At 70.0% G+C, this 113,232-nt stretch carries 100 protein-coding genes and 1 pseudogene (2 of these 101 cut by a window edge); 48 read left to right on the forward strand and 53 right to left on the reverse strand.

Going from position 1 to position 113,232, the window contains the following annotated elements:
• Positions 1-108, forward strand: partial view of a glycosyltransferase family 2 protein gene (locus Q0863_RS11010; protein WP_298577916.1) — the final stretch only. It extends 1,017 nt beyond the left edge of the window; only the last 108 of its 1,125 coding nucleotides appear in the window; its start codon lies beyond the left edge, outside the window; its stop codon occupies positions 106-108.
• A gap of 33 nt (positions 109-141) precedes the next feature.
• Here the strand turns inward: Q0863_RS11010 and Q0863_RS11015 are convergent, their stop codons facing one another.
• Genes Q0863_RS11015 through Q0863_RS11065 form a run of 11 tightly spaced genes read right to left on the reverse strand, consistent with a single transcriptional unit; the run spans position 142 to position 12,582 of the window.
• Complete coding sequence (locus tag Q0863_RS11015; protein ID WP_298577917.1) at positions 142-1,143, reverse strand: glycosyltransferase; 1,002 nt, start codon at positions 1,141-1,143, stop codon at positions 142-144.
• 28 nt (positions 1,144-1,171) lie between these two features.
• On the reverse strand, positions 1,172-1,951 hold the full coding sequence (locus tag Q0863_RS11020; protein WP_298577918.1) for a polysaccharide deacetylase family protein: 780 nt from the start codon (positions 1,949-1,951) through the stop codon (positions 1,172-1,174).
• Between the two features lie 52 nt (positions 1,952-2,003).
• Positions 2,004-3,218 (reverse strand): hypothetical protein, encoded by a 1,215-nt coding sequence (locus tag Q0863_RS11025; protein WP_298577920.1) that lies wholly within the window; start codon positions 3,216-3,218, stop codon positions 2,004-2,006.
• Complete coding sequence (locus Q0863_RS11030) at positions 3,215-4,414, reverse strand: glycosyltransferase (RefSeq protein ID WP_298577921.1); 1,200 nt, start codon at positions 4,412-4,414, stop codon at positions 3,215-3,217. Before Q0863_RS11030 ends, Q0863_RS11025 begins: the two co-directional genes overlap by 4 nt.
• Entirely contained in the window at positions 4,411-5,052 is a 642-nt protein-coding gene (locus tag Q0863_RS11035) for a polysaccharide deacetylase family protein (protein ID WP_298577922.1), read from the reverse strand. Before Q0863_RS11035 ends, Q0863_RS11030 begins: the two co-directional genes overlap by 4 nt.
• Before the next feature lie 8 nt (positions 5,053-5,060).
• Positions 5,061-6,221, reverse strand: coding sequence for a glycosyltransferase family 4 protein (locus Q0863_RS11040; RefSeq protein ID WP_298577923.1), 1,161 nt, complete (start codon positions 6,219-6,221; stop codon positions 5,061-5,063).
• Positions 6,218-7,327 carry a glycosyltransferase gene (locus Q0863_RS11045; protein ID WP_298577924.1) on the reverse strand — a complete coding sequence of 370 codons (1,110 nt, stop codon included), beginning with the start codon at positions 7,325-7,327 and terminating at the stop codon, positions 6,218-6,220. Before Q0863_RS11045 ends, Q0863_RS11040 begins: the two co-directional genes overlap by 4 nt.
• Complete coding sequence (locus Q0863_RS11050) at positions 7,324-8,679, reverse strand: phenylacetate--CoA ligase family protein (protein WP_298577925.1); 1,356 nt, start codon at positions 8,677-8,679, stop codon at positions 7,324-7,326. Before Q0863_RS11050 ends, Q0863_RS11045 begins: the two co-directional genes overlap by 4 nt.
• Complete coding sequence (locus Q0863_RS11055; RefSeq protein WP_298577926.1) at positions 8,676-10,226, reverse strand: oligosaccharide flippase family protein; 1,551 nt, start codon at positions 10,224-10,226, stop codon at positions 8,676-8,678. The genes Q0863_RS11050 and Q0863_RS11055 overlap by 4 nt, the downstream gene beginning before the upstream one ends.
• Complete coding sequence (locus Q0863_RS11060; RefSeq protein ID WP_298577928.1) at positions 10,223-11,500, reverse strand: O-antigen ligase family protein; 1,278 nt, start codon at positions 11,498-11,500, stop codon at positions 10,223-10,225. The genes Q0863_RS11055 and Q0863_RS11060 overlap by 4 nt, the downstream gene beginning before the upstream one ends.
• Positions 11,500-12,582 (reverse strand): polysaccharide deacetylase family protein, encoded by a 1,083-nt coding sequence (locus Q0863_RS11065; protein WP_298577929.1) that lies wholly within the window; start codon positions 12,580-12,582, stop codon positions 11,500-11,502. The genes Q0863_RS11060 and Q0863_RS11065 overlap by 1 nt, the downstream gene beginning before the upstream one ends.
• On the opposite strand from Q0863_RS11065, the gene Q0863_RS11070 reads away from it, so the two are divergent.
• Genes Q0863_RS11070 through asnB form a run of 3 tightly spaced genes read left to right on the forward strand, consistent with a single transcriptional unit; the run spans position 12,581 to position 16,157 of the window.
• Positions 12,581-13,564: a J domain-containing protein gene (locus Q0863_RS11070; RefSeq protein ID WP_298577930.1), complete on the forward strand. Its 984-nt coding sequence runs from the start codon at positions 12,581-12,583 to the stop codon at positions 13,562-13,564. The genes Q0863_RS11065 and Q0863_RS11070 overlap by 2 nt on opposite strands.
• Entirely contained in the window at positions 13,561-14,172 is a 612-nt protein-coding gene (locus Q0863_RS11075) for a class I SAM-dependent methyltransferase (RefSeq protein ID WP_298577931.1), read from the forward strand. The genes Q0863_RS11070 and Q0863_RS11075 overlap by 4 nt, the downstream gene beginning before the upstream one ends.
• A 47-nt stretch (positions 14,173-14,219) precedes the next feature.
• Complete coding sequence (gene asnB / locus Q0863_RS11080) at positions 14,220-16,157, forward strand: asparagine synthase (glutamine-hydrolyzing) (protein WP_298577932.1); 1,938 nt, start codon at positions 14,220-14,222, stop codon at positions 16,155-16,157.
• Positions 16,158-16,179: 22 nt separating this feature from the next.
• Here asnB and Q0863_RS11085 read toward each other — a convergent pair whose 3' ends face one another.
• Positions 16,180-17,283 (reverse strand): PQQ-dependent sugar dehydrogenase, encoded by a 1,104-nt coding sequence (locus Q0863_RS11085; protein WP_298577933.1) that lies wholly within the window; start codon positions 17,281-17,283, stop codon positions 16,180-16,182.
• A 171-nt stretch (positions 17,284-17,454) separates the two neighbouring features.
• Here Q0863_RS11085 and Q0863_RS11090 point away from each other — a divergent pair, with 171 nt between their 5' ends.
• The 7 genes from Q0863_RS11090 (at position 17,455) to Q0863_RS11120 (ending at position 24,084) form a co-directional block, all read left to right on the forward strand.
• A complete protein-coding gene (locus Q0863_RS11090) occupies positions 17,455-17,703 on the forward strand; it encodes an acyl carrier protein (RefSeq protein ID WP_298577934.1) in 249 nt (82 codons plus the stop codon).
• A gap of 12 nt (positions 17,704-17,715) precedes the next feature.
• Positions 17,716-19,209, forward strand: coding sequence for an AMP-binding protein (locus Q0863_RS11095; protein ID WP_298577935.1), 1,494 nt, complete (start codon positions 17,716-17,718; stop codon positions 19,207-19,209).
• Positions 19,206-20,192, forward strand: coding sequence for an NAD(+) synthase (gene nadE / locus Q0863_RS11100; RefSeq protein WP_298577936.1), 987 nt, complete (start codon positions 19,206-19,208; stop codon positions 20,190-20,192). Before Q0863_RS11095 ends, nadE begins: the two co-directional genes overlap by 4 nt.
• A 3-nt stretch (positions 20,193-20,195) precedes the next feature.
• The gene (locus Q0863_RS11105; RefSeq protein WP_298577937.1) at positions 20,196-21,227 is read left to right on the forward strand and encodes a hypothetical protein; all 1,032 of its coding nucleotides are present in this window, start codon (positions 20,196-20,198) and stop codon (positions 21,225-21,227) included.
• A 195-nt stretch (positions 21,228-21,422) separates the two neighbouring features.
• Positions 21,423-22,685 carry a PQQ-dependent sugar dehydrogenase gene (locus Q0863_RS11110; protein WP_298577938.1) on the forward strand — a complete coding sequence of 421 codons (1,263 nt, stop codon included), beginning with the start codon at positions 21,423-21,425 and terminating at the stop codon, positions 22,683-22,685.
• A 333-nt stretch (positions 22,686-23,018) separates the two neighbouring features.
• The gene (locus Q0863_RS11115) at positions 23,019-23,288 is read left to right on the forward strand and encodes a hypothetical protein (RefSeq protein ID WP_298577939.1); all 270 of its coding nucleotides are present in this window, start codon (positions 23,019-23,021) and stop codon (positions 23,286-23,288) included.
• A gap of 145 nt (positions 23,289-23,433) precedes the next feature.
• Positions 23,434-24,084, forward strand: coding sequence for a hypothetical protein (locus tag Q0863_RS11120; RefSeq protein ID WP_298578230.1), 651 nt, complete (start codon positions 23,434-23,436; stop codon positions 24,082-24,084).
• Between the two features lie 197 nt (positions 24,085-24,281).
• Here Q0863_RS11120 and Q0863_RS11125 read toward each other — a convergent pair whose 3' ends face one another.
• On the reverse strand, positions 24,282-25,181 hold the full coding sequence (locus tag Q0863_RS11125) for a hypothetical protein (RefSeq protein ID WP_298577941.1): 900 nt from the start codon (positions 25,179-25,181) through the stop codon (positions 24,282-24,284).
• 130 nt (positions 25,182-25,311) lie between these two features.
• Positions 25,312-26,331 carry a polysaccharide deacetylase family protein gene (locus tag Q0863_RS11130; protein ID WP_298577942.1) on the reverse strand — a complete coding sequence of 340 codons (1,020 nt, stop codon included), beginning with the start codon at positions 26,329-26,331 and terminating at the stop codon, positions 25,312-25,314.
• Here Q0863_RS11130 and Q0863_RS11135 point away from each other — a divergent pair.
• A complete protein-coding gene (locus Q0863_RS11135; protein WP_298577943.1) occupies positions 26,330-27,253 on the forward strand; it encodes a glycosyltransferase in 924 nt (307 codons plus the stop codon). The genes Q0863_RS11130 and Q0863_RS11135 overlap by 2 nt on opposite strands.
• 112 nt (positions 27,254-27,365) lie before the next feature.
• Here Q0863_RS11135 and Q0863_RS11140 read toward each other — a convergent pair whose 3' ends face one another.
• From Q0863_RS11140 to Q0863_RS11185, 10 genes are all read right to left on the reverse strand, one after another.
• Positions 27,366-28,931, reverse strand: a complete 1,566-nt coding sequence (locus Q0863_RS11140) for an AMP-binding protein (RefSeq protein WP_298577944.1) — start codon at positions 28,929-28,931, stop codon at positions 27,366-27,368.
• Positions 28,931-29,188 (reverse strand): acyl carrier protein, encoded by a 258-nt coding sequence (locus Q0863_RS11145; RefSeq protein WP_298577945.1) that lies wholly within the window; start codon positions 29,186-29,188, stop codon positions 28,931-28,933. The genes Q0863_RS11140 and Q0863_RS11145 overlap by 1 nt, the downstream gene beginning before the upstream one ends.
• A 549-nt stretch (positions 29,189-29,737) precedes the next feature.
• Positions 29,738-31,204, reverse strand: coding sequence for a TIGR03013 family XrtA/PEP-CTERM system glycosyltransferase (locus tag Q0863_RS11150; RefSeq protein ID WP_298577946.1), 1,467 nt, complete (start codon positions 31,202-31,204; stop codon positions 29,738-29,740).
• 406 nt (positions 31,205-31,610) lie between these two features.
• Positions 31,611-33,905 (reverse strand): hypothetical protein, encoded by a 2,295-nt coding sequence (locus Q0863_RS11155; protein WP_298577947.1) that lies wholly within the window; start codon positions 33,903-33,905, stop codon positions 31,611-31,613.
• Between the two features lie 311 nt (positions 33,906-34,216).
• Positions 34,217-35,518, reverse strand: a complete 1,302-nt coding sequence (locus Q0863_RS11160; protein ID WP_298577948.1) for a hypothetical protein — start codon at positions 35,516-35,518, stop codon at positions 34,217-34,219.
• 27 nt (positions 35,519-35,545) lie between these two features.
• Positions 35,546-36,265 carry a polysaccharide biosynthesis protein gene (locus Q0863_RS11165; RefSeq protein WP_298577949.1) on the reverse strand — a complete coding sequence of 240 codons (720 nt, stop codon included), beginning with the start codon at positions 36,263-36,265 and terminating at the stop codon, positions 35,546-35,548.
• Between the two features lie 61 nt (positions 36,266-36,326).
• Positions 36,327-37,916, reverse strand: a complete 1,590-nt coding sequence (locus Q0863_RS11170; protein ID WP_298577950.1) for an XrtA system polysaccharide chain length determinant — start codon at positions 37,914-37,916, stop codon at positions 36,327-36,329.
• On the reverse strand, positions 37,916-38,527 hold the full coding sequence (locus tag Q0863_RS11175) for an XrtA/PEP-CTERM system exopolysaccharide export protein (RefSeq protein ID WP_298577951.1): 612 nt from the start codon (positions 38,525-38,527) through the stop codon (positions 37,916-37,918). The genes Q0863_RS11170 and Q0863_RS11175 overlap by 1 nt, the downstream gene beginning before the upstream one ends.
• 86 nt (positions 38,528-38,613) lie before the next feature.
• Entirely contained in the window at positions 38,614-39,621 is a 1,008-nt protein-coding gene (locus tag Q0863_RS11180; RefSeq protein WP_298577952.1) for an NAD-dependent epimerase, read from the reverse strand.
• Between the two features lie 19 nt (positions 39,622-39,640).
• On the reverse strand, positions 39,641-40,930 hold the full coding sequence (locus Q0863_RS11185) for a nucleotide sugar dehydrogenase (RefSeq protein WP_298577953.1): 1,290 nt from the start codon (positions 40,928-40,930) through the stop codon (positions 39,641-39,643).
• Positions 40,931-41,100: 170 nt separating this feature from the next.
• Between Q0863_RS11185 and galE the strand changes: the two genes are divergently transcribed.
• Positions 41,101-42,114 (forward strand): UDP-glucose 4-epimerase GalE, encoded by a 1,014-nt coding sequence (gene galE, locus Q0863_RS11190; RefSeq protein WP_298577954.1) that lies wholly within the window; start codon positions 41,101-41,103, stop codon positions 42,112-42,114.
• Here the strand turns inward: galE and Q0863_RS11195 are convergent.
• The 4 genes from Q0863_RS11195 to Q0863_RS11210 form a co-directional block, all read right to left on the reverse strand.
• Positions 42,102-42,953, reverse strand: coding sequence for an alpha/beta fold hydrolase (locus Q0863_RS11195; RefSeq protein ID WP_298577955.1), 852 nt, complete (start codon positions 42,951-42,953; stop codon positions 42,102-42,104). The two genes, galE and Q0863_RS11195, sit on opposite strands and share 13 nt — an antisense overlap.
• Positions 42,950-43,762, reverse strand: coding sequence for a bifunctional hydroxymethylpyrimidine kinase/phosphomethylpyrimidine kinase (gene thiD / locus Q0863_RS11200; RefSeq protein WP_298577956.1), 813 nt, complete (start codon positions 43,760-43,762; stop codon positions 42,950-42,952). The genes Q0863_RS11195 and thiD overlap by 4 nt, the downstream gene beginning before the upstream one ends.
• A gap of 602 nt (positions 43,763-44,364) precedes the next feature.
• A complete protein-coding gene (locus Q0863_RS11205; protein WP_298577957.1) occupies positions 44,365-45,054 on the reverse strand; it encodes a C40 family peptidase in 690 nt (229 codons plus the stop codon).
• A 122-nt stretch (positions 45,055-45,176) separates the two neighbouring features.
• Positions 45,177-45,770, reverse strand: coding sequence for a C40 family peptidase (locus Q0863_RS11210; RefSeq protein WP_298577958.1), 594 nt, complete (start codon positions 45,768-45,770; stop codon positions 45,177-45,179).
• 71 nt (positions 45,771-45,841) lie between these two features.
• Between Q0863_RS11210 and Q0863_RS11215 the strand changes: the two genes are divergently transcribed.
• The 4 genes from Q0863_RS11215 to gorA all read left to right on the forward strand — a co-directional run bounded on the left by Q0863_RS11215 (position 45,842) and on the right by gorA (position 50,528).
• On the forward strand, positions 45,842-46,324 hold the full coding sequence (locus Q0863_RS11215) for a peptidylprolyl isomerase (protein ID WP_298577959.1): 483 nt from the start codon (positions 45,842-45,844) through the stop codon (positions 46,322-46,324).
• 293 nt (positions 46,325-46,617) lie between these two features.
• On the forward strand, positions 46,618-47,871 hold the full coding sequence (locus tag Q0863_RS11220; protein WP_298577960.1) for a DUF418 domain-containing protein: 1,254 nt from the start codon (positions 46,618-46,620) through the stop codon (positions 47,869-47,871).
• Positions 47,872-47,910: 39 nt separating this feature from the next.
• Positions 47,911-49,167, forward strand: coding sequence for an FAD-dependent oxidoreductase (locus Q0863_RS11225; protein ID WP_298577961.1), 1,257 nt, complete (start codon positions 47,911-47,913; stop codon positions 49,165-49,167).
• Positions 49,164-50,528: a glutathione-disulfide reductase gene (gorA, locus tag Q0863_RS11230; RefSeq protein WP_298577962.1), complete on the forward strand. Its 1,365-nt coding sequence runs from the start codon at positions 49,164-49,166 to the stop codon at positions 50,526-50,528. Before Q0863_RS11225 ends, gorA begins: the two co-directional genes overlap by 4 nt.
• 58 nt (positions 50,529-50,586) lie before the next feature.
• Here the strand turns inward: gorA and Q0863_RS11235 are convergent, their stop codons facing one another.
• On the reverse strand, positions 50,587-51,573 hold the full coding sequence (locus tag Q0863_RS11235; RefSeq protein ID WP_298577963.1) for a glycoside hydrolase family 43 protein: 987 nt from the start codon (positions 51,571-51,573) through the stop codon (positions 50,587-50,589).
• Between the two features lie 155 nt (positions 51,574-51,728).
• Between Q0863_RS11235 and hutG the strand changes: the two genes are divergently transcribed.
• Positions 51,729-52,511, forward strand: coding sequence for an N-formylglutamate deformylase (gene hutG / locus Q0863_RS11240; RefSeq protein ID WP_298577965.1), 783 nt, complete (start codon positions 51,729-51,731; stop codon positions 52,509-52,511).
• Between the two features lie 16 nt (positions 52,512-52,527).
• On the opposite strand, the gene Q0863_RS11245 is transcribed toward hutG, so the two are convergent.
• The 3 genes from Q0863_RS11245 to Q0863_RS11255 all read right to left on the reverse strand — a co-directional run bounded on the left by Q0863_RS11245 (position 52,528) and on the right by Q0863_RS11255 (position 57,988).
• Positions 52,528-54,966, reverse strand: a complete 2,439-nt coding sequence (locus Q0863_RS11245; protein ID WP_298577967.1) for a glycoside hydrolase family 127 protein — start codon at positions 54,964-54,966, stop codon at positions 52,528-52,530.
• A 148-nt stretch (positions 54,967-55,114) separates the two neighbouring features.
• Positions 55,115-56,839, reverse strand: a complete 1,725-nt coding sequence (locus Q0863_RS11250; protein ID WP_298577968.1) for an IlvD/Edd family dehydratase — start codon at positions 56,837-56,839, stop codon at positions 55,115-55,117.
• 189 nt (positions 56,840-57,028) lie between these two features.
• On the reverse strand, positions 57,029-57,988 hold the full coding sequence (locus Q0863_RS11255; RefSeq protein ID WP_298577969.1) for a LysR substrate-binding domain-containing protein: 960 nt from the start codon (positions 57,986-57,988) through the stop codon (positions 57,029-57,031).
• 171 nt (positions 57,989-58,159) lie between these two features.
• On the opposite strand from Q0863_RS11255, the gene Q0863_RS11260 reads away from it, so the two are divergent.
• Genes Q0863_RS11260 through Q0863_RS11270 form a run of 3 tightly spaced genes read left to right on the forward strand, consistent with a single transcriptional unit; the run spans position 58,160 to position 61,555 of the window.
• Positions 58,160-59,509, forward strand: coding sequence for an MFS transporter (locus tag Q0863_RS11260; protein WP_298577970.1), 1,350 nt, complete (start codon positions 58,160-58,162; stop codon positions 59,507-59,509).
• A 22-nt stretch (positions 59,510-59,531) separates the two neighbouring features.
• Positions 59,532-60,497, forward strand: a complete 966-nt coding sequence (locus tag Q0863_RS11265; RefSeq protein ID WP_298577971.1) for a glycoside hydrolase family 43 protein — start codon at positions 59,532-59,534, stop codon at positions 60,495-60,497.
• Positions 60,494-61,555, forward strand: a complete 1,062-nt coding sequence (locus Q0863_RS11270) for an arabinan endo-1,5-alpha-L-arabinosidase (RefSeq protein WP_298577972.1) — start codon at positions 60,494-60,496, stop codon at positions 61,553-61,555. Before Q0863_RS11265 ends, Q0863_RS11270 begins: the two co-directional genes overlap by 4 nt.
• A gap of 185 nt (positions 61,556-61,740) precedes the next feature.
• On the opposite strand, the gene Q0863_RS11275 is transcribed toward Q0863_RS11270, so the two are convergent.
• The 13 genes from Q0863_RS11275 to Q0863_RS11335 form a co-directional block, all read right to left on the reverse strand.
• Positions 61,741-62,145 (reverse strand): RcnB family protein, encoded by a 405-nt coding sequence (locus Q0863_RS11275; RefSeq protein WP_298577973.1) that lies wholly within the window; start codon positions 62,143-62,145, stop codon positions 61,741-61,743.
• A 343-nt stretch (positions 62,146-62,488) separates the two neighbouring features.
• Positions 62,489-62,860 carry an excalibur calcium-binding domain-containing protein gene (locus Q0863_RS11280; RefSeq protein ID WP_298577974.1) on the reverse strand — a complete coding sequence of 124 codons (372 nt, stop codon included), beginning with the start codon at positions 62,858-62,860 and terminating at the stop codon, positions 62,489-62,491.
• 286 nt (positions 62,861-63,146) lie between these two features.
• Positions 63,147-65,174 (reverse strand): hypothetical protein, encoded by a 2,028-nt coding sequence (locus tag Q0863_RS11285; RefSeq protein ID WP_298577976.1) that lies wholly within the window; start codon positions 65,172-65,174, stop codon positions 63,147-63,149.
• Between the two features lie 11 nt (positions 65,175-65,185).
• A complete protein-coding gene (locus Q0863_RS11290) occupies positions 65,186-65,986 on the reverse strand; it encodes a CbbQ/NirQ/NorQ/GpvN family protein (protein WP_298577977.1) in 801 nt (266 codons plus the stop codon).
• A gap of 2 nt (positions 65,987-65,988) precedes the next feature.
• Entirely contained in the window at positions 65,989-67,359 is a 1,371-nt protein-coding gene (locus tag Q0863_RS11295; protein ID WP_298577978.1) for a cbb3-type cytochrome c oxidase subunit I, read from the reverse strand.
• A 39-nt stretch (positions 67,360-67,398) separates the two neighbouring features.
• The gene (locus Q0863_RS11300) at positions 67,399-68,241 is read right to left on the reverse strand and encodes a c-type cytochrome (protein ID WP_298577979.1); all 843 of its coding nucleotides are present in this window, start codon (positions 68,239-68,241) and stop codon (positions 67,399-67,401) included.
• Between the two features lie 11 nt (positions 68,242-68,252).
• Entirely contained in the window at positions 68,253-68,378 is a 126-nt protein-coding gene (locus Q0863_RS11305; protein WP_298577980.1) for a hypothetical protein, read from the reverse strand.
• A gap of 252 nt (positions 68,379-68,630) precedes the next feature.
• Complete coding sequence (locus Q0863_RS11310; protein ID WP_298577981.1) at positions 68,631-69,143, reverse strand: arsinothricin resistance N-acetyltransferase ArsN1 family B; 513 nt, start codon at positions 69,141-69,143, stop codon at positions 68,631-68,633.
• A 168-nt stretch (positions 69,144-69,311) separates the two neighbouring features.
• Positions 69,312-70,790: a SulP family inorganic anion transporter gene (locus Q0863_RS11315; protein WP_298577983.1), complete on the reverse strand. Its 1,479-nt coding sequence runs from the start codon at positions 70,788-70,790 to the stop codon at positions 69,312-69,314.
• Between the two features lie 344 nt (positions 70,791-71,134).
• Positions 71,135-72,190 (reverse strand): ArsO family NAD(P)H-dependent flavin-containing monooxygenase, encoded by a 1,056-nt coding sequence (locus Q0863_RS11320; RefSeq protein ID WP_298578232.1) that lies wholly within the window; start codon positions 72,188-72,190, stop codon positions 71,135-71,137.
• A 2-nt stretch (positions 72,191-72,192) separates the two neighbouring features.
• A complete protein-coding gene (gene arsJ / locus Q0863_RS11325; protein ID WP_298577985.1) occupies positions 72,193-73,416 on the reverse strand; it encodes an organoarsenical effux MFS transporter ArsJ in 1,224 nt (407 codons plus the stop codon).
• A gap of 3 nt (positions 73,417-73,419) precedes the next feature.
• Positions 73,420-74,427: an ArsJ-associated glyceraldehyde-3-phosphate dehydrogenase gene (locus Q0863_RS11330; RefSeq protein ID WP_298577986.1), complete on the reverse strand. Its 1,008-nt coding sequence runs from the start codon at positions 74,425-74,427 to the stop codon at positions 73,420-73,422.
• A 50-nt stretch (positions 74,428-74,477) separates the two neighbouring features.
• A complete protein-coding gene (locus tag Q0863_RS11335; RefSeq protein WP_298577987.1) occupies positions 74,478-74,822 on the reverse strand; it encodes a metalloregulator ArsR/SmtB family transcription factor in 345 nt (114 codons plus the stop codon).
• A 41-nt stretch (positions 74,823-74,863) separates the two neighbouring features.
• On the opposite strand from Q0863_RS11335, the gene arsH reads away from it, so the two are divergent.
• The 3 genes from arsH to arsC all read left to right on the forward strand — a co-directional run bounded on the left by arsH (position 74,864) and on the right by arsC (position 77,271).
• Complete coding sequence (gene arsH, locus Q0863_RS11340; RefSeq protein WP_298577988.1) at positions 74,864-75,676, forward strand: arsenical resistance protein ArsH; 813 nt, start codon at positions 74,864-74,866, stop codon at positions 75,674-75,676.
• Between the two features lie 87 nt (positions 75,677-75,763).
• Positions 75,764-76,840, forward strand: a complete 1,077-nt coding sequence (gene arsB, locus Q0863_RS11345; RefSeq protein ID WP_298577989.1) for an ACR3 family arsenite efflux transporter — start codon at positions 75,764-75,766, stop codon at positions 76,838-76,840.
• The gene (arsC, locus tag Q0863_RS11350; RefSeq protein ID WP_298577990.1) at positions 76,837-77,271 is read left to right on the forward strand and encodes an arsenate reductase (glutaredoxin); all 435 of its coding nucleotides are present in this window, start codon (positions 76,837-76,839) and stop codon (positions 77,269-77,271) included. Before arsB ends, arsC begins: the two co-directional genes overlap by 4 nt.
• Positions 77,272-77,289: 18 nt before the next feature.
• Here the strand turns inward: arsC and Q0863_RS11355 are convergent, their stop codons facing one another.
• Together Q0863_RS11355 and Q0863_RS11360 are read right to left on the reverse strand one after the other, a co-directional pair.
• On the reverse strand, positions 77,290-77,967 hold the full coding sequence (locus Q0863_RS11355) for a 2-hydroxychromene-2-carboxylate isomerase (RefSeq protein ID WP_298577991.1): 678 nt from the start codon (positions 77,965-77,967) through the stop codon (positions 77,290-77,292).
• A gap of 117 nt (positions 77,968-78,084) precedes the next feature.
• A complete protein-coding gene (locus tag Q0863_RS11360; RefSeq protein ID WP_298577993.1) occupies positions 78,085-78,477 on the reverse strand; it encodes a RidA family protein in 393 nt (130 codons plus the stop codon).
• A 137-nt stretch (positions 78,478-78,614) separates the two neighbouring features.
• Between Q0863_RS11360 and Q0863_RS11365 the strand changes: the two are divergent.
• Positions 78,615-79,538, forward strand: a pseudogene (locus Q0863_RS11365) (LysR substrate-binding domain-containing protein); the annotation flags it as partial.
• Positions 79,539-79,696: 158 nt separating this feature from the next.
• Here Q0863_RS11365 and Q0863_RS11370 read toward each other — a convergent pair.
• Entirely contained in the window at positions 79,697-81,253 is a 1,557-nt protein-coding gene (locus Q0863_RS11370; protein WP_298577994.1) for an alpha-L-arabinofuranosidase C-terminal domain-containing protein, read from the reverse strand.
• 67 nt (positions 81,254-81,320) lie between these two features.
• Complete coding sequence (locus Q0863_RS11375; protein WP_298577995.1) at positions 81,321-84,176, reverse strand: TonB-dependent receptor; 2,856 nt, start codon at positions 84,174-84,176, stop codon at positions 81,321-81,323.
• Positions 84,177-84,708: 532 nt separating this feature from the next.
• On the opposite strand from Q0863_RS11375, the gene Q0863_RS11380 reads away from it, so the two are divergent.
• The 9 genes from Q0863_RS11380 to Q0863_RS11420 all read left to right on the forward strand — a co-directional run bounded on the left by Q0863_RS11380 (position 84,709) and on the right by Q0863_RS11420 (position 96,482).
• Positions 84,709-85,767, forward strand: a complete 1,059-nt coding sequence (locus Q0863_RS11380; RefSeq protein ID WP_298577996.1) for an aldose epimerase family protein — start codon at positions 84,709-84,711, stop codon at positions 85,765-85,767.
• An 81-nt stretch (positions 85,768-85,848) separates the two neighbouring features.
• Positions 85,849-86,775 carry a Gfo/Idh/MocA family oxidoreductase gene (locus tag Q0863_RS11385; RefSeq protein WP_298577997.1) on the forward strand — a complete coding sequence of 309 codons (927 nt, stop codon included), beginning with the start codon at positions 85,849-85,851 and terminating at the stop codon, positions 86,773-86,775.
• A 193-nt stretch (positions 86,776-86,968) separates the two neighbouring features.
• Entirely contained in the window at positions 86,969-87,973 is a 1,005-nt protein-coding gene (araD1, locus tag Q0863_RS11390) for an AraD1 family protein (protein ID WP_345780524.1), read from the forward strand.
• 93 nt (positions 87,974-88,066) lie between these two features.
• The gene (locus Q0863_RS11395) at positions 88,067-89,506 is read left to right on the forward strand and encodes an aldehyde dehydrogenase family protein (RefSeq protein ID WP_298577999.1); all 1,440 of its coding nucleotides are present in this window, start codon (positions 88,067-88,069) and stop codon (positions 89,504-89,506) included.
• Positions 89,507-89,588: 82 nt separating this feature from the next.
• Positions 89,589-90,563 (forward strand): ABC transporter substrate-binding protein, encoded by a 975-nt coding sequence (locus tag Q0863_RS11400; protein WP_298578000.1) that lies wholly within the window; start codon positions 89,589-89,591, stop codon positions 90,561-90,563.
• Positions 90,564-90,681: 118 nt separating this feature from the next.
• On the forward strand, positions 90,682-92,178 hold the full coding sequence (locus Q0863_RS11405; RefSeq protein ID WP_298578001.1) for a sugar ABC transporter ATP-binding protein: 1,497 nt from the start codon (positions 90,682-90,684) through the stop codon (positions 92,176-92,178).
• A complete protein-coding gene (locus Q0863_RS11410) occupies positions 92,178-93,239 on the forward strand; it encodes an ABC transporter permease (protein WP_298578002.1) in 1,062 nt (353 codons plus the stop codon). The genes Q0863_RS11405 and Q0863_RS11410 overlap by 1 nt, the downstream gene beginning before the upstream one ends.
• A gap of 20 nt (positions 93,240-93,259) precedes the next feature.
• Positions 93,260-94,249 (forward strand): galactofuranose ABC transporter, permease protein YjfF, encoded by a 990-nt coding sequence (yjfF, locus tag Q0863_RS11415; protein WP_298578234.1) that lies wholly within the window; start codon positions 93,260-93,262, stop codon positions 94,247-94,249.
• 118 nt (positions 94,250-94,367) lie between these two features.
• Positions 94,368-96,482 (forward strand): glycoside hydrolase 43 family protein, encoded by a 2,115-nt coding sequence (locus Q0863_RS11420; protein ID WP_298578003.1) that lies wholly within the window; start codon positions 94,368-94,370, stop codon positions 96,480-96,482.
• Positions 96,483-96,692: 210 nt separating this feature from the next.
• Here the strand turns inward: Q0863_RS11420 and parE are convergent, their stop codons facing one another.
• Positions 96,693-98,582 carry a DNA topoisomerase IV subunit B gene (gene parE, locus Q0863_RS11425; protein ID WP_298578004.1) on the reverse strand — a complete coding sequence of 630 codons (1,890 nt, stop codon included), beginning with the start codon at positions 98,580-98,582 and terminating at the stop codon, positions 96,693-96,695.
• Between the two features lie 357 nt (positions 98,583-98,939).
• On the opposite strand from parE, the gene Q0863_RS11430 reads away from it, so the two are divergent.
• From Q0863_RS11430 to truD, 8 genes are all read left to right on the forward strand, one after another.
• Positions 98,940-100,619, forward strand: a complete 1,680-nt coding sequence (locus Q0863_RS11430; protein WP_298578005.1) for a CTP synthase — start codon at positions 98,940-98,942, stop codon at positions 100,617-100,619.
• Between the two features lie 31 nt (positions 100,620-100,650).
• Positions 100,651-101,484 carry a 3-deoxy-8-phosphooctulonate synthase gene (gene kdsA, locus Q0863_RS11435; protein ID WP_298578006.1) on the forward strand — a complete coding sequence of 278 codons (834 nt, stop codon included), beginning with the start codon at positions 100,651-100,653 and terminating at the stop codon, positions 101,482-101,484.
• A 447-nt stretch (positions 101,485-101,931) separates the two neighbouring features.
• On the forward strand, positions 101,932-103,218 hold the full coding sequence (gene eno, locus Q0863_RS11440) for a phosphopyruvate hydratase (protein WP_298578007.1): 1,287 nt from the start codon (positions 101,932-101,934) through the stop codon (positions 103,216-103,218).
• Positions 103,219-103,230: 12 nt separating this feature from the next.
• Positions 103,231-103,560: a cell division protein FtsB gene (ftsB, locus tag Q0863_RS11445; RefSeq protein WP_298578008.1), complete on the forward strand. Its 330-nt coding sequence runs from the start codon at positions 103,231-103,233 to the stop codon at positions 103,558-103,560.
• Positions 103,557-104,288, forward strand: a complete 732-nt coding sequence (gene ispD, locus Q0863_RS11450) for a 2-C-methyl-D-erythritol 4-phosphate cytidylyltransferase (protein ID WP_298578009.1) — start codon at positions 103,557-103,559, stop codon at positions 104,286-104,288. The genes ftsB and ispD overlap by 4 nt, the downstream gene beginning before the upstream one ends.
• Positions 104,285-104,737, forward strand: coding sequence for a hypothetical protein (locus Q0863_RS11455; RefSeq protein ID WP_298578010.1), 453 nt, complete (start codon positions 104,285-104,287; stop codon positions 104,735-104,737). Before ispD ends, Q0863_RS11455 begins: the two co-directional genes overlap by 4 nt.
• On the forward strand, positions 104,734-105,213 hold the full coding sequence (ispF, locus tag Q0863_RS11460) for a 2-C-methyl-D-erythritol 2,4-cyclodiphosphate synthase (RefSeq protein ID WP_298578011.1): 480 nt from the start codon (positions 104,734-104,736) through the stop codon (positions 105,211-105,213). The genes Q0863_RS11455 and ispF overlap by 4 nt, the downstream gene beginning before the upstream one ends.
• Complete coding sequence (truD, locus tag Q0863_RS11465) at positions 105,210-106,286, forward strand: tRNA pseudouridine(13) synthase TruD (RefSeq protein ID WP_298578012.1); 1,077 nt, start codon at positions 105,210-105,212, stop codon at positions 106,284-106,286. The genes ispF and truD overlap by 4 nt, the downstream gene beginning before the upstream one ends.
• Positions 106,287-106,469: 183 nt before the next feature.
• On the opposite strand, the gene Q0863_RS11470 is transcribed toward truD, so the two are convergent.
• Complete coding sequence (locus Q0863_RS11470) at positions 106,470-107,009, reverse strand: Smr/MutS family protein (RefSeq protein WP_298578013.1); 540 nt, start codon at positions 107,007-107,009, stop codon at positions 106,470-106,472.
• Between the two features lie 103 nt (positions 107,010-107,112).
• Here Q0863_RS11470 and surE point away from each other — a divergent pair, with 103 nt between their 5' ends.
• The 4 genes from surE (at position 107,113) to Q0863_RS11490 (ending at position 110,043) form a co-directional block, all read left to right on the forward strand.
• Complete coding sequence (surE, locus tag Q0863_RS11475) at positions 107,113-107,895, forward strand: 5'/3'-nucleotidase SurE (RefSeq protein WP_298578014.1); 783 nt, start codon at positions 107,113-107,115, stop codon at positions 107,893-107,895.
• A complete protein-coding gene (locus Q0863_RS11480; RefSeq protein ID WP_298578237.1) occupies positions 107,895-108,578 on the forward strand; it encodes a protein-L-isoaspartate(D-aspartate) O-methyltransferase in 684 nt (227 codons plus the stop codon). The genes surE and Q0863_RS11480 overlap by 1 nt, the downstream gene beginning before the upstream one ends.
• Positions 108,579-108,647: 69 nt before the next feature.
• On the forward strand, positions 108,648-109,235 hold the full coding sequence (locus tag Q0863_RS11485) for an exopolysaccharide biosynthesis protein (protein WP_298578239.1): 588 nt from the start codon (positions 108,648-108,650) through the stop codon (positions 109,233-109,235).
• A 46-nt stretch (positions 109,236-109,281) separates the two neighbouring features.
• Positions 109,282-110,043: a peptidoglycan DD-metalloendopeptidase family protein gene (locus tag Q0863_RS11490; protein WP_298578015.1), complete on the forward strand. Its 762-nt coding sequence runs from the start codon at positions 109,282-109,284 to the stop codon at positions 110,041-110,043.
• Between the two features lie 85 nt (positions 110,044-110,128).
• On the opposite strand, the gene Q0863_RS11495 is transcribed toward Q0863_RS11490, so the two are convergent.
• Together Q0863_RS11495 and yhbY are read right to left on the reverse strand one after the other, a co-directional pair.
• Complete coding sequence (locus Q0863_RS11495; protein WP_298578016.1) at positions 110,129-110,500, reverse strand: Mth938-like domain-containing protein; 372 nt, start codon at positions 110,498-110,500, stop codon at positions 110,129-110,131.
• 14 nt (positions 110,501-110,514) lie between these two features.
• Positions 110,515-110,820 (reverse strand): ribosome assembly RNA-binding protein YhbY, encoded by a 306-nt coding sequence (gene yhbY / locus Q0863_RS11500; RefSeq protein WP_298578018.1) that lies wholly within the window; start codon positions 110,818-110,820, stop codon positions 110,515-110,517.
• Between the two features lie 139 nt (positions 110,821-110,959).
• Between yhbY and rlmE the strand changes: the two genes are divergently transcribed.
• Both rlmE and ftsH read left to right on the forward strand, forming a co-directional pair.
• Positions 110,960-111,607, forward strand: a complete 648-nt coding sequence (rlmE, locus tag Q0863_RS11505; RefSeq protein ID WP_298578020.1) for a 23S rRNA (uridine(2552)-2'-O)-methyltransferase RlmE — start codon at positions 110,960-110,962, stop codon at positions 111,605-111,607.
• A gap of 30 nt (positions 111,608-111,637) precedes the next feature.
• Positions 111,638-113,232, forward strand: partial view of an ATP-dependent zinc metalloprotease FtsH gene (ftsH, locus tag Q0863_RS11510; RefSeq protein WP_298578021.1) — the 5' portion only. The gene runs 319 nt beyond the window's last position; 1,595 of the gene's 1,914 nt are visible here — the first part of the coding sequence; its start codon is at positions 111,638-111,640; its stop codon lies off the right edge, out of view.

The raw sequence follows: 113,232 nt of genomic DNA on the forward strand, positions 1-113,232 counted from the left end.
GCGCGGCTGCTGCCGGTGCGTATCGCCGCCGCGTTCGCGCACATGAACCTGTTCGCCGCGCAGGCGCTGTTCACCTGGATCGGCAACCGCCGCCTGCACCTGTGGTGAGGCGCTGGCGCCGGCCCGCGCCGGCGCCAGCGCTCAGCGCAGGTCGTGGCTGCGCTGCGGGGGCACGCCGCCGGCCAGCAGCGGGCGGGAGGCGCCCTCGGGATCCGGCAGCGGGTCCCAGTCGCGGCAGAACAGCTTGCGGGCGACCTGGGTGGCGCGGTTGGCGATGCCGATCGGCGCGCCGAACCAGCGTGCGGCCAGGAACGCCTTGCGCCGCACGACCCAGTTGTACATTGCCTGCTCGGAATAGAAGTTGTAGCCCCAGCGCCGCTCGAACAGGCGCGACGAGGGCGCGGTTAGCTTGCGTCCCCAGCGGTAGAAGAAGAAGCGCATGTCCGACAGCGCCATGCGCGTGCCGAGGTTGTCGAAGTGGATCACCGACCGCGGCTCGACCACCATCGTGCGGCCCATCGCCGCCACCTGCAGCGAGATGTCCAGGTGTTCGCGGATCACCATCGACGGCAGTTCGATGCGCCTGAACACGTCGCCGTCGAACAGCACGCAGTGCAGTTCGAAGGTGCCCGTCTCGCTCCTGCGCTGCGGGATATCCGCGATTTCGGCGCGGCGGAAGTGCTTGCGTTCGAAAATGTAGGAGGTGTCGCCCACGTCCACCACGCGCAGTTCACCGGTGTAGAGGTGATTGCGCAGCGGCGCGCCGCGATCGACGCCTTCGCGCTCCAGGATCAGCGGCGAGACCACGGCGTGGCCGTCGCCCAGCGCGCCGAGCAGCGGCGCCAGCCAGCCTTCGGTGACGCGCGAGTCATTGTCCAGCAGCACCACGGCCGGGGTGTCGACCAGCGGCTGGACTTCGCGCAGCGCGTCCATCGGAGTGCGCAGGCCGAGGTCGAAGAAGCGCACTTCCGGCCTTCCCTGCAGCCGCTCGCCCACCGGCGCGATCACCGATGCGGGATAGTCGAGGTCCATGATCCACAGCCGGAACGGCTGCGGCGTGTGGCGGTAGACCGCTTCCACGCATTCGTCCAGGCCGGAGTAGCGGTCGCGGGGCGTGATGATGATGGTGACAACGGGGTCCATCGGGGTGGGTCCTGTCTGCAGTCGTGGCTCAGCTGCCGCCGAAGCTGCGCCGCCTGAGCCACCGGTATGCCGGGCCGGCCCAGCGCTTGGCCGGCTTCTTGAGGTTCCACAGCAGCCATTGCCGCTGTCGCGCGACGCCGGTGCCCTGTGCAAATGCCACCGCCGCGTCCGGACCCATGCCGCGTTGCAGCGCATAACGTCCGATCAGCAGGGCCTGCCCGCGGCGGAGCACCGCGGTGGTGGGTTCCGACGTGAACAGGTAACGGATACCGCTGGCGAAGGCGGACGTGGCGACCGCTTCGGAATAGAAGCCGCCCGGGATCGAGGCGACATCCACGGGCGCGCCGAGCACGTCGGCCAGGCGTTCGACGCTGTCGCGCCATTCGGCCGCCAGCGCATCGGCGGGCAAGCGCGAGATGTCGGCCGGATGGGTCTGCGAATGGCTGCCGATGACGTGGCCGGCCGCATGCAGCGCGCGCAGTTCGGCCTCGCTGCAGAACCCGGGCGTGCCGATCCGCGCGCCAGTGACCAGGAAGTGGCCGCGCATGCCGAGGGCATCGAGGATGCGCGCGGCCGGCACGGCGCTGGCGCCGCCGTCATCGAAGGTCAGCAGGCAGGATCCGGGCGCGAAGGCGTCGGCGGCATCCACGCGCGGGAAGCGCAGCCCGCTCGCGGCCAGGCGCGCCAGCTGGCCCTCGTATTCGCTCCACGGCAGCTTGTACGAGGCCGCCGAAGGACCGGGGAAGCCGCTGGCGTCGTCGGCGCCGTGCGCCACCACGTCGTGGTACATCAGGCTGGCGACGTTCACGGCGGCGGCGCTCCGACCGCGGCCCGCAGGCGCACGCCTTCGCTGCACCGGATCATGGCGCGGGCGTCGCCGCAGCGGCGGCGCGGTTGGGCGGTGGCGGGAGGATGAAGTCGCGCCAGTCGTTCGGGTCGCCGCCGTGGCCGGCCTCGGCCGCCTTGACGATGTTGAAGACCTCGCGCGAATTCACGTAGTGCAGCACGTAGCGCTCGCCGTCGTTGTAGCGCTGCTCGAGGTGGCTGAACATCGCGTCCACCGCCGGCCCGAGCACCACGTCGGCTTCCTTCTCGGGCGCGCCGTGGGTGTGGATCTTGATGAAGATCCATTCCGGGCGGCCCTCGACGTGGATGCCGGTCTCGACCCAGCCATCGACGCGGCCGGGCGTGGGCGGGTAATTGGCGCGGATGTCGGCGTTCTCGACCCGCGGCACGAAGCCGTGGCGGCGGTCGCGCCAGTTCAGGCCGACCGGGCCCTGCACCAGCAGCAGGTCGCCGCTTGGCGTGCCGCCGGCCCGCACCGGCACGCCGCGGTCGTGCGACTTGGGGCGCAGCGGGTCATCGGTGGCGTAGTAGATCGAATTGATCGTGCTGGTCTGGGTGTCGCTGGGCGCCGAGGGCATGGTGAAGTCGGCGTAGCAGCCCAGTTCGCGCAGCAGGATCAGTTCGTTGTCCAGGCCGCACCAGCGCCCGTCCGGACGCGAATTGTCCAGGCACCAGTTGCCGTGGATGAAGCCGAACATGACCTCGCCGGTGTCCGGATGCCGGGGCAGGGCGCCGTGGCGCTCGTGCAGCAGCTGCTTGAAGCGGGTGATCGATTCGCGGAAGTTGGCTTCGGTGTCGTTGTCGTGGTGCAGGTGCACCTCGAGCTCGCCGTAGCCGTCGCGGCACAGCGCTTCGAGCTTGGCCAGGTGCTCCTCGAGGTATTCCTCCTCGGGGTAGAAGAAACCGTGCTGCGGCTTGCGTCCGTCGGCGTCGCGGTGGCGGTCGGCGAGCGCGCGATAGTCGCGGCACCAGCGGTCCACGCGCGCGCGCTGCGTCTCGAGGTCGGGGCGGCCGTGCATCGGTTCGTAGTGGTCGACGAAGCAGAACATGACGTGGGTCGGCCCGGCATGGGCCGCACGCGGGCTGCGACGCAGCCAGGCGGGCAGCCAGATCTGCATGTTGCGCGCGCGGATGAAGCGGGCCACGACCAGCGCCGGTACGGCGAGGATGGCGAGGGCGACGAGGGCGACCGCCGCGACGCTCCAGGCGAGCGTGTCCGCGCCGATCATCGCGCCGCTCCCGGCACCAGCGACAGCAGCTCGCTGGCGTTGTTGCGCCAGCGCCGTTCGCGCTCGATGTAGGCGCGGGCGGCGGCGCCCACGCGCTGGCGTTCGTCGGTGCGGTCGCACAGCGCGATCACGCGGTCGACGCAGGCGCCCACGTCCTTGCGCGGGAACAGCCAGCCGGTGGTGCCGGTCTCGATCACCTCGGCCACCGGATCGTAGTCCGGCGCGACCACCGCCACGCCCATCGCCATCAGTTCGAACAGCTTCATCGGCGAGCCGTACTCATTGGAATCGGGAAGGAACGCGTAGTCCATGCACGCGACCCATTCGGGGATCTGGTGGTGCGGCACGCGGCCGGGCAGGCGGATGCGGTCGCCGAGGCCGCGCGCTTCCACTTCGCGGCGTACGGCCGGGAGGTCGGCGCCGTCGCCGATCACCAGCAGGGTCAGCTCGGGCGCCTCCTGCAGGCGGTCGATGATCGCCTCGACGAAGCCGGGCACGCCGTGCCAGCGCGCGAACACGCCCATGTGGCCGCAAACCACGCGGCCTTCCAGGCCATGGCGGCGGCGCAGGGCGTCGCGGTCGTGCAGGCCGGGATCGAAACGCGCGTCGACCGCGTTGGGCGACACCACCGACGGCGGAAGCTGCCCGTAATGCGCGGAAAGCAGGTCCTTGAAGTAGGTGGAGATGAACACGATCCCGGTCGCCCGGGTCATGCACCAGCCCTCGATGCGCCGCGCCAGCGACTTCAGCCATAGCGGGCGCAGGCGCTGCACCACGGCCGAATCGTTGATCTCCAGGATGATCGGGATGCCTTCGCGGCGCGCAATCCAGATCGTCATGAACAGGAACAGCGAGTAGCGCTCGTAGATGAAGTCGGGGCGGTTAAGCCGGATCTCGGCGCGGATGCGCCACCAGGTGACCAGGTTGTAGCCGAGCTCGGCAAACTCGAACAGCACGCCCGGCAGACGGCTGACGAGCGTTGCCAGGCGGCCCTTCCCGTCTGCCGGAGGCGGGGCCTTGGTCGCGGCCGTGGTCGTGCCGGCGTGTCCGGTCCCCGGTTCGACCTCGGGGTCGGCGCCGGGAAACGACAGCACGCGCACTTCGCAACCGAGCTCGCGCAGCGCGTTGGCCACGCCGCGGATGTGCACGCCTTCGACGCGGCGGCCCTGGGTGCGGTGGTGGTAGAGGGCCTTCATCCACGGCCTCGCGGCATGGCGCGCAGTTCGAGGCCGTTGGCGCGCCACTGCGGCAGCAGCGTCCCGAGCAGGTCCACGGTGGTCGCATTGTCGTCGTGCATCAGCACGGTGTCGCCCGGACGTGGCGGGTTGGCGTGGATGTGCGCCAGCAGGGTCGGCGCCGGCAGCGGTTCGTAGTCGTGGCTGTCATAGGACCAGAGCGCGACGGTGCGGCCGGTGCGGGCGAAGTGCAGCAGCAGGTTTGCCGGCAGCGCACCGCAGGGCGGACGGAACGGATGCGTGCCGCGGCCGCTGTAGGGCGACAGCGCTGCATCGGTGCGCGCGATCTCCTCGATCTGCGCCGGCAGCGGCAGGTTCCCCATCAGCGGATGGCTCCAGGAATGGTTGCCCAGGGCATGGCCCTCGGCCACGATCCGGCGCACGAGTTCGGGGTGTCCGTCGATCCGGTTGCCGATCAGGAAGAAGGTGGCGGTCGCGCCGTGCGCCTTGAGCAGGTCGAGCACGGCCGGGGTGAATTCCGGATGCGGGCCGTCGTCGAACGTCAGGTGCAGGGTCTTGCGGGAGCTGCGCGCACGCGTGGTCACCACGCGCGCGGGCAGGAGGCCGAGCAGGCGCGTCTTGCGGGATCGAGGTTGCACGGAGCGGTTCACTGGCGGGAAAGGGGCGTGGCGGCATCGCGCAGGATGCGGTCGAGCTGGCGGACATTGTCGTCCCAGCGGAAGCGGGCGGCGTGTTCGAGGATGCGATCGCGCGACCAGTCGCGCTGCAGCGCGTCGGCCAGGGCGCGGCCCAGCGCCTGGTGGTCGTGCGCAGGCACCAGGATACCGGCGTGCCCGGGCAGGACTTCGGGAATGCCGCCGACCCGGGTCGCCACCACCGGCAGGCCGCAGGCCATGGCCTCCAGCACCACGTTGGGCACGCCCTCGTTGTGGCTGGGCAGGCTGAGCACGTCGGCCGCCTGCATCCAGATGGGCAGCTGTTCGTGCGTACGCGCGCCGGCGAGCAGCACCTGGCCGGAGATCCCCAGCTGCTGCGCGCGGCGCTCCAGCGTCGCGCCGGCCGCACCGCTGCCGACGAACGCGAGCCGCGCCCGCGGGTGGTGCGCGAGCACCGCGGGGAAGGCTTCGAGCAGGTCGACGCAACCCTTGGCCGGCTTGAGGTTGCCGACGTAGAGCACCAGCGGCGCGTCCGCCGGCAACGCGAGCGCCTGGCGCGCCGCGGCCCGGTCGCCGGGCTGGAAGCGTGCGCTGTCCACGCCGTTGTAGAGCAGGTGGACGCGGGCCGGGTCCACCCCCAGTTCGCGGGCCTTGCCGGCGAGCGCATCGCTGACGGCGATCACCGCGCGCGCGCCGCGAAGCGCCGAGGCGATCTGCGGCCGGTGCAGCCGCTGGTTGGCCTGCACGTTGAGGTCGCTGCCGTGCACCTTGACCACGTACGGCAGGCCGAGCTTGCGCGCCAGGCGCGCGGTACCGACCGCATCTGGATAGCCCCAGCTCGCCAGCAGCAGGTCGTAGCGCTGGCGTCGCAGCTGCGCCCCGCGCTGCGCCATCAGCGAGGCATACCAGGCCAGCCCGTGCAGGCTGCGGCCGATGCGTGGGGGATACCAGAAGGTGAAGTCCGACGTGCGTGCGTGCTCGAGCACGGGCGTTTCGCCGCGCGGCCCGCGGCGTCGTTCGCGGAAATCGACCGCGACCATCACCTCCAGGTCGTGGAACTCTCCCAGCCGGTCGAACTGCTGCCGGTTGAAGCTGGCGCGCAGCGGATCCCAGGCGGTCGGGAACAGGTTGGTCAGCGCCAGGATCTTCATGCCAGCGCGCCCGCGTAGGCCTCGAGGTAGCGCGAGGACATCACCTCGAAGGTGGCGTTCGACAGCAGCCAGTCGCGGCCGGCGCGGCCGATCTGCGCGGCGCCCGCGGGATCGGCGAGCAGGCGCTCGAGCGCGGTCGCGAATGCGTCCGGCGAGCTCGGCGGCACCACAAGGCCATTGACGCCATCCTCGACGATCTCGGCGTTGCCGCCGACGTCGGTGGCCACGATCGGCAGGGCGCTGGCGCAGGCTTCGAGCAGGGCGATCGAGTAGCCCTCCGAGATCGACGACATCGCAAAGATCGAGAACGCCGGCAGCAGCTGCGGCACGTCGCTGCGGTCGCCGAGCAGGAACACGCGCCCGCCGAGGCCGGCCGCGGCGATGGCGGCTTCGATGGCGCCGCGCTCGCCGCCTTCGCCGGCGATCACCAGGGCCGCATCGTCGCGCCGGGCGCAGACCCGGGCGAACGCCGCGATCATCGTCGGCAGGTCCTTGGCCCAGTTCAGCCGCCCGACGAAGCCGACCAGCTGCGTGTCCGGCGACAGCCCGAGGCTGCAAGCAAGCTGCGCGCGCAGCTGGGGGTCGCGCTCGCGGAACGGTTCGGGATGGATGCCGTTGGGCAGCACCCGCAGCCGGTGCGCGGGCACCAGTCCGGCATCGGCCAAGCGGCGGCCGGCCGCCTCGGAGACGGCCACCGCCACGTCGGTGCGGCGCATCGACTGGCGGAACAGCCATTCGCGCCGGCTGGCCGGGCTGGCGTCGCCCATGCCGTGGCGCGTGTTCACGACCCGGCGCAGGACCAGTCCCAGCGAGGCGACGATGGCGTAGTAGTGCGGCAGGCCGTTGTGGCTGTGCAGCACTTCGGTGCGATGCGCGGCCAGTGCCCGGCGCAGGCGCAGCACGGCGCGCAGGTCGGCGCCATCGCGCTTGCCGCAGGCCACCACGCGGATGCCGTGCGCGGCCAGCTCGGGCGCCAGCGATCCGGCCTCGAACAGGCATACGACCTGGCAATCGTGGCCGGCCGCGGACTGCGCCCTGGCCAGGTCGATCACCACGCGTTCCAGGCCACCACGGTTCAGGTTTTCGACCACATGGCTGATCCTCACGGCAGCCTCGATACGGTCACGCGCAGCTTGCCGCTCGCCGTCAGCGGGATGTCGTCGACGCGCTGCAGGTCGAGGCTGGCCTCGCTGCCGAGGACCTTGGCCAGCTCGCGCCGCACGTAGGCTTCCTGCCCCGCGCCGAACTCCGGCCCGGGCACGACCCTGAGGATGAAGCGCTCGAGACTGTCCTGCACCACCTGGAAGCGGCGCACGCCGGCGACGTCCTTGAGCATGTGCGGGAAGAACTCGCCCGGCAGCACGCGTCCGTCCGGGGTGCGGATGGCGTCGAGCCGGCGGCCGTCGATCCGGCTCAGCCGCGGCAGGCCGCGCCGACCGTGCGCATGCCAGGCGGACCGGCGGCTGGCGACGTCGCCGTTGACGTAGCGGATGAAGGGCATGCCCAGGTTGTGCAGGTCGGTAATGGCGAGTTCCCCGGTCTCGTTGCCGTCTCCGGCCTGTGTCGCGCCCGTCAGCTCGACCACGAGGTGGTCGGCGTTGACCAGCAGCCCCTCGCGATCCTCCGCTTCGCAGGCGATCAGCATGAACTCGCGGCAGCCGTAGGTGTTGTAGGCCTTCGCCCCCGGGAACGCCGCTTCGATGATCGGCCGCTGGAAGTCGTGCAGCGCCTCGGCGGCGCCCAGCACCGACACCACCCCTGGGATGCTGCGGCCCTGCGCGAGCAGCCATCTTGATAGACGCACAATGGGGTCGACATAGGCCACGATCACTTCGGGCCGGTAGGCGGCGATGGCGTCGGCGTAGGCCGCCATGTTGTCGTCGCGCATCAGGAAGCTGTTGAGCATGCGCCGGTGGTAGGTGGCGTGGTACAGCCGCTCCTTCATCTGCGCGGCGCGGCCCGGCTCGCCGACCGCGCCGCCCCACAGGAACAGCGCACGCCGCCCCATCTTGGCGCCGGTCCAGGCGTAGCCGCGCCACATCACCGCGGCGCGGCGGTCGTTGCTCTCGCGGGTGTAGCCGAAGCGCAGCGGCTCGCCGGTGGAGCCGCCGGTGGCCTTGTACAGCAGGCCATCGCGCAGCGAACGCGCCTTGAGGTCCTCGCCGTGCGCGCGGATGTCGTCCTTGGTCAGCACCGGCAGGCGCGCGTAGTCGTCCATCGAACGGAGATCGCCCGGCTCGAAGCCGATCGTCTCCCAGCGGCTGCGGTAGAACGGCACCTCGTGCCAGCAATGCGCGACCAGCGCCTGCAGCTTGCTCCACTGGATCGCCGCGATCTCGTCCGGCGAACGCCACTGGTTGGCCTCGTACCCGGCCAGGTGGCGCAGCATGCCGCGCCCGCGCAGCGCCTCGTAGGACGGGTACAGGACGTGGCGGAACGTGCGTTCGTACAGGCTCATGCCGAAGCTTCCGCGCGTCGCGTCGCCCAGCCCAGCACGCGGCCCAGGAACGCCGGGCGCCCGCCGGTGAGCTGCGCGTGCAGCTGCTGGAAGTGGCGCAGGTCGGCCACGCTCCAGAACCCGAGCAGCAGGGTGCAGACCGCGTAGAGCACCGCCAGCGTTGCGCCGCCCAGCGCCAGCGTCGGCACGACCGGCAGGTGGCCCTTCACCGCCCATGCCGCCGCGGCGGCAAGCGCGGCAGCGGCCAGCACCCGGCATATCCGGCCCCATTCCAGGCGCGCGCCGCTGTAGCGCAGCGCCAGTCCGGTCACCAGCACGCCGCTCAGGATGCTGGTCGCGCCATAGGCGACCACCGCACCGGTCAGCCCGTAGCGCTGCACCAGCACGATATCCAGCGCCAGCTTCACCAGCGAGCACGCCACCACGATGATCATCAGCGCGCGCTGGCGGTCGGCGCCCAGCAGGTAACCCGAGGCGGCCTGCGACAGCGTCGCGATGGAACCGGCCGCGAGGCAGCCGGCGAACGCGAACGCTGCCGGCGCGAACGCCTCGCCGTACAGCAGGCCGATGATCTCGTGGGCGAACACCACGCCGAATGCCACCAGCGGCGCGGCCAGTGCGCTGAGATAGGTGGTCGACATCGACAGGCGCCGGCTCACCACCTCCCGGCCCTGGGCCAGGGCATTGGCCATCATCGGCAGCAGCAGCGCCCCGAACACGCCCGGCACCAGCAGCAGTGCGCCGCTGGAGAGCTGGAAGGCGACCTTGAACTGCCCTGCCGAGGCCGACGTATCGAACAGGGTCAGGAACAGCACCTCGACCTCGCTGGCGGTGATGAAGCTGACCGCCACGCTGACCGCCACCAGCGCCGTGTAGCTGCGCAGGCGCCGCCGCGTGTCCGCGTCGAGCGGCTCACGCGCGGCGGCCGGCGGCAGGAGCGGCGCGACCTGGCGGCGCGAGATCCACCAGAACACGAAGCTCGACACGGTGAACGTGCCCAGGAACCACTCCATCGGTCCGTCCAGCCACCACACCAGCAGGATCAGCAGCAGGTTCAGCGGCGCCACGATCACCGCGATCGCGGCGGTGGCGCGGAAGTTCTCGTAACCCTTGGCGATGCCCACGTTGAGCATGTACGAGGCGCGCAGCGCGGTGGTGACCAGCAGGATCAACAGCAGCAGGCCATGGTCGAAGCCCGGCATCAGCCGCTGGCCCTGCAGCAGGAACAGCGCCGTGCCGCCCAGCAGCACCACCGCCAGGAAGCCGCCCTGCACGCGCCAGGCCCAGGCCAGCAGCGAGCGGATCTGCGACTCGCGCCCGGCGCCGCGCAGTTCGGCGACGAACTTGATCACCGCGCTGGCCACGCCGGAGTTGGTGATCACCACGCCGGTGGCGACCAGCCAGATCACCAGGCTGTAGGCGCCGAAATCCGCCGGCCCCAGGTGCCGGGCGATGACGATCGAGGTCAGCATGCCGAGGAAGTACTCGGTGTAGATGCCCACCGAGGAGAACAGCGTGTTGCGGATGACCTGGCCGCGGGTGCTCATGCGCCCGCCATCACGAACAGGACCTTGACCACGATCCACAGCACGATCGCGCTGCCGACCGCGAGCACGCACCACTTGAACCAGTCGCGCTGCACGCTGAAGGCGGGCAGGCCCCCCCAGCGCTCCTGCGCGCCGCCGTACCAGCCGGTGACCAGGCCGAGCAGGATGTAGAGCAGGATCACGTAGCTGCGGCTCAGGAAGAAGGCGCAGGCGAAGAAGCCGACCATCGCGATCAGCAGGGTCATCGCCATCCGCCGTTCCTCGGTCCACAGCACCTGGTGCTGCGGATCCTCCATCTTCGCGGGCAGCCGCAGCACCATCACCGGCATCAGCACGCAGTAGCCCACCATCGCCAGCCACACCGTGTAGCCGACGATCCCGGTTTCGGCGAGCACCAGCACGAACGAGTTGTGCGCGGTCAGGAAGGTGTGCTCGGTGAAGTTGCCCACGCCCACGCCGAACACCGGGTTGGCCAGGAACATCTGGATGCCGTCGTACCAGGTCTCGATGCGCCCGTAGGCCGACGACTCGCCGGCGTCGAGTTCCTGCATGCGCGTGGGCAGGGCCATCAGCACCGCCATGCCGGCCGCGCCCACGGTGCCGGCCACGAGCAGGCCCCGGCGCAGCCACAGCCAGATGCCGGCCATCGCCATGACCGCCAGGAACGATCCGCGCGAGTCGGTCAGGTAGACGCCATAAAGCAGGGTGACCGCCACCGCCATCCAGAACAGCCGGCGCAGGCCCAGCATGCCGCCGCGGCCGGCCATCAGCAGGGTCATCGGGATCGCGATGATGAACAGCATCGCGAGGTCGTTGGGATCGCTGAAGATGCCCACGTACTGGATGCGGCCGTCCTGCACGGTCGGCATGCCGGTCCAGCCCTGGCCGAGCTTGACCTGCCCGATGCCGTGGATCGTCAGCACTGCCGCGCAGATCGAGATCACCCACATCAGCCGGCGCATGTTCTTCGGCGAGTGGCTGGCCTGGGCGATCAGGATCAGGGCCAGCAGCGACGGCAGCAGCTCGAGCAGGCGCGTCACCGCGCCGCCCGCCCAGCCGTTCACGACCATGGTCAGCATCGCCACCACGATGAACACCGCGAACAGCAGGTAGGTCGGCTGTGCCAGCGGCCGCCGGCTGCTGCTGATGAACCAGGTGCCGAGGGCGCCGAGCATCGCGATCGGCAGGATCGGGATGCCCATGTCGAGCAGGGCCGGATACTCCTGGGGGCGGATCAGTACCAGGCCCAGCCAGGTCAGCAGGAACAGCATCATCACGAATATGTCCGGAGCGTGGATCGGTGCGCGAACATCTCGGGCACCGCGAGCATGCCTTCGAACCAGGCGCGGTCGACGCTGGTTTCCACCGGCGTGCGCAGGAGACGGTAGCGGTCGGCCGCCGGCAGGGGGTTGGTGCCGCTGACATAGCTGAAACCGATGCGGAAACCGTGTGCGCGCACCGCATCGAGCACGCGCGCATCGTAGGCATCGGGGCCGCCGACGGGATAGGACACCGAGATCGCCGGTGTGCCCAGCTCCTCGGTCAGGCGTCGCTGGCATTGCGTGACCTCGTCCAGCAACGCCTCGTCCGGCAGTTTGGCGAGCATGCGGTGGTGCACGCCGTGGGCACCGATGTCCATGCCCGCGTCGCGCATCTCGCGCAGCTGGTCCCAGGTCATCGGCCGGCAGTCCACGTGGCCCTGCGACCGCGGCCTGTCGCAGGCGCGTTCGAATTCCGCGATCAGCGCCTGCTGGCCCGCGTCGTCCAGGTACTTCAGGCGATACAGCACCAGTCCGCTGAGCTCGCGCCTGGCCTCGAGGCCGGAAGGCAGCGGAACGTCGATGTCCAGCGTGGGCAGCTGCAGGCGCCCCGTCCGCGCGGTCACCACCAGGTGCGCCAGCCAGTCGTAGCCATAGGGCAGGCCATTGTCGATGTGTCCGGTGGCGACGAAGAAGGTGGCCGGCACGCCGAACTCGCGCAGGATCGGGAACGCGATCGCATGGTTGTCGTCATAGCCGTCGTCGAAGGTGACCAGCACGGGATCGCGCGGCAGCGCCGGACCGCCGTCGAGCGCGGCGACGACCTCGCGGCACGACACCGGATGGAAGCGCTGCGCCACGTGCCGCATCTGTGCCCGGAAATCCTCCGGGGTGGCGCTGACCAGGTCCGGGTCGAAGGCGAAACCGTCGCTGAGTTCGCGCACGCGGTGGTAGGCCAGCACGCGCAGGTCGCGGCGGAGCAGGCGCCGGGCGCCCTGCAGCAGGGGCAGCAGGCCCAGACGGTGCGTGCTGTTGGCCAGGCGCTGCCTGCGCGCCGGGCGTGGCCCCTGGCCGGACTTGGCGTGGTCATCGGACATGGCGTTGCACGTCGCTGGCCGCGGTGCCGGCAGCGCGCTGGCCGCCCAGGGCATGGCGCACGTGCCTCCTCCCAGTGGCGAAAGCGGAAACGGCCGGCGATGCGGAAACCCACACGGCCTCCCCGCCGGCGGCACGTGGCCTCCGCGAAGCACAGGGGCTCGTCGCGCGTGCTGCCATGGCCGCGCGCGCGCGCGGCTGGCCGGGCGGCGCACCGTTTCGCGTACGCTGTCTGGAACCATTCGCGCGCCGAAAACAGCTGTGTCCGATCCCACCGATTTCATCGCCCTGTACAACGAGCTCGGCATCGAGCCGGACTGCACGGTCGATGAGCTGCGCATGGCGTACCGGCGGCGCGTGGCCGACCTGCATCCGGATCGGGGTGGCGCATCGGACGGGGACGCACTGAAATCCCTCAACCTGCGCTATGCGTCCGCGCTCGAGTTCCATCGCCATTACGGCCGCCTCCCCGGCGCGCCGCCGGTGTCGCAGGCGCGGCCCAGGCCGGCAGCGGTCGAACCGCCGCGCTGGGAGGAGGCGCCCTTGCCGGAGCCGGGAGCGCGCAGGCCGTCGAGGGTCGTCTTGTGGGGCATCGTGTTGCTGGCGATCCTGGTGGTGTGGTGGATGTCGCGCACCGACGCCGGATTGCCGGGGTTCCAAGGTGCTGGTGTCGCGGTAAGTAAACGGCAAACGACATCGCGCACGGCCATCTCCCTGCGCCAGGGCATGCCGGCCGCCGAAGTGCTGGCGATGCTGGGCGAACCGGTCTCCCGCGAGCTCGGCGGCACCCAGTGGCTGTACGGCCCGTCCTGGGTGCGGCTGGAATGCAACGAAGTGATCGACTGGTACAGTTCGCCGCTGCATCCGCTCCGCGCTTCGCGCGCGCGGCCGACGGGCGACGAGGCGACCATCGCCGCCGCCGCGGGGACGCGTCGCTGCCCGCCCGGTTCCTCCACGCCCCACGACCTGCGGTATGCCCCATGACGCGTCTCCACGCCAAGCTGCGCAAAGCCGCCCGCCGGGCCTGGATGAAGTACGCGATGCGCGGGGTCGGCGGCGCCGACAACTACGAGCGGCTGGACCTGGCCTACAAGGTCGGCGATCCCTGGAACATGGAATCGGGGCTGGAACAGGCGCGCTTCGCGGCCACCAACAAGCTGATCGAGCGCCATTTCGGGCGGGTTGGCTCGCTGCTCGAAGTCGGCTGCGGGGAAGGCCACCAGACGCTCGCGCTGCAGCGGCTGGCAGGCCAGGTGCACGGCATCGACGTCAGTCCGACCGCGATCGAGCGCGCGCGCAAGCGGGTGCCGGGCGCGGAGTTCGCGGCGGCCGACATCCACCAGCAGCCCTGGGGCGACCAGCGTGGCCGCTTCGACCTGGTGGTGGCCTGCGAGGTGCTGTATTACGTCAAGGACATCCCGGCCACGCTGGAGCGCATGAGCCACCTCGGCCGCGCCTGCCTGGCCACGTTCTTCGCGCCGGCGCTGGTTCGCGTCGCGCCGCACCTGGAAGGCATCGAAGGCCTGCAGAAGGACTGGATGCAGCACCAGGGCGAGACGTGGCTGGTGTGCTGGTGGCGCAACCCGGAATGAGTGCGCGACCGGCGCACGCCGCGGTCGCAGACAGGGGGAACTGAGGCATGTGCGGACTTGCGGGATACCTCGGCCAGCCGGCCGATGCGGCCGGCTCGCGCGCGCTGCTGGAGCGGATGATCCATGCGCTCGCGCACCGCGGCCCGGACGGCTACGGCTTCCACGTCGAACCCGGCGTGGGCCTGGCGCATGCGCGCCTGTCGATCATCGACCTGAGCACCGGCGACCAGCCGATCCACAACCCGTCGCGCACGGTGTGGACGGTGTTCAACGGCGAGATCTTCAACTTCGTCGAACTGCGCGCCGATCTCGAGGCGCGCGGACACGTGTTCTACACGCATTCGGATACCGAGGTGATCGTGCATCTGTACGATCGCTACGGCGACGGTTTCGTCGAGCATCTCAACGGCCAGTTCACGATCGCGCTGTGGGACAGCGCAAGGCGGCGCCTGGTACTGGCGCGCGACCGTGCCGGCATCCGTCCGCTGTACTGGACGCAGGCGCGCGGCACGTTCTGGTTCGGCTCGGAGCCCAAGGCGCTGTTCGCCGCCGTGCCCGAACGTGCGCGGCTGTCTCTGCCGGGCCTGCTGCAGACCTTCAGCTACTGGGCGCCGCTGGATCCGGACAGCGCCTACGACGGCGTCAACAGCCTGCCGCCCGGCCACCTGCTGGCGATCGAGGCCGATGGCCGGCACAGGCTGACCCGGTACTGGGACTGGACTTTCCCCGACGCGGCGGACACGCGCGCGTCGCGTTTCGGCAGCATCGACCAGGCGGCGGGCGAGCTGCGCGAGCGCCTGATCGACGCGGTGCGCCTGCAGCTGCGCGCCGACGTGCCGGTCGGCGCCTATCTCAGCGGCGGCCTGGATTCCTCGGGCATCGTCGCCCTGATCCGCGGCTTCACCGACACCCCGGTGCGCACCTTCTCGGTGGCCTTCGACCAGGCCGAGTTCGACGAAAGCGGGCACCAGATGGCGATGGTGCGGCACCTGGGCACCGACCATTCCACGCTGCGCATCTCGCCGCGCGACATCGGCGCCGCGTTCCCGCGCCTGGTCGCGCATACCGAGACCCCGGTGCTGCGCACCGCCGCGGTGCCGATGATGCTGCTGGCCGATTCGGTGCGCGCACATGGCTATACCGTGGTGCTGACCGGCGAGGGCGCGGACGAGGTGTTCGCCGGCTACGACCTGTTCAAGGAAGCCAAGGTGCGGCGCTTCTGGGCGCGACAGCCCGATTCGAAACTGCGGCCGAAGCTGCTGTCGCGACTGTACGGCTACCTGGAGAATTCGCCCGCGGCCAACCCTGCGTTCGCCGCCTCGTTCTTCGGCCAGGGGCGCGAACACATCGACCGCGCGGTGTTCGCGCACGTGCCGCGATGGGCGACGTCGCAGCGCGCCTTCGCCTTCCTGTCGCCGGCGCTGCGCGCCGAGGCCGCGCGATGGGATGCGCTGTCCTTCGCCGAATCGCGCCTGCCGGACAACATTCTCGACTGGGCGCCGCTTGCGCGCGACCAGTACGTCGAGGCCAAGACCCTGCTGGCCGGCTACCTGCTGGCCGCGCAGGGCGACCGGGCGGCGATGGCTGCGTCGATCGAGGGCCGCTATCCCTACCTCGACCACACCCTCATCGAGTTCGCCAATCGCCTGCCGCCATCGTGGAAGATCCGCGGCCTGACCGAGAAGCACATCCTGCGCCTGGCCCTGGCCGACCTGCTGCCGCGCGACATCGCCCAGCGCACCAAGCAGCCCTACCGGGCGCCGGACAGCGCCAGCTTCTTCGTCGACGGCAAGCCGCTGGACTACGTGGCCGAGCTGTTCTCGCCGGAGAACCTGCGCGCCAGTGGCGTGTTCGACGTGGACGCGGTGGCGCGGCTGTTCGCCAAGGCGCAGGCGGGCAGGGTGATCGGCTTCGCCGACAACCAGGCCTTCGTCGGCCTGCTCTCGACCCTGCTGCTGCTGCGCGACCGTCCGCTCGCGGCGTAGCGCAACGCGTTCGCGCCAGCCGCTACGGCGTCGCCGCCGGTTCCAGACGCAGGATCCTGCCGTCGGTGCTGTCGGTGAGCAGGTACACCAACCCGTCCGGGCCGACGCGCACGTCGCGGATACGGTCGCCGCCCCGCAGCAGGCGCTCCTCGTGCACGACGCGCGCGCCGTCGAGCTCGAGCCGGATCAGCGCCTGGCCCGCCAGCGCACCTAGCAGCAGGTTGCCGTGCCATCCGGGGAACGCGTCGCCGTCGTAGAAGGCCATGCCGCTGACCGCAGGCGACTTCGGCCAGAAGTGCAGCGGCGCCTCCATGCCCTCCGCGCTCGTACCGACTGCGCCGGGCACCGGCTGGCCCGAGTAGTCCAGGCCGTGCGTCGCCAGCGGCCAGCCGTAGTTGCGTCCGGCGCGCGGCAGGTTGATCTCGTCGCCGCCCATCGGCCCGTGCTCGTGCAGCCACGGTTCGCGCGTGTCCGGATGCAGGGCCATGCCCTGGATGTTGCGGTGGCCATAGCTCCAGATCTCGGCGCGCGCGCCATCTCGGCCCACGAAGGGATTGTCCTCCGGCACGCGGCCGTCCGGATGCAGGCGCACCAGCTTGCCCTGCAGGTGGTCGAGCAGCTGTGCCTTGCCGGCATCACGGTTGTCGCCGGTGCCGACGAACAGCATGCCGGCGTCGTCGAACACGATGCGCGCGCCCAGGTGGCTGCCGCTGGAAAGCTTGGGTTCCTGCCGGAACACCACCTCGACGTCGTCCAGTCCGCGCTCGCCCAGGCGGCCGCGCGCCACGGCGGTGCCGGCCTTGTTGCCGCGCCAGTTCGCCTCGCCATAGGCGATGTACACCAGCCGGTCCTCGGCAAATGTCGGCGATGGCGCGACATCGAGCAGTCCGCTCTGGCCCTGCAGGAACACCGCCGGCACGCCTTCGAGCGGCGCGGACACCGTGCCATCGGCATCGATGCGCCGCAGCCGCCCGGGCCGCTCGGTCACCAGCATCGCGCCATCGGGCAGGAAGGCCAGCGACCACGGACGTACCAGGCCATCGGCGAACACGCGCACGCCCAGCGCGCCGTGTTCGGTCTGGATGGTCTCGATCGCGCCGTTGGCGTGGACGCGCGGCGTGGACACGATGTCCTCACCACTCTCCGGATCCCGTTCTAGACCACAGGCGGACAGTCCGATGGCCATGCACATGCAGGCAACGGACCGTCCAAGACGCACGACGGCTGCACGGCGAAGGCGGGAAGCGCGCGGGGCCAGAAGCATACTCGTTCACCTGGACTGGGGATTCGGATCGACATGAGCCGGCGGCAGCAGATCAAGCAGTTCATCCTGGGCAACTTCCTGTTCACCGACGACGACTCCGCGTTCGCCGATGATACGTCGCTGATCCAGCAGGGCATCGTGGATTCGACCGGTATCCTGGAGCTGATCGGTTTCATCGAGGAGACCTGGCCGATCAACGTGCCGCCGGAGGACATGACCCCGGCCCACTTCGACAGCCTGTCGGCCATCGACCGCTACCTCGACGGTCGCCTCGCGGCGTAAGCGGGCCTGGCGATGGACACCCTGCTCGCGCGGCTGGAACACACCGCCGCTGCGATGCCCGCGCGCGTGGCGCTGCAGCAGCGGGACCGGCATCTGGACTACCGGGCCCTGCGCGAGGCCGTGGACGGCTTCGCACGCAGGCTGCGCGCCGAAGGTGTCGCGCCGGGCGACCGCGTGGCGCTGATCCTGCCTAATTGCCTGGAGGCGGCCATCGCCTGGTACGGCAGCTGGCGCGCCCGCGCGGTGGCGGTGCCCCTGAACGCGCAGGCGCGCGAACGCGATTTCGTACCCTGGCTGCGGCACTGCGGCGCGCGCGTGCTGGTGCATGCGCCCACGCACGCCGATGCGCAGCACGCCGCCGCCGCCACGGGCGTCCCGGGCCTGGCGCTGGATCCCGCGGGTCATGCGACGGGCGCCTTCGCCGACGAGCCGGACGCACCGTTGCCTGCGCTGCCGCAGATCGACGCGCTCGCCGCGATCCTCTACACCTCTGGCACCACCGGCGCGCCCAAGGGCGTGGCCCTGAGCCATCGCAACCTCGCCGCCAACACCGCCTCGATCCTCGACTATCTGCAGCTCACCGCCGAAGACAGCACGGTCAGCGCGCTGCCGTTCTACTACGCTTACGGCGCCTCGGTGCTGCACACCCACCTGGCGGTGGGCGCGCGCGTGGTGCTGGAAGACAACGTGGTGTTTCCGCACCTGATCACCGAGGCGCTGGCGCGCGAACGGGCCACCGGCTTCTCGGGCGTGCCCTCGACCTTCGCCCTGCTGCTCGATCGCGGGCAGCTCGAGCGCCACGACCTGTCCTGCCTGCGCTACCTCACCCAGGCTGGCGGTGCGATGGCGCCCGCGCTCACGCGGCGCCTGCGCGAGGCCCTGCCGCAGGCGGCATTGTTCGTGATGTACGGGCAGACCGAGGCGAGCGCGCGCCTGAGCTGCCTGCGGCCCGACCATCTCGACGACAAGCTCGGCTCGGCCGGCACACCGATCGCCGGCGTCGAGATCCAGGTGCGGCGCGACGACGGCACACGGGCCGCGCCGGGCGAACATGGCGAAGTCTGGGCGCGCGGCGCCAACGTCATGACCGGCTACTGGAACGCGCCCGACGCCACTGCCGCGACGATCGTCGACGGCTGGCTGCGTACCGGCGACCTCGGCCATCTCGATGGCGACGGCTTCCTGTGGCTGGCGGGCCGCCGCAGCGACATGATCAAGACCGGCGCGCACCGCGTGCATCCGCAGGACATCGAGGAAGTGATCGCCGAACTGCCAGGCGTGCGCGAAGTGGCGATCGCCGGGGTGGACGATCCGCTGCTCGGCCAGGTGGTGGCCGCCTTCGTCGTGCGCGAGGGCGCCGCGCCGACCGAGATGATGGTCAAGGCGCACTGCCGCCAGCGCCTGGCCGCCTACAAGATTCCCAGGACCGTCGCCTTCGTGCCGGACCTGCCCAAGACCGCGTCGGGCAAGATCCGCCGCGCCGCCCTGCAAGAGGAGATCCAATGACTGCGCTCGATCCGTCCGTGCTTGAGCTCGACTACGCCGCCGAAGCCGACCGCATCGCAGCGCGCCTGCGCGAGATCGTCGCGCGCGACCTGCACCGGCGTGGTCTGGTGGTCGCGATCTCCGGCGGCATCGACAGCACCACCTGCGCCGCGCTCGCGGTGCGCGCGCTGGGTCCGGAACGCGTGTTCTGCCTGATTTTGCCCGAGCGCGATTCCAGCGACGACAGCGCGGTGCGCGCCAACATCCTGGCCGAGCACCTGGGCGTGCGCGTGCACACCCACGACATCGCCCCGGCGCTCGCCGCGATCGGCTGCTACGAGGCGCGCGACAACGCCGTGCGCACCGTGCTGCCGGGCTATGGCGAGGGCTGGAAGTTCAAGATCGTCATCGCCGGCGGCGCGCAGGGGCTGATCAACCGCTTCCGCATCGTCGCCGAGGATCCGTCCGGCACGCGCCACGAGCAGGACCTGCCGCTGGAGGCCTACCTGACCATCGTCGCGGCCACCAACTTCAAGCAGCGCATCCGCAAGACGCTCGAATATTTCCACGCCGACCGGCTCAACTACGCCGTGACCGGCACGCCCAACCGTCTCGAGTACGACCAGGGGTTCTTCGTCAAGAACGGCGACGGCGCCGCCGACGTCAAGCCGATCGCGCATCTGTACAAGAGCCAGGTCTACGCCATGGCCCGCCATCTGGGCGTCCCCGAGCGCGTGACGTCGGCCACGCCGACCACCGACACCTATTCGCTGGCGCAGGGCCAGGACGAGTTCTACTTCGCGCTGCCGTACGCGCAGATGGACCTCGCGCTGTGGGCGCTCAACCATGACCGTCCCGCGGGAGAACTGGCCGCAGCACTGGGCGTGTCCGACGCGCAGGCGCAGGCGATCTACGACGACATCCGCGCCAAGCGCCGCACCACCGCCTACCTGCACCGCGCGCCGGTGCTGGTCGAGCCGGTCCCCGAACCGCACCGGCGCTGATCCATGGCGCAGCCGCCCGCCTACACCGTCCACGAAGCCGACGTCGAGCGCGATCGCGGGCTGATCCTGTCGCTGTGGAGCGGCAACCTCGGCCAGGATGCGCGCATGGCGCGCAAGTACGACTGGTTCTACCGGCATTGCCCGTTCGGCGCGCCGCTCACCCTGTTGCTGCGCCACGAGGAGAGCGGCGACTGGGTGGGCGTGGCCAGTGCCGGTCCGCGGCCGATGTGGATGGATGGGCGTCGCGTGCTGGCAGGCGTGCTGGTCGACCTGGCGGTGGCGAGCGAACACCGTTCGCTCGGGCCGGCCCTGATGCTGCAGATGGCGCTGATGGAGGCGGGCCTGCGCCGCTTCGACCTGCTCTACGGCTTCCCCAATCCCAAGGCCGCCGCGGTGTTCAAGCGCGTGGGTTACGCATCGCTGGGCGCGCTGGCGCGACATGCGCGCGTGCTGCGGCATGCCGGCTACGTGCGCAGGCGCCTGCCGGCACCGCTGGCCGCGCCCGCGGGCTGGCTGCTCGACCTGGCCGACCGCGCGCGCCTGTGGTCGGCGAGCGGCGGACTGCAGGCGCAGTGGCACGATCGCGCGGATGCGAGCGGCGAGACGCCGTGGTCGACCGCATCGGCGGGGCAGGGGCCGGTGGCCATCCGCGACGTGGCCTTCCGCCGCTGGCGGCTCGACGAATGCCCGCTGGTCCAGCTGTGCCACCTGCAGGTGCGCGATGGCGGCGGCAACCTCGTGGCCTGGTTCGCCTGCGAGGCGCGCGAGCACGGCCTGCATGTCGTCGATGCCTGGACGGTGCAGGGGGAGGATGGCCCGTCGCAGGCGCAGCTCGCCGCCCTGCTGCGCGCCGCCCGCGCCGCCGGTCATGCCTCGGTGTCGGTGGAACTGGGCGGCGCGGCCGCCACCGCTGCCTGGCGCGACGCCGGTTTCGTGGCCCGCGAATCGCGTCCGGTCTTCGGCCGCGCCCGCGACGGCGACACCGCGGCGCTTGCTGACCGCATCTGGCTCACCTCCGCCGACGAGGACGAGTAGCTGGCACCGTGCCGTCCGAAGTCTTTCCCGCCATTCTCCCTCCCGCGCGCGGGAGGGCCGGGGTGGGGGCCTCCCGGCATCCACGCGTCCCCACGGCGCCTTTGCCCGCCCAGGCCCACATCCCGAACCCACCACCGGGTCGCCATCACCCCCGATCCCCGCGGTCCACACCGCCATGCTGCCAAGGGAGGCGCCATGCGCACCACCAGATTGCTGCCCTTCTTCGCCCTGACCGCGCTGCTGCCCGCCTGCGTGGAATCGGCATCGTCCGAAGGCGCGCGTCCGCCGACCCCATGGACCACGGTCGCGGCCACCACGCAGAGCACCGCCAGGGCGCCAGGCGTCCGCGTCGAGCAGGTGATCCACGAAGGCATCGTGTCCCCGACCGCCATCGCCAGCCCGCGCGACGGCAGCGGCCGCATGTTCGTCATCGAGCGCCAGGGCGGCATCCGCGTGCTCGACCGCGACGGCAAGCTCCTACCCGAACCCTATTACAGTCGCGACGTCGCCACCGCCGACGTGGAGCAGGGCCTGCTGGGCCTGGCCTTCGATCCCGCCTTCCGCGACAACGGGCGGCTCTACATCGCCTACAGCGGCGCGGCACAGGGCGAACGCCACGGCCTGGTGCTGCGTCGACTGCAGGCCCGCGATCCGTCCGCCAACCGCTTCGACGGCAAGGACGAGCTGGTGATGCGCGTCGAAGGCCTGGTCGCCAACCACAACGGCGGCCACATCGCCTTCGGCCCCGACGGCATGCTGTACTGGAGCGTCGGCGCCGGCACCGGCGAACCCCGCGACCACGCCCACGCCGCGGCCACCGACAACCTGCTCGGCAAGATCCTGCGCATCGACATGCGCGACGGCGCCGCCGGTGCGAAGAACGCCTGCGGCTTGAAGGGTCGCGCCGCGTATGCCATCCCCGCCGACAATCCGGTCGCCGGCAGGCGCGGCGAATGCGGCGAGATCTGGCTGCACGGCCTGCGCAACCCCTGGCGGTTCAGCGTCGGCACCGACGGCGCGGTCTGGGTCGGCGATGTGGGCAAGGACCGCGAGGAAGTGAGCGTCTGGCGCGACGGCGCAGCGCGCGACCTCGGCTTCCCGGACTGCCAGGGCAGCCACGACTACCCCTCCACCGGCGCCAGCGATTGCCCCGCCCGGACCGGCACCACCGGGCCGGTGTTCGAGTACGCCGGCCGCGAGCAGGGCCGCTGCGCGGTCACCGGCGGCATCGTCTACCGTGGCCCCAACGTCGCGCTCAAGGGCGCATACGTCTTCTCCGACTCCTGCTCCAGCGAACTGCTGGTCGGCCGTCTCTCCAGCACCGGCAAGCTGCAGGTCGCCTCGCTGCCCAGCGGTGTTGCACCCGGCTACGGCACCATCGCCTCGTTCGGCGAGGACGAGGACAACGAGCTGTGGTTCGTGAACCACTTGAATGGCGGGGTGTATCGGCTGAGGTGAGGCTGCTTTCGATCCACGCATGGTTGCGGAAGAGATCCACGCGGAGTTCGCTCCCAGCCTCCGATGGTTTCTGGTCCTGCACGACGGGAATCCGGGCGCGCAGCCATGAAAAATCGGGCACTTCCCTTTGGACATGCCGGTCCGGCTTTCCGGAGATCCGTGCTCTCTTTCTCTCCCACTTCCGGAACGCGGCCACATCCCGAGCGCGATCGCAGGATGTGCAGCGCGTCATTCACGTCCCATCGACGTAATCCAACCCGAGCTGAAGGCGGGTCACGGCCCTGACCGAAAGATCGCTATATTCCGGTGGCCCCAAGACGAAGGAGTTTGAACATGTTCCTGACCAAGCAGCAGCTGACGATGGTCCGTACGCTCGGCGTGGCCGTCGTGGCCACCGTGGGCCTTTCCGCCTGCGCCACCTATGACGACGAATTCGCAGGAATCAATTCGCGCCTGGATCAACTCGACACGAGGGTGCAGAGCGCGGCCCAGAGCGCCGAGTCCGCCAACCAGTCCGCGCAGCAGGCCAACCAGCGGCTGGATCAGATGGAAAGCCGCGTCCAGCAACTCGAGGGAGCGCCGCGCCGCACGCCGCGCGGATAGTTCGCGGCCGCCCGATTTGCGGCGAATGCCGTGACCAGGATCCGGTGGCCTTGTCGGCTACCGGTTTCCTTTTGCCCCCTTTCCGTTCCAGGAGCCGCCTATCCGTACGTGCAAGCACCCTGTGATCCGGGCCATTTCCGGTGTCTTGTTGTTGGCATTGGCGAGCGCCGGCGCCGCCAGCGCCGAGGAGGACGCCGCGCACCCCGCCGCCGTCGACCAGCTGCCGCGAGGCCAGGAGGTCTCCGACACGGTGATCGAACTCGCCGGCTGGGTTGTCGCAGCCAAGGACAGCCAGGGCTATCCGTTCGCGGTCATGGACAAGGCTGCCGCACAGATCCTCGTGTTCGGCGGCGACGGCCGGCTTCGCGGAGCGGCGCCCGGGCTTTTCGGCTCGGCCACCGGCGACCATACGGCCCCCGGGATCGCCGGCCTCGCGCTTCGCGAGATTCCGGGGCGGGATCGCACGACCCCGGCCGGTCGCTTCGTCGGCGGCTTCGGTCCGTCCATCGACGCCGGCCGCGTGCTGTGGGTGGACTACGATTCCGCGGTCTCCATCCACCCGACCGCGACCGGCGTGCCGGCCGAACGGCGCGCCGAGCGCCTCGCCTCGCCCTCGCCGGACGACAACCGCATCACGCACGGCTGCATCAACGTCGCGCCCGGGTTCTATGAGCGGATCATCCAACCGACCTTCGAGCGGGGCGGGGTGTTCTACATCCTGCCGGATGCGGCGCCGGTGGAAGAGACCTTCCCGGAGTTCGCGCGCAGTCGTGCGACTTCGCAACGCGACGACTAGAAGACGCGCACGGCCCGTACGCCAGTGGGGCAGGCGCGTCGCATCTTGCCCGCGCGAGAACGCGCAGCGGATCATCCGCATCTTGTCCCGCGCGAGAACGCACAGCGGGTCACGCATCGCATCGTCAGCCCATCTTGTAGCGGGAACGGGCAGCGTCCCCGTTCCGGCGCCCGTCGCTGGCCGATGGACGTGCATTTTCACCGGTCGGCCATGCGGGCGACGATCCACTCGACAATCGCGTCGAATCTCTCCGCATCGAGCGCATGTCCGCGGTCGACACGAAGCTCGGTGATGAAATCGCCGGCGACCCTGGCCACGACCTGGTCTGCATCCCGCGAGTACTTGTCTGCGGTGCCCGATACGACCATCGTTGGCCGCGGTGCGATGGCTGCAAGCACATCGTGCGTGTCGATCTGGCGAGCGAGTCCTGGCACCGCCTCGAACAGGGTGAACCCGGTTTCCTCCCGGCGGCGCGTCTCGAAGCTGCACACGGCCCCGCTGATGCATGCGAACCGGCATCTCGAATCCACTGCGGCGTGGTAGAGGGCCGTGTAGCCGCCATACGAGTGTCCCGCCGCTCCCACGAACCGCTCGTCTAACCCCGAGACCTGATGAAGCACGCTCAAGGCGCGTTGGGCGTCATCGAGGCACTTCCTCATCAGCAGGTCGCCATCCAGCAACCGGTAACTCATGGCGTTGTAGTGCCGAAGCCAGTCGTAGTAGTCCGGCTCGACGCCCTGGACCGCTCCGCGTCGATCTTCGAGAGTAATGGAGTCCGGGGCCAGGACCGCGACGCCTCGACGGGCGAGCGCCGGCGCGAAGGCCTGGAAGGGATCGCCCACATCGCCCGCCACCTCGCTCTTGCCGAAGTGGAACTCGCCGTTGTGCTGGTGGAAGACGACGACCGCGCCGAGCGTTGCGCGCCCCCGGGGCGTGAACAGGAACGCCGGTATGGGGTCGCCTTCGAGTCCCTGGTATTCGATCCTCTCGCGGGCGTAGCCGTCCGCCTCCCCAACGTCACCCCGCTGGAACTCCATCGGAATGGGCGTCGCAAGACCAAGGCGCTCACGCAGCGTCCGGCTGGGATCGGTCGACATCGTAAGATGATAGCGCCCGGTATGGGACGGCACGCCGGTCATGGGATGCGGGTGTTCCTCGCCGGGCCGATACCGTCCCGCGGCGAGGCCAGCGCCGGGCACTCGCGTGTACGACCTGAGCCGCCGGCGATCAGGCGGCCAATCGCCTCGTCGGCGCCCGGAACAGATACAGCCCCAGCCAATCCGGCCGGAACCGCCCGTTGCGATCCGCGATGCCGTCCTGCTCGAATCCCAGCCGTCCCAGCAGCCAGCCGGGCCGGTCGTCCACCGGATTCATCACCGGGTCGCTGGTGAACGCGAGTTCGTAGCCGGCGGCGTGGGTACGTTCCAGCACCCTGTCGTCGTAGCGGCCATGCGGATACGACATCGTCGGCGGTGGCTCCGCGTCGAGGTGTCGTCCCACGATGGCGCGCGCCGTCGCCAGCTCCGCGTCGAGGTCGTCGGCCCGTGTCATCGGCGTATGGGTCTTGCCGTGCACGCCGATGGCCATGCCGCCGCCGGCCAGTTCGCGCAGTTCGTCGCGGGTGACCATCTGCCGCACGCCGTCGTCCATGGCGGCGGCGAACGGGGCGAGGACCCGGTTGCGCTGCGCGGTGTCGAGCGCTTCGAGCGCGGCGATGACCTTGCGCAGACCTTCGATGGTGTCGGGCGGCATGGGATCGAGCGGATGGCCGGCTTCGGCCAGCGCCTGGGCAAGTGCCGGCACGCGCAAGGTGTCGCGGCGGAAGGCGGAGATCAGCCGTTCCTGGAAGAACGGCTCGTTGCGATCCACCACATCGGCCACGGCGAACAGCAGCCCGGGCAGGCCGGCCGCGCGCAGGCGGGGCAGGGCGTGGGCGTGGTTGTCGGCCCAGCCGTCGTCGAAGGTGATCAGCAGCGCGCGGTCTGGCAGCTGCGTGCCCTTGCGGCGGGCGGCTAGCACCTGGTCCACCGACACCACGTTGTAGTGGCGGCGGAAGAAGGCCAGGCACTGGTCGAGCAGGCCGGCCTCGAGCGTGTAGTCCGGGTCGCAGGAGGCCCAGCGGGGGTCGTCCTGGGCCAGCACCCGGTGGAACATGATCACCGTCAGTGCGCGACGGTTGCGCAGCCGGTGGTACAGGCCAAGCAGGCCGCTGCGATAGAGTGCGCGCTTGACCAGATCCGATGCCATGCCCGACATGCGCCCTGAAACCTCCGTCATCATTCCCACGTGGAACCGGCGCGAACTTGTCGCGCGGGCGATCGATTCGGTGCTGGACCAGACGCGCGAGGTCGAGGAGATCATCGTCGTCGATGACGGCTCCACCGACGGCACCGGCGAGGTTCTTGCCCAACGCTACGGAGAACGCATCACGGTGCTGGTACAGGCCAACGCCGGGGTGTCGGCGGCGCGCAACCGCGGCCTGGCGATGGCGCGGGGACGCTACCTGGCGCTGCTGGACAGCGACGACGTGTGGCTGCCGGAGAAGATCGCCCGGCAGGTGGCGTTCCTCGAATCGAACCCCGGCATCGGCCTGGTGCTGTGCGACGTGGTGCGCGTGGGCGTGGACGGGGCGACGATCGACGTGTTCGAACGGCGCGTGCAGATTCCGGAAGACGGCCCGGCGCTGCGCTGGGTGCTGCGCGATCCGGCGCTGGCGCCGCTGTCGGCGCTGATGCGGCGCGAGGTCCACGAGGACGTGGGCGGCTTCGACGAATCGCTGCGTACCGCCGAGGACCTGGATTTCCACCTGCGCGTTGCGGCGCGCTGGGGGATCGGCGTGGTACCGGAACCGCTGGCGCGTGCGCTGCGCGGGCACGATGGACTGTCGGCGCTGGCCTCGACCGAGGACGACTACATCGCGGTGATGGAGCGCGCAGCCGAAGCGGCGAAGGGCGCCGTGCCCGAGGATGCGCGGCGGCAGGCGCTGGCGACGGCGTACGTCAAGAACGCGGAGAGCAGCGTGTGGCGCCAGCGCTATGGCGAGGCCTGGGCGCTGGCGCGCAAGGCCTGGGCGCTGGGACCCGAGGCGCCGCTGCGGCGGCGCCTGCTGCGCCTGCCGGTGATGGCGGGAAAGCGGGCGGTGCGCTCGATGCTGCCGGGGGGCGGCTGAGGGCAGGAGACGCTTCGCTGTCGCGGCCCCGACCGACAGCGAGTTCCCACCATGGTCGAAGAACCGGCAGCCCGATCCGGCATTCCCGCTGCGTGTCGACAGACAGGCCGCGTCAGCCGTCCTCGCCCGGCAGCGCGCGGCCTTCGGCCTCGGCCTGCAGCGCGGCGCGGCGGATCTTGCCGGTACTGGTCTTGGGCAGCGCGTCGCGGAACTCGATCAGGCGCGGCACCATGAAGTCCTCGAGCCGCGCGGCGCAGTGGCTGATGACCTCGCGCGGCGTCGGTTGCGCGCCGTCCTCGACCACCAGCAGCGCCTTGAGCGCGCGCCCCAGGACCTCGTCGGGCACGCCCACCACGGCCGCTTCGCGCACGCCCGGCAGCGCGTAAAGCACGTTCTCCACTTCCTTGGGGCTGACCTTCTCGCCGCGCGACTTGATGATGTCGTCCTTGCGGCCGACGAAGTACAGGAAGCCCTCGGCGTCCATGCGGAACAGGTCGCCGGTGCGCAGCACCTTCTCCCACGGGTAGCGGCCGGGACTGAGCGTGCTGTCGGTGCCCTCGGGGTTGCGCCAGTAGCCCTGCATCACGTGGCCGCCGCGCACCATCAGCTCGCCCACCGTGTCCGGCGGCAATGGCTGGCCGTCGTCGCCGGCCACCCACACTTCGGTGAACGGGATGGCGATTCCGACGCTGTCGGGGCGGCGGTCGAGTTCTTCCGGCGGCAGCCAGGTGCAGCGCTTGGACTCGGTCATGCCGTACATCGAGTACACGCGCGCCTGCGGGAACATTTCGCGCAGACGCGCGATATGCGCCGGCGGCAGTGCCGCGGCGGTGTTGGTGATGAAGCGCACCGTGGCCGCCCATTCGGGCCTGAAGTTGCGCAGCTGCACGATCAGCGCGACCATGGTCGGCACCAGCGGGAAGCCGGTGACGCGTTCGCTTTCCAGCAGCGGCAGGATCTTCTGCGGGAACGCGAACGATTTCTCCAGCACCAGGGTGGCGCCGAGCTTCACGCACATCAGCAGCTGGTACAGGCCGTAGTCGAAGGCCAGCGGCAGCACGCTCAGCACCACGTCGTCCGGCGCCATGCGCAGGTAGGTGGTGACCGAGGTGGCGGCGAGCTCGATGTTCCGGTGCGTCATCATGACGCCCTTGGGCCGGCCGGTGGAACCCGAGGTGTAGACCAGCATCGCCAGGTCGATGTCGATGCCGCGCGGCGCTTCCGCCAGCGTCGGCGGCGCGGCGACGAACGCATCCCAGCCGGTTTCATCGGGGGCCGCGTCGTCGCCGGCATCGACCACCACCACGCGCCGCACCGATGGCGACTGCGCCAGCGCCGCACGCGCGACCGGCAGCAGGCTGGCCTGGGTGACCAGCACCGCCGCCTCGCAGTTGTCGAGCACGTAGGCCAGCTTGTCGGCCTTGGTGGTGGGATTGATCACGCTGAAGATGCCGCCCGCGCGCAGCGTGCCGAACACGCCGGCCGCGGCTTCCACCCGGTTCTCGAGGAACAGCACGCAGCGCTCGCCGTTGCCGAAGCCGTCGGCGACCAGCGCGGAGGCGAAGCGCTCGGCGGTGTCGGCCAGTTCCGCGTAGGACACGCGGCGGCCGGCGCAGACCAGGGCGGTGTGGTCGGGGCGCTCCCCGGCGCGGGCGCGCAGGTGCGCCTCGTAGCGCATCAGCCGGCCGCGGCGGCGGCGTCGAGCTTGGTGCCGACGTAGGCGACCAGGTTGGCGACGCTGTCGAGGTTCTCGGGCAGCACTTCGTCGTCCTCCACGAGGAAGCCGAACTCCTGCTCCAGCCAGGTCACCAGGGTCAGCACGCCGATCGAATCGATGATGCCGCTGTCGAGCAGGCTTTCCGCGGCGGGCAGCTGCTCGGGCACCGGGAACTGCTCCTGGAGGAAGGTGCGGATGCGGGACTCGATGGGGTCCATGTCGATGGGGGTACTCCGGTGGCGCGCGTTTGACCCCGCGCGGGCAGGCGGCCGGGCGGGGCGCGGCCAAGCGGGATATTTTGCCAGACCGCCGCATTGCAAGGCCGGATTGCGGGCGGCGCGGCGGCCAGGCGCGGGATCGGGCGTCCCTGGCGGCGTGGCGGCGGTGGACAAGGCCGCGTCCAGCCGGATGGGGTCGCGGACGGGTCGCCCCCAGGCCTTCGCGCCCCGTTCCGGCTCGCGGATGCCGGTGCGGTGTGCCGGATTGCCGCGACACCGTGGATGGCACGACGTTGCCCGGGACCGCCGGATGCGCGGCCACGATGCAGCGTTCGCCGATCCGGTGGACGTCGTCGCCCGCCACCGGCTTCGCTGTGGCCGTGCTCCCACGGCACGCCGGTGCCGGTCCACGCGTTGACGTGGACGACGACAGGCTTCACGTCGGCTTGTCGGAGTGGTGCACGGGTCCTGTGCAGCATCTGACCCGAACTGCCCGCCCGCGGAACGAGGCGGGACGCCCGCACATGCAGACCGGACCGAGCTCTTCCGTCAGCGGACCCCGCGTCCGAACACCACGACCTCGAAGGTCTGGATCAGGATCAGCACGTCGAACAGCAGGTTGTGGTTCTTCACGTAGAACAGGTCGTACTTGAGCTTCTCCTCGGCGTCCTGCTTGGAGGCGCCATAGGCGTAGCGCAGCTGCGCCCAGCCGGCCAGGCCGGGACGCACGCAGTGGCGCAGGCTGTAGTAACGCAGGTCCGCGTCCAGTTCGGAGACGAACTCGGGCCGCTCCGGGCGCGGCCCGACGATGCTCATGTCGCCGCGCAGGATGTTCCACAGCTGCGGCAGCTCGTCCAGGCGGGTGCGGCGGATGATCCGGCCGACCCGGGTGATGCGGTCGTCGTTCTTGCCGGCCCAGCGGGCCACGCCGTCGCGTTCGGCGTCGGTACGCATGCTGCGGAACTTCACCAGCGGGAACACCGAGCCGAGCAGGCCCACGCGGTCCTGCCGGTACAGGATCGGCTGTCCTGCACCGGATTCGATCCGGATCGCCAGCGCCACCAGCAGCAGCAGCGGCCAGGTGAATGCGAGGACGACCAGCGAGGCGATCACGTCCATCGCGCGCTTGCTGACCTGGCGGCCCAGCGAGCTGTCGAAACCGCCGGAAAACACCAGCCAGGACGGGTCGGTGAGGCTGAGCTTGATCTTGCCGGCCTCGCGTTCGAAGAACGAGGCCAGGTCGGTCACCTGCACGCCGATCTGCTTGCACTGCAGCAGGTCGTGCATCGGCAGGCCGCCGCGGCGGTCGTCGGGCCCGAACACGATCTCGTCGATGCGGTGGAGCAGGGCCCATTCGGCCAGCGGCGTGTCGATGGCCACCAGCTTGTCGGGGCCGACGGCGCTGGCCTCGTTGCCGCAGCGCACGTAGCCGACCACGCGGAAGCGGCGGCGATCGGCCTGGCGGCGCAGGCGCTGTTCGATCAGTGCCGCCCGGTCGCCCGAACCCAGGACCAGGACCCGCTGCTTCAGCGCGTCCATGTCGACCAGGCGATCTGACGCCGCGCGCAGGCCGGTGACCAGCAGGAAGCCGAACACCAGCGCCAGGCTCAGGATGCCGCGGCCCAGTTCCAGCGGCGGGAAGGCATAGAACAGCACGAGCAGGGCGAAAGTGCCGAACATGAAGCCGACCGCCTGGCGGACCAGCGAACCGGTCCAGCTCTCGCGCAGGTGCGGCTGGTACAGGCCCATGGTGGTCATGCCCAGCACGACCAGCACCGCGAACAGCAGCGCGCGCAGGCCCTGCAGCCACAGCGAGGCCGACCCCAGGGGTTCGGGATCGCTGATGAAGCGCACGTAGATCGCCAGGAACACGGCGCCCACCAGCAGCAGGATCTCCAGCGCGATGATCAGCGCCAGCCAGCGCGATGCGGTGCGGCGCATGAAGCGCGGCATCAGGCTGGCGGCCCGGCGCGCGGCGGGTGCCTGCACGATGTCGTTGAATTCGGCCTTGCTCATATGCTTCTGGTTCCCCTGGCGGCGCCCGCATGGGCCATGGGCCGCATCCGGTGCGCGTGCCGGCCGGCGATCTGCCTGTCCGTCTACCCTGCCGGGGGATCGACCCGGGGCCGCCGCTTGGCGGCCGCCCGGTCCTGCCGGCGTTGTCCTGACCTAACAGACGCAAGGACTGGCGGGGAGGGGACACGCGCCAGTGGGATCGACCGCGCGGGTGCGGCTTCGCGAGATGCCGGGGACGACAGGAATTTGCGGCATGCGGAGGGCGCGCCGCGTGCGGCCGTGGTTGCGGCGGGTCGCAGTTGGGGCGATCGGGCCTTGGACAACGGCGCGGCCGAGCGCCCGAATACGTATCCGGACGCGGTCGGCAGGGAACTGTCCGCCGGCAGCCGGCCGGCGGACCGGGCGGTCAGCCGCCGGGGGCCAGCGGCGCCGCGCCGTTGCGGCGACGGCCGCTGTTGCCGGCGTAGGTCTGCTTCCAGTGGCGCATCAGCTCGCGCAGGGCCTGCGGCTGGTTGGTCGGGGTCGCCTCGCCGGCCTGGTTGCGGGTGTTCTCGCCATGGCAGCCGGCGCAGGTGCGGATCTCGCCGGCCTGCATGGTCACCCAGACGCGCTCGCGCACCACCGGTTCGCCGTTCGGATCGACGGTCTGCCAGCTCAGGGCGCGATTGGCCGGGACGAACGCGGCGGTGGAGCCGTCGGCCGCGATCCTGACGCTGCCGGCCGGGCCGCTGCCGTTGGGCAGGTTGGCCGCGACGCTCATCGGCTGCGCCACCGGCCGGCGCCCGCGGATGTTGTTGCCGTAGCCGCGCACCAGGTTGGCCTGCACGATCTGGTAGTGGGCGATGTCGTAGACGCGACCGTTGCCGCGGGTCTTGCGCACCCCGCCGGGCACCTGCAGGTTGAACGGCTGCTGGGTGTCGCCGCGATCGCGGCTGGTCTGGTTGCGGGTGACGATCAGGGCGAGCTCGTTGCTGCGCAGCCAGTCGCGCAGCGCCGCTTCGTTGATGCCTTCGGCGGTGAGCACGGCACGCTCGGGCGAGGGAATGGCCGGATGCGCGGTCGCCGGCGGCGGCGTGCGCGCCGCCACTTCCACGGCTTCCAGTTCCCACAGCTCGCCGCTGTACTCGCGCGGCGTGGCGGCGTCGGTCCACCACGAGACGGTCTTGCGGATGCCCGGGGTGAGCGCGGTGCCGGCCACGAACATGCCCGACGCATCCACGTTGAGCTGGTGCAGGCGCAGCCTGGAGGAGCCGCCGAACGTGGCATCGGACGTGTAGCTGGCCACCATGTCGCCCGAGCCGAGCGGCAACGGATTGCGGAACCGGCCGCCCGGCAGGCCGTTGCTGCCCGTGGCGGGGCTGGCGTCGGTGATCGTCATCTGCTCGGCGTTGAGGGTCGGCGCACCGGCGATGCGCACGATCTGGTTGGTCGAGCCTTCAGCGAACTCCCGCGCATAGATGCCGTAGTAGATGCCAGGCTCGACCCGGCTCTCGCGGATGTGGAAGATACCGCCGTCCATCCGGATGTGCTTGCGGTTGGCGAAGTTGGCCAGGGACACGTTGTCCGACATCGCGCCGTCGTCCATGAACGCGCGCGGCAGGTAGCCATAGTCGCCGACCAGTTCCTGGCGGCCGATATGGTTGAGGGTGAGTTCGTCGGTGCCGTCCTGGTTCATCTGCCAGGGCGCGAACAGGTTGTAGGTATGCCCGCCCACGCGGCCATAGGGCGAGGTGGACTCCTGCCTGCGCTCGGGGAAGGTGTCGCGCACCAGGCCGATGCGCGTGGCGTTGGCAGCTTCGCTCGAGAAGTTGAACGGGTCGAAGGTATAGCCCAGATAGATCGAGCCGTCCTGCTGCTGGTCGTGCTGCAGGTGGTCCCAGCGGGTGAAGATGACCCGGCCGTAGCTGTCGATGGTCGGGCTGAAGGCGCCGCTGGGCACGTGGTTGAGCAGCGACACCCGGCCGGTCGCGACCTCCAGCTTGAAGATGCCGATGACGGTCGGCGTGCTCTCGTACTCGTCCAGGTTCGGATAGAGGTGGGCTTCGCCGCGGCGCGGGCTGTCGGAGGTGAACAGGATGTCGCCGTCGCTGGTATAGAGCGGCGAGACGTTGTTGTAGCCGGCCGGCTGGCCGGCGACCCGGGTGATGCGCGCGGTCTGTCCGCGTGCCAGCCCGGTGACCTCGTACAGCTGCCACTTCGCGCTGGTCGATCCGTAGCGCTGCGTCGGCGCGCCCACCACCATGCTGAAGATGGCGCGGTCGCCGCTCCAGTGCACGGTTGGTTCGCGCACCGCGATGGCGTTGGCGCCCTGCAGGCCGTCCATGCCGAAGCCCGCTTCGCGGGTCAGGTTGCGCAGCACGCCGTCCGGGTAGCGGATCATCAGGTCGCCGCCGCGCAGCGCCGAACCCATGCCGGGCATGTGGTTGGCGAAGCTCGACAGGCGGCTGGCGAACGGATCGCCCCCGGCCGTGGGCACCTGGGTGACGAACAGGATCGGGTTGGAGATGGCCTTGGCGACGCGGGGCGCTGCGCTGGCCTGGCGCGGGGACTGCGCCTGCGGCGCCGGCGCGGACGCCGCTGCCGCCTGGGGGGGCGTGTCGCCGGCCTGGATGGCCTGCTGCGGCACCGGCGAGCAGCCGGCCAGGGCCAGCGCGAGGCCGGCGAGGGCCGGAAGGACGGAAGCCCGGAAAAGAAGTCTCATGGGGAATGTGCCACCTGGCCGGAAAAGGTATGGGCTGCGCGAACGGAAGGGCCTGTCACGGCTTCCCTGCACCCGGCCGGCATGGCACTGCCGGCCTGGCCCACGTCACCAGGACGTGGCCCTCTGGCCTCCAATCGCGCGTCCTTCCCCCTGAGAAGACGGGCGATCATAGGCGCCCGATCCGTCGTTCAGCAAAATAAAGGCTGAACGAAGGCTGGCGTCAAGCGATGGCGTGGAATGGCGGTCCGCGGGCGCGGCGCGCCCGCTGGCGTCACATCTGACGTGTGACGCAGGTCCGATGTCGCGCGCGGCTACCGGTTGCGGTAGGTGACGGTCAGGTACAGGACGTTCTGCCGGCTGTCGCCGTACAGGCCATCGTCGGAGCGCCGGTAGTGCAGGTAGTCCAGGCGGCTGCTCCAGTGGCGCGTCCAGGTCTTGCTGACGCCGAACCCGAAGCGTTCGTCCTTGGTGCGCACGTCGATGTCGGTGAAGGTCGAACGCGCCACGTCGGCGAACGAGTGCAGGTCCCAGGTCGGCGAAAGCTGGTAGGACAGCTGCATGACCACGCCGCGACGGGTCTCGTCGAAAGCGCCGGTGTCGACGAAGTCGACCCGCTCGTAGTAGGGACCCACGCTGAGCCCGATGCGCTCGTGCCGATACATGTAGGTGAGGTCGATCCGGTCGTCCTCGTAGATCGAGGCATTGACCGCCGAGGACGCCGTCGACAGCCGGTCGGGCACTTCGACCGCCACGCCGATGCCCTGGAGCGCCGAGTCCGAGGAATCCGTCAACTGGTGGGCGATGCCGAGCGAGACGGCATTGCGCGGGCTGATGCGCCATTCGCCGGCGCCCCGGACCATCGGATGGGAGGTCGAACTGCCGTCGGCGTAGTCCACCCAGGTGTAGCCGGCGTCCAGCGCGAAGCTGACGCGGGCGAGGTTCTTCTGGTAGCGCAGGTAGCCGTCGTAGCGCCGGTAGTCGCGGGCGGTGACGTCGTTGTCGAAATCGACTTCCTGGCCGCGCGCGCTGAGCGTCAGGCTGCTGGTCGGGTCCAGTTCGCGGATCGCGTGCAGCGACGCGCTGATCCGTTCGGACTCGAAATCGTCGGCTTCCTCGGCGTTGCTGTCGATCCAGCGCAGTTCGGCGCGGCCGCGCACGGCCTGGTTCCAGTTGAAGTGGAGGTTGGGGCCCGCCGACAGCACGTTGACGCGCTGGCGGTTGTTGGTCGAGTCGGGCGCGAAGCGGTCGATCGGCCGCATTTCCAGGCTGTCCTCGACGGTGAAGCTCAGCGTCTCGGGCACCAGGAACCAGTTCAGCCTGCCGGCCAGGCTGGTTTCGAGCGCGTTCGATTGCGGCCCGTCGACGTAGTTCCAGTACTCGAAGCGGCCGCCGAAGTTGGCCTGCACGGTCGAGGTCTCCTCGGACACGACCACGCCGAAGCCGGCGCGCAGCGCGCTCGAGCTGGCCGGGTCGGTCGACGACATCAGCACGTTGTCGTTGCGCTCGATGCCCATGTCGGCCACGTAGTCGATGCGCACCGCATGCGCATGCAGCGGGACCGCCACGAGCGCGGCGGCGCAGGCGACGGGAAGGCACTTCCTGCGGATTCTCATGGTGGCGCCCCGGTTCATGCCGCTGCCTCAGTAGATGTTGTTGAACACGACGCCGGCGAGCTTGTCCGGGTCGAAACTCGCCGCCGCCTCGTCGATGCGCTCGATCGCGGCCTGGCCGTAGCCGGCGACGACGACGATCAGGTCGGCCAGGTCGGACAGGATCCTCGCGTCGGGCGAGTTGAGCACCGGCGGGCTGTCGAGGATGACGTAGCGGTTGGCCTGGGTGCCGCGCAGCGAGTCGATCATCATGCGCATGCGGCTCGAGCTGAAGTACTCGCCGGTGGTCTCTCGCGAGCTGCCGCTGGGGATCAGCTTGAGCCGCGGCAGGCCGGTGTCGTACTGGATGTCCGACAGCTCGCCGACGCTGCCGTCGAGGTAGTCCATGATCCCGCCGTTGGCGACGTCGACCGAGAGCGCCGCGTGCTGCGCAGGATGCAGGGCGTCGCAGTCGACCAGCAGCGCGGTCTTGCTCTCGTCGAACGCGAACGCGGCCGCCAGGTTGCGCGCGACGAAGCTGCCGCCGCATCCCTGCTGCACCGGCGCCACCAGGGTGACGAAGTTGCGTTCCCGGCCGAGCGCGAGCAGCTTGGTCCGCAAGCCGCGGAAGGCGTCGGCCTGGGCGCGGACGGAATCGTTGCGGTGGATCAGCTTGCGCTCCTCCAGCGCGATCGGCGTCAGGGGGTGCAGGGCCCCGTCGGCGCGCGTGATCGAACGCGATTCCGCATCGTCCGGGACTTGGGTGTTCAACGCATCGCGGCGTGCATTCACTAACGTCTGCTCCATGGGTTCTTCGACGCAACGGTCGTGATCAACCGTTGGTCATCTTGTAGGCGTAGGTGAGCGCGTACAGCAGCAGCACCGCCAGCACCATGCAGGTGCCCACCGTCAGGTTGAAGACCTGCCTGCGCCGCTCGCGCGGCGAGGGATAGGCCGGGATCGTCGCCAGCAGCGGGTAGCGGCTCCTGGCTTCGATCAGCTGCGGGCTGCGCACGCGCGGGTCGAAGCGCACCAGCAGCCACAGCAGGCCGAACGGGATCGCGACGGCGGCCAGCAGCCCGGCCGAGGCGATGTGCACGAAGCGCAGGCCGGTGGGCCGCAGCGGCATGGTGGCCGGGTCCTGGACCCGCAGGGTCAGCCCGCGGTTCTCCAGGTCCAGGCCCATCGACACGCGGGCGTTCTCGCGCCGGCGCAGCAGGTCCTGGTAGATCTCGCGGTTGACCTCGTAGTCGCGGGTGAGTTCGGCCAGCACGCTTTCGGATGCCGCGATGCGGCGGCTGCGGTCCAGTTCACCCTGGAGCAGGCTCTCGGCCACGTTCATGCGCGAGCGCGTGCCGGCGACCTCGCGCCGCGTCTGCGCCAGCTGGCTGCGCAGCTCCTGGTAGAGCGGGTTGAGCTGGGAATCCTCCGAGCCGGTCGGCGACTGCCCGCTGGCGGCGCGGTCGCGCTCCTGGACCAGCTGCCGCTGCACGTCCTCCATCTGGTGGCGCACGCGCAGCACGTCCGGATGGCGGTCGGTGTAGGTCAGCAGCAGGCGGTCGAGCTCGGCCTGCAGTTCGATCAGGCGGGTGCGGTAAAGCGTCTCGCGCGTCTGCACCGAGGTGACGGCCGATTCGCCCGACAGCTGCGAGGCGATCGAGCCCTCGCGCGACTGCTGTTCCAGCAGGGCCATCCGCGTCTGCTCCACCTGGGTACGCAGCGCCGAGATGCGCGAGTGCACGTCTGTCGCGCTGCCGGGCTGGGCGTCGGCGTTGCGCGAGCGGTACTCCTGCAGGTTTTCTTCCGCATCGGTGAGCTTGCGGTGGTACTCCTGCACCTGCTTCTCGATGAACTCGTAGGCCTCGCGGCTCTCGCGGCTCTTGGTGGCGAGCGTCTCGCTGATGAACATCGCGCCCATCATCTCGGTGACGCGGTGCGCGCGCTCGGGTTCGTTGTCGCGATAGGTGATCTGGACCAGGTCGGCGCGCGGGCTGGTGACGAGGGTGCGCCCCTGGATCTCCTCCATCAGGCGGTCCTTCTGCAGCGGACTCATGTTGGCCGCGTCCCAGCCGCCTTGCTCCACGATCTGCGACAGCACCTTGCGGCCGTACACGATCTGGCGGGCCATGCCGGCGCGATCGGTGACGCCGGTCGGAACCGCGCGGCCTTCAAGCAGCGGCTGGATGATGTCGCTTTCCTGGGCCAGGATCGTCACCGAGACCTGGTAGCTGCGGCCGACCACGAACAGGCCGATCACGAAGGTCAGCAGTGCGATAAGCGCGAAGATCGCGGCCAGCACGACGATGCGGCGGCGTCCTTCCTTCAGGACCAGCTTGACGTACTCGATCGGGGAGATGATCGGGCTGGCCGGGCCGGCCGTCGTCGCCGCACGCTGGGGTACGGGCAGGGTGCTCGGCTGCATCAGAACGCCCGCTCCGGCACGGTGATGACGTCGCCAGGCGCGACCTTGAAGTTGGTGCTCAGGTCGCCGCGGTTGATGATCCGGTCGAGGCGGATGGCGTAGCTGGTGGTCTCTTCGCCGTTCTTGCGGTACAGGCTGGAGCGGTCGGGGGCGGCGAACTCGTTCACGCCGCCGGCGGCCAGCACCGCGTCGAGCACGGTCATGCCCTGGCGGTAGGGGATCGAGACCGGCTGGCGGACCGCGCCGGTCACGCGCACCCGGGACAGATATTCATGGCTGCGCAGGTCGGTCAGGATCACCGCCACCTGCGGGTCTCGCACGTAGGCCGACAGCTTTTCCTGGATGTCCGCGGCGACCTCGCTCGGAGTGCGGCCGCCGGCCATCACGTCGCCGACCAGCGGCACCGAGATCTTGCCGTCCGGACGCACCGGGACGTTGATGCCGAGTTCGGGGTTGCGCCAGACGGCGACCTGGACCACGTCGTCCACGCCGATGGCGTAGTCGTCCACCGGGCCCTGGTCGGGCATGGGTGGCGCTTCCGCCAGTCCGCCGCCGGTGGCGCATGCCGCCAGCATGGCAGCCAGCAGCATCACGATCACTTGCCTCAACATGCGCATCTGCAAACCCCCGCTTGATTTCCGATGCCATGAATAACGCGGAATCGCGGCAACAACGGTCACGGCGGGGGGCGGCGGGTTCAGGCTCCGTGGTAGCTGCGGTACCACTCCACGAATCGCGCCACGCCGCTCTCGATGGAGGTCGACGGCACGTAGCCGGTGTCGCGCTGCAGGGCGGCGACGTCGGCCTCGGTGTCGGGCACGTCGCCCGGCTGCATCGGCAGCAGGTTCTTCTCCGCCTTGCGTCCCAGGCACTGCTCGAGCACCTCGATGTAGCGCAGCAGCTGCACCGGCTGGTGGTTGCCGATGTTGTAGACGCGGTACGGCGCGCTCGACGAGCCCGGGTTTGGCAGCAGCGGGTCGTAGGCTGGATCGGGGCCGGGCACGCGATCGAGGGTGCGGATCACGCCTTCGACGATGTCGTCGATGTAGGTGAAGTCGCGCGTGTGGTGGCCGTGGTTGAACACGTCGATCGGCCGGCCCTCCAGGATGTTCTTCGTGAACAGGAACAGCGCCATGTCCGGCCGGCCCCAGGGGCCGTATACGGTGAAGAAGCGCAGGCCGGTGGTGGGCAGGCCGAACAGGTGGCTGTAGGTGTGCGCCATCAGCTCGTTGGCCTTCTTGGTCGCCGCGTACAGGCTCACCGGGTGGTCGACGCTGTCCTCGACCGCGAACGGCAGCTTGCGGTTGGCGCCATAGACCGAGCTCGACGAGGCGTAGACCAGGTGCTCGATGCCGCCATGGCGGCAGGATTCGAGGATGTTGGTGAAGCCGACGATGTTGCTGTCGATATAGGCGTGCGGATTCTCCAGCGAGTAGCGCACGCCCGCCTGCGCGGCGAGGTTGACCACCCGCTGCGGGCGGAAGTTGGCGAACGCACGCTCGAGCGTGCCGCGGTCCTCCAGCGAACCCTGCACGAACGAGAAGCCGGGCCGCGGCAGCAGCCGCTCCAGCCGGGCCTGCTTGAGCGCCGGATCGTAGTAGTTGTTGAGGTTGTCGTAGCCGAGGACCTCGTCGCCGCGTTCGATCAGGCGGTGGCTCAGATGGGAACCGATGAAGCCGGCGGCGCCGGTGACGAGTACGCGCATTCGAATGTCCGGTTGTGGGTCAGAGGCAGCCGTCGACGCGGTCGCGCGGGAGCGCGCGCTTGACGTCGAACACCACCGCATCGGGCTTGCCGAAAGCATGCACGCCATCGGCGCCCAGCGCCACGAACTGGCGGTGCGCGACCGCCAGGATCACGGCGTCGTACCCTCCCGGCGCTGGCTCGGCCACCGGCGAGATGCCGTACTCGTGGCTGGCCTGCGCGGGCGAGACCCATGGATCGTGCACGTCGACATCGACATTGTAGGTGTGCAGCTCGTCGATGATGTCGGTGACGCGGGTATTGCGCAGGTCCGGGCAGTTCTCCTTGAACGCCAGGCCCAGGATCAGCACCTTCGCACCCGCGGTACGCAGCCCGCGCTGCTGCATCAGCTTGACCACCCGCTGGGCGACATGGCTGCCCATGCTGTCGTTGATGCGGCGTCCGGCCAGGATCACCTCGGGGTGGTAGCCGATCTGCTGCGCCTTGTGGGTGAGGTAGTACGGATCGACGCCGATGCAGTGGCCGCCGACCAGGCCCGGACGGAACGGCAGGAAGTTCCATTTGGTGCCGGCGGCTTCCAGCACCTCGTGGGTATCGATGCCCAGGCGGCCGAAGATCAGGGCCAGCTCGTTGATCAGCGCGATGTTGACGTCGCGCTGGGTGTTCTCGATCACCTTGGCCGCCTCGGCCACGCGGATGCTCGAGGCCTTGTGCGTGCCGGCGGTGATCACGCTGCGATAGAGCGCATCGATGAAGTCCGCGGCGGCCGGCGTCGAACCCGAGGTCACCTTGAGGATGGTCTCCAGGCGGTGTTCCTTGTCGCCCGGATTGATGCGTTCGGGACTGTAGCCGGCGTGGAAATCCTCGTTGAAGCGCAGGCCCGACTCGCGCTCGATGATCGGCACGCACACTTCCTCGGTCGCGCCCGGGTACACGGTTGACTCGAAGATCGCCACGCCGCCGCGCGAGATCGCCTTGCCCACGGTGCGGCTGGCCGATTCCAGCGGGCGCAGGTCGGGGCGCTTGTATTCGTCGATCGGGGTGGGCACGGTGACGATGAACACGTTGCACTCGCGCAGCGCCGCGGCATCGGCGGTGCAGGACAGGTGGGTCGAGGCGCGCAGTTCCTCCTCCGACATCTCCAGGGTCTGGTCGTGGTGGCGGCGCAGCTGCTCGACGCGGTCGGCGTCGATGTCGAAGCCCACAGTCGGGTATTGACGGCCGAAGGCGGCGGCCAGCGGCAGGCCGACATAGCCCAGCCCGATCACGGCGATGCGGATGTCGTTGCGTTCGGGAAGCGGAGCGGTCATCTGTCGGGCCGTCTGGTCAAGGAAGGGTCGCATTCTAGGCACGGCCGGTGCTGGCCGGACGCGCATGGGGCGCGACATGGCAGAACGGGGATTGCGGCGGCATGCGGCCAACGCGCACGTGGCGCCATCGTGACGGATAATCGGCCGCTGGCGTTCCCTGGACCCGTGGCATGCGCATCCTCGTCTTCGGCGGTACCGGCTACATCGGCAGCCATACCTGCGTCGAGCTCGCCGCGCGCGGACATGAGCTGGTCATCGCCGACAACCTGGGCAACAGCTCCGCCCATGTCCTCGATCGGCTGCAGCGGATCACCGGCAGGGTGCTGGACTTCCGCCGCGTGGACCTGCGCGACCGCGACGCCACCATGGCGCTGCTGGCCGATGGCGGGTTCGAGGCGGTGGTGCACTTCGCCGCGCTCAAGGCGGTGGGCGAATCGTGCGAAAGGCCGCTCGACTACTTCGACAACAACATCACCGGCACGCTCAACCTGCTGCAGGCGATGCGGGCCGCGGGCGTGGAGCGGATGGTGTTCAGTTCGTCGGCCACGGTCTATGGCGATCCCGACCGGGTCCCGGTGGCCGAGGATGCCGCGCTGCGCGTGACCAATCCGTACGGCCGTACCAAGCTGGTGATGGAGCAGCTGATCGGCGACCTGTGCGAGGCCGACCCGGATTTCCAGGCCGGCATCCTGCGCTACTTCAATCCTGTCGGCGCGCATGCCTCGGGGCTGATCGGCGAGGATCCCTCCGGCACGCCCAGCAACCTGATGCCCTACATCTGCCAGGTCGCCGTGGGCCGCCGCGAGCGGTTGAGCGTGTTCGGCGGCGACTGGCCCACGGTCGACGGCAGCGGTGTGCGCGACTACATCCACGTGGTCGACCTGGCGCGCGCGCATGCCGATGCGCTGGACACGCTGGCCCGCACCGGCAGCGGCTTCACCGTCAACCTCGGCACCGGCTCGGGGGTGAGCGTGCTGCAACTGGTACGGGCCTTCGAGCGGGCTTCGGGGCGCGCGGTGCCGTTCGAGATCGTCGGCCGGCGCGCCGGCGACGTGGCCGAGGTGTATGCCGATCCCGCGCGCGCGCAGGCGCTGCTGGGCTGGCGGGCGGAGCTGGACGTGGACGCCATGTGCCGCGATGCCTGGCGCTGGCAGTCGATGAATCCGGACGGCTACGGCAGCTGAGCGCACAGGCGGTCGGCCACGCGTTCGGGCTCGCGCATCCAGGCGTAGTGGTCGGGCCGGGTGCCGGCGGCGGTTGCGTCCAGGCATTCGATCCGTGCCGGTGCCCGCGGCATCTTGCCGAGCAGGAACGCAAGCGACGAGTGCGGCGCCAGCCAGTCCTGCGACAGCAGCAGCGCGTGCGCGGGCCGGTCGAGGCGGGACAGCCCCGCCTCGAGGTCCGCGGCCAGTCCCGCCGCGGCGTAGCGGCCGCTGATTGCGGTGCGCGCCCAGTCGACGATGACCTGCGCGGCCTCGTTGCCGCCAAAGCCGATGCGGCGGCCGGGCAGGGCGCCGTTGATCGACGCCAGCCAGGGCAGGAAGCGGTAGACCAGCGGCAGCCACGCACGTTGCGGCATCGGGAACGCGCGCCAGTAGGGAGCGCCGCTCGCCACCAGCCACGTCGCCTCGGCCGTTCCGGGCGCCAGCGCCAGCCGGCAGCAGGCCAGCTGTCCGCCCAGGCTGTGGCCGCCGACGATCCGCGGCGGGCCGTCGGGCAGGAGACGGTCGATGGCCGCCTGGCTGGCGGGGATGTCCTGCACCAGCAGTTCGCGATAGCCCCAGTCCACGCCGCGGCGGGCGCGCAGGCTGCTGCTGCCGTGGCCGCGCCATTCGTGCAGGAAGACCGCGACGCCGCGCGCGGCCAGCGCTTCGGCGAAAGGCAGGTAGTGGCGGGCGGCGACGCCCAGGGCGGGCAGCCACAGCAGGCTGTGGCGGGGCGCGGGCGGAATGCGCGCGAGCAGGTCCCAGCGATGGCCGTCCGCCGCGCGCACCTCGTGGCCGCTGGCGGACGCCGGGGTCATGCCTGCGGTTGTTCCGCCGCGCCCAGGTGGTCGAGCACGCGCACCTCGCCGCGTCCGGGCCGGTAGCCCTGGCGCAAGGCGCGGCCCACGTAGTCGACCGCCGCCGCGGCGGCCTGCGGCACCGGCCATCCCAGGCACAGCCGCGCCGCGGCGGCCGACGCCAGGGTGCAGCCGGTGCCGTGGCCTTCGATCGGCAGGCGGGCATGGGTGAACACGGCGGACGTGGTCGCGTCGCGGTAGCGGTCGACCACCTGCGCGCCCTCGTCCAGGTGCGCACCCTTGAGCAGGACGGCCCTGGCACCCATCGCCAGCAGGCGTGCCAGCGCCTGTTCGGCGTCGGCGGCGCTGGCGATGCGCATGCCGGCCAGCAGTTCGGCTTCGGGGATGTTCGGCGTCAGCAGGTCGGCGCGCGGCAGCAGGCGCGTGCGCAGCGCCTCCAGCGCGTCCTCCGCCAGCAGGCGCGCACCGGAGGTCGCGACCATCACCGGATCGAGCACCAGCGGCGCGGGCGCATGCGCCTGCAGCGCGTCGGCCACGGCGTGGATCACCTCGGCGGTCGCGAGCATGCCGAGCTTGACCGCGCCGATGTCGAAGTCGTCGAAGCAGGCGTCGATCTGCGCGCGCAGGAACTCGACCGGGGGCACGTGGACGGCGGTGACGCCCCGCGTGTGCTGGGCGGTCAGTGCGGCAATGGCCGACAGGCCATGCACGCCATGCGCGGCGAAGGTCTTGAGGTCGGCCTGGATGCCGGCACCGCCGCCCGAATCGGAGCCGGCGATGGTGAGGGCGGACACGATGGAATCGGACATCGCGACATTGTGCCGCCTGCGAAGGATTCGCGCGCGGGACGCGGTCGCGGCCCCGCGGCGCAAAACAAGAAGGTGCTTCCCCCTTCGGGGGAGTCGGACCAGGTTGCGGATAGCTGGATCGGGTCTGCGGTCGGGAGTCGTCCCGGGCCGGGGGTTACTCCCCCGCTCGGTCAGCCCGCTTCGCGGTCCGGCCCGCGGTGCAGCGCGCCCGGCGTTCGCGCGGACGCGCGGCACTGCCGCGCAAACGTCCGTGCTCGCGCATGGCTGACGCGCCGCCGCAGCCATCCATGCGCTGCTCTCTACCCCGCCCCGGAAGGACCATCGCCAGTCTCTGGTCCAGCTTCGAAAAGTGGGCCATCGAAGCATCGCAGCATCAGTCGCGGCAAGCCGCGCCTTGGCGGCCGGGGATCGCGACAAGCAAGACATGGATGTCTTGCGCGCGAGTCAGGACATGGATGTCCTGATCGGGCGAAAAGCGATCCCCGGCCGGCAGGGCGTGGCGTCCAGTTCGAAGCGTGCGTTGCTCCTCCCTCGACCGGGAGAAGAACCAGCAAAAAGGCCGCCCTGCGGCGGCCTTTTCATCGACGGCGGGGCGCGTGCCCTCAGCTTTCCGTGCCCAGCCCGGCGACGCGGCGGGCCTGCAGGAACCGCCCGCTCCAGTAGCCGGTGTCGAGCTGCGAGACGGTCACGTCGCGGCCGGTGCGCGGGGCGTGCAGGAAGCGGCCTTCGCCGATGTAGATGCCGACGTGGTCGACGCGCTTGCCGCGGCGGCCGAAGAACACCAGGTCGCCCGGAACCATCGCGGTGCGGTCGACCTTCTCGCCGTCGCGGGCCATGTCGCGCGAGACGCGCGGCAGGTCGATGCCCAGCGCGGTCCGGAACACGTAGCCGACCAGGCCGCTGCAGTCGAAGCCGGCCTCCGGCGAGGCGCCGCCCCAGCGGTACGGGGTGCCGAGCAGGGCGAGGCCACGCTTGAGCAGGGTCTGGACGCGTCCTTCCTCCGGCGCCGGGGAGGCCTGCGCGGCGGCCTGCGCCGCGATCAGCTGGTTGACGTCGCTGGCGAACAGCACGTCCTGGCTGGACGCGCGCAGCGGATTGGACACCAGAGTGCGGGTGACCGAGGCCGAGGGCGCCGCAAGGGCATCGGCCGAGTCGCCGGCCAGGCCGGGGCCGGCAAAGGCGGGCAGGGCGGATACGGCGAGCAGGCAGCCGCAGAGGGCGACGAACTTGCCCTGTCTGGCCGGATTGGAGCGATGTCGGGTCAGGCCGGACGGGGCGGTCGCTGTCGTCACGCGGGCTTCACTGGAGCGGATCAGCGGCGGAGTGTGCCGGAGTGAAGGCGGCGTGATGTTAAAACCGGGTTACACAAACCTGTCCAAGTAAGTGATTCTGCTCACAAATCCGAACGGTCCGTTCACTGCAGGACCCGCTTCGCCCCGCTGTAGTGGCGTCGCCAGTAGCTTCCGTCCAGATGGTCGAGGCGCACGGTTCCCCCGGTGCTGGGCGCGTGGACAAATCGTCCCTCGCCCACGTAGATGCCCACATGCGTGACCTGCGTCCCGCTTCCAAAGAACACCAGGTCGGCCGTGGCCAGGCGCTGCGGCTCGATCTTCGGGCCCTGGAAGCCGGCCAGTTCGCGCGAGGTCCGCGGCAGCCGCAGGTCCAGCATGTCGCGGAACACGTAGTTGACCAGCCCGCTGCAGTCGAAGCCGCCGTCGGGCGTGTTGCCGCCGTAGCGGTAAGGGGTACCGACCAGGCTGATCGCGCGCATCAGCACTGCATTGGCGGCAGCGGGATCGGCCGGCGTGGTCGCCGGCCACTCGCGCGTGGGCACCACGGCGGCGCCGCGCGGGGTCGGGCGCACGTCGTCGCGGCCGCAGCCGGCCAGCAGCAGCGCGCCGCCCAGGGCCAGCGCAAGGGCGGCCCGGATTGGCGTTGCCGCGTCCGAGTCCGGATAATGGCCGGCTCCGTCGCCCGACGGCAGGGTGCGTTCGCGTGGCGGTTTCATGCGCGGCATCCTGCACGGGCCGTTTCCTCCAGACAAGCCGCGGCCCGCGCCGCGCCTCCCAGCGAGCCGCCATGAAGATCGAGAAAGACCGCGTCGTCCGTTTCCACTACACCGTCGCCGAAGCCGGCCAGCCGCCGCTGGAGTCGTCGAAGGAGCGCGGCGAGCCGCTGGCGATCCTGATCGGCCACGGCAACATCATCCCCGGCCTGGAGAAGGCGCTGGACGGACACGAGGCCGGCGAAAGCTTCGGCGTCGACGTGCCGGCGGCCGAGGCCTATGGCGAGCGCCGCGACGGCCTGACCCAGCGCGTGCCCAAGAAGCACTTCGGCGCGCAGAAGCTGGCCCCGGGCCAGCAGGTGGTGCTCAACACCAACTTCGGCCCGCGCGCGGTGACCGTGGAGAAGGTGGGCATGAGCGTGGTCGACGTCGACCTCAACCACCCGATGGCCGGCAAGGACCTGCATTTCGACATCGAGATCGTCGACGTGCGCGAGGCCGAGCAGGTCGAGATCGAGCACGGCCACGTGCACGGCGAAGGCGGCCACCAGCACTGACCGCACCGCCGGCCGCCGCGCCGCCTGCGCGGTGCGGGCGGCTGGCTGCAACCGGGGACCCGCGCACGGCGGGTCCGCCCGGCGTCGCCGCCGCGATGGTCGCTCCGCGGCCGGCTCGCGGACGCTGCTCGTCACTGCGCTGCTTCGCGCGCTCGTCCACGCTCGCAACGAGCGTCCACGCCGCGCGATGGGGTCCGCGCTTCGCAGGGCCCGCTCGCACCGCGCGCCGCCGCGCTTGGCAAGCGCAGGCCGACCCCGTCATCCTGTCGCCCGGGATCGAGGGGAACCAGCACGTGACGCATCTGCAAGACCTCCAGGCCGGCGGTCCGCCGGCCTTTGCGCCGATCGACGCCGCGCAGCGCATCCAGGCGCTGGACGTGATCCGCGGTTTCGCGCTGCTCGGCATCTTCCTGATGAACATCGAGTGGTTCAGCCGGCCGCTGCAGGAGATGGGCTCGGGCATCGATCCGGCCGCCACCGGTATCGACCATGCCGCTGCGTGGGCCGTGCACGTGCTGGTGGCCGGCAAGTTCTGGGTGCTGTTCTCGCTGCTGTTCGGCATGGGCTTCGCGGTGATGTCGAGCCGGGGCGGGCACGGCGCGCAGTTCCGCAGCCGCTACGTGCGCCGCTGCCTGGTGCTGCTGGCATTCGGGCTGCTGCATGCGCTGCTGCTGTGGCCGGGCGACATCCTGCATGCCTATGCCGTGACCGGCCTGCTGCTGCTGGCCTTCGGCGAGGTGTCCAACCGCGCCAGGCTGCTGCTCGGGATCGGCCTGTATGCCGGTCTTGCCTCGATGATCGTGGTCGGTGGCGGCCTGATGTCGCTGGCGCCGCCGGGCGAAATGCCCGGGTTCGAAACCATGGCCGTGGAGTTGGAGTCCGCCGCGGCGGCCGCGCGCGAGGTCTATGCGCACGGCAACTACTTCCAGGTCGTGCTCCAGCGCGGTCGCGACTTCCTCACCCTCGGCGTGCAGGGCGCGCTGATGATGATCCCGATGGCGCTGGGCGTGTTCATGCTCGGCGCATGGCTGGTGCGCTCGGGGCGCATGCACGACGTGGCGTCGCAGGGCGGCTGGTTCGCGCGGCTGGCGCTGTGGACGCTGCCGCTGGGTGCGGTGTTCGTGACGCTCTCGATGTCGGTCGGCGAGAGCTTCGACGGCATGCGCGAGATGGGGCCGATGCTGCTGGCGCAGGGGTTGATGATGCTCGGCAGCCTGCCGCTGGCGCTGGGCTATCTGTCGCTGCTGGTGCTGGGCCTGGGCCTGCCCGGCATCTCGCGCGTGCTGGGCTGGCTGGCGCCGGCCGGGCGCATGGCGCTGACCCACTACCTGCTGCAGTCGCTGGTCGCTTCGAGCCTGTTCTTCGGCTACGGCCTGGGCTGGTGGGGGCAGCTCGGGCGCGGCGCGCAGGTGCTGCTGGCGCTGGCGATCTTCGCGCTGCAGGTGGTGGCGAGCCACTGGTGGCTGGGCCGCTACCGCTTCGGCCCGATGGAGTGGCTGTGGCGCTGGCTGACCTACGGTGCACGACCGGCGATGCGCCTGGGCTGAGCCCATGGAGTGCATCGCGCGCGCCGTTACACTGCACGGATGACCGAACGCAGCGACATCCTCGTCATCGGTGCAGGCGTGTCCGGCCTGGCCAGCGCGCTGTGCCTGCTCGAGCGGGGCCGCAGCGTGCGCGTGATCGACGCCGGCCGCATCGGCGGCGGCAGTTCCCACGGCAACTGCGGCACGCTGACGCCCAGCCATGCCGGTCCCCTGCATGCGCCGGGCATGGTGGCCAAGGCCATGCGCTGGATGCTGACGCCCGACGCGCCGTTCTACGTGCGCCCACGCTTCGATCCGTCGCTGTGGCAGTGGATGCTGCGCTTCGCCGGCCGCTGCAACCAGCGCGACTGGAATGCGTCGGCCGCGCCGCGTGCGGCCATCCTCAACGCCTCGCGCCAGGCCTTTCCGCAGTGGATCGGCGGCCACGGCCTGGACTGCGAGTTCGCCGAGCCGGGCGCCGACTGCGTGTTCCGCGATCCGGCGCAGATGGAAGCCTACGTGCGCCAGCTGCCGGCGCTGGCCGAACTCGGCATCGCGGCCGAGGTCATCGACGGCCGCGATTACCAGGCGCAGGAACCGGCGCTGCGCGAAGGCGTGGCCGGCGCGGTGCACTATCCGGGCGACGCCCAGCTGCGGCCCGATCGCTACGTGGCCGAACTCGCGCGCGTCGTGGTCGCGGCCGGCGGCGTGATCGAGGCGCAGTGCGAGGCTACGCATGCCGAGGCCGATGGCGGCGGCATGCGCGTGCACACCTCGCGGGGCGAGCGCCGTGCGCGCGACGTGGTGCTGGCGACCGGCGCCTGGTCGCCGCTGCTGGCGCGCTCGCTGCGGCTGCGCTGGCTGCGCGACGCGATGCAGCCGGGCAAGGGCTACTCGATCACCTATTCGCGCCCGTCGCTGGTGCCGCGGCGGCCGATGACGCTGCACGAGCGCAAGGTCTGCGTGACGGTGTGGGAAGACGGCTTCCGCCTGGGCAGCACGATGGAGTTCTCCGGCCACGACAGCACGCTCAACCGGCGCCGGCTCGATGCGCTCGAACGCGGCGCGGCCGAGTACCTGCGCGAGCCGGTCGGCCCGGTCAAGCGCGAGGAGTGGTACGGCTGGCGCCCGCTGTCGTGGGACGACCTGCCCATCATCGGCCGCGCACCGGGTCAGCCGCACCTGTGGCTCGCCACCGGCCACGGCATGCTGGGCGTGAGCATGAGTCCGGCCACCGGCCGCCTGCTGGCCGAGCTGGTGGACGGCGACACGCCGCACATCGACCCCACGCCGTACTCGCCGGAGCGCTTCGCATGAGCCGGACCGATCTGGATTTCGACCTCGTCGTGGTAGGCGGCGGCAGCGGCGGCCTGGCCGGCGCCTTCCGCGCGGCCGGGCACGGCGCGCGCGTGGCGCTGCTGGAGCCGGGCGAGCTCGGCGGCACCTGCGTCAACGTCGGCTGCGTGCCGAAGAAGGCGATGTGGCTGGCCGCGGAACTGGCCGGCAACATCGCCCTGGCCTCGCAGCTGGGTTTCGACGTGCCGGCGTCGCCGGAGCTGGACTGGCCCACGCTCATCGCCAGCCGGCAGCGCTACATCCACGGCATCCATGCCAGCTACCGCCGCCGCCTGGACGAGGCCGGCGTCGTGCTGCTGCCATCGCGCGGACGGCTGCACGATGCGCACACCGTCGAATGCGACAACGGCACGCGCCTGCGGGCGCAGCACATCCTCATCGCCACCGGCTCGCATCCGCGCCGGCCGGCGGTGCCGGGGGCGGAGCTTGCGGGCGTGTCCGACGACTTCTTCGCTTTCCACGCGCCGCCCGGCCAGGTCGCCCTGGTGGGCGGCGGCTACATCGCCGTGGAGCTTGCGGGCGTGCTGCAGGCGCTGGGCTGCCGCGTCGACATCTATGCGCGCAGCGCGCGGCTGCTCAGCCACTCCGACGCGGAGCTGGCCGGGCGGCTGCAGGAGAACTATCGGCAGCAGGGTATCGGCCTGCACTTCGACTACGCCCTGGCGGCGATCGAGGGCGAAGCCGGCGACCTGCGCCTGCGCGACGCGGCGGGCCAGTCCACCGGCGGCTATGCGCACGTGATCCTCGCCACCGGGCGCACCGCCAGCACCGCCGGACTGGGCCTGGAAGCGGCCGGCGTGGAGCTGGACGCGCGCGGCAACATCGTCGTCGACGCCTGCCAGCGCAGCCGCGTGCCGCACATCGTCGCGGTGGGCGACGTGACCGGTCGCGCGACGCTGACGCCAGTTGCGATCGCCGCCGCGCGGCGCGCCATGGACCGCGTGTTCGGCGGCGATGCGCAGGCGCGGCTGGACTACGACGACATTCCGACCGTGGTGTTCGCGCACCCGCCGCTGGCTTCGGTCGGGCTGACCGAGGCGCAGGCGCGCGAGCAGCATGGCGATGCCGCGGTCCACGTCAGCCGCAGCACCTTCCGCCCGATGCGCCAGGCGCTGGGCGACCGTCCGCAGCACAGCCTGTTCAAGCTGGTCTGCGTCGGCGAGGCGCGACGCGTCGTCGGCATCCACCTGCTGGGCGAGGGCGCCGACGAGATCCTGCAGGGCTTCGCCGTCGCGCTGAAGAAGGGCCTCACCCTGGCCGACCTGCACGACACGGTGGCGATCCACCCGACCAGCGCCGAGGAGGTGGTGCTGATGCGGTGAGGGCTGTCGAGCGCCGCGCCCGCACCGCTCCCGGCAGCTGTTTCCTGCCGCGGCCCGGCTACCTCTTCCGTGGGACTGAAACGCCTTCGGCCGTATGCACGATGGGCAGGATGCTGCCGTCTGCCCCGTAGTACAGGTGCTCCACCGCCACGGCGCGGCGGCCGAGACCGCCAGGTTGATCCCCGACGGTCAGCTTCCCGTCGTGGTAGAAGAAATACCAGTTGCCCTTGAACTCCACGATCCCCGGATGGATGGTGAAGCTGTTTTCCGCCGGGCCACTGATCTCGCCGCGGTAGGTCCAGGGGCCGGTGACGGACGGTGCGGTGGCGTAGGAGATCAGCTCGTCGTCGGACACGGACTTGTCCATCGAGGCGTAGGTGAGATAGTAGAGCTCGCCGCGCTTGTGCAGCCACGGACCCTCGACATACTTGGGCAGTGCGACCTGCTGGATGGGGCCATCCAGTTCGATCATGTTCGGCTTGAGCCTGGCGTAGTAGAAGTTGGCATTGCCCCACATCAGCCAGGCGCTGCCGTCGTCGTCGATGAAGACCGTCGGGTCGATGTCGTCCCAGGTGTGTGGTCCCTGCGGCGTCATGTCGTTGCTCACCAGCGCCGACCCGCGCGCATCGACGAACGGGCCGGTCGGGCTGTCGGAGACCGCCACACCGATCGCCTTGCCCGGACGCGTCCGGTCGTGCTCGACCGTGGCGTAGAAGTAGAACCTGCCGTCCTTCCCGATCGCCTCCGAGGCCCAGGCATCCTTGCTCGCCCACCTGAAATCGGTGGGCTTCATGATCGGGCCGTGGTCGGTCCAGCGCGTCATGTCGGTGGTCGAATAGACCCGCCATTCGACGATGTTGAACATCTCCTCGCCGCGCGCCATGTCGTGGCCGACGTAGAGGTAGAGCGTATCGCCGACCACCAGCGGGGCGGGATCGGCGGTATGGCGGTCGGTGAACAGCGGATTGGTGGCGCCGCCCGGCGCCTTGTCAGCGGTAGCGCATGCGGCCAGCGCAAGGCAGGAGATCAGCAGAAAGGATTTCATCGCAACGTCCGGTGGAAGGCGCGCCGGGGCGGGCGCACGTCGAAGGTCGGCAGGGGGGCGGAGGAGGGCAGCGCGTGGCGTCGGCAGGGATCGCGGATCGCCGCGGGGCCCCGTGCGTGGCACCGCGCAGTGGGCGTGGCCGTACAATCCGAGCCATGGAAATCTGTACGCTTCAACGCGGCACGGCGCCGCTGCTGGTCAGCCTGCCGCACGACGGTACGCTGGTGCCCGACGACATCGCCGCCCGGCTCACCCCGCAGGCGCGTGTTGTGCCGGACACCGACTGGCACATCGCGCGCCTGTACGCGTTCGCGCGCGACCTCGGCGCGTCGGTCCTCGTGCCCCTGCATTCGCGCTACGTGGTCGACCTCAACCGCAGCGAGGACGATGTCTCGCTGTATCCGGGGCAGAACACCACCGGGCTGTGTCCGACGGTGCGTTTCTCGGGCGAGCCGGTCTACCTCGACGGCGAAGCGCCGGACGAGGACGAGGTGCGCGCGCGCGTGGAGCGCTACTGGCGGCCCTATCACGATGCGCTGCGCGATGAGCTCGCGCGCCTGCATGCCGCGCATGGGCGCGTGGTGCTGTGGGAGGGTCATTCGATCCGCGGCGAACTGCCGTTCCTGTTCGAGGGCCGGCTGCCCGACCTCAACCTGGGCACCGCCAACGGGGCCAGCGCCGGCGTGTCGCTCCAGCGGCGCTTGGAGGCGGTGCTGGCCGGCCAGTCGCGCTACGACTGGGTGCACAACGGGCGCTTCCGTGGCGGCCACATCACCCGCCACTACGCCGATCCCGCGCGTGGTATCCAGGCCGTGCAGCTGGAAATCAGCCAGCGCGTGTACATGGACGAGGATTCCTTTGCCTGGGACGAGGCCAAGGCCGCGCAGGCGCAAGCGCTGATCCGCGCGCTGCTGGTCGAGGCGCTGGCCGCGGACTGATTGCGCGGCCGCCAGGCTAGCCATCGGTTGTCGCCGACAGCAGGCGCAGGCCGAACAGCCGTGGCGTGCGGCGTCCATCGCGCGCGACGAAGCGCACTTCGATGCCGTCGCCGCGCGCCAGCGCGGACAGGTCGGGCGGCAGGACGATCTGCCGGACCCCGAACTCGTCGGTGCCGGCGCCGGAGATCTCCACCGTCGACAGCACCTGTCCCTCGACCACGACGTCCATGGCCACGTTCCAATCGCCCCCGAACAGCTCCAGCGCCAGCGCCAGCGGTGCGTCGGCCGCGACGTCGCGGCGCGCCCGCAGGCGGTAGCCGAACCAGCCGCCTGCGTCGCGCCAGGCGCGGCCCATGAGCGAGCCCGTGTTCGACTCGCGACCCGTGTAGGCATGGTCCACTTCCGGCTGCTGTTCGCCGGGCCGCACCTGGTCGAGCGTGCGCGCCTCCAGCGCCTGGCGCTCGCGTTCGGCCGCCTCGACCGCAGCCACCACGGCCGGGTACTCCGCGGGCGTGGCAGTGCGCCAGTAGGCCATGTAGCGCGCGTCGTGCACGCGGAAGAAGGGTTCCAGCCGCAGTTCGCGGAATGTCTCGGGCCGGACCAGGGCCGATGCGGTGAAGGCCAGCGGCTCGCCTGGCACGGGCCGGATATGGTCGGCCAGGCGCGCGCGATCGCCCACCAGCATCGGCGCCTCGTCGAGCGGCAGGTACGGCCCCGGCGCGATGTGGCTGCCGCGGCCGTCGTCGGCCACCAGGCCGTCGAGCCCGTCTTCGCCGGTGCGCGCGGCCAGCATCAGCGGGCCATGCATCACCGCCACCCAGTCGGACCCGTCGGGCAGGGCTTCGAGGCGCGTGCGCATCGGCAGCGCGATGTCGATGCGGTCGCCGTCGTGCCAGGTGCGGGCGATCGCGACGACGCTGCCCGGTCGGGATGCGAGCGGCCAGGACCGGCCGTTCACGTGCACGGCCAGGTCGCCCTGCAGCCACGAGGGATGGCGCAGCTGCAGCGCGAAGGCCTGCGGTCCGGCCAGCTGCAGGTGCAGGACGGTGCGCGGATCCTCCGGGAACCTGGTCTCCTGTCGCAGCGTAAGGCCGCGTTCGCGCCAGTGCACGGACGAGGCGATGTACAGGTTCACCGCCAGCGTGTCCTCGCCGCAGGCGTAGACGAAGGAGGCGTGGCGGCCGTGGTTCTCGATGCCGGTGCCGACGCAGCACCAGAAGCATTCCTGCGGCTGCGAGTACACGCGGTAGTGGCGCGGCCGGATCGGGGTGAAGTACACCAGCCCGCCGTGGTGCGGATGCTGGGTGGACAGGATGTGGTTGAACAGCACGCGTTCGATGAATTCGACGTGGCGCGGCTGCGGATCCAGCCGGTGCAGCAGCATGGTCAGCCGCAGCATGTTGTAGCTGTTGCAGGTTTCCGGGCCTTCGCGCGAGGCCAGCATCGCGGAGAAGTCGTCGGCGGGGTGGAAGTGCTCGCGCGCGCTGTTGCCGCCGAAGGCGATGCTGCGCCGCTGCGACACCGTCTCCCAGAAAAAGCGCGCGGCGTCGATCCAGGCCGGCTCGTCGTCCAGTTCGCCGATGCGGGCGAAGCCGATCACCTTCGGGATCTGGGTGTTGGCGTGCAGGCCGTCGAGGCGGTCCTCGCCGCGCAGCAGCGGATCGAGGATGGCGCGATGGCAGAAGCGTCGCGCCAGCATCAGGTGCCGGCGCTCGCCGGTGAGGGCGTAGACGTCGGCCAGCACCTCGTTCATGCCGCCGTGCTCGGTGTCGAGGATGCGCTGCAGCTGCACGTCGTCGAGGTTGGCGACGAGGGCGTCGCACCAGTCGGCGAAGCGCACCAGCAGGTCGCGGGCGGTGGCGTTGCCGGCCAGCAGCCAGGCATCGCGCAGGCCGGCATACATCTTGTGCAGGTTGTAGAACGGCACCCAGGCGCCGTCGAGCGAGAATGCCTCGGCCTGGAACTCGCCCGAAGCGATGCGGTTCCACAGCACGCGCCCGTTGGGGACGCCGCCGAGGTAGCCATCGCCATTGGCGCGCTGCACCTCGGCCAGTGCGTCGACCATCGCGTCGAGACGGCGCCGCATCCCGCCATCGCCCTGCGCGGCCTGCTGCGCGAGGGCGGACAGGTAGTGTCCCGCGGTGTGGCCGTCCAGGCCCATCGATTCCCAGTTGGGATACTTCGGCGCCGGCGAGGGCAGGCCGGCCTCGATGCGGTAGGGCGCGAGCAGGCGGTCGACGTCGAGCGCCGCGAGGTAGCGCAGGTTGAGCGCGTGCGCGTGGCCGAAGGGACCGGCGTCCAGGCGGACCGCGTCCAGCGGGAACGGGTTGCCGGCGTTTGCGACGCCGGGAGAGGCAAGCGAGGGCCACGATCCCGCGGCCGGCAGCAGCAGGCCCGAGGCCGAAGCGACAAGGAAGCGGCGGCGATCCGGCGAAGCAGGGGCGGGGTGGTGCATCACGGGTTCCCTTGGACGGTGACGGCTTCATGCGCGCGGCGACAGGCGCCGTTGCCGCGTCCTCGATCCTCATCCATGCCGCGATGTGCGGACCGCATGCGCGGCCGGTCACCGGCCTTCGCATCCACCCGCCGCGGATCCCGTCGGCTCAGTGCGAATCGCCCGCCACGGTGTCGCCGCTGCCGCCGACCAGGAAGTCGAGGTCGGCGCCCAGGTGGGCCTGCTGCACGTGTTCGACGTAGAGCTTGCTCCAGCCGCGCGCGGGCGCCGGCAACGGGGTCCATTCGGCGCGGCGGCGGGCGAGTTCCTCGTCGCTCACGTCCAGGTGCAGGCGCCGGCCCGGCACGTCGAGCTCGATGATGTCGCCCTCGCGCACCAGCGCCAGCGGTCCGCCGGTGGCGGCCTCGGGCGAGACGTGCAGCACCACGGTGCCGTAGGCGGTGCCGCTCATGCGCGCATCGGAAATGCGCACCAGGTCGGTCACGCCCTGGCGCAGCAGCTTCGGCGGCAGCGGCATGTTGCCCACCTCGGCCATGCCCGGATAGCCGCGCGGGCCGCAGTTCTTCAGCACCATGACCGAGTCCGCGTCGATCTCCAGCGCCTCGTCGTCGATGCGCGTCTTGAAGTCGTCGATGTCCTCGAACACCACCGCGCGGCCGCGATGGCGCAGCAGTCCAGGCGAGGCCGCCGACGGCTTGATCACCGCGCCGTCGGGGGCGAGGTTGCCGCGCAGCACGGCGATGCCGGCCTCGGGCCTGACCGGTTCGGCCAGCGGCCGGATCACGTCGCGGTTCCAGCACGGCGCATCGGCGATGTTCTCGCCCAAGCTGCGGCCGTTGACCGTCATCGCATCGAGGTCGAGGTGGGCGGCGATTTCGCGCAGCGCCGCGGGCAGGCCGCCGGCGTGGAAGAAATCCTCCATCAGGTACTGGCCTGACGGCCTGAGGTTGACCAGGCAGGGCAGGCGAGAGCCGATCGCGTCCCAGTCGTCCAGCGTGAGCTGCACGCCCAGGCGTCCTGCGATCGCCAGCAGGTGGATCACCGCATTGGTCGAGCCTCCGATCGCGGCATTGGCGCGGATGCCGTTGGCGAACGCCTCGCGCGTGAGCACCTTCGACATGCGCAGGTCCTCGCGCACCATCTCCACGATGCGCCGGCCCGACAGGTGCGCCAGGCGCATGCGTCGCGCGTCGACCGCCGGGATCGCGGCGTTCTCGGGCAGCGACATGCCCATCGCCTCGACCATGCAGGCCATGGTCGAGGCCGTGCCCATGGTCATGCAGCTGCCCTTGGAGCGCTGCATGCAGGCCTCGGCCTCGTTGAATTCCTCCTGGCTGAGGGTGCCGGCACGGACCATCTCCGACATCTCGATCACGCCGGTGCCCGAACCGACCGGCTTGCCGCGCCAGTTGCCCGACAGCGACGGCCCGCCGGAAATGCCGATGGTCGGCAGGTCAACGCTGGCCGCGCCCATCAGCAGCGAAGGGGTGGTCTTGTCGCAACCCATCAGCAGCACCACGCCGTCGATGGGGTTGGCGCGGATCGATTCCTCCACGTCCATCGAGGCGAGGTTGCGGTAGAGCATCGCGGTGGGCCGGATCTGGGTCTCGCCCAGCGACATCACCGGAAACTCCAGCGGGAAGCCGCCGGCCTCGTACACGCCGCGCTTGACGTGCTCGGCCAGCTCGCGGAAGGAGCTGTTGCAGGGCGTGAGTTCCGACCAGGTGTTGCAGATGCCGATCACCGGGCGCCCGTCGAACAGGTCGTGCGGCAGGCCCAGGCCCTTGAGCCAGCTGCGGTAGTAGAAACCCTGCTTGCCGTCGCGGCCGAACCACTCCTGGCTGCGGCGTGCCGGCTTCTTCGGAGCGCTCATGCGGTCGGGGATCCTGCCCGGGTAAGGAGTGGCTGGCCGTTCGCGGAAGGCGCGAACGACCCTGTGCCACGATGATGCTACCGGGGTGATACATGCACGAAAAATAACAATTGCAGGCGCATCAATATGCGTCCTGATATCGATGCGCGGCAGCGGCGACGGCCGGCGCCGAGCCAGGATGGCGGCCGGTCAGGGTTCCCGACCGGCGCTCGCCGGGTAGACCCGTCCGGCTTCGTCCTTGAGCGCGGCCAGCACCGTGCGTGCCCCGGGCGAGAGCAGCCAGTCGGTGCGGGTGATGAAGCCGAACGAGTCCATCCGGCACGACAGCTCCACCGGCAGCTGCTTCACCATCCCGTAGCCCGCGTAATGGCGGGCCACGTCCACCGGCACCACGGCCAGGTGGTCGCTGCCCTGCAGCAGGCGCGGCACCAGCACCAGCGCCGCGGTGCCGATCACCTGGCGCGGCGGCTGCAGGCCTGCATTCTGGAACATCAGTTCGAAGCGGTGGCGCAGCACGCTGCCCTCCGGCGGCACCACCCAGCTCGCCCTGGCCAGTTCGGCCAGCGACGGCCGGCCCTGCGCGAGCAGCGGGTGGTCGGGGCGGGCGATGGCGCACACGTCCTCCTCGGCCAGCGGCTCGTAGTGCAGGTTGCGCTTGTCGTGGCGCGCGAACAGCCGCCCGATCATCAGGTCGATCCGGTTCTGCGCCAGCTGCTCGAGCAGCACGTCGCTGCTTTCGACCATCATCGAGATACGCAGGTCGGGGTGGTCGCGGTTGAGCCGCGCCAGCGTCGGCGGCAGCAGGGTCATCGCCGGGCCGGCGATCGCGCCGATGGTGACGCTGCCGGCGTGGCCGGCCTTGAGCGCGTCGATCTCGGCGCCGGCCTCGCCCAGGCTGGCCAGCGCGATGCGCGCGTGGCGGATCATGCTCTCGCCGTACCAGGTCGCGCGCATCCCGCGCGGCAGCCGGTCGAACAGCGGCACCCCGATCAGGTCCTCCAGGTCCTTGAGCAGCTTGGAGGCCGCCGGCTGCGACATGTTCAGCGACTCGGCCGCACGGTGGATGTTGCCCTGTTCCTCGATGGCGATCAGCAGCATCAGCTGGCGCGTCTTCAGGCGCGCGCGGACGAACCAGGGCGGGTTGGGCACGTGCGATGTCCTATGTCGTGATCCATATGGATTATCACGATTTTCGTATTTGTTGCATATCCATTGCCCGACCAGAATGGGTCCGGCCGAGGAACGCCGCAGATGCGCCCGGCCAGGACCGCGCCGGCGACGCTGCCGTGGCGGCCAGGATCACGCATTCGCGGAGGGGCGATGCAGGACCAGAAACTGTCGGTGCTCGAGAAGGTCGGTTTCGGCGCCGGCGACATGGCGGTGAATGTCGTCATCTCCTCGATGATGCTGATCATCACCTTCTTCTACACCGACGTGTTCGGGCTCAAGCCCACCGACGTCGCGCTGCTGCTGATCGTGGTGCGCCTGTTCGATGCGGTGACCGATCCGCTGATGGGCCTGGTCACCGACCGCGTGGAGACGCGCTGGGGCCGCTACCGTCCGTACTTCCTGGTGTTCGCGGTGCCGTTCGGCATCTCGGTATTCCTGGTGTTCACCACGCCCGACGCCGACTACGGCGCCAAGCTCGCCTGGGCCTATGCGACCTACCTGCTGGTGACGCTGTTCTTCACCATCGTCACCATTCCCTACATCTCGCTGATCGGCGTGCTCACGGCCGACCCGAAGGAGCGCCTCTCGGCCAACGGCTACCGGCTGTTCTTCGCCAAGGTCGCGGCCTTCATGGTGACCATCCTGGTGCCGGTGCTGGCCGAATCCTGGGGCCGCGGCCAGCTTGCCGAGGGCTACCGATGGGCGATGGGCCTGATGGGGCTGATGGCGACGCTGCTGCTGCTGCTGTGCTTCTTCACCACCACCGAGCGCATCCGCCACCACGTCGACCGCACGCCGCTGCTGCAGCAGGCCAGGCTGCTGTTGCGCAACGACCAGTGGCTGCTGCTGTGCGCGGTGTGCGTGATCGGCACGATCGGCTACGTGGTGCGCGGGTCGGTGGCGGCCTACTACGCCAAGTACTACCTCGGCGGCGATGCCGCGATGCTCTCGGCCTTCCTTGCCACCGGTGTCGGCGCGGCGATCCTGGCGATGGTGGCGTCCACGTGGATCACCAAGCGCTGGTGCAAGGTGGCGATGTTCCGCTGGACCCAGCTGCTGGTGGGCGTGCTGAGCGTGGCCATGTACTTCCTGGTCGAACCGGGCGACGTGGTGCTGGCCTTCGTGCTGTATTTCCTGATCAGCTTCGTGGTCGACCTGCATGCACCCGTGTTCTGGTCGGCGATCGTCGAAGCGGTGGATTACGGCCATGCCAGGAGCGGCCGGCGCGTGGCGGGGCTGGCGATGGGCGGCATCTCGTTCTGCCAGAAGGCCGGCATGGGTGTGGCCGGCGCGATCGTCGGCATGTTGCTGGCGTGGTTCGGCTACGTCGCAGACCAACCGCAGACCCCGCGCTCGCTCAACGGCATCGCGCTGATGCTGACCGTCATTCCCGGTCTGTTCCACGCGCTGATGGGCGCGGTGATGTTCTTCTACCGCATCACCGACGAGCGTTACCGCCAGATCCGCGCGCAGATCCTGTCCGACGCGCCGGCCGCCTGACGACGCAATAGAGAGCCCCCGCATGCGACTCCGCAACCCGTTCATCCGCAACCGCGCCGATCCGCACATCTCGCTGCACGACGGCCGCTACCATTTCACCGCCTCGGTGCCCGAGTACGACCGTATCGTGCTGCGCCGCGCGCCGACACTGCCCGGGCTGGCTGCCGCCGAGGAAAGGACGCTGTGGATCGCGCCGGCGACAGGGCCGGCGTGTTCGCTGGTGTGGGCGCCGGAACTGCACCGCATCGACGGCACATGGTTCGTCTATTTCGCCGCCGCGCCCTCGCGCGGGATCAGGGACGGGCTGTTCCAGCACCGCATGTACGCACTGCGCTGCGCCGCCGAAGACCCGATGCAGGGCGAGTGGGCCTTCGCAGGGCAGGTCGACAGCGGCATCGATGCCTTCTGCCTGGACGCCACCAGCTTCGAGCACGCGGGCGTGCAGTACTACCTGTGGGCCCAGAAGCATCCCGGCATTCCCGGCAATTCCAACCTCTACCTCGCGCCGCTGCGCGACGGCCTGCGCATCGAAGGCGAGCCGGTGCTGCTGACCAGGCCCGAGTTCGACTGGGAGGTGCAGGGCTTCCTGGTCAACGAGGGGCCTTCGGTGCTGATCCGCCACGGACGCGTCTTCGTCACCTACTCGGCCAGCGCCACCGACGAGCGCTATGCCATGGGCCTGCTCTGGGCCGATGCCGACGCCGACCTGCTCGATCCGGCCAGCTGGCGCAAGTCGCCCACGCCGGTATTCGTCTCCGACGCCGAACGCGAAGTGTTCGGCCCGGGCCACAACAGCTTCACCATCGCGCCGGACGGCATCACCGACCTGCTGGTCTACCACGCCCGCAACTACACGGAGATCGAAGGCGACCCGCTGTGGAATCCCGATCGCCATACCTGCGTGCAGCCGCTGCAATGGGACGCGCAGGGCATGCCGGTGTTCGGGCGGCCGCTGCGCGAGGTGGAGATTCCGGAGGCGGTGGCATGAGTGGCCCGCGTTTCGCGATGGCGCTGCTGGGCTGGCTGCTGATGCTGCCGGCGCTGGCCCAGGAGGCCCGGCCCAACAACGACGACATGATGGAGCGCCCGCCGGTCGCGGCCCCGCGCGAGGGCTACTGGGCCGACGTGCTGGCGCACGACCCGGTGATGATCCGCCAGGGCGAGACCTGGTATGCGTTCGTCACCGGGCCGGGCGTCACCGTGTACAGTTCCAAGGACATGGCAACGTGGCAGGCCGAGCCGCAGGTATTCGCGGAGATCCCCGCCTGGGCCTCCACCATCGTGCCGGGCTTCAACGGCCACATCTGGGCGCCGGACATCTCGCATCACGATGGCACCTACTACCTCTACTACTCGATCTCCAGTGGCGGCAGGAACACCTCCGCGATCGGCGTGGCCACCAACCGCACGCTCGACCGGTCCGATCCGGCGTTCGAATGGGTCGACCACGGCATCGTGCTGCGGTCGGTTCCGCACCGGGACATGTGGAACGCGATCGACGCGCAACTGGTCGAGGACGACGACGGCACGCCCTGGCTGGCCTTCGGCTCGTTCTGGGGCGGCCTGAAGCTGGTGCAGCTGCGTGAGGACCGGCTGCGCCCGGCCGAGCCGCAGCAATGGCACACGCTGGCCAAGCGCGCCCGTTCGATCCTGGTCGACGATGCCGAACCCGAACCGGGCGCGATCGAAGCGCCGTTCGTGTTCAGGCGCGACGGCTGGTATTACCTGTTCGTCTCGTTCGACCACTGCTGCCGCGGCGCCAAAAGCGACTACCGCATCATGGTCGGACGCTCGCGCACGCTCACCGGCCCCTACCTCGATCGCGACGGCCAGCGCATGGACCGGGGCGGTGCCACCGAAGTGCTGCGCGGCACCGCCCGCTGGCCCGGCCCGGGGCACAACAGCGCCTATACCTTCGATGGCCGCGACTACCTCGTCTTCCACGCCTACGACGTCGAGGACGGCGGCTTGCCTAAGCTGAAGGTGCTGCCGATGACGTGGGATGGAGACGGCTGGCCGGTGGTGGACCCGTCGCCGCTGCGTTGAAAACGCCAGCCTGCGCGTTGCCATGGATGCGTGCCCGGCACTGCATGTGCCGGCGGCGGCGGAGATCAGACAGGAGGGGCAGACGCGGCAACTGCGTCCCGCATGGCGATCGGTATCCTCGACCTCACAGGAGAAGGCCGCCCGGAGGCGGCCTCTTCCTGTGCTGCAGCAATCATGCCCTGGCGCTACGGCCCGAGGATCTGCTCGATCAGGCCGGTGGCCAGCTGCACCATGTAGTACTGGTCGTCGCGTGGATCCGGGCGCACCCAGGTATACCCCGCGGGCGGCGCCGCCAGTCCGTATGCGCCGTAGTCGCGCACGTAGTAGGCGTCGCTCAGGTAGCTGCGCGGCAGATGCTCTCCGCGCGCCCAGCGGCGTTCGGCCCGCGCCAGGTCGCGACGGTATTCGCGCTCGGCCTTGCGGCGGTCCTTCCAGTACTCGTGCTCGGCCTTGCGGCGATCCTTCTCGTACTCGCGCTGCGCCTCGCGGCGCTCCTTGGCCACTTCTCTCCCGTGCTTCCAGGGATTGTCGGCCTGGGCCACGCCCGAGGCCGCCACCATCAATGCGCCGGCAATCAGCAGGTGCTTCATCACGTACTCCCGGTGGAACGGTGGGTCGACCCTAGGGCGGGGCGGGTGAACCGCGGGAGAAGGTGCTGGCCTGTGTTTAGGCGGCGGTCGGACTGGAAGCTCCCGGGCCGGCTGCCGACGGGGCGCGGCAAGCCCGGGCGCGACGGGCATTTTCGTTCGGCGCATCCAGGTCCGGCCGATTGCCCGGTTCGCCGTCCTCGACCAGGAACAACCGTTGCGGCGCGTGTGCGAGCACTTTCACCGCGTCATCCGGCGACGTCCGTTGCGAAGGAGCGGTCGGGCATGGTGTAGGGATGGGCCGGTGCGGCCGGGAATCACCACGGCGGAACAGCTGCTGCGAGGATCAGTTGCACCACTGCTGCTCGCAGGGTTCGCCATCGTTGTTGCCATCCATCCTGACGTTCGGGCAGTTGCGGAGGAAGTACTCCGCCTCCGCGCACGACGTCATCTGCGAGCAATGGGTGCGGCCGTCGCATCGGAACGCGCTGCTGGCCACGGCGGAGGGCGTTACGGTCGCCGGCGCGACCGGCACCGCCGGGGACGCGGAGCCCGTCCCCCATGCAGGTTCGCCTGCAGGCGCCCGGGGCTGCAGGCGGGCCGTGGCCCCGGCCGGGGGTGCCTGCGCGACATCGGCCATGCGGGACCTGTACTGGTCGAATCCGACCAGGGCAACGGCGCCCAGACCCACCAGCGCCAGCACATGGATGACTTTCATGAGCGTTCCCGATCTTCTACGGCATGAGGTGTGGACCTCGCGGCCGGCGCGCCCGTCCATCCGGTCCACGTCCGATGGCATGGGCCCGGTGTGACGCGCCACGCGGTCGCGTTGCGGGACGTTCTGCCGAAACCATCGACGTGGTCCTTTTTATCATCCACCGGTTGGCGGTCGATACGGGGTGCGGCCGCGCTGCCGGTGATGTGCAAGCGCGGGTCGGGTGATCGCGCCTCGCGCGCCCGGTTCCGGTTCTGATCGCGATTCGCCGGCCAGCTGGTTCCCACCGTCAACGTGCCAGCAGGCGCCGGGTCCAGTCCAGCAGCACCAGCGGCAGGCGCTCGGGCTTCGACAGCAGGGCGTAGTGGCCGGGGCCGAACACCTTGGGCAGGTAGCCCGGGGCCTGCAGGTCCACGGTCAGGCAGAACGGGAAGATGCCCTGGAGCCGCGCCTCGGTGACCGACTGGCGCATGTCCTCGACGCCGAACAGGCCGTCGTAGCGGTCGGCGTCGTTGGGCTTGCCGTCCGACAGCATCAGCAGCAGGCGGTGCTCCGCGGGCTGGCGCATGAGCAGTGCGGTGGCATGGCGGATGGCGGCGCCGGCGCGGGTGTAGTTCTCCGGTTCCAGGCCGGCGATGCGCAGCGCAACCTCTTGGCCATAGGGCTCGGTGAAGTCCTTGAGCATGCGCATGGTCACGCCGTGCGGGCCCTCGCCGGAGAAGGCCATCGCCGAGAACGGTTCGCCCAGGCCCTGCAGGGCCATGCAGACCAGCAGCAGCGCCTCGCGCTCGACGTCGATGACGCGCCGGCGATCGCCGATGAAGCCGTCGGTGGAGCCGCTGGCATCGACCAGCAGCGACACCGCGATGCTGCGCCGGCCCGGCCGCCGCGCCTCGTACAGCCCGTCGCGCAGGAAACCGCCCGCGCGCAGGTCGGCGCGGCCCTGCACGCAGGCATCGAGGTCGATGTCCTCGCCGTCGCTCTGCCGGCGCAGGCGCACGCGCTCGGGCCGCAGCGCCTCGAACTGGCGGCGGATGCCATCGAGATGCGTGCGGTGGCGGGCGAGGGTGGCGTCGATCCAGGCCGGATCTCCGGGCACCGGCGCGAGCATGCGGACCGTGGTGCCGTGCTCGATGTAGGACGCGTCGGTGTGATTCCACTCGGGATACCGGAATCGCGCGTCGCCTTCGTCCTGCGCTTCGAACTGGAGCATTGCCCGACTGGCGGGCGGATCGTCCGACAGCAGCACCTCGCGCGGCGGATCGGGCGCGGCGATCATCCGCGTCGAGGCCAGCTCCGAAAGCATGTCGCCGTATTCGTCGGCGCTGGTCTCGTCGTCGCGATCCACCGGCCGCTGCAGGCCGAAGGGGTCCTCCGCGACCTCGTGCGGGGCGTCCTGCTGGATCATCCACACGCCGGACTCGCCGGGCCTGTCCTCGTCTTCCACCGCTTCGCGCTCTTCGGGCCGGCGCTCCATGCGCGCGCTGCGGAGCGGCTGGTCATCGTCGGGCCGGTCCCCGGAAGGAGCACCATCGACGAGATGGGCAGTGGCGCCGTCACTGGTGCGCAGTTCGCCGGTCCACCAGTCGCGGTAGAGCGGCATCGGCCCCAGCCGGCGGGCGTCGGCAGGACTGATCGACCATGCCAGCAGCCACCGTCGTGCCTGCGTCAGGCAGTCCCTGTCAGCGTCCGCCGCTGGCGTCGACGAGCCCGGCTCGCGCGCCAGGATGTCGCGGACCAGCCGTTCCAGCGGCTGCCTCGCCGGCGCGAACCCGGCCAGGGGCGGGCGCGCCGCCAGCGCCAGCTGCCGCAACCTGTGCAGGGCAGGCATCAGCCCGGGGAAATCGCGTGCGATGTCGTCCTCTGCGGCTTGCGCCTCCAGCACCAGCGCGGTGTCGCGCAACAGCGCATCGCGTTGCTGGACGATCCGCTGCACGTTGCCGCGCATCGCGCGGCGCGCCTGCTGCAGGGCCATGGCGCGATACAGCGTCGAAGCTTCGCCGGGATCGCTGGTGCCCAGGTGCGCGGGCAGCCAGATCGTGTCGCCGTTGGTGGCAGGCAGCGCCTGGCCGTGGCGCGGATACGCCCCCGGGTGGAACAGCCGATGCAGCAGCGTCGGCCGCGCCGGGGGGAGGCCGACCCGGATCGGCAGGCTGGTGCCGCAGGCGGCCGACAGCAGCAGGTCCAGGCGCCGTGCCAGCGAGGCGAGCGCGACGGGGGCGTCGGGTTCGCGTGCGTAGTGCCGGCGCCAAGTGTCGCGGATGAATACCGTCGCGTGCCGCGCGGCATCGACGACCAGGTCCTCGGCCTCGGCCACGTCGGCGCTGCCTAGGGAAACATCGCGTCGACGAGTTCGCGCATTGCGCCGAGCAGGGTCGGATCGTCGCTCAGCGGCGAAATGACGGCGGCATTGCAGGCCTCGCGCACGCCGATGCCGCTGGCGACCAGGCGGCCCGCGGCGATCAGCAGTCGCGTGCTGGGCACTTCGGCCAGTCCACGGTCGCGCAGCGAACGCACCCGGCCGGCCAGCTCGACCAGCGCGACCGCGGTGCCACGCTCCACGCCGCTCTCGGCGGCGACGATCGCCGCTTCCGCAGCCGGCTCGGGAAAGCCCAGCTCGATCGCCACGAAGCGCTGCCGCGTGCTCGGCTTGAGATCCTTGAGCATGCGCTGGTAGCCGGGGTTGTACGAGATCACCAGCTGGAATCCCGGCGCCGCTTCCAGCGTCTCGCCGGTGCGGTCGATCGGCAGCATGCGCCGGTAGTCGGTGAGCGGATGCAGGACGACGATGGTGTCCTGGCGCGCCTCGACCACTTCATCCAGGTAGCAGATCGCGCCCTCGCGCACGGCCCGCGTCAGCGGGCCGTCCTGCCACACGGTGTCGTCGTGGCGGATCAGGAAACGCCCGACCAAGTCGCTCGCGGTCAGGTCGTCGTGGCATGACACGGTGATCAGCGGGCGGCCCAGCCGCCACGCCATGTGTTCGACGAAGCGGGTCTTGCCGCAGCCAGTGGGTCCCTTGAGCATCACCGCCAGGCCGCCGGCATGGCATTGCTCGACGATCTCGACCTCGTTGCCGGTGGGCAGGTAGTACGGCCCGTCCGCGACGGGCCCACTGCGTGCATCCACCGTCAGCGTTCCGCCACCGCCACGGGCCGGTCTTCAGGTGCATCGGCGGCGATCACGTCGAACTGCGGCCGGTGCCGGAAGAAGTCGAAGATGAACAGTGCAACGCCCGTGGCGAAGATCGTCGCGGTCAGCACCAGCATCAGGAAATGCACCTGGATCTTGAGCTGCGCATCCAGGTAGCCCATGCCCATGATCCGCTCGAGGTAGACCTGGGCGATGCCGGCGGTGCCGAACGACAGCGTCATGCCGAACATGCCCGAGACCTGCAGCCAGAACGCCCAGTAGCCGAGCGGCGAGTACCCGTTCTGCGGCCGGTTGGTCAGGCTCGGCAACGCGTAGCTGATCATCGCCAGCACGATCATCGCGTAGGCGCCGTAGAACGCGGAGTGCGCGTGCATCGCGGTAACCAGCGTGCCGTGGGTCCACTTGTTGACGCTGGGCCAGGTGTGCGCCAGTCCGAGCAGGCCTGCGCCGAACAGCGCGAAGATCGCGCTGCCGATGGTCCAGTGCAGGGCCAGCGCATTCGGGTGGCGCACGCCGCCGCGGCGCATCGCCACATAGGCGTAGATCGCCATCGCGGCCAGTGCCAGCGGTTCGAGCGCGCTGAAGAAACCGCCGATCGGCAGCCAGATCTGGGGCACGCCCACCCAGTAGTAGTGGTGCGCGGTGCCGAGGATGCCGGCGAAGAACACCAGGCCCACGATCACGTACAGCCACTTCTCCATCACCTCGCGGTCGATGCCCGACAGGCGGATCAGCAGGTAGGCCAGGAAGCCGGCCATGATCATCATCCACACGCCCTCGACCCACAGGTGGATGGTCCACCAGCGGTAGAAGATCGAGACGGTGTAGTTCTCGTAGTGCAGCAGCGCCGGGATGTAAAGTACCGCCGACAGTGCAAGGCCGCCCAGCAGCACGCCCTCGGTGGTGGTGAACCGACCGGACTTCCTGATCGTCATGCCGATGTTGTAGAGGAACATCAGCATGCAGATCACGATGACGAGCTTGTGCGGCAACGGCTGCTCGAGCAGCTTGTTGCCGGTGCCGTAGCGGAACACGTAGCCGATGACGGCGGTGACGCCCATCAGCGTCCACAGGCCGAGCTGCCAGTAGGCGATCTTCGTGCTGTACAGCTCGGTGCGCGATTCGTCCGGCACCATCCAGTAGGTCGCACCCATGAAGCCGGTGAGGACCCAGACGATCAGCAGGTTGGTGTGGATCGTCTTGGTCACGTCGAACGGCAGGATGTACAGCAGCGGATCGGGACCCAGGTATTTGGCGGCCGACAGCAAGCCGAACACGATCTGCAGGCCGAACAGCACCATCGCCACCGCGAAATACCAGTAGGCGACCGATTGGGACTTGTAGCGCATGGGGAAATCTCCTGGTGCCGGCGCGTGCGCCCACCGGTTCTACTTCAGCGTTGCAAGGTAGGCGACGAGCTGTTCGACCTGCTCCTCGCCCAGCGCTTCGGCATAGGTGTCTGGCATGAACGACACGCCGGCGGCGGAGAACATCTCTCCCGGCACCAGGTGCGCGCTGGGGGTGGTGATCGATTCGCGGATGTAACCTTCCACGTCGGTCGCCTGGCCGGTGTACGAGGGCGATGCGAGCGTCTGCGCCGCGCGCCCGGCCAGGCCAGCCATCGACGGCCCGGCCAGCTGCACGCCAGGCTGCAGCGAATGGCAGGCGGTGCACACCGGCGTGGCACTGCGGAACAGGTGTTCGCCCAAGGCGCGCGGATCGCTGTCCGGGCTCACCGGCCGCACGTCCTGCGCCTGCGCAACGCCCTGGCCGGTGCCTTGCGCGGCTACGTTCACGGCCCCGCCGGCCACCAGGATCGGCCGCGGCGGCCAGCCCTGGTTGTCGACCTTCGACACCCAGTCGAGGAACTGGACCAGGTTGTGGATCTCGACCTCGCTCAGGTTCTGCGTGGGCATCAGCCGGCGGTGGCGCTGCTCGTCGTAGAACTTCGACGGATCGCGCATGTAGGCCTTGAGATAGGCCTCGCCGCGGTGCTGCGCGATCTTGGTCAGGTCGGGCGCGTAGTACGCGCCTTCGCCGAACAGGGTGTGGCAGTTGATGCAGTTGTACTTGTGCCAGACATCCTTGCCCGCGGTGACCTCGGGGGTGATGTCCTGCGCATTGGTGAGCTCACCGAAGCGCATGTGGCTGTGGAAGGTCAGGCCGATGAAGGCAACGGCGGCGAGGCCCGTTGCGACGATGGCGAAGATCCGTGACTGCCGCTTGTTCATGCGTCCTTTCCTCAGACGGCGATCGAGGGCCAGTAGGCGATCGCGGTATAGCCGGCATAGGCCACGGCCACCGCCATCAGCAACAACACGAGAATGCTAAGCCAGCGCACGGGTGAGAACAGACTGGTCGCCTTCATTCCATTGCTCCCGAGGGGTGATCCCACGCGGCATAGGCTAGTGACCAATTGCGTCACTTACAAGCTGCGCTGCACTCCGCGTGGCATCCGGCCCGTCCGCGGGGCGTGTCGTGAAAGAGGTGTGATGACCGCGGATGTCGGTGGTGCCCCGTGGCAGGAGTGTGCCTGGAGCAGGCGATCGTGCCGGTGCATCGGCTGCAGGTCCGTTCGGGTCGGGCGCAAACGCCCGCATGTCCCGCGCCTGCCCCGCCCTCATCGTGGAGGCGCAACGGCATCGTCGAACACCAGTTGCCAGTAGCCGACGTCGATCCAGCGATCGTGCTTGAATCCGACCTGCCCGAACCGCGCAACCTGTTGGAAGCCCATTCGCTCGTGCAGTGCGATGCTGCGCTCGTTCGGCAGTGCAATACCGCCTATCACGGTATGGATGCCCTGGCTGCGGAGGCGATCGACCAATGCCTGGTACAGCGCGTGCCCGATGCGCTTGCCCATGCCCGACGGGGACAGGTACACGGTCGATTCCACGGAGTAGCGGTACGCGCAGCGCCCCTTCCATCTGGACGCATACGCATAGCCGACGAGGCTGCCCTGGTCGATCGCGACGAGCCATGGCAAGCCGGCATCGGCCGTCTCGCGGATCCTGGTGGCCATCTCCGCCGCCGTGACCGGTTCGGTCTCGAAAGTGATGCAGGTGTCGGTGACGTAGGGGTTGTAGATTTCGGCGACAGGGGCGGCGTCGCCTGGGGCGGCATGGCGGATCTGCATGGGGTAGGTCCGGACCGGCGGGGGCGCATGTGGATTGCCGGATTCTCCGGGGTGGATGCCCCGCGAATCAATCGGCCGGGACGGCCTGGCCGTCGCCCTCGCCACATCCGTCCGGCCAGCGCGGCGAGACCGCCTGGGGCGCAGATCGCGCGCACAAGTGCAGACGCGCTAGTGCACGGCCCCGGTTTCCGCGCCGGCCGTCCGATGCGTCCCCAACTGCTCCACCAGCGACTCGCTCGCCCGGTTGAGGCCGATCACTTCGACTTGCGCGCCGTGCCGGCGCAGTTTCAGTACCACGCGGTCGAGCGCAGCCACGGCACTGGTGTCCCAGAAATGGGCGTCGCGCAGGTCGATCACCACCTTCGGCGGGGTGTGCAAGTAGTCGAAGCTGTTGGCGAACTGCACCGCAGAGGCGAAGAACACCTGGCCGCGGACGCGATAGGTGCGGGTGCCGTCGACGGTGTCGTCGCCGTCGATCTTCAACAGGGCGCTCACGCGACGGGTGAAGGACAGGGCGGTCAGCAGCACGCCGGTCAGCACGCCCATGGCCAGGTCGCGGGTGGCGACGGTGACGATCACCGTGCCGAACATGATCAGGTTGGCGGTCCTGGGGTGGGTGCGCAGCTCGCGGAAGCTCTTCCAGTGGAAGGTGCCGATGCTGACCATGATCATCACCGCCACCAGCGCCGCCATCGGGATCATCGACACCCAGCCCGAGGCATAGACCACCAGCAACAACAGCAGCACGCCGGCTACCAGACACGACAGCCGCCCGCGGCCGCCGGAGGACACGTTGATCACCGACTGCCCGATCATCGCGCAGCCGGCCATGCCGCCGAAGAACCCGGTGACCACGTTGGCCAGACCCTGGCCGGCCGACTCGCGGCGGCGATCGGTGGGGGTGTCGGTCATGTCCTCGACGATCTGCGCGGTCATCAGCGATTCCAGCAGGCCGACGACGGCCAGCGTGGCCGAGACGGGCAGCAGGATGCGCAGGGTGTCCCATGTCCAGGGGATGTCGGGGACGAAGAACGCGGGCAGGCTGTCCGGCATCTGGCCCATGTCGCCGACGGTGCGGATGTCCAGGCCGAGCACGGCGACGGCCACGGTGAGCACCACGATGGCCACCAGCGCCGACGGCACGACGCGGGTCAGCCGCGGCAGCAGGTAGATGATGGCCAGGCCGGCGGCGCAGACCGCGTAGACCGTCCATGGCATGCCGATCAGTTCGGGCAGCTGCGCCATGAAGATCAGGATCGCCAGCGCGTTGACGAAGCCCACCACCACCGAGCGCGAGACGAAGCGCATCAGCGTGTTCAGCCGCAGCGCGGCCGCCAGCAGCTGCAGCAGGCCGGCCAGGATGGTGGCGGCGAACAGGTACTGCAGGCCGTGGTCGCGCACCAGGTCCACCATCACCAACGCCATCGCGCCGGTGGCCGCCGAGATCATGCCCGGGCGCCCGCCGGCGATCGACGTGACCACCGCGATGCAGAACGAGGCATACAGCCCGACCTTGGGATCGACCCCGGCGATGATCGAGAACGCGATCGCCTCGGGGATCAGGGCCAGGGCGACCAGCACCCCTGACAGCACGTCGCCGCGCACGTTGCCGAACCACTGCTCGCGCAGCGGATAGAGAGAGGACATCAGGGAGCTCCAGGCGCGCCGCGGGCGCGCGATGACGAGAAAATGGCCCATATCCGCGCCGCAACATGGCAACGCGTCGCAGCGGAAGATGCTGGGGCTATGGCGGCGTCATCGGGACTGGACTGTGGGCAGGTGCGGCAGTTTATTGCAATGCAGCATGCCGCTCAATGCTGGTCCGCCGTGCAGGCCTTCTGCACTCGCGCCTTCCACTCTGGTCGGCCCGGCAATGCCGGTGGCGGACGTGGCGCGGTGTGGCACAGGCGGGATGCCGGAGGCGTGGGGCGGCGGGTCGAACTGTCGGGCGTGATCCTTGCGGATCGATTGCCCGCATCAGGGTCGGACGCTCATTCGAGCGTTTCCCGGATCTCATCCACGGCCGCCTTGGCATTGCGGGTGACACCCACCAGCGTCGCGGACGCAGCGCCAGTCCAGTCTCCGTAACCCACAAGCCACAGGCCGGGGCATTGCTTCGAGCGCGTCCCCGTCACCTCGACGCGCCCATCCGGCCCAACGATGCCCAGCGACCGCAGGTGGGCCGTGGCCGGCCCAAAGCCGGTGCACCAGATCACGGCATCGAACGGTGCCGTCCGTCCGTCCGCCCACGCCACGCCGTCGGCCGTGAAACGCTCGAACGGCGGCTCCGCGCGGAGCACGCCGCGCTCGCGCGCCTCGCGCACCGACGGCACCATCACGATGTCGCCCAGGCCGCCCGCGGGCGCATCGGGCACCCTGCCTTCCTGCTGCGCCCGCCAGCGCGCGGTGGCGCGGTCGAACAGGACCCGGCCGTCGACCTCGTCGGGCAGGAACGCCGGCGGCTGTTGGGTCACCCATGTCGTGTCGGCTACCCGCGAAACCTCGGCGAGGATCTGCGCCCCCGAGTTGCCTCCCCCGACGATGAGCACCCGTTTGCCGGCAAGGTGCCCGGGTTCGGCGTAGTGGGCGGAATGCAGCTGCTCTCCCCGGAACGCGCCGACCCCGGGATAGGACGGGACGTACGGATTGCGCCAGGTGCCCGTCGCGGAGACAAGTGCGCGGGCGGCCCATCGCCGGTCGCCGGCCCGTGCGACCAGGCGATCGCCGTCGCGGGTGACGCTCTCGACCATGACCGGGCGCTCGACCGGGATCGCGTAATGCGCTTCGTATGCGGACAGATAGGCCAGCACGTCGGCGCGCGTCGGGTACCCGGGTGTCGGCGCCATCTGCCTGCCGGCGATCGAGCTCCATGTCGCGGGCGAGAACAGCGTCAGCGACTGCCAGGCGTGCCGCCACGCGCCGCCCGGACCCTGTTCGGCATCGAGCAGGCGGAAGGACAGGCCAGTCCTGCGCAGGAAGTAGGCCGTGGCCAGGGCCGCCTGGCCGCCCCCGATGACCAGTACGTCGACGTCCGCCCCGTGCTGCATGCTCACGCGCCGTACTCCTGCCCGCCGTGCCGGCGCGGCAGGCGCAGGGACGTGACGGCGGCCAGCGCGACCAGGACCGCGGAGGCCACGAGGCAGGCCCTGATCCCGGCTGCCTGGTAGATCCAGCCCGACAGCACGGTCCCCAGCAGCCTGCCGAGCGCGTTGGCCATGTAGTAGAAGCCCACGTCCAGCGAGACGCCATCGGCGCTCGCATGGCTGACGATCAGGTAGCTGTGCAGCGAGGAGTTGATCGCGAACAGCGCGCCGAACACCGCCAGTCCGGCCAGCACCACCCACTGCGGCGACGCGCCCTGGGCGAGCAGCAGGGCCATCGTGGCGGGCACGGCGGCCAGCAATGCGGCCCAGCCCGCGGCAGCAGGCGCCCCGGGCGGAACGCTGCCGCGCGCCATGACGTGGGGTGCGAGCGATTGCACCACCCCGTAGCCGATCACCCAGGCGGCCATGAACCCGCCCACCTTCCAGAAATCCCAGCCCAGGACCTCGGCCAGGAACACCGGCAGGGCCACCACGAACCAGACATCGCGCGCGCCGAACAGGAACATCCGTGCGCCCGAGAGCAGGTTGATCGCCCGGCTCTTGGACAGGATGTCGCGAAACTTCGGTCTGGCCCGGGCCCGGCCCAGGTCGCGCTCGAGCAGGGCCAGGCTCATGAGCCAGACCAGCGTCAGGCACGTCGCCATGATGAGGATCGCGGGGCGGAATCCGATGGTCGTCAACAACGCCCCGCCGGCGAAGAAGCCCACGCCCTTGAGCGCATTCTTGGATCCGGTCAGTACTGCCACCCAGCGGAACAGCGTCCCCTGGCGGTTGGCCGGCACCAGCAGCTTGATGCTGCTCTTGGCGCTCATCTTGTTGAGGTCCTTGGCCACGCCGGACAGCGCCTGCGCCGCCATCACCCAGGGCACGGCCAGCCAGGCCGCGGGGACCAGCAGCATCCCCAGCGCGACCACCTGCAGCGCCAGGCCCGCGTTCATCGTGCGGTTCAGCCCGATCCGCGCACCCAGCCAGCCGCCGACGAGGTTGGTGACGACGCCGAAGATCTCGTAGAACAGGAACAGCATCGCAAGCTGCAGGGGGCTGTAGCCGAGCTGGTGGAAATGCAGCAGCACCAGCATCCGCAGCGCGCCATCGGTGAGCGTGAATGCCCAGTAGTTGCCGGTGATCAGCAGGTACTGGCGCACCTGCGGGGACAGGCGAGAGGGCATGGCCTATCGGTCCGCCTGGGCGACGAGACGGACCAGTTCGGCCGTGCGATTCACGTATCCCCATTCGTTGTCGTACCAGGCATAGATCTTGACCTGGGTGCCGTTGACCACCAGCGTCGACAGCGCATCCACGATGCTCGACCGCGGATCTCCCCGGTAGTCGATCGAGACCAGCGGCCGCGTTTCGAAGCCGAGGATGCCGGCAAGTTCGCCCTCGGCCGCGGCACGGAGCATCGCGTTGACTTCGTCCACCGTCGTTGCGCGCTCGACCTCGAACACGCAGTCGGTGAGCGAAGCGTTGGTCAGCGGAATCCGCACGGCGTGGCCGTCGAGGCGCCCGCGCAGTTCCGGAAAGATCTCGGCGATGGCCGTGGCCGAACCGGTCGAGGTCGGGATCAGGCTGCTGCCGCACGAGCGCGCGCGGCGCAGGTCCTTGTGCGGTGCATCCACGATGGTCTGGGTGTTGGTCAGGCTGTGGATGGTCGTGATGCTGCCGTGGCGGATGCCCAGGCCTTCGTGGATCACCTTGACCACCGGCGCCAGGCAATTGGTGGTGCACGAGGCCGCCGAGACGATCCGATGCTGTTGCGGATCGAACCTTGCATGGTTGACGCCCATGACCACGTCCAGCGTTCCGGCCGCCTTGATCGGCGCCGTCACCACCACGCGCTTCACGCCCTGGTCCAGGTAGGGTTGCAGGACGTCGGGTTTGCGGAACCTGCCGGAGGCCTCGATCACGACGTCGCAGCCGGACCAGTCGGTGGCGGCCAGATCCTTGTTACGGCTCACCGGGATGCGCCTGCCATCGATGACCAGGGCATCGCCGTCCGCGCCGATGGCACGATCCCAGCGACTGTGGACCGAATCGAACTCCAGGAGGTGGGCCAGGGTGGCGGGGTCGCCGGCGGGGTCGTTGACGTGCACGAACTCGAGGTCCGGGTGCTCCCAGGCGGCGCGAAGCGTGAGGCGGCCCATGCGGCCGAACCCGTTGATGCCGATGCGGATGGTCATGCATTCACTTCCTGTCTGGATGCGGTGGGGTCGGAGTGCGAGCGCGAGGCTCAGGCCATGCGGCGGTTGCGGGTGCCGGGTGTGGGCTTCGGCGGCCGGCACTGGCTCTCGTCGCCGCCGCAGCAGTTGTGGGTCAGGAATTCGACCAGACCGTTCATGGCAACGAAATCGGCGCGATAGACGATGCGCCGGCCCTGCGCTTCGCCTGCGATCAGGCCCGCGAGGGCGAGCTCCTTCAGGTGGAAGGACAGGGTCGCGCCGGGTAGGGACAGCACTTCGGCGATGTCGCCGGGAATGCGGCCCTCGGGCCCGGCTTCGACCAGCAGCCGGAAGATGGACAGCCGGGTCGGGTTACCGAGGGCCGCGAGCGCGGTGGTTGCGGCGTTCAATTCCATTATTCTAGAATAGTCGAACAGTTCAGCAGGACACAAGCGCCATGGCACCACAGGACCTCCCCAATCTTGCAGCTGCAGCGGTCGATCCGATCGCGCCCGAGCGGCTGGCGGCCGGCGACGGCCATCCGCCCAGGATCCTGGTGCTGTACGGCTCGCTGCGTCCGGAGTCCTACAGCCGCAAGCTCGCGCTGGAAGCGGCGCGCCTGCTGCGCCACTTCGGCGCCGAGACGCGGGTGTTCGATCCGCACGACCTGCCGCTGCAGGGCAGCGTCGGCTCCGAGCACCCGAAGGTGCAGGAACTGCGTGCGCTGTCGCTGTGGTCCGAGGGCCAGGTCTGGGTCAGCCCGGAGCGGCACGGCACGGTCACCGCGGTGTTCAAGAACCAGATCGACTGGCTGCCGCTGGAAGACGGTGGCGTGCGCCCGACCCAGGGCCGCACGCTGGCGGTGATGCAGGTCAGCGGCGGCTCGCAGTCGTTCAACGTGGTCAATGCGCTGCGCGTGCTCGGCCGCTGGATGCGCATGGTGACCATCCCCAACCAGTCCTCGGTGCCGAAGGCGTGGCAGGAATTCGATGCGGACGGCCGGATGAAACCTTCGGCCTACTACGACCGCGTGGTCGACGTCATGGAGGAACTGGTCAAGTTCACCCTCCTGGTGCGCGGCCGCAGCGACTATCTGACCAGCCGCTACAGCGAACGCAAGGGAGATCTGGCGGCCGGCACGCTGGCTGCGGCATCGGGCGCGGTGGATGCGACGCCGGCCGCTGCGCCACGGCTGCCCGCCGCACCGGCAGTCGCGGCAGCCCCGGTGGCCTCGTCGGCCTGCTGTGGCGTCGTCTCGACCTGCAACTGAGGCGTCCATGAGCGATACGACCACACCGCAACCCGGTTTCGCTGCACGCGCTTGCGGGTGCGGTACCCGTGTCGGAGGAGTGCGCTGATGGGCCTGTTCGAACGCTTCCTCAGCGTGTGGGTGGGGCTGGGCATCCTCGCCGGCATCGGCCTGGGCGTGCTGGCGCCGGACGCGTTCCGGGCCATCGCCGCGCTCGAGATCGCGCACGTCAACCTGGTCGTGGCCGTGCTGATCTGGCTGATGATCTATCCGATGATGATCCAGGTGGACTGGCAGGCGGTGAAGGACATCCGCCGCAGGCCGCGTGGGCTGGCGCTCACCCTGGTTGTCAACTGGCTGGTCAAGCCATTCACCATGGCTGCGCTGGGCGTGCTGTTCTTCCAGTACGTGTTCGCGCCCTGGGTGGATCCGCAGTCGGCCAGCGAGTACATCGCCGGCATGATCCTGCTGGGCGTGGCGCCGTGCACGGCGATGGTGTTCGTGTGGAGCGCGCTGGTGAAGGGCGACCCGAACTACACGCTCGTGCAGGTGTCGGTGAACGACCTGATCATGGTGGTCGCGTTCGCGCCGATCGCGGCCTTCCTGCTGGGCGTCACCGACCTCAGCGTGCCGTGGCAGACGCTGCTGCTGTCCACGCTGCTGTACGTGGTGCTGCCGCTGCTGGCCGGTGTGGCAACCCGCCACGTGCTGTTGCGGCGCTCGCGCGATGCGGTGGGTCCGTTCGTCGCCCGGCTCAAGCCTTGGTCGATCATCGGCCTGATCGCCACCGTGGTGCTGCTGTTCGGCTTCCAGGCGCGCACCATCCTCGAGCAGCCACTGGTGATCGGCATGATCGCCGTGCCGCTGGTGCTGCAGTCCTACGGCATCTTCCTGGTGACCTTCGTCGCGGCGCGCGCGCTGAAGCTGCGCCACGACATCGCCGGGCCGGCCTGCCTGATCGGCACCTCCAACTTCTTCGAACTGGCCGTGGCGGTGGCGATCTCGCTGTTCGGCCTGCACTCGGGTGCGGCCCTGGCCACCGTAGTGGGCGTGCTGGTGGAGGTGCCGGTGATGCTGTCGCTGGTGGCGATCGTCAACCGCTCGCGACACCTGTTCGCGCCGCCGGCGGGCGAGCCGCGCGCACCTGGCGTCGCGACCCCTGTCAACACGGAGACACGCGCATGAGCGAGATCACGATCTACCACAATCCGCGTTGCGGCACCTCGCGCAACACCCTGGCGATGATCCGCAACAGCGGCGAGGAACCCATCGTCATCGAGTACCTGCAGCAGCCGCCGACGCGCGCGCGCCTGCTGGAACTGGCCGATGCGTCCGGCGTTGGCGTGCGCGGCCTGCTGCGGGCCAAGGAGCCGGTGTGCGCCGAACTGGGCCTGGACGACCCGGCGTGCAGCGACGACGAACTCGTCGACGCGATGCTCGCCCATCCGGTGCTGATCAACCGCCCGATCGTGGTGACGCCGCTGGGCACGCGCCTGTGCCGGCCGTCCGAGGTGGTGCTCGAGATCCTGCCGCAGCCGCAGCAGGGCGCGTTCGCCAAGGAGGACGGCGAGCAGGTGGTCGACAAGGCCGGCCGTCGCATACAGGACAACGCCTGAGCGTCGGTTCGGGCGCGCTCAGCCCGGTTGACGCATGGCCGCGACCGGCAGCTCGGCCAGGCGGCGCATGCCGGGCGTTTCGAACAGCCGCGGCTGCGCAAGGTAATGCTCGAACATCGCGGTGGCGTCTTCCCCCCAGAACAGTTGGCCGTCGGCCACCAGGGTCGGCACGCCGAACACGTCCGACCGCACCGCGGCATCGAAGTTTTCACGCAAGCGCTGCTTGACCGCGGGCTGCTGCAGGGCGGTGGGGTCGTCGATGCCGAGTTGCGTGGCCACGGCCGCGAGGTCGTCGAAGGTCTCGGCAGGCCGTCCGTGGCGCCAGATGTGGTCGAAGATCGCATCGACCGCCTCAGCGCCTGCGCCTGCGGCGATGCACAGGCGCAATGCCGCGAGCGGATTGAAGGGATGGGCCGGCGGGAACGTCATCGGGATACCGGCGCGGTCGGCGCGCCACTGCGCGTGACGATAGGTGAACAGCCGTTTCGACGGGATCTCGGCCGGTCCCTTGTGGCCGTGATGGGACAGCAGGCCGGCGAGCAGGACGGGCCGGCAGACAGGCACGATGCCCGGCAGGCGCCGCACCGCCTGCCACTGCAGGTAGGCGAAGGGCGAGATGAAGTCGAAGTACCACTCGGCCGTGCGCGTGGTGGACGCGGGGGCGTCGGACGTGGTGGTCGGACTGCTGTGGTCCATCGCGCTGGTTCCCGTTGCGGCTGCGGCACGAGGATACGGGATCGCGCCCGCAGCCCCGGCAGCAGGCCGGGGCAGGGAACCGTGCCCGGCTGCCTTGCGGCGGGGACGGCGACGTGTTCAGTGCGGAATGCGCGCGATGACCTTGATCTCGAAGTCGAAGCCCGCCAGCCAGTTGACGCCGATCGCGGTCCAGTTCGGATAGGGCGCCTGCGGGATTACTTCGTTCTTGACGGCCAGGACGGTGTCGAACTGGCTCTGCGGATCGGTGTGGAAGCTCGTCACGTCGACGATGTCGTCGAGCCCGCATCCGCCTGCCTGCAGGGTGGCCTCGAGATTGGCGAATGCCAGGCGGACCTGGGCCTCGAAGTCCGGTTCGGGCGAGCCGTCCGCGCGGCTGCCCACCTGCCCGGAGACGAACAGGAGGTCGTCGCTGCGCACCGCCGGCGAATAGCGGTGGCGCTCGTACAGGGCGTGGCGGTCGGGCGGGAAGACGACGTCTCGTGAATTCATGGGATTGTCCTTGGCAGGACCGGCGGCCCTGGTGCGTGCGGCCACTCTAGGTGGCGGCGGCACTCGGATAAACGCGCCGATCCCGGGATCACTGTTTGTAGAATCGAAACAATCCCCGCCAGCGCCCGGAACCCCACATGGACCGTATCGACGCGATGCAGGCTTTCGTCCGCGTGGTGGAAACCGGCAGCTTTACCCGCGCGGCCGACACGCTGCAGTCGAGCAGGACGCGCGTGACGCAGCTGGTGCAGCAGCTGGAAACGCACCTGCGGGTCAAGCTGCTCAACCGCACCACGCGCAAGGTCAATGTGACCGCCGACGGTGCCGCGTACTACGAGCGCGTGGTGCGCCTGCTGGCCGACCTGGACGATGCCGAGACCAGCCTCTCCACGGCATCCGTGGCGCCGCGCGGCCGGTTGCGCGTGGACGTGCCCGCGCCGCTGGCGAGCCTGGTGCTGGTGCCCGCGCTGCCTGCGTTCCACGCGCGTTATCCCGACATCCAGCTCGACCTGGGTGCCAGCGACCGCAAGGTGGACCTGATCGACGAGAACGTGGACTGCGTGGTGCGCGGCGGTGAACTGCCCGGCCCGTCGCTGCGCGTGCGCCACGTGGCGGACCTGCCGCTTGGCGTGTACGCGGCATCGGGCTACCTGGAACGCGTCGGCGTGCCGGCGCATCCACAGTTGCTGGAACAGGCTCCGCACTACAGCGTCGGTTATCGCGGGTCCCGCAGCGGCGCGCCCCACGCCTACGCCATGCAACGCGGCGACGAACGGCTGCGCCTGCACGGGCGCCACGCGCTGATCGTGGACGACGGCAACGCCTATCTCGCTGCCGGCATGGCGGGCATGGGCGTGTTGTGGCTGCCGCGGTACATGGCGCGCGCACCGTTGGCACTGGGTGAACTGGTGCCCTTGTTCGAGGACTGGCAGCTCGATCCGATGCCGCTGTACGTGGCGTTTCCAACGGGCCGGCATGTCAGCCGCAAGCTGCGCGTGTTCATCGACTGGATCGTCGAACTGCTGGCGGAGCAGGCGCCCTGGATCGAGGCGCCGTCGCCGCCCATTGCGATCGGGACGACGACGGCCCCGCACGTCGATGGCCCCGGCAGCGCCGCCGTCGACCAGCGCGGCCCTGGTGGCGCCTCCCGACGGTAACCGCCACAAACGGACAGGGGCGCCGAAGCGCCCCCGCCGTCCCCGACTCCTGTTGCGCCGGGTCAGCGCAGTTGCAGCACCACCACGGACTTCGCCGGCAGTTCGACCTTCAGCGTGTCGCCTGACAGGCTGGCGCCGTCGAAGGCCGTCGGCCTGACCTGTGCGGGCTGCTCGAAGGTGTTGTGCGCGGTGATCGCGTCCGCGGTCAGTACCCGACCGGAGACGGAACCGGCTTGCAGCCCCGAGACGCTGGCCGAAATTCTGGCGGGCGTGTCCGGGTCGAGGTTGGACAGGGCGACATACACGTTGCCGTCCTTGGCCCGCACCGCCGAACCGTGGACCGCCGGCACCGAGGTCTCGCCGTGGCGGTACTGCGGGGTCTCCAGTTCGAACGGCAGGTGGGTCGCGTCCTGCCAGGGCTTGTACATCTCGAAGACGTGGTAGGTGGGCGTGAGCACCATCTGCTCGTCCTTCGTGAGGATCATCGCCTGCAGCACGTTCACCATCTGCGCGATGTTGGCCATCTTCACGCGCTCGGCGTAGCGGCTCATCACGTCGAAGTGGATCGAGGCGACCAGCGCGTCGCGCAGGGTGTTCTGCTGGTGCAGGAAGCCGGGGTTCACCCCTTCCAGCCCGGCGTACCAGGTGCCCCATTCGTCCAGGTACAGCGCGACCTTGTTCTCGGGGTCGTACTTGTCCATCACCGCGATGTGCTTGCGCAGCAGTTCGTCGACCTTGAGCGCGCTGGACAGCGTCTCGATCCAGCCGGCCTCGTCGAACTCGAACGAGGACGCGCGCGGCGGCCAGCCGCCGGGGACGGTGTAGTAGTGCACCGACAGCGCATCCATGTGCTTGCCGGCGATCTTCATCATCACCTCGGTCCAGTTGTAGTCGTCGCTGTTGGCGCCGGCGGCGACCTTGGTGACCTGGGTGCCGGCCGGCACCTTGACGAAGGTCTGGAACTGACGGTGCAGGTTGGCCGCGTGCTCGGGCGTCATGTTGCCGCCACAGCCCCACATCTCGTTGCCGATCCCGAAAAAGGGCAGCTTCCACGGCTTGTCGCGGCCGTTGGCGCGGCGCTCCTCGGCCAGCGAGGACCCGCTTTCATAGGTCATGTATTCCACCCACTCGGCCATCTCGCGCGGCGAGCCGCTGCCGGTATTGCCCGACACGTAGGCATCGGTCCCCAGCAGTTCCGCGAAATCCATGAACTCATGGGTGCCGAAGCTGTTGGGCTCGGTCACGCCGCCCCAGTGGGTGTTGATCTTGACCCGGCGCTTGTCGCGCGGGCCGACGCCATCGCGCCAGTAGTACTCGTCGGCGAAACAGCCACCGGGCCAGCGCACCACCGGCACCTTCAGCTCCTTCAGCGCCGCGACCACGTCGTTGCGGTAACCGCGGGTGTTGGGGATCTTCGAGTCCTCGCCCACCCAGATGCCGCCGTAGATGCCGTAGCCCAGGTGTTCGGCGAACTGGCCGAAGAGGTAGCGGCTCACCTCGGGGCCGGGCTGGTCGGCACGCAGCGTCGCGGTGGCGGTGGCCTTGTCCTGGGCGCCGGCGATACCGGCGGCGAGCAGGGCGGAGGTGAGCGCCAGCATGCGCAGTGGGGTCTTCAGCATCGGTGTTCTGCCTCGCTTTGTTGCGGAGATGGAGTGCCGCCGGCGCGTGGCGCGCGGCCGCGGTGACTCAGAAACGGTAGCGCAGTCCGACGGCGAACGTGCGGCTGTACAGCGAGGTGCCGAAGCTGTGCGTGGTCGGGTACTGGTAATAGCTCTGGTACAGCTCGTTGGTGAGGTTGGTGGCGTCGAAGGTCAGCGACAGGTGCTCGCTGGCATCGTAGCTGAGCTGCAGGTCCATGCTCTTCTCGGCGTTGAAGTAGATGCCGAGCGGATTGGCGAACTGCGCGGCCTCGTAGCGGTGCAGGAAGTCGTCGCGCCAGACATACGACAGGCGTGCGCCGAACTTCTCGCGCTCATAGGCGAGCACGACGCTGTAGGAACTGTCGGAGATACCGAACATCGGGGTGGACACCGTGTCCACGACCTCGCCGGCGGTGTTGGTGACCGGGATGTCCTGGCTGGAATCGAGCGCGGTGTAGCTGGCCTGCACGCCGAAGCCGTCGAGCAGTCCCGGCAGGTTTTCGGGGAACCAGACCACGCCCAGCTCCACGCCCTCGAGCTCGCCATTGGAGGCGTTGTCGGGCTGGGTGAGGATGTAGTCGTAGTCCTCGAACGTCACGCGGCGCCGGAAATCGGTGACCATGCCTTCGATCTCGCGCCGGAACAGGGTGGCGTAGACCGCGCTGCCGGGCGAGAAGTACCACTCCAGCCCGAGGTCGTAGTTCTTCGACTCGGTCGGCTCCAGGCCGGGGTTGCCGCCGCTGGCGGTACCGTAGCCGATGTTGGTGACGTCCTCGACGTAGATGATGTTGGGGTTGAGCTGGGCGAAGCCGGGGCGGCGCAGGGTTTCGCCGTAGGCGAAGCGCAGCATCAGCTCCGGCGTGAAGGCGTAGCGCAACATCAGGCTGGGCAGCAGCTTGGACGCGCTGGCCGAGGCGCTGCCATCGCCGAACACCATGTCGGTGTCGACGTTGACATATCGCAGGCCGAGCTGGCCGTCGAGCGCCTGCTCGCCGAGCTCGAAGGCGAAGTCGGCCTGCAGGTACGCCGCGGTGGTGGCCTCGTCGACGTGGAAGTCCTCGGGCATGGTCAGCTGGCCGCTGAGCGGCAGGCCATAGAGCGCGCGGTACGCATCGGCGTTGTCGCGGATGTGGTATCCGCCCGGCACGACCCAGGACGACGGCACGTCGGACTCGCCGTCGAAGAAGCCACGGTTGGTCCACTGCAGGTTGCCGTTGCCCACCAGCGAGCACTCGGGCAACGCGCGGTCGCACAGGGCGGGATTGGACGTGCGGTGGCCCTCGCTGGCGCTGCGCTCGTCATGGCGCAGGCCGAAGGCGAGCTTGTGGATCGGGCCGAGCTCGGCGGCATAGTCGCCGTCGAAGGTGAAGGTGATCGCGTCGCCACGACGGTACAGGGCATTGTCGTAGAGCTCGGCCACGTTCCATTGCGCGGGGTCGGCCGGATTGCTCTCGTCGATGTCGGGCGTCGCCGGGTTGTCGTCGAAGCCGAATGCCGGCTTGCCGCCACCGCTGTTGAAGTCGGCCCAGACCGCATGGGTCACGCGGTCGGTGCGCATGGCGAAGAACTCCTCGTCGAACTTGCTCTCCTGGTAGGTCAGCTCGGAGCGCAGCTGCAGGCGGTCGCCCACGTCCCATTTCCCGCCGAGCGCGTAGAGCCAGCTGTCGGTGCGGCGACTGAGCAGGTCGCCGCTGGTGAAGTTGTAGGGCGCGCCCACGCCGCTGCGCGACCGTACGATGTTGGTGCCCGGGAACAGCTCGATGTTGCCGGCCGGGTCGTCGCCCAGCGCGCCCCACCAGTCGACGAAGGAGAACAGCAGCGAGTTGAAGGACTCGTCGCGATAGCCGTTGTAGAAGGTTTCGAACACGTACTCGGAGGTGTCGTTCGGCGCCCACTGCAGCGAGACGCTCGCGGCGGGGCGTTCGCGCCTGCCGGTCAGGTCGCTGGCGAAGATCGCGTCGCGCGAAAGGATGTATTCGTACTGCTGGCCGCGCACCGGCACCGTCGAGCCCGGTGCGAAGGGCAGGCCCGCCTCCAGGCCCGGCTGCCAGACTTCCTGGCCGTCGATCGAGGTGGGAATCCGCTCGAACGGCACGAAGCCCGCCGGTGCGTCATCCGTGAAGAACGGCACCATCGCGCCGGCGGTCACGCTCTGGTCGCGGTATTGGGTAACGGCGTACGAGACATTCGCCAGCGCGCCGAAACGGCCGCCGCCCACGTCCCAGGTGTTGGAGACCAGTGCACTGAGGTTGGGATCGGTCTCGCCGCTCTGTTCCTGGTGGATGGCGCGGGCGGCCACCACGGCAGTCGCCCCGTCGAAGTCGAACGGACGGTGGGTGTGGATGTCGATCACGCCGGCGATGCCGGTCTCGATCAGGCTGGCCGAACGGGTCTTGTAGATCTCGACGCTGGACAGCAGGCTGGCCGGGACGTCGGCCAGCGCCACCGAGCGGCCCGAGGCGGTGAAGATGTTGCGGCCGTTGATGGTGGTGGTGACGTCGTTGAGGCCGCGGATCGAGACGGTGGACACCTCGCCGCCGCCGCGATCGGTGGTCTGCACGCCGGTCACGCGCTGCAGCGCCTCGACCAGGTTGTTGTCGGGGAACTTGCCGATGTCCTCGGCGACGATGGCATCGACGATCTGCATCGAACCCTGCTTGATCTGCAATGCGTCGATCATGCTCGCGCGCAGGCCGCGCACTTCGATGCGGTCCAGTTCGGTGGTCGTGCCGGAATTCGCCGGCGCGCAGGTCGCGTCGGGGTTCCCCGGAGTGGGGCAGGGCGGCGGCGGCGCGTCCTGCGCACTGGCCGGCAGGGCGGTGGCGAGCGCCAGGGACAGCGCGGCGGGCAGCACGCCCAGGCGCAGGGTGCGAGGCGGGGTGGAACGGGTCGGACGGGTCATGGGAGAGCCTCTCTCGATGCGTATCCGTCCGCCACGGTGCCGGCGCGGACGCTGCGGAAACCTGGGGAGAACCGGACGACCGGTGTCATCCAGGGAGCGGAAACAGGGCGGGGCGAGCGCTGCGCAGGCCGTCGCGCGCCGGCTGGCGGCGCGGCCGTGCCCGGCGGAAGAATGACAGGGGTGTTACGCGGCATGGCGGCATGCCGGCTGCTGTTGGCGTCGTCACTTTCAACCCCTCCCGGTCTACGAATGGACGCGATCAACCCGAGTTGTGGGGCCGCTGCCTGGAGACGTGGCCCGTGCATCGCGACGCTGTCGAGCGGCGCCTTCTGTTGCGATGCGGGTCGAGAATAGTGGCGCGTTCAATAACGTTCTAATGAATTAAACGAGTAGATGGATATCCGATTGCGTATGCGCCGCGCAGCCATTCCAATCCCGCCAACTGCCATTCCCGAAGCGGGATGGCTGCACCCCCGCGGCGCCGCCTATGCTGCCGCGCCAGGGCGATTCGCCGCGGCCATCCGGGAGTTGCGTGGACACGATCCGATCGTTCGGCCGGCTGGATGACGGTTGCCAGGTCCATGCGTACCGCATCGGCGAGGCCGATGGCGTGTGCGCGGAGATCCTCGATCTCGGCGGCATCCTCGCGCGCTTGCGCGTGCCCGGCGACACGGGGCGGGTGGACGCGGTGCTGGGCCTGCCCGACGCCCGCGCGTATTTCGGCGATCCGGCCTTTCTCGGCATCCTGGTCGGGCGCTACGGCAACCGCATCGGCGGCTCGCGCTTCGCCCTCGACGGCCAGGCGCACCTGCTCGCCGCCAACGAGGGGCGCAACCACCTGCACGGCGGCCTGCTCGGTTTCGGGCGGCGCCTCTGGACGGTCGAGGATCATCGGGCCGATGCGCTGGTGCTGCGGCTGCGCTCGCCGGCGGGCGAGGAGGGGTATCCGGGCAACCTCGACGTGCTGGCGACGTACCGCATCGCGGGCGATCGCCTGCAGCTGCGCTTCGACGCGTCGACCGACGCGGCCACGCCGTTCAATCCCACGCACCATCCCTATTTCAACCTGGCCGGCGACGCTTCGGTGCCGGCGTCCGCCCAGGTGCTGCAGGTGCCCGTCGCCGGCGTGCTGCCGGTCTCGGACGACCTGATTCCGCTGGGCCATGTCGAGCCGGTGGCGGGCACGGCCTTCGATTTCCGCACTGCCGCGACCCTGCAGGCCAGGATCGACCGCGACGACCCGCAACTGCGCATCGCCGCCGGCTACGACCACTGCCTCGTGCTCGAACCCGATCGCGCCTGGGCGGCCGCGCTGTACTCGCCGCACAGCGGGGTGGCCATGCGCATCGACTGCGACGCGCCCGCGCTGCAGCTCTACGGCGGCCAGGCGCTCGCCCGCCAGCATCCGGGCCTGGGCGACGGACTGTGCCTGGAGCCGCAGGACTATCCGGACGCGCCCAACCAGCCGGCGTTTCCCGATGCGATCCTGCGGCCCGGCCGGGCGTACCGGCGTGACATCCTCTACCGGTTCGCCCGCCCCGGACGCGACTGCGCCTGGGACGACGTCGCAGCGGCGCTCGAACCCGCCTGACGCCGGCCGCCCCGCCGCGAGCCGACCTTCCTTTCCGCGCGGCAGCCCTGCCGCCCGCGCTTTTCCGTGGAGACCGCATCCGTGTCAACCATCCATCTCGCGATCGTCGGCGTCGGCAAGATCGTGCGCGACCAGCACCTGCCGGCCGTGGCCGGCAATCCCGATTTCCGGCTGGTCGCGGCCGCCAGCCGCAACGGGCGGGTCGAGGGCATCGACAACTTCGGTTCGATCGAGGAGATGCTGTCGGCGGTGCCGTCGATCCAGGCCGTGTCCCTGTGCATGCCGCCGCAATACCGCTACGCGGCCGCGGTGCAGGCGATCGCGGCCGGCAAGCACGTCTTCCTGGAGAAGCCCCCGGGGGCCACGCTCTCGGAGGTCGAGGACCTGGCCGCGCGCGCGGCCGCGCAGGGCGTGTCGCTGTTCGCCAGCTGGCATTCGCGCTTCGCGCCGGCCGTGGAGGCCGCCCGCGCGTTCCTGGCCGGCACCCGCATCCGCGCCATGCGCGTGACCTGGAAGGAGGACGTGCGCCAGTGGCATCCGGGACAGGCGTGGATCTGGCAGCCCGGTGGCCTCGGCGTGTTCGACCCGGGCATCAATGCACTGTCGATCGTCACCCGGATCCTGCCGCGGCCGGTCTACGCCACCGCCGCGACGCTGGAGTTCCCGGCGAACCGCGACGCCCCGATCGCGGCCTCGATCAGCTTCAGCGATGCGGCCGGCCTGGACCTGGTCGCCGAGTTCGACTGGCGCCAGACCGGGCGGCAGAGCTGGGACATCGTGGCCGACACCGATGCCGGGCAAATGCTGCTGTCCGAGGGCGGCGCCAAGCTGTCGGTGGACGGGCGCCAGCTGCACGGCGAGCCGGAGCAGGAATACCCGATGCTGTACCGGCGCTTTGCCGAGATCATCCGCGCCGGCCGCTCGGACGTGGACCTGGCGCCGCTGCGGCACGTGGCCGATGCGTTCATGCTCGGCAGGCGCCGGGTGGTGGAGGCGTTCGACGACTGACCATCGGCCGCCGCCTGCGGACGGATCCACGCCTCCCCGCGGCGGCTGCCCGATGGCGAGGCGACGGGCTCCCGCGCCGCGCGGCGCTGGCATACGGAAACAAATATCGATTTCTCGACCGATTGAATTGGATGCATATCCGTCAACCCGTCAGAATCGGGCATTGGCATTCACCGCGCTGACGGGCTGCACGATGCGATTGATCCAGTTGAGGGACGAGGCCGGGAACATCCGGGTGGGCGTGGTCGATGCCGATGGCGGGCAGGTGCGCGTGCTCGACGGCCCGTCAGGCACCTACGCCCTGGCCCTCGCCGCGATTGCCGCCGGATGCAGCCTGGCCGAGCAGGCGGCGGCCACGCCGGGCGAGGCCCGCCTCGACTACGCGACCCTGCTGCAGGCGGGCCGCGTGCTGGTCCCGCTGCACCATCCCGATCCCGCGCACTGCCTGGTCACCGGCACCGGCCTGACCCACCTGGGCAGCGCGGCGGCGCGCGACGCGATGCACCAGAAACTGCAGCAGGCCGACGAGGCCACGCTCACCGATTCGATGCGCATGTTCCAGTGGGGCGTGGAAGGCGGCATGCCGGACCCGGGCGAGCCGGGCGCGCAACCCGAATGGTTCTACAAGGGCGACGGCGCGATCCTCGCCGCGCCGGGAGAGGCGCTGGAGTCCCCCGATTTCGCGCTCGATGGTGGCGAGGAGCCCGAACTCGTCGGCCTGTACCTGATCGGCCCGGATGGCACGCCGCACCGGCTCGGTTTCGCGATCGGCAACGAATTCTCCGACCACGTTACCGAGCGCCAGAACTACCTGTACCTGGCGCATTCCAAGCTGCGCGCCTGCGCGGTCGGGCCGGAGCTGCGCGCCGGCCCGCTGCCGGCGGACCTGCGCGGCAGCAGCCGCCTGCGACGCGACGGCGCGGTGGTGTGGGAGAAGCCCTTCCTCACCGGCGAGGCCAACATGTGCCATTCGCTGGAAAACCTCGAATACCACCACTTCAAGTACGCCGCGCACCGGCGCCCGGGCGACGTGCACCTGCACTTCTTCGGCACCGCCACGCTGAGTTTCGCCGACGGCGTGCGCGCGCAGCCGGGCGACGTATTCGAGATCGAACTGCCGGAACTCGGCGCGCCGCTGCGCAACCCGTTGCGCACGGTCGCGGCCGGATTCGCACCCGGCGGCGTACGCGCGCTGTAAGGTGCAGCACGCCATGCGGGTTCCCGATCGCCGCGCGCCAGCGGCCCATCCCCCGGCGGGAACCCGGACCCCCAGGAATCAAGGAGACGCGACGTGACCGACCAACGCTTCAGCAGCTACATCGCCGGCCAGTGGGTCGAAGGCGAGGGCGACCACGCCAACGAGAACCCGTCCGACCTGGCATCGCCAGTCGGCCACTACGGCCGCGTCGATGCCGCGCGCACCGGGCAGGCGGTGGACGCGGCCGCGGCGGCGCTGCCGGCCTGGTCGCTGTCCAACCCGCAGCAGCGCGCCGACATCCTCGACGCGGTCGGCAGCGAGATCCTCGCGCGGAAGGAAGAGCTTGGCCGGCTGCTGGCCAGCGAGGAGGGCAAGACCCTGCCCGAGAGCATCGGCGAGGCGGCGCGTGCCGGGCAGATCTTCAAGTTCTTCGCCGGCGAAGCGCTGCGCATCCCCGGCGAGAAGCTGGCCTCCACCCGCCCGGGCGTCGATGTCGAGATCACGCGCGAGCCGGTCGGGACCGTGGGCATCATCGCGCCGTGGAACTTCCCGCTGGCGATCCCGGCCTGGAAGATAGCCCCGGCCCTGGCCTACGGCAATACGGTGGTGTTCAAGCCGGCCGAGATCGTGCCGGGCTGCGCCTGGGCGATCGCCGAGATCCTCTCGCGCGCAGGCCTGCCCGAGGGCGTGTTCAACATGGTGCTGGGCAGTGGCCGCACGGTTGGCCAGGCGCTGGTCACGCACAAGTCGCTCGACGCGCTGACCTTCACCGGATCGGTGCCGACCGGCCATGCCCTGCTCAAGCAGGCGGCCGAGCGCGCGCTCAAGGTGCAGCTGGAGATGGGCGGCAAGAACCCGCTGGTGGTCCTGGCCGATGCCGACCTGGACAAGGCGGTGGAGTGCGCGGTCAACGGTGCGTTCTTCTCCACCGGCCAGCGCTGCACCGCGTCCAGCCGCCTGATCGTGGAGAACGCGGTCTACGACGAGTTCGTCGCGCGCATGCAGGCGCGGCTGGCGAAGATCCGCGTCGGCGATCCGCTGGAAGCGGGCACCGACATTGGCCCGGTCGCCAGCGGCGCCCAGCTCGAGACCGACCTGTCCTACATCCAGGCCGGCCACGACGACGGCGGCGAACTGCTGGCCGGTGGCGGGATGGTGGAGGGCAAGACCAAGGGCCACTTCCTGGCGCCCACGCTGTTCTCGGCCAAGCCGGACGACCGCATCGTGCGCGAGGAGATCTTCGGGCCGGTCGCAGCCGTGTTGCGCGCGGACGATTACGAACAGGCGCTGGCGATGGCCAACGACACCGAGTTCGGGCTGTGCGCGGGCATCTGCACCACCTCGCTCAAGTACGCCACGCATTTCAAGCGGCACGCACAGGCGGGCATGGTGATGGTCAATCTGCCGACCGCGGGCGTGGATCCGCACGTGCCGTTCGGCGGCCGCAAGGCCTCCAGCTACGGTCCGCGCGAGCAGGGGCGCTATGCGGTGGAGTTCTACACCACGGTCAAGACCGCCTATACCGCGGCCTGAGTCCGCGGGATGCCCGGTCCGGCGTGCAGGCGCCGGGTCGTGGCAGGATGGTGGTAGCGCAAACATTCGACGGGAGGGAGCGATGCGCAAGGTTCTGGGTGTGGCGGCGCTGCTGTGCGCCGCGGTACTGGCCGGCTGTTCCGGCGGGGGCGAGGGAGCTGGCGGCACCGGTAGCGATGCGATCACGGTCGGCTTCAGCCAGGTGGGTGCGGAAAGCGAGTGGCGCACCGCGAACACGCGTTCGGTGAAGGAGGCGCTGGCGGCGCCCGAGTTCAACCTCAAGTTCTCCGACGCGCAGCAGAAGCAGGAGAACCAGATCAAGGCGTTGCGTTCGTTCATCGCCCAGGGCGTGGACGTGATCGCCTTCTCGCCGGTGGTCGAAACCGGCTGGGACACCGTGCTGCGCGAGGCCAAGGCAGCCGGCATCCCGGTGGTGCTGACCGACCGCGCGGTCAACGTCTCGGACGAGTCGCTGTACGCGACCCTGATCGGCTCCGACTTCGTCGAGGAAGGCCGCCGCGCGGCGCGCTGGCTGGTCGAGGACAGCGCGGGCCAGGCCGGGCCGGTGCGCATCGTCGAACTGCAGGGCACCGTGGGGTCGGCCCCCGCCAACGACCGCATGAAGGGCTTCAAGGAAGTCATCGACGCGGACCCGCGCTTCCAGATCGTGCGTTCGCAGAGCGGCGATTTCACCCGTGCGCGCGGCAAGGAGGTGATGGAAGCCTTCCTCAAGGCCGAGGGAAGCGAGATCGACGTGCTGTTCGCGCACAACGACGACATGGCGATCGGCGCGATCCAGGCGATCGAGGAAGCCGGCCTCAAGCCCGGCACCGACATCCGCATCGTCTCGATCGATGGCGTGCGTGGCGCGTTCGAGGCGATGAAGGCGGGCAAGCTCAACGCCACGGTGGAGTGCAATCCGCTGCTGGGCGAGCAGCTGGCGCAGCTGATCCGCGACGTGCATGCCGGGCGCGAAGTGCCCAGGCGCGTGCAGGTGGAGGAGGGCGTGTTCACCCGCGAACAGGCCGAGGCGGAACTGCCGAACCGCAAGTACTGAGCACGCCGGGGGAGTCCGCAAACGGTTCTGCACCGACGCGTGCGGCGCTGCCCGCGTTCTCCCGCCTGCGCGGACTGACGTCGATGGCTTCCATGTCGTGGTGCCGATGGATGGACACTTGAGCAAGGTCGTGCTGCACGCGGAGGGACTGCACAAGCGGTTCGGCGCCACCCGTGCGCTCGACGGCGCCGGCCTGTGCCTGCGCGCCGGCGAGATCCACGCGCTGATGGGCCAGAACGGCGCCGGCAAGTCGACCCTGATCAAGCTGCTCACCGGCGTGGAAACCCCCGACGCAGGCAGCGTGGTCCTGGAGGGCCGCGCGATCGCGCCGGCCAGTCCGCTCGATGCGCAGCACGCGGGGATCAGCACGGTCTACCAGGAGGTCAATCTCTGTCCCAACCTCTCGGTGGCCGAGAACCTGTACGCCGGGCGCTATCCACGCCGTTTCGGGATGATCGACTGGCAGCGCGTGCGCGCAGGCGCGCGCCAGCTGCTGGCCGAACTGCACCTGGACCTGGATGTCGACCGGCCGCTGTCGTCCTGCCCGGTCGCGATCCAGCAGATGGTGGCGATCGCGCGCGCGCTGGGCGTATCGGCGAAGGTGCTGATCCTCGACGAACCCACCTCCAGCCTGGACGAGGGCGAGGTGCGCGAGCTGTTCGCGGTGATGCGGCGGCTGCGCGAGCGCGGCATGGCGATCCTGTTCGTCACCCACTTCCTCGACCAGGTCTATGCGGTGTCCGACCGCATCACCGTGCTGCGCAACGGTGGCCTGGTCGGCGAGTACCTGCCGGCCGACCTGCCCCAGGCCGCGCTGGTGCGCGCGATGGTCGGGCGCGAGGTCGAGCTGGCGGGCGGACGCGATGCGGCCGCGCCGTCGCCGCAGGACGCGGCGGTGGTGGTCGAGGCGCGCGGCCTGGGACGTCGCGGTAGCCTGCATCCGGTGGACCTGCAGCTGCGCGCGGGCGAAGTGCTGGCGCTGGGCGGCCTGCTCGGCGCCGGCCGTACCGAGCTGGCGCGCCTGCTGTTCGGCCTCGACCGGGCCGGCAGCGGCGAACTGCGCGTCGGCGGCGAAAAGGTCGACCTGCAGCATCCGGCCGACGCGGTGGCGCGGGGGCTGGCGCTGTGCCCGGAGGAGCGCAAGACCGAAGGCATCGTCGCCGGCCTGTCGGTGCGCGAGAACATCGTGCTGGCGCTGCAGGCGCGGCGCGGCTGGCGGCGCGCGCTGCCGCGCGCCGAACAGGAGCGGATGGCGGCCCGCTACGTCGACCTGCTCGGCATCCGCACCGCCGGCATCGAAACGCCCGCCGGTGCGCTGTCCGGCGGCAACCAGCAGAAGGTGGTGCTGGCGCGCTGGCTCGCCACGCAGCCGAGGCTGCTGATCCTCGATGAACCCACGCGCGGCATCGACATCGCCGCCAAGCAGGAAATCATGGCCGAAGTGGTGCGCCTGGCGCGCGAGGGCATGGCGGTGCTGTTCATTTCCGCCGAGATCGACGAACTCACCCGCCTGGGCGATCGCATCGCGGTGCTGCGCGAGCGGCGCATGGCCGGCGAACTGCCCGGCGGCAGCGATGGCCGCCAGGTGCTGGAACTGATCGCGGGGCAGGGCTGATGTCCGACGCGACCTCACCCCTGCCGCCGCCTTCGATCATGCGCCGCGCGTTCGGTCATCCGCTGGCCTGGCCGCTGCTGGCGCTGATCCTGCTGCTGGTCGGCAACGGCCTGTTCAACCCGGGCTTCCTGTCGCTGGAATGGCGCGACGGACGCCTGTACGGCAACCTCGTCGACATCGCCAACCGTGCCGCGCCGTTGATCCTGGTGTCGCTCGGCATGACCCTGGTGATCGCCGTGCGCGGCCTGGACATCTCGGTGGGTGCGGTCCTCGCCATCGCCGCGACCGTGGCGGCCTGGACGATCACGCGCATGACCGCAGGCGGCGGCACCGGCCTGGCCCCGCTGTTCGCCGCCGTCGCCGCCGCGCTTGCCGCGGCCGCGCTGTGCGGCGTCTGGAACGGCCTGCTGGTGGTGAAGGTGGGCATGCAGCCGATCATCGCCACCCTGATCCTGATGGTCGCCGGGCGCGGCATCGCGCAGCTGGTCAGCGACGGCCAGATCCTGACCATCTACTACCCGCCGTATGCCTATATCGGCGGCGGCTTCCTGCTGGGCCTGCCGTTCGCGCTGTTCCTGGTCGCAGCGGTGTTCGTCGCACTCAAGCTGCTGCTCGATCGCACCGCGCTGGGCCTGTTCGTGCGCGCGATCGGGCACAACCCGCTGGCCGCCCACGTGGCCGGCGTGCGTGCGCGGGCGATCACGCTGTCGCTGTACGTGTTCAGCGGCTTCTGCGCCGGGCTGGCGGGCCTGCTGGTCAGCTCCAACGTCGCCAGCGCCGACGCCAACAACGCCGGCCAGCTGCTCGAACTCGACGCGATCCTCGCCGTCGCGCTTGGCGGCACGGCGCTGGCCGGTGGACGCTTCAGCCTGGCCGGCAGCCTGGTGGGCGCCCTGATCATCCAGGCGTTGACCACCACCATCTACGCCATCGGCGTGCCGCCGCAGGTCAACCTGGTGGTCAAGGCATTGCTGGTGCTGGCGGTGCTGCTGCTGCAATCGCCCGAGTTCCGCGGCCAGCTGCGCGCGCTGGTCACGCCGCCGGCACGGGGGCAGGCATGAGCGCGGTGCCGCTGCGCGCGATGCTGCGCCCCGGCGGGCTGGCGCGGCTGTGGCGCGATCCGCGCATGGTCTCGCTGGCGGTCACCGTGGCGCTGTTCCTCGGCATGTCGATCGCCGGCGGGGTGCTCTACGACGGCTTCCTGCGCCCGCAGGTGTTCCTCAACCTGTTCATCGACAACGGCTTCCTGCTGATCGTCGCGGTCGGCATGACCTTCGTGATCCTGACCGGCGGCATCGACCTGTCGGTGGGCGCGGTGATCGCCTTCAGCACGGTGCTGCTGGCCAGCCTGGTGCAACAGCACGGCTGGCACCCGCTGCCGGCGATCGCGCTGGTGCTGGGGGTGGGCACCGCGTTCGGTGCGCTGATGGGCGTGCTGATCCAGCGCTACCGCCTGCAGCCGTTCGTGGTGACCTTGGCGGGCATGTTCCTGGCGCGCGGCGCGGCGACGCTGGTGAGCGTGGAATCGATCGGCATCGACCATGCCTTCCACGTCGCCGTGGCCAGCCTGCGGATCCCGCTGGGACCTGGTGCCTCGCTGTCGGCCGGCGCGCTGGTCGCGCTGCTCGTGGTGGTCGCCGGCGCGCTGCTGGCGGGGATGACGCGCTTCGGCCGCACCGTCTACGCCATCGGCGGCAACGAGCAGTCGGCGCGGCTGATGGGACTGGCGGTGGATCGCACCCTGGTGCAGGTCTACGCGCTGAGCGGCTTCTGTTCCGCGCTCGGGGGCGTGGTCTACACCTTCTACATGCTCAGCGGCTACAGCCTGCACGCGATGGGCCTGGAACTGGATGCGATCGCCGCGGTGGTGATCGGCGGCACGTTGCTGGCGGGCGGCAGCGGCTACGTGCTGGGCACGGTGTTCGGCGTGCTGGTGCTGGGCCTGATCCAGACCCTGATCGTGTTCGACGGTACGCTCAGCTCGTGGTGGACGCGCATCGCGATCGGCGCGCTGCTGCTGGCGTTCTGCCTGCTGCAGCGGCTGCTGGCGCGGCGTGGCGGAGCGGGCTGAGCTGCTCCGGTTGGTCCCGATGCAGCGGTGGATGCGGCACCGGAGCGGGGCCGGCCCGGCGGGCGCAAGCGGTCGAGCCAGCGCTGCCACGCCATGTACAGGTTCTGGGAGGACGACAGTGAAACCGGGACGGCTCCTGCGACTGCTGCTCCTGCTGGCCTGCGCGCTGCCGATGGGCACGGCGCAGGCGGCCAGCTGGAGTGCCGACAACGGCAACGGCAGCTTCACCAATCCGCTGTTCTACGACGAGTTCTCCGATCCGGACCTGATCCGCGTCGGCGACTGGTTCTACATGACCGGTACCACCATGCACGCGGTGCCGGGCCTGCCGCTGCTGCGCTCGCGCGACCTGGTGAACTGGGAGTTCGTCTCGTATGCGATGCCGTCGTTTCCGGATGGACCGGAGTACCGGCTCGAGGGCGGGCAGGACCTCTACGGCCAGGGCATCTGGGCGCCGGTGCTGCGCCATCACGATGGCCGCTTCCACATCTTCTCCAACATCAACGGACGCGGCCTGCACGTATTCACCGCCACCGATCCGGCCGGCCCGTGGACGCATTCGAAGATCGACCGCAACCTGCACGACCTTTCGGTGCTGTTCGACGACGATGGCCGGGTGTGGGCGGTATTCGGCTACAACGAGGTGCGGCTGGTGGAGTTGCGCGCCGACCTGTCGGGCGTGGTCGAGGGCAGCGAGCGGGTGATCATCCCCGCCGGCAACGGCATGGGCGAGGGCCACCATTTCTACAGGGTGGACGGTCGCTACTTCATCATCAGCGCCAACTACGCGCCGGTGGGCCGCATGCAGGCCGCGCGCGCCGAACACCTGGACGGGCCGTGGGAAACGGTGGCGATCAGCGCCAGCGAGACCATGGGATTCCAGCGCGGCTGGTGGGAAGACGGCGTCGGCCAGCGCTCGCCGATTCCCGACGACGGCACGGCGTTCTCCGCGCACCGGCCCGCCGGCAACGCGCTCGGCGCGGTGCCGCTGCACCAGGGCGGGATCGTGCAGCTGGCCAACGGCGACTGGTGGGGCTTCTCGATGATGGACCTGAAGTCGATCGGCCGCACCACCTTCCTCTCGCCGGTGACCTGGCACGAGGGCTGGCCCTACTTCGGCCTGGCGGGGAACCTGGGCCGTTCGCCGCGCACCTGGCGCAAGCCGGACGTGGGCATCGACATGCAGCCGCGGGCGCCATACCGGCGCGACGACGATTTCTCCGCGCCGAGGCTGCAGCCGGTCTGGCAGTGGAACCACCAGCCACATGACGGCAAATGGTCGCTGTCCGACCGGCCGGGCCGGCTGCGCCTGCATACGCTGCCGGCGACAGGCTTCCTCACCGCGCGCAATACGCTGACCCAGCGCGTGGTCGGTCCCGAGTCCACCGCCACGGTGACCCTGGATGCGGCCGGCCTGGTGCCCGGCGACATCGCCGGCCTCGGCCTGCTCAACATGCCGGCCGCCTGGCTCGCGGTGGTGCAGGACGCGCACGGCCGCGTGCTGCGCTGGTACAGCCAGGCGGCGCATCGCCATATCGACGTGCCATTGCCGTCGGCCACGGTGCGCCTGCGCGTGCATGGCGACCACGACCAGGACCTGGCGCAGTTCGCCTACAGCGTCGATGGCGGTGCGTTCACGCCGATCGGCGAACCGGTGCGGCTGCCGTACCAGCTCAAGACCTTCCAGGGCACGCGCCATGCGCTGTTCGCCTACAACCGTGGCGGCGTGAGCGGCGGACACGCGGACTTCGACGATTTCAGCGTGGTCGAACTCCTGGCCGACCGCTCGCGTAACATCCCGTTCGGGCAGGTGATCACCCTGGCGAACCGGGGCGACGGCAGCGTCGGCCACGTGCACGCGCTGGGGGTGCTGCAGCCGGTGTCGCCGGACTCGGCCGAGGCGCGCGCGACAGCGGCGCGCTTCCGCGTGCACGACCGCGGCGCGGGCCAGGTGGCGCTGGAGGCGATGGACGGCAGCGGCTTCCTCACCGTCGTGGGTATCGGCCTGTCGGCCGACGTGCGCCTGCTGCCGGAGCATCCCGTGGACAGCCGCTTCATGTGGCAGGACCTGCTGCGCGGCGAATTCATGCTGCTGTCGATCAAGACGCATCGCTACCTTGGCATCCTGCCCGGTAGCGGCGAACCCTATGGCGCGGATCGTCCCGGCACGCGGCCGGATCGACGCGATGGCACGGTGCTGACATGGGAAGGCGTGGATCCCGGGGACCGGTGACGCGCACCGCGCGCCGCGCAGTGGGCCGGCCCGTCCGCGAGACGGTGGTCTCCAAGGGGTCTCCAGTTTTCCGCCAGCGCGTCCCGACCGGTTCACGGTCGCGCTTGGCTCCCGCCTCCGCTTGCGGGGGAGGGGAGCGTTGATACGGTCCCAGCTTCCGCCGGCTTCACAGACCGAGAAATCCGCTACCCGGCGCCCCGGATCGCCTATTCAGACTTCCAGCGTGGCCAGGTCGCCCTTCTGCTCCAGCCACGCCTTGCGGTCGCCCGCGCGCTTCTTCGCCAGCAGCATGTCCATCAGGCCGCGGGTTTCGCCATCGTCGTCGATGGTCAGCTGCACCAGTCGCCGCGTGTCGGGATGGATCGTGGATTCTCGCAGCTGCGAGGGGTTCATCTCGCCCAGGCCCTTGAAGCGGGTGACGTTGACCTGGCCCTTGAGCTTCTCGCGCTGGATCTTCTCGACCAGCAGGCGCTTTTCCTCTTCGTCCAGGGCGTAGAACACCTGCTTGCCCACGTCGACGCGGAACAGCGGCGGCATCGCCACGAAGATGTGGCCGGCGCGCACCAGCGCCGGGAAGTGGCGCAGGAACAGCGCCGACAGCAGGGTCGCGATGTGCAGGCCGTCCGAATCGGCGTCGGCCAGGATCACCACCTTGCCGTAGCGCAGGCCGGTGATGTCGTCCTTGCCGGGATCGCAGCCGATGGCCACGGCCAGGTCGTGCACTTCCTGCGAGGCGAGCACGCCGCCGGACGCGACCTCCCAGGTGTTGAGGATCTTGCCGCGCAGCGGCAGGATCGCCTGGAAGTCCTTGTCGCGCGCCTGACGGGCGCTGCCGCCGGCCGAGTCGCCCTCGACCAGGAACAGTTCGGTGCGCGAGAGGTCCTGGCTGATGCAGTCGGCCAGCTTGCCGGGCAGGGCGGGACCCTGGGTGACCTTCTTGCGGACGATCTGCTTCTCGGTCTTGAGCCGCGCACTGGCGCGCTCGATCGCCAGCTGCGCGATCCGCTCGCCCAGGTCCACGTGCTGGTTGAGCCACAGGCTGAAGGCATCGTGCGCCGCGCCCTCGACGAAGCCCGCGGCCTGGCGCGAGGACAAGCGCTCCTTGGTCTGGCCGCTGAACTGCGGATCGGTCATCTTCATCGACAGGACGAAGGACACGCGGTCCCACACGTCCTCCGGCGCCAGCTTGACCCCGCGCGGCAGCAGGTTGCGGAAGTCGCAGAACTCGCGCAGCGCGTCGGTGAAGCCGGTGCGCAGGCCGTTGACGTGGGTGCCGTGCTGTGCGGTCGGGATCAGGTTGACGTAGCTCTCCTGCACCAGCTCGCCGTCCGGCACCCAGGCCACCGCCCAGTCGGCGGTTTCGGTGTCCTTCCGCAGCGCACCGACGAACAGTTCCGGCGGCAGCAGCTCGCGGCCGGCCAGCTCGCCCTTGAGGTAGTCGCGCAGGCCGTCCTCGAAATACCAGCGGTCGCGCTCGCCGGTGGCCTCGTCGAGCAGGGTGACGGTCAGGCCGGGGCACAGCACCGCCTTGGCGCGCAGCAGGTGGCGCAGGGCGCGCAGGCTGAACTTGGGGCTGTCGAAGTACTTCGCGTCCGGCCAGAACCGCACGCGGGTGCCGGTGTTCTTCCTGCCCACCGATCCCACCACTTCCAGCGGCGTGGCGCGGTCGCCATCGCGGAAGGTGATGCGGTGCTCGCTGCCGTCGCGCTTGATGTGCACTTCCACCAGGGTCGAGAGCGCGTTGACCACGCTCACGCCCACGCCGTGCAGGCCGCCGGAGAAGGTGTAGTTCCTGTTGTTGAACTTGCCGCCGGCGTGCAGCCGGGTGAGGATCAGCTCGACGCCGGGGATCTTCTCTTCCGGATGGATGTCCACCGGCATGCCGCGGCCGTCGTCGGACACCTCGCAACTGCCGTCACTGAACATGGTCACCGCGATTTCGCGCGCGTGGCCGGCGAGGGCCTCGTCCACCGCGTTGTCGATGACTTCCTGCGCCAGGTGGTTGGGCCGCGTGGTGTCCGTATACATGCCCGGGCGGCGCTTGACCGGATCCAGGCCGGAGAGGACTTCGATGTCGGCGGCGTTGTAGCGGGAATTCATCGGCTGCGGCGTTCTGGGGGCGGGTCCTGCGAGGCGCGCAGGATGCGGGCCGGCGGCAGGGGGGTCAAGGCTGGCCCGGAACCGTCGCGGATCCCGCGACGGATGGTGTCGGACACCGGTCCGGAGGCCACGCCGGCCCTGCTCACGCGCTGGCGCGAGGCGATGGGGGTGGTTGGCGACATGTTCACCCGGCGTTACCGGACCGGTTGAGTCCAGTCCTGCCGGGCGCGGCGCGCCTGGCCGGAGCCCGGACCGGCCCCGCCGTGACGGCCGGGATGGTCGCGGGCGGCGCCGCGGACGGGCCAGCCGGGGGCGCGTGCCTGTAGAATGGGGCTTTCCAGCGGGTGCACACTCCCCATGACTTCCCCCAGTTCCGTCACTCCGCTCGTTTTCGTCACCGGCGGCGTGGTGTCCTCGCTCGGCAAGGGCATCGCGGCCGCCTCGCTCGCCGCGATCCTCGAGGCCCGCGGCCTCAAGGTGACGATGATGAAGCTGGACCCCTACATCAACGTCGATCCGGGCACGATGAGCCCGTTCCAGCACGGCGAGGTGTATGTCACCGACGACGGCGCCGAAACCGACCTCGACCTCGGCCACTACGAGCGCTTCATCAACGTCCGCCTGTCGGGCAGGAACTCGATCACCACCGGCAAGATCTACGAGGCCGTGATCCGCAAGGAGCGCCGCGGCGACTACCTCGGCGCGACGGTGCAGGTGATCCCCCACATCACCGACGAGATCAAGCGCTGCATCGACGCGGCCACCCAGGGCTTCGACGTCGCTCTGGTGGAGATCGGCGGCACGGTGGGCGACATCGAATCGCTGCCCTTCCTGGAGGCGATCCGCCAGATCCGCACCGACCGCGGCCCCGACAAGGCGATGTTCATGCACCTGACCCTGGTGCCGTACATCGCCGCGGCCGGGGAACTCAAGACCAAGCCGACCCAGCATTCGGTCAAGGAGTTGCGTTCGATCGGCATCCAGCCCGACGTGCTGGTGTGCCGCAGCGAACAGCCGCTGCCCGACGGCGAGCGGCGCAAGATCGCCTCGTTCACCAACGTCTCCGAGAAGGCGGTGATCTCGGCGATCGATCTGGACAACATCCACAAGATCCCGATGTGGCTGCACGCGCAGGGGCTGGACGCGCTGGTGGTCGAGCGCCTGCACCTGGACAAGGCCGCGCCGGCGGCCGACCTGTCGGAGTGGCTGTCGGTGGTGGACGCGGCCGAGCATCCGATCGACGAAGTCACCATCGCGGTGGTGGGCAAGTACGTCGACCACAAGGACGCCTACAAGTCGGTTGGCGAGGCGCTCAAGCATGGCGGCATCCGCCAGCGCACGCGGGTCAACCTGCGCTGGATCGAATCGCAGGACATCGAGCGCGACGGCGCCGAGAAGACGCTGCAGGGCGTGGACGGCGTGCTGGTGCCCGGTGGCTTCGGCGACCGCGGCTTCGAAGGCAAGGTGCTGGCGGCGCGGCATGCGCGCGAGCGCGGCCTGCCGTACTTCGGCATCTGCTACGGCATGCAGGCGGCGGTGGTCGATTTCGCCCGCCACGTGGCCGGCCTGGAAGGTGCCAACAGCACCGAGAACGACCGCCAGAGCCCGCATCCGGTGATCGGCCTGATCACCGAGTGGCGTACCAGCAGCGGCGAGGTCGAGAAGCGCGACGACAATTCCGACCTCGGCGGCACCATGCGCCTGGGCCTGCAGGAACAGCGCATCAAGCCCGGCACGAAGGCGCGCGAGCTGTACGGCAAGGACGTGGTCGGCGAGCGCCATCGCCACCGCTACGAATTCAACAACCGCTACCGCACCCAGCTCGAGGACGCGGGACTGGTGATCTCGGCCAAGTCGATGGACGACCTGTTGGTGGAGATGGTCGAACTGCCCGGGCATCCCTGGTTCATCGCCTGCCAGGCGCATCCGGAGTTCCTGTCCACCCCGCGCAACGGCCATCCGCTGTTCGTCGGCTTCATCCGCGCCGCCCGCGAGCACAAGGCCGGCGGCAAGCTGCTGAAGGAAGCCAAGGCGTGATGCGCCCATCCATGGCCAAGAGGGTCTTTTCATGAAGCTGTGCGGATTCGAGGTCGGCCTCGACCAGCCCCTGTTCCTGATCGCAGGCCCCTGCGTGATCGAATCCGAGCAACTGCAGCTGGATGTCGCCGGCCGGCTCAAGGAGATCACCGGGCGCCTCGGGATCAACTTCATCTTCAAGTCGAGCTTCGACAAGGCCAACCGCACCTCCGGCACGAGCTTCCGTGGCCCTGGCATGGAGGAGGGGCTGCGCGTGCTGGACGAGGTACGCCGCCAGCTCGGCGTGCCGGTGCTGACCGACGTGCACGAGTACACGCCGATGGATGAAGTGGCCTCGGTGGTCGACGTCCTGCAGACCCCGGCCTTCCTCGTGCGCCAGACCGATTTCATCAGGAAGGTGTGCAGCGCCGGCAAGCCGGTGAACATCAAGAAGGGCCAGTTCCTCTCCCCCTGGGACATGAAGCCGGTGGTGGAGAAGGCCAGGTCGACTGGCAACGATCAGATCATGGTCTGCGAGCGCGGCGCCTCCTTCGGCTACAACAACCTGGTCAGCGACATGCGCTCGCTCAGCGTGATGCGCGAAACCGGCTGCCCGGTGGTGTTCGACGCCACCCACTCGGTGCAGCTGCCCGGCGGGCAGGGCACCTCCAGCGGTGGCCAGCGCGAGTTCGTGCCGGTGCTGGCGCGCGCAGCGGTAGCCGTGGGCGTTGCGGGCGTGTTTGCCGAGACCCATCCGGATCCATCGAAGGCCCTGTCCGATGGCCCCAATGCCTGGCCGCTGGACCGGATGGAAGGCCTGCTGGAAACGCTGCTGGAACTTGATGCAGTGACCAAGCGGCACGGGTTCGCGGAGCAGTCGCTCTAGCCAACCCCGTCTTTGCAGGGCAGAGACGGCCGGGGATGCCTGTCGTGGGCGCCCGGGTTCTTGCACTCGCCTTCGCTCAGGCATCCAGCCATGTCCGCAGCGGGGTTGCGGGGGCTGTTGCCGCGAAATCAAGGAGGAGGCAGCGGCCAGCGGCCGCTGCCGGGGGACATTCGCGGCAACAGCCCCCGTAACGCCGCCTCCCGTGCTCCCCACGCGCCCGCACCCGACAACCGCAGCCTTCACCTGGCGCTCCGACCATCGCGCGCGCTTCCACAAACCCCGGGCTTCCCGTTCCCCGGCAACATGCGGCCACCAGGCGCGCAGACGATACTTTCTCCGGCAACCGACCCACCGCAAGTCGCGGAATCCAGTAAGAAAACCCCGGCACGCCGCGCTGTGCTCCGTTAAACTCACGGCCGACTCCACCCACCGGACGTTTCCGCCTCCATGACCAGCATTGCCAGGATCCACGCCCGCGAAATCCTCGACTCCCGCGGCAATCCCACCCTCGAAGCCGAAGTCACGCTCGCCGATGGATCGTTCGGCCGCGCCGCCGTGCCGTCCGGTGCCTCCACCGGCGCCAAGGAGGCGGTGGAGCTGCGCGACGGCGACAAGACGCGCTACCTGGGCAAGGGCGTGCTGAAGGCCGTCGGCAACGTCAACGGCACGATCGCCGAGACGCTGACCGGCTTCGATGCCGCCGACCAGGCCGGCCTCGACAAGCGCCTGATCGACCTCGACGGCACCGAGAACAAGGGTCGCCTGGGCGCGAACGCATTGCTCGCGGTTTCGCTGGCCAATGCACACGCGGTGGCCGCGTCGAAGAAGCTGCCCCTGTGGAAGCACCTGGCAGGCGGCCGCGCGCCGGTGCTGCCGGTGCCGATGATGAACATCATCAACGGCGGCGCGCACGCCGACAACAACGTCGATTTCCAGGAATTCATGGTGCTGCCGGTGGGCGCGGCCTCGTTCTCCGAGGCGCTGCGCTGCGGCACCGAGATCTTCCATGCGCTCAAGTCGGTGCTCAAGGGCCACGGCCTGAGCACGGCGGTCGGCGACGAGGGCGGCTTCGCCCCGGACTTCCGCAGCAACGTCGAGGCGCTGGACACCATCCTGGAAGCCATCGGCAAGGCCGGCTATAGCGCCGGCGACGACGTGCTGCTGGGCCTGGACGTGGCCTCGAGCGAGTTCCACGACAACGGCAAGTACAACCTGGTCGGCGAGAACAAGCGCCTGACCAGCGAACAGTTCGTCGACTTCCTGGCCGACTGGGCCGCGCAGTACCCGATCGTCACGATCGAGGACGGCATGGCCGAGGACGACTGGACGGGCTGGAAGCAGCTCACCGAGCGCGTCGGCAAAACGGTGCAACTGGTTGGCGACGACCTGTTCGTGACCAACCCGAAGATCTTCCGCGAGGGCATCGACTCGGGCACGGCAAACGCCATCCTGATCAAGGTCAACCAGATCGGCACGCTGACCGAGACGCTGGAGGCCATCGCCATGGCCGACGCGGCGAAGTACGCGGCGATCGTCTCGCACCGCTCCGGCGAAACCGAGGACACCACCATCTCGGACATCGCCGTGGCCACCACCGCGACCCAGATCAAGACCGGTTCCCTGTGCCGCAGCGACCGCGTGGCCAAGTACAACCAGCTGCTGCGCATCGAGGAACAGCTCGGCGCGGGTGCCAGGTACGCCGGCCGCGACGCGTTCGTCTCGCTCAAGCGCTGACGGATCGCGCCCATGCGCTGGTTGCGCGTGCTGCTGCTGGCGCTGCTGGTGCTGCTGGGGATCCTGCAGTACCGGCTGTGGTTCGCCGATGGCGGCCGCCAGGCGGTGGAGGCGCTGGACACGCGGGTGCAGGAGCAGCGCCGGCAGAACGAGGGACTGGGCCAGCGCAATGCCGCGCTGGCGGCCGAAGTGGCCGACCTCAAGTCGGGCGAGGCCGCGATCGAGGAACGCGCGCGCAACGAGCTGGGCATGATCCGGCCGGGCGAGACGTTCTACCGCGTGGTCGACGACGAGCGCCAGCCCGCGGAACTGGCGCCGCCCGCCGACGCGGAGCAGCCATGAGCGGCGCCGTGGTCCGCGCCGGACAGGCCTGGGCCATCGTGCCTGCCGCGGGGCGCGGCGAGCGCTTCGGCGGCGCGCTACCCAAGCAGTACGTCGAGGTCGCGGGTCGGCCCCTGATCGCGCACGCGCTGGAGGCGCTGCTGTCGCATCCGGGCGTGTGCGGCGCGGTGGTCGCGCTGGCCGCGGATGATCCCTGGTGGCCCGGCTGGAGCTCGCTCGCGGGCAAGCCGCTGCTGCGCGCCACCGGTGGCGACAGCCGCGCCGGTTCGGTGCTGGCCGCGCTGCAGGTGCTGCCCGACGAGGTGCGCGCCGACGAATTCGTGCTGGTGCACGACGCCGCACGGCCGAACCTGGGCCACGGCGACCTGGGCGCCCTGCTCGAACGCGGCCGCAACGATCCGGTCGGCGCCATCCTGGCCGCACCGGTGCGCGACACGCTCAAGCGCGCCGGCGACGACGGCGGCATCGACGCGACCGAACCGCGCGACCGCCTGTGGCGCGCGCTGACGCCGCAGCTGTTCCGCCGCCTGCAGCTCACGCGCGCGCTCGAAGCCGCGCGCGACGCGGGCGTCGAGGTCACCGACGAGGCGATGGCGATGGAGCGCCAGGGCATGCGCCCGCTGCTGGTCGAGGGCGACGAGGACAATTTCAAGATCACCACCGCCAGCGATCTCGCCAGGTTCGAATTCCTGCTGTCGCGGCGGTCGGGGCACGGAGAGGCGGGATGAAGCGATTGACGGCATTGGCGCTGGCGGGCCTGGCCTGGTCGGCGCCGGGCGCGTGCGCATGGGCGCAGACGCCCGCGGGCGAACTGGAAGCGTGCGTGGTCGCCGCGGCCAGCGACGACGACAAGCGCGTGCTGGCGCAGTGGATGTTCTCCGCGCTCGCCCTGCATCCGGACCTGGCGGGCATGTCCAGCGTCAGCGACGCGCAGCGCGACGAGGCGAACCGGAGCATGGCCGGGGTGCTGGAGCGCTTCCTGACCGTGGACTGCGCGGACCAGGCCGCGCTCGCGTTCCGCGCCGGCAGCGCCGAGATGGCGTTCCACCGGGCGTTCCTGCGGGTGGGGCAGCTGGCGGGCGAAAGCCTGTTCAACGACCCGGGTGTCGCTGCCGCCAGCGCGGGCGTCGTCGAGCACGTGGACATCCAGCGCATCGCCGGGCGGTTGGCACCATGACCGTGCGCATCGGCCAGGGGTACGACGTCCACGCCTTCGGCGAGGGCGACCATGTGATGCTCGGCGGCCTGCGCGTGCCGCACGAGCGCGGCGTGCTGGCGCACAGCGATGGCGACGTGGTCCTGCACGCGCTGTGCGACGCGATGCTGGGGGCGCTGGCGCTGGGCGACATCGGCACCCATTTTCCGCCGTCGGATGCGCGCTGGAAGGGTGCGGACAGCCGCGTGTTCCTGCGCCACTGCGACGCCCTGCTGCGCGAACGTGGCTGGCGCCTGGGCAACGCCGACGTCACCGTGGTCTGCGAGCGGCCGAAGGTGGGTCCGCATGCGCAGGCGATGCGCGAACTCATCGCCGCCGACCTCGGCGTCGGCATCGACGACATCAGCGTCAAGGCCACCACGAGCGAGCGCCTGGGCTTCACCGGCCGCGGCGAAGGCATTGCCGCGCTGGCGGCTTGCCTGCTCGTGCGCGCATGAGCGACGGCCCGGCAGGACTGCCGCGGGCGCACGGCGCGCCCGTGCTGCAGGCGCGCATCCGGCAGGCGCCGGAGGATTTCGTCGTCGAGGAGCTCGATGCGTTCGAGGCCAGCGGTGCCGGCGAACACCTGATCCTGACGATCGAGAAGCGCGCGCTCAATACCGCCTTCGTCGCGCGCAGGATCGCGCAGTGGGCAGGCGCGCCCGAATCGGCGGTGGGCTACGCCGGAATCAAGGATCGCCACGCGCTCACGCGCCAGCGCTTCACGGTGCAGTTGCCTGGCCGCGAGGCGCCGCCGCTGGAACTGCTTGCGTTCGAGGATGCGGCGAGCGGCGAATCGCTGCGGGTGCTGCAGGCGGCGCGCCATTCGCGCAAGCTGCCGCGCGGGGCGCTGGCGGGCAACCGCTTCGTGCTGGTGCTGCGCGGGGTGTCCGGCGACCGCGAAGCGATCGAGGCGCGGCTGCACGCGATCCTTGCCCGCGGCGTGCCCAACAGCTTCGGCGGCCAGCGTTTCGGACACGGCGGCGGCAATATCGGCAAGTCGCTGGCGATGTTCGGCGGCCGCCGCGTGCGCCGCGAGGAGCGGTCGATGCTGCTGTCGGCCGCGCGCTCGGAACTGTTCAACCGCGTGCTCGCCGCGCGCGTGGTCGCGGACAGCTGGGACCGGCCGCTCGACGGCGAGGTGTGGATGCTCGACGGCAGCCGCAGCGTCTTCGGTCCACAGCCGTTCGACGACAGCCTCGCTGCGCGGCTGGCCGCATTCGACATCCATCCGACCGGACCGCTGTGGGGACGTGGCGAGCTGCGCAGCAGTGGCGAGGCGCTCGCGCTGGAAACCGCCGCGCTGGACGACGCGGTGGCGCTGCGCCTGCGCAAGGGGCTGGAAGATGCCGGGCTGCGCCAGGAGCGCCGGGCGACGCGGCTGCGGGTCGACGGCCTGGCCTGGGCGTGGCAGGCGGACGGCGCGCTGCAGCTGCAGTTCGCACTGCCGCCGGGTGCCTATGCGACCAGCGTCCTGTTCGAACTGGGAGCGGTGGAGGATGCGGCGACGGGCGATCCGTTGCCGGAATAGTGCCCGTGCGGGGCCACTGATGGGACGCAGGGCGCCGCGCCACCGTCGCCAGGTCGATGGCGGTTTTGCCTTGTGCGCATGGCGTGGCAGGCGATCCGCTGCGATCCGGACGCGCGTCGGGTCGGCTTCCCGACCCGGGAGGTCCGGTGAGGATGGGTCTGGCCGAGACGGCGTTGCGCCGCCTCACCTCGGCCTGAGCAGCACCAGCACCGCGCCGGTGCCGCCCTGGGCGGGTGGCGCGGAATGGAACGCGAGCACGTCGCTGCGCTGGCGCAGCAGCCGGTCGACCAGGTTCTTCAGCACCGGCACCCCGCCCGAACCCAGGCCCTTGCCGTGGATCACGCGCACGCAGTACGCGCCGCGGTTGCGCGCATCCAGCAGGAATGCGCGCAGCAGCGCCTCGGCGCCCGCCGCGGTCGCGTGATGCAGGTCCAGTTCGTCCTGCGCCGCGTACTGGCCCTGGGCGAGGCGCTTGAGCACGCGCGTGGAGACTTCCTCGCGGCGATGGCGCAGGGTGTCGCCGGCCTCGATCCGGTCCCAGTCGAGCATGCGCTGGAATTCGCTCTTCGCCTCGGCTTCGTCCAGCTCGGCCATGCGCGTGCCCGGGCGCGGCTTCGGCCGCTGCGGCGGCGCGTCGGCCGGCGGCAGTTCGCGCACCGGCCCGATCGCGCTGCGGAACAGCGCAGCGTCGTCCTCGTCGGGCGGCTTGCGGTCGTGGCTCATGCGCCAAGTATGCCGCGCACGGCCCTGGGCGTCCGTCATCGTGCGACGCGCATCCGGTATCATGCGGGCGACAACGGCGTGGCAGGGGTGGATCCGGAGTTTCATGCGAGTACTGGTCAGCAACGATGACGGCGTCGATGCCCCGGGCATCCGCATCCTCGCGCAGGGCCTGCGCGACGCCGGGCACGAGGTCCTGATCGTCGCGCCGGATCGCGACCGGTCCGGCGCCAGCAATTCGCTGACGCTGGACATGCCGCTGCGCGTGCAGCAGCTCGAGAAATCCGTGTGGCGCGTGTACGGCACGCCGACCGACTGCGTGCACGTGGCCATCACCGGCATGTTCGACGTGGAACCGGACATCGTCGTGTCCGGCATCAACAACACCGCCAACCTCGGCGACGACGTGATCTATTCGGGCACCGTGGCCGCGGCGATGGAAGGGCGCTTCCTCGGACTGCCCGCGATCGCGATGTCGCTGGCCACCGTCAACCACGATGGCCGCCACTACGAAACCGCCGCGCGCGCCGCGGTGGAAATCGTGGAGCGGCTCAAGGCCGACCCGCTGCCCGCCGACACCATCCTCAACGTCAACGTCCCCGATCGCGCCTGGAGCGAGATCGCCGGCTTCGAGGTCACGCGCCTGGGCAACCGCCACCGCGCCGAACCGTGCACGAAGCAGGAAGATCCGCGCGGACGCACCTGGTGGTGGATCGGCGCCGCCGGCCCCGAGATGGACGCCGGTCCCGGCACGGATTTCCACGCCGTGCGTTACGGGCACATCTCGATCACCCCGATCCACGTCGACCTGACCCGCTACCAGGCGCTCGAGCAGGTGGCGAGCTGGGTCGGCAGCCTTGCCGCCGAGCTGAAGGAGTCGCGGCCGTGATGGTGCCGCGGCTGCGCCTGCAGCCCGAGGCGCTGGGCGTGGGCATGACCTCGCAGCGCGTGCGCGACCGCCTGATCGAACGCCTCCGCGGCAACGGCATCGCCAACGAACGCGTGCTCAACGCGATCCGCACGGTGCCGCGCCACCTGTTCGTCGACGAGGCGCTGGCCACGCGCGCCTACGAGGACACCGCGCTGCCGATCGGCCACGGCCAGACCATCTCCCAGCCGTGGGTGGTCGCGCGCATGACCGAGGCGCTGTTCGAGGACGGCCACGAGCCGCGCCGCGTGCTGGAAGTGGGCACGGGTTCGGGCTACCAGGCCGCCGTGCTTGCCGCGATGGGGCTGGAGGTGCATACCGTCGAGCGCATCGGCGACCTGCTGCGCATCGCCCGCAAGCGTTTCCGCTCGCTGGGCCTGAACGTGCGCAGCAAGCATGACGACGGTCGCGCCGGCTGGGCCGAGCACGGCCCCTACGACGGCATCCTGGTTACCGCCGGCGCCGCGGCGCTGGTCGACGAGCTGACCGCGCAGCTCGCGCCCGGCGGCGTGCTGGTGGCGCCGGTGGGCGCGGCCAGCGCGCAGCAGTTGCTGATGCTGCGCAGGCAGGCCGACGGATCGCTGAGCCGCCGCGACCTGGGCCCGGTGGTGTTCGTTCCGCTGCTCTCCGGCACCCTGGGCTGACCGGTGGCGGCGGACCCGCAGGCCGTGCGCGACGCGGATGGCGAGAGCCTCGGCGCGCAGATCGAGGGCATGATCGCGCGGATGCCGCCGGACCACGTGAGCCTGGGCGAGCTGCTGGACCTGTTCGGCGACGAAGGCCTGCTGCTGCTCACGATCCTGCTGACCCTGGTGTTCCTGATCCCGGTCTCGATTCCCGGGGTGAGCACGGTGTTCGGTGCGGCGATCCTGCTGGTCGGCGTCAGCCGCCTGCTCGGGCGCCAGCTGTGGGTGCCGCGGCGCGTGCGCGATCGTCGCCTGCCCTCGGACCGCCTGCGTCCCGGCCTGGTCGGCGGACTGCGCTGGGTGTCGCGGCTGGAACGGCTGAGCCGGCCGCACCGGCTGCCGGTGCTGGTCGACGGACGCGCGCAGGACATCGTCAACAATCTCGCCTTCATCGCCGCTGCGCTGCTGCTGATGGCGCCGTTCGGCTTCGTTCCTTTCAGCAACACGATTCCCGCGCTGGCGCTGCTGGCGTACGCGACCGGCTTCATCCAGCGCGATGGCGGCGCGGTGCTGCTCGGTCACCTGGCCAACATCGGCACCGTGTTTTATTTCAGCGTGCTGATCGGCGGTGGCGGGCTGGTTGCGCAGGAACTGTTCAAGCGCCTTGCGGGATGATGGCCGCGCCGCCACCGTTCCGCCGGACCGAAGGACCAAAGGGAAGATGACGACACGATCGCGAACGACCGCCTCAGCCCTGCTGGCGCTGCTGGGCCTGCTCCTGCTCGCGGCCTGCAGCAGCAAGGTGGTGCGCACGGCTGGCGCGCCCAACACCTCGACGCCCAGGCCCGGCGCCAGCGTCGTGGTCAAGCGCGGCGACAACCTGTATCGCCTCGCAGTGAACAACGGCATCAGCCCGATGGACCTGGCGCTGTGGAACGGCATTGCCGCGCCCTACACGATCTATCCCGGCCAGCGCCTGCGGCTGTATCCGCGCAGCGGGACGCAGGGCTCGCGAACCGCTGCGACCGGCACCGGCAGCAGCGCCCCGCGCCGGCCCGTCCGCCCCACCCAGGCTCCGCCGCAGCCGACGGCGCCACCCCCGGTGCGCAGCAGCATCGCCTGGCGCTGGCCGACCGATGGCCAGATCCTCAACCGCTACGCCAACGGGGATCCCACCCGGCAGGGCGTCGACATCGCCGGCAAGGGCGGCCAGCCCGTGCGGGCCGCGGCCGATGGCGTGGTGGTGTACTCGGGCTCCGGACTGGTCGGCTACGGGGAGCTGGTGATCGTCAAGCACGACGAGCAGTGGCTGTCGGCCTACGGCCACAACCGTACCCGGCTGGTGAACGAGGGTGCCCGGGTCAAGGCCGGCGAGCAGATCGCCGAGATGGGCAATACCGGCACCGCGCGCGAGATGCTGCATTTCGAGATCCGCTACAACGGCAAGCCGGTGGACCCGCTGCAGTACCTGCCGCGCCGCTGAGGCGGTCCCATGTGGGTTGTGGAGACGACGGCGCATCGTGCCTTGCGCCCATCGATTGCCGGCGACGGCGACGGCAGCTGGCGGGCTAGCCCAGGATGAACCCCGCGACCACGCGTCGGCCTTCGCCGGCCAGCACGTTGTAGGTGCGGGCGGCGGCGGCATTGGTCATGGCCTCCAGGCCGATGCCGCGCGACAGGCAGGCGCCCAGCACGGCCTGCGGCGGGAACGCCTGGCGGCCGCCGCAGCCCAGGACCACCAGCTCCGGCTCCAGCGCGAGCAGCGGGTCGAGGTCGGCCACCTGCATGGCCAGCACGTCGGTCACCGGCCAGGCTTCGAGCAGCCGGTCGGGGGCGACTATGAAGCTGGCCTCCAGCCGGCGATCGTTGACCAGCGCCGAGCGGCCATCGGCGCCGCGCAGGAAAAACTCGAAATCGGGCTGTTCGTGGACCAGCTGCATGACAGAAGGGGCGGCTAGGCGCGGGGCAGGACGATCTGTCGCTTGTCCTTCGAAGGGCGGTACAGCACCGCCACATGGCCGATCCGCTGCACCAGGGCGGCGTCGGCGCGGCGGGCGATCTCGTCGATCAGCTGGTCGCGCGCGTCGCGGTCGGCAGCGGCGACCTTGATCTTGATGAGTTCGTGGTGCTCCAGGGCGCCTTCGATCTCGGCCAACAGGGCGTCGGTCACGCCCTTGCCGCCCACCTGCAGCATCGCCTTGAGGTCGTGCGCTGCCCCGCGCAGGAAGCGGTTCTGGGCGGCGGTCAGGGCGATCGACATCGTGGATTGGGCGGTGAACGGAGGAAGGGCAGGGTATCATGCCGCCGGTCATTCCCTTTCCGGGGCTTCGTGCGGGGCGACCGCAGCCGCCGCCCCAGCCAGCCCTCCCCGTCGCAGGCGGAGGAGGGAGAAGAACGCCATGGCGACCCGCAGCAAGAGCAGCCAGCGCTGGCTGAAGGAACACTTTTCCGATCCCTTCGTGAAGAAGGCCCAGGCCGAGGGCCTGCGCTCGCGCGCGGCCTACAAGCTGGAGGAGCTGGTCGAGCGCGACCGGCTGCTCAAGCCCGGCATGGTGGTGGTCGACCTCGGCGCGGCGCCCGGGGGCTGGTCGCAGTGGATCCGGCAGGAACTCGACCGCCTGGACCCGGCGCGGCCGGGCCGCGTGATCGCCGCCGACATCCTGGACATGCCGCCGCTGGCCGGGGTCGAGTTCCTTCATGGGGATTTCAGGGAGGATGCCGTCTTATCCGCTCTTGAGACGATACTCGGCGGCCAGCCCGTGGACCTTGTGTTGTCCGACATGGCCCCCAACAAGAGCGGTGTGGACGCGGTCGACCAGCCGCGTGCGATGTACCTGTCCGAACTGGCGATGGATTTCGCCGACCGCCACCTCAAGCCCGGCGGGACGTTCCTGATCAAGCTGTTCCAGGGCGCAGGCTTCGACGACTTCGTACGCGACCTTCGCAAACGCTATGCGAAGGTCGCGATCCGCAAGCCGGCCGCGTCGCGTAAACGTTCGCCGGAAGTCTATGCGCTGGCGCAGGGCAGGCTGGCGGCAATCAAGTAGCATGACCCCATTGGAGTCGCGGAAAGACCGATGAACGATCTGGTGAAGAATCTCCTGCTGTGGGCGCTGGTGGCCGTCGTGCTGATGCTGGTGTTCAACAGCTTCAATCCCGGCCCGGGCGCGACCGCCGAAGTGCGCTACTCGCAGTTCATGGAGCAGGTGCGCCGCGACCAGATCAAGTCGGTCAAGATCGCCGAGGACGAGAAGACGGTGCAGTTCGTCACCAAGGGTGGCGAAAACGGCACCGTGATCGCGCCGCGTCGCGACCAGGGCATGATGGACGACCTGATCAACCACAAGGTCGAGATCCAGGCCGAGCCGCCCTCCAGCGGTCCCTCGTTCCTCTACATCCTGATCAACCTGCTGCCGGTCGCGCTGATCATCGGCTTCTGGTTCTTCATGATGCGGCAGATGCAGCAGGGTGGCGGGAAGGGCGCGATGTCGTTCGGCAAGTCGCGCGCCAAGCTGCTCAACGAAGACCAGACCAAGGTCACCTTCGCCGACGTTGCGGGCTGCGACGAGGCCAAGGAGGAAGTTTCCGAGCTGGTCGAGTTCCTGCGCGATCCGTCCAAGTTCCAGAAGCTGGGCGGCAAGATCCCGCGCGGCGTGCTGATGGTCGGCCCGCCCGGCACCGGCAAGACCCTGCTGGCCAAGGCCATCGCCGGCGAGGCCAAGGTGCCGTTCTTCTCGATCTCCGGTTCGGACTTCGTGGAGATGTTCGTCGGTGTCGGCGCCAGCCGCGTGCGCGACATGTTCGAGCAGGCCAAGAAGCACGCGCCGTGCATCATTTTCATCGACGAGATCGACGCGGTCGGCCGCCATCGCGGCGCCGGCCTGGGCGGCGGCCACGACGAGCGCGAGCAGACCCTGAACCAGCTGCTGGTGGAGATGGACGGCTTCGAGGGCGGCGAGGGCGTGATCGTGGTGGCGGCGACCAACCGCCCCGACGTGCTCGACCCCGCTCTCCTGAGGCCTGGCCGCTTCGACCGCCAGGTGGTGGTGGGACTGCCCGACGTGAAGGGCCGCGAGCAGATCCTGCGCGTGCACATGCGCAAGGTGCCGCTGGCCGACAACATCGAACCCATGGTGATCGCGCGCGGCACGCCCGGCTTCTCCGGCGCGGACCTGGCCAACCTGGTCAACGAGGCGGCGCTGTTCGCCGCCCGCGAGAGCGCGAAGGACGTCCGCATGGACCACTTCGACAAGGCGCGCGACAAGATCCTGATGGGCGCCGAGCGCCGCTCGATGGCGATGAGCGAGGAAGAGAAGACGCTCACCGCCTACCACGAGGCCGGCCATGCCATCGTCGGCCGCCTGGTGCCCGAGCACGACCCGGTCTACAAGGTCACGATCATTCCGCGCGGCCGCGCGCTGGGCGTGACCATGTACCTGCCCGAAGGCGACAAGTATTCGTACAACCGCACCGCGATCGAATCGCAGCTGTGCTCGCTGTATGGCGGTCGCGTGGCCGAGGAACTGATCTTCGGGACCGACAAGGTCACCACGGGCGCGTCCAACGACATCGAGCGCGCGACCAAGATGGCGCGCAACATGGTCACCAAGTGGGGCCTGTCCGACGAGATGGGACCGATCGCCTACAGCGAGGACGAGGACGAGGTGTTCCT

It is taken from the genome of uncultured Luteimonas sp. (assembly GCF_947492465.1).
Taxonomy (GTDB): Bacteria; Pseudomonadota; Gammaproteobacteria; order Xanthomonadales; family Xanthomonadaceae; genus Luteimonas.

Excerpts from the sequence above, each read along its gene's own strand:
- Q0863_RS11485 (WP_298578239.1), top strand. The coding sequence starts at position 108,648 with ATGATCGCGCGGATGCCGCCGGACCACGTGAGCCTGGGCGAGCTGCTG.
- Q0863_RS11310 (WP_298577981.1), bottom strand. The coding sequence starts at position 69,143 with ATGCAGATCCGCCATGCCGCCCCAGGCGACGCCGCCCCTGTCGCCGAA.
- Q0863_RS11490 (WP_298578015.1), top strand. The coding sequence starts at position 109,282 with ATGACGACACGATCGCGAACGACCGCCTCAGCCCTGCTGGCGCTGCTG.
- Q0863_RS11375 (WP_298577995.1), bottom strand. The coding sequence starts at position 84,176 with ATGACCCGTCCGACCCGTTCCACCCCGCCTCGCACCCTGCGCCTGGGC.
- hutG (WP_298577965.1), top strand. The coding sequence starts at position 51,729 with ATGGAAATCTGTACGCTTCAACGCGGCACGGCGCCGCTGCTGGTCAGC.
- Q0863_RS11280 (WP_298577974.1), bottom strand. The coding sequence starts at position 62,860 with ATGAAAGTCATCCATGTGCTGGCGCTGGTGGGTCTGGGCGCCGTTGCC.
- Q0863_RS11195 (WP_298577955.1), bottom strand. The coding sequence starts at position 42,953 with ATGACCCCGGCGTCCGCCAGCGGCCACGAGGTGCGCGCGGCGGACGGC.
- Q0863_RS11065 (WP_298577929.1), bottom strand. The coding sequence starts at position 12,582 with ATGTCCGATGACCACGCCAAGTCCGGCCAGGGGCCACGCCCGGCGCGC.
- Q0863_RS11125 (WP_298577941.1), bottom strand. The coding sequence starts at position 25,181 with ATGTCGACCGATCCCAGCCGGACGCTGCGTGAGCGCCTTGGTCTTGCG.
- Q0863_RS11400 (WP_298578000.1), top strand. The coding sequence starts at position 89,589 with ATGCGCAAGGTTCTGGGTGTGGCGGCGCTGCTGTGCGCCGCGGTACTG.
- Q0863_RS11330 (WP_298577986.1), bottom strand. The coding sequence starts at position 74,427 with ATGACCATCCGCATCGGCATCAACGGGTTCGGCCGCATGGGCCGCCTC.
- Q0863_RS11130 (WP_298577942.1), bottom strand. The coding sequence starts at position 26,331 with ATGGCATCGGATCTGGTCAAGCGCGCACTCTATCGCAGCGGCCTGCTT.
- arsC (WP_298577990.1), top strand. The coding sequence starts at position 76,837 with ATGAGCGAGATCACGATCTACCACAATCCGCGTTGCGGCACCTCGCGC.
- Q0863_RS11025 (WP_298577920.1), bottom strand. The coding sequence starts at position 3,218 with ATGATCGGCGCGGACACGCTCGCCTGGAGCGTCGCGGCGGTCGCCCTC.
- ispD (WP_298578009.1), top strand. The coding sequence starts at position 103,557 with ATGAGCGGCGCCGTGGTCCGCGCCGGACAGGCCTGGGCCATCGTGCCT.
- Q0863_RS11060 (WP_298577928.1), bottom strand. The coding sequence starts at position 11,500 with ATGATGCTGTTCCTGCTGACCTGGCTGGGCCTGGTACTGATCCGCCCC.
- nadE (WP_298577936.1), top strand. The coding sequence starts at position 19,206 with ATGACTGCGCTCGATCCGTCCGTGCTTGAGCTCGACTACGCCGCCGAA.
- Q0863_RS11370 (WP_298577994.1), bottom strand. The coding sequence starts at position 81,253 with ATGCTGAAGACCCCACTGCGCATGCTGGCGCTCACCTCCGCCCTGCTC.
- Q0863_RS11105 (WP_298577937.1), top strand. The coding sequence starts at position 20,196 with ATGGCGCAGCCGCCCGCCTACACCGTCCACGAAGCCGACGTCGAGCGC.
- yhbY (WP_298578018.1), bottom strand. The coding sequence starts at position 110,820 with ATGTCGATCGCCCTGACCGCCGCCCAGAACCGCTTCCTGCGCGGGGCA.
- Q0863_RS11140 (WP_298577944.1), bottom strand. The coding sequence starts at position 28,931 with ATGCGCTACGAGGCGCACCTGCGCGCCCGCGCCGGGGAGCGCCCCGAC.
- Q0863_RS11040 (WP_298577923.1), bottom strand. The coding sequence starts at position 6,221 with ATGAAGATCCTGGCGCTGACCAACCTGTTCCCGACCGCCTGGGATCCG.
- Q0863_RS11295 (WP_298577978.1), bottom strand. The coding sequence starts at position 67,359 with ATGCGCTACAAGTCCCAATCGGTCGCCTACTGGTATTTCGCGGTGGCG.
- Q0863_RS11225 (WP_298577961.1), top strand. The coding sequence starts at position 47,911 with ATGACCGAACGCAGCGACATCCTCGTCATCGGTGCAGGCGTGTCCGGC.
- ispF (WP_298578011.1), top strand. The coding sequence starts at position 104,734 with ATGACCGTGCGCATCGGCCAGGGGTACGACGTCCACGCCTTCGGCGAG.
- Q0863_RS11090 (WP_298577934.1), top strand. The coding sequence starts at position 17,455 with ATGAGCCGGCGGCAGCAGATCAAGCAGTTCATCCTGGGCAACTTCCTG.
- surE (WP_298578014.1), top strand. The coding sequence starts at position 107,113 with ATGCGAGTACTGGTCAGCAACGATGACGGCGTCGATGCCCCGGGCATC.
- Q0863_RS11495 (WP_298578016.1), bottom strand. The coding sequence starts at position 110,500 with ATGCAGCTGGTCCACGAACAGCCCGATTTCGAGTTTTTCCTGCGCGGC.
- Q0863_RS11110 (WP_298577938.1), top strand. The coding sequence starts at position 21,423 with ATGCGCACCACCAGATTGCTGCCCTTCTTCGCCCTGACCGCGCTGCTG.
- Q0863_RS11235 (WP_298577963.1), bottom strand. The coding sequence starts at position 51,573 with ATGAAATCCTTTCTGCTGATCTCCTGCCTTGCGCTGGCCGCATGCGCT.
- Q0863_RS11260 (WP_298577970.1), top strand. The coding sequence starts at position 58,160 with ATGCAGGACCAGAAACTGTCGGTGCTCGAGAAGGTCGGTTTCGGCGCC.
- araD1 (WP_345780524.1), top strand. The coding sequence starts at position 86,969 with ATGCGATTGATCCAGTTGAGGGACGAGGCCGGGAACATCCGGGTGGGC.
- Q0863_RS11175 (WP_298577951.1), bottom strand. The coding sequence starts at position 38,527 with ATGTTGAGGCAAGTGATCGTGATGCTGCTGGCTGCCATGCTGGCGGCA.
- Q0863_RS11135 (WP_298577943.1), top strand. The coding sequence starts at position 26,330 with ATGCCCGACATGCGCCCTGAAACCTCCGTCATCATTCCCACGTGGAAC.
- Q0863_RS11300 (WP_298577979.1), bottom strand. The coding sequence starts at position 68,241 with ATGAACAAGCGGCAGTCACGGATCTTCGCCATCGTCGCAACGGGCCTC.
- Q0863_RS11480 (WP_298578237.1), top strand. The coding sequence starts at position 107,895 with ATGGTGCCGCGGCTGCGCCTGCAGCCCGAGGCGCTGGGCGTGGGCATG.
- Q0863_RS11360 (WP_298577993.1), bottom strand. The coding sequence starts at position 78,477 with ATGAATTCACGAGACGTCGTCTTCCCGCCCGACCGCCACGCCCTGTAC.
- Q0863_RS11015 (WP_298577917.1), bottom strand. The coding sequence starts at position 1,143 with ATGGACCCCGTTGTCACCATCATCATCACGCCCCGCGACCGCTACTCC.
- Q0863_RS11180 (WP_298577952.1), bottom strand. The coding sequence starts at position 39,621 with ATGCGCGTACTCGTCACCGGCGCCGCCGGCTTCATCGGTTCCCATCTG.
- Q0863_RS11320 (WP_298578232.1), bottom strand. The coding sequence starts at position 72,190 with ATGCAGCACGGGGCGGACGTCGACGTACTGGTCATCGGGGGCGGCCAG.
- Q0863_RS11275 (WP_298577973.1), bottom strand. The coding sequence starts at position 62,145 with ATGAAGCACCTGCTGATTGCCGGCGCATTGATGGTGGCGGCCTCGGGC.
- Q0863_RS11455 (WP_298578010.1), top strand. The coding sequence starts at position 104,285 with ATGAAGCGATTGACGGCATTGGCGCTGGCGGGCCTGGCCTGGTCGGCG.
- Q0863_RS11245 (WP_298577967.1), bottom strand. The coding sequence starts at position 54,966 with ATGCACCACCCCGCCCCTGCTTCGCCGGATCGCCGCCGCTTCCTTGTC.
- Q0863_RS11050 (WP_298577925.1), bottom strand. The coding sequence starts at position 8,679 with ATGAGCCTGTACGAACGCACGTTCCGCCACGTCCTGTACCCGTCCTAC.
- Q0863_RS11315 (WP_298577983.1), bottom strand. The coding sequence starts at position 70,790 with ATGTCCTCTCTCTATCCGCTGCGCGAGCAGTGGTTCGGCAACGTGCGC.
- Q0863_RS11305 (WP_298577980.1), bottom strand. The coding sequence starts at position 68,378 with ATGAAGGCGACCAGTCTGTTCTCACCCGTGCGCTGGCTTAGCATTCTC.
- eno (WP_298578007.1), top strand. The coding sequence starts at position 101,932 with ATGACCAGCATTGCCAGGATCCACGCCCGCGAAATCCTCGACTCCCGC.
- Q0863_RS11075 (WP_298577931.1), top strand. The coding sequence starts at position 13,561 with ATGACGCGTCTCCACGCCAAGCTGCGCAAAGCCGCCCGCCGGGCCTGG.
- Q0863_RS11265 (WP_298577971.1), top strand. The coding sequence starts at position 59,532 with ATGCGACTCCGCAACCCGTTCATCCGCAACCGCGCCGATCCGCACATC.
- Q0863_RS11055 (WP_298577926.1), bottom strand. The coding sequence starts at position 10,226 with ATGAGCACCCGCGGCCAGGTCATCCGCAACACGCTGTTCTCCTCGGTG.
- asnB (WP_298577932.1), top strand. The coding sequence starts at position 14,220 with ATGTGCGGACTTGCGGGATACCTCGGCCAGCCGGCCGATGCGGCCGGC.
- kdsA (WP_298578006.1), top strand. The coding sequence starts at position 100,651 with ATGAAGCTGTGCGGATTCGAGGTCGGCCTCGACCAGCCCCTGTTCCTG.
- arsH (WP_298577988.1), top strand. The coding sequence starts at position 74,864 with ATGGCACCACAGGACCTCCCCAATCTTGCAGCTGCAGCGGTCGATCCG.
- Q0863_RS11155 (WP_298577947.1), bottom strand. The coding sequence starts at position 33,905 with ATGAGACTTCTTTTCCGGGCTTCCGTCCTTCCGGCCCTCGCCGGCCTC.
- ftsB (WP_298578008.1), top strand. The coding sequence starts at position 103,231 with ATGCGCTGGTTGCGCGTGCTGCTGCTGGCGCTGCTGGTGCTGCTGGGG.
- Q0863_RS11115 (WP_298577939.1), top strand. The coding sequence starts at position 23,019 with ATGTTCCTGACCAAGCAGCAGCTGACGATGGTCCGTACGCTCGGCGTG.
- parE (WP_298578004.1), bottom strand. The coding sequence starts at position 98,582 with ATGAATTCCCGCTACAACGCCGCCGACATCGAAGTCCTCTCCGGCCTG.
- Q0863_RS11410 (WP_298578002.1), top strand. The coding sequence starts at position 92,178 with ATGTCCGACGCGACCTCACCCCTGCCGCCGCCTTCGATCATGCGCCGC.
- Q0863_RS11150 (WP_298577946.1), bottom strand. The coding sequence starts at position 31,204 with ATGAGCAAGGCCGAATTCAACGACATCGTGCAGGCACCCGCCGCGCGC.
- Q0863_RS11470 (WP_298578013.1), bottom strand. The coding sequence starts at position 107,009 with ATGAGCCACGACCGCAAGCCGCCCGACGAGGACGACGCTGCGCTGTTC.
- Q0863_RS11250 (WP_298577968.1), bottom strand. The coding sequence starts at position 56,839 with ATGAGCGCTCCGAAGAAGCCGGCACGCCGCAGCCAGGAGTGGTTCGGC.
- truD (WP_298578012.1), top strand. The coding sequence starts at position 105,210 with ATGAGCGACGGCCCGGCAGGACTGCCGCGGGCGCACGGCGCGCCCGTG.
- Q0863_RS11355 (WP_298577991.1), bottom strand. The coding sequence starts at position 77,967 with ATGGACCACAGCAGTCCGACCACCACGTCCGACGCCCCCGCGTCCACC.
- Q0863_RS11145 (WP_298577945.1), bottom strand. The coding sequence starts at position 29,188 with ATGGACCCCATCGAGTCCCGCATCCGCACCTTCCTCCAGGAGCAGTTC.
- gorA (WP_298577962.1), top strand. The coding sequence starts at position 49,164 with ATGAGCCGGACCGATCTGGATTTCGACCTCGTCGTGGTAGGCGGCGGC.
- yjfF (WP_298578234.1), top strand. The coding sequence starts at position 93,260 with ATGCTGCGCCCCGGCGGGCTGGCGCGGCTGTGGCGCGATCCGCGCATG.
- galE (WP_298577954.1), top strand. The coding sequence starts at position 41,101 with ATGCGCATCCTCGTCTTCGGCGGTACCGGCTACATCGGCAGCCATACC.
- Q0863_RS11335 (WP_298577987.1), bottom strand. The coding sequence starts at position 74,822 with ATGGAATTGAACGCCGCAACCACCGCGCTCGCGGCCCTCGGTAACCCG.
- Q0863_RS11215 (WP_298577959.1), top strand. The coding sequence starts at position 45,842 with ATGAAGATCGAGAAAGACCGCGTCGTCCGTTTCCACTACACCGTCGCC.
- Q0863_RS11270 (WP_298577972.1), top strand. The coding sequence starts at position 60,494 with ATGAGTGGCCCGCGTTTCGCGATGGCGCTGCTGGGCTGGCTGCTGATG.
- Q0863_RS11070 (WP_298577930.1), top strand. The coding sequence starts at position 12,581 with ATGGCGTTGCACGTCGCTGGCCGCGGTGCCGGCAGCGCGCTGGCCGCC.
- Q0863_RS11210 (WP_298577958.1), bottom strand. The coding sequence starts at position 45,770 with ATGAAACCGCCACGCGAACGCACCCTGCCGTCGGGCGACGGAGCCGGC.
- Q0863_RS11430 (WP_298578005.1), top strand. The coding sequence starts at position 98,940 with ATGACTTCCCCCAGTTCCGTCACTCCGCTCGTTTTCGTCACCGGCGGC.
- arsJ (WP_298577985.1), bottom strand. The coding sequence starts at position 73,416 with ATGCCCTCTCGCCTGTCCCCGCAGGTGCGCCAGTACCTGCTGATCACC.
- Q0863_RS11095 (WP_298577935.1), top strand. The coding sequence starts at position 17,716 with ATGGACACCCTGCTCGCGCGGCTGGAACACACCGCCGCTGCGATGCCC.
- Q0863_RS11160 (WP_298577948.1), bottom strand. The coding sequence starts at position 35,518 with ATGAGAATCCGCAGGAAGTGCCTTCCCGTCGCCTGCGCCGCCGCGCTC.
- Q0863_RS11170 (WP_298577950.1), bottom strand. The coding sequence starts at position 37,916 with ATGCAGCCGAGCACCCTGCCCGTACCCCAGCGTGCGGCGACGACGGCC.
- Q0863_RS11185 (WP_298577953.1), bottom strand. The coding sequence starts at position 40,930 with ATGACCGCTCCGCTTCCCGAACGCAACGACATCCGCATCGCCGTGATC.
- arsB (WP_298577989.1), top strand. The coding sequence starts at position 75,764 with ATGGGCCTGTTCGAACGCTTCCTCAGCGTGTGGGTGGGGCTGGGCATC.
- rlmE (WP_298578020.1), top strand. The coding sequence starts at position 110,960 with ATGGCGACCCGCAGCAAGAGCAGCCAGCGCTGGCTGAAGGAACACTTT.
- thiD (WP_298577956.1), bottom strand. The coding sequence starts at position 43,762 with ATGTCCGATTCCATCGTGTCCGCCCTCACCATCGCCGGCTCCGATTCG.
- Q0863_RS11030 (WP_298577921.1), bottom strand. The coding sequence starts at position 4,414 with ATGAAGGCCCTCTACCACCACCGCACCCAGGGCCGCCGCGTCGAAGGC.